This is a genomic window from Myroides sp. LJL119 (assembly GCF_054871605.1).
In genome coordinates this window covers 1-115,343 of record NZ_JBTXLO010000010.1, presented here as the reverse complement: position 1 = coordinate 115,343, position 115,343 = coordinate 1, and the positions used below count along the sequence as shown (strand labels likewise).

The 115,343-nt window shown below is 32.5% G+C and carries 100 protein-coding genes, 4 tRNA genes and 2 pseudogenes (1 of these 106 running past the window's edge); 79 read left to right on the top strand and 27 right to left on the bottom strand.

All coding sequences use genetic code 11. The annotated features are described in order from the left end of the window. The 3 genes from typA to ACYSNV_RS11005 form a co-directional block, all read left to right on the top strand. Positions 1-1,586 carry the 3' portion of a translational GTPase TypA gene (gene typA, locus ACYSNV_RS11015; RefSeq protein ID WP_461762612.1) on the top strand. The gene continues 214 nt to the left of window position 1, outside the view, so only the last 1,586 of its 1,800 coding nucleotides appear in the window; its start codon lies off the left edge, out of view; the stop codon is at positions 1,584-1,586. A 786-nt stretch (positions 1,587-2,372) separates the two neighbouring features. Then, positions 2,373-3,683 carry a dihydrolipoamide acetyltransferase family protein gene (locus tag ACYSNV_RS11010; protein ID WP_461762611.1) on the top strand — a complete coding sequence of 437 codons (1,311 nt, stop codon included), beginning with the start codon at positions 2,373-2,375 and terminating at the stop codon, positions 3,681-3,683. 1,055 nt (positions 3,684-4,738) lie between these two features. Beyond that, positions 4,739-5,446 carry a Dph6-related ATP pyrophosphatase gene (locus ACYSNV_RS11005; RefSeq protein ID WP_461762610.1) on the top strand — a complete coding sequence of 236 codons (708 nt, stop codon included), beginning with the start codon at positions 4,739-4,741 and terminating at the stop codon, positions 5,444-5,446. On the opposite strand, the gene ACYSNV_RS11000 is transcribed toward ACYSNV_RS11005, so the two are convergent. Beyond that, positions 5,443-5,868 (bottom strand): acyl-CoA thioesterase, encoded by a 426-nt coding sequence (locus ACYSNV_RS11000; RefSeq protein ID WP_461762609.1) that lies wholly within the window; start codon positions 5,866-5,868, stop codon positions 5,443-5,445. The two genes, ACYSNV_RS11005 and ACYSNV_RS11000, sit on opposite strands and share 4 nt — an antisense overlap. Before the next feature lie 678 nt (positions 5,869-6,546). Here ACYSNV_RS11000 and ACYSNV_RS10995 point away from each other — a divergent pair. Next, positions 6,547-6,948: a hypothetical protein gene (locus ACYSNV_RS10995; RefSeq protein ID WP_461762608.1), complete on the top strand. Its 402-nt coding sequence runs from the start codon at positions 6,547-6,549 to the stop codon at positions 6,946-6,948. A 147-nt stretch (positions 6,949-7,095) separates the two neighbouring features. Next, positions 7,096-7,539: an acyl-CoA thioesterase gene (locus tag ACYSNV_RS10990; RefSeq protein WP_461762607.1), complete on the top strand. Its 444-nt coding sequence runs from the start codon at positions 7,096-7,098 to the stop codon at positions 7,537-7,539. 5 nt (positions 7,540-7,544) lie between these two features. Here the strand turns inward: ACYSNV_RS10990 and ACYSNV_RS10985 are convergent, their stop codons facing one another. Next, positions 7,545-7,970: a hypothetical protein gene (locus ACYSNV_RS10985; RefSeq protein ID WP_461762606.1), complete on the bottom strand. Its 426-nt coding sequence runs from the start codon at positions 7,968-7,970 to the stop codon at positions 7,545-7,547. Between the two features lie 251 nt (positions 7,971-8,221). Between ACYSNV_RS10985 and ACYSNV_RS10980 the strand changes: the two genes are divergently transcribed. The 11 genes from ACYSNV_RS10980 to ACYSNV_RS10930 all read left to right on the top strand — a co-directional run bounded on the left by ACYSNV_RS10980 (position 8,222) and on the right by ACYSNV_RS10930 (position 14,301). After that, positions 8,222-8,995: an exonuclease domain-containing protein gene (locus ACYSNV_RS10980; RefSeq protein ID WP_461762605.1), complete on the top strand. Its 774-nt coding sequence runs from the start codon at positions 8,222-8,224 to the stop codon at positions 8,993-8,995. Positions 8,996-9,016: 21 nt separating this feature from the next. Beyond that, positions 9,017-9,628, top strand: a complete 612-nt coding sequence (locus ACYSNV_RS10975) for a fumarylacetoacetate hydrolase family protein (RefSeq protein WP_461762604.1) — start codon at positions 9,017-9,019, stop codon at positions 9,626-9,628. A gap of 4 nt (positions 9,629-9,632) precedes the next feature. After that, on the top strand, positions 9,633-9,980 hold the full coding sequence (locus ACYSNV_RS10970) for a histidine kinase (RefSeq protein ID WP_461762603.1): 348 nt from the start codon (positions 9,633-9,635) through the stop codon (positions 9,978-9,980). Further along, positions 9,981-11,225, top strand: coding sequence for a CinA family nicotinamide mononucleotide deamidase-related protein (locus tag ACYSNV_RS10965; RefSeq protein WP_461762602.1), 1,245 nt, complete (start codon positions 9,981-9,983; stop codon positions 11,223-11,225). 81 nt (positions 11,226-11,306) lie between these two features. Next, complete coding sequence (gene rpmB, locus ACYSNV_RS10960; protein ID WP_010250743.1) at positions 11,307-11,543, top strand: 50S ribosomal protein L28; 237 nt, start codon at positions 11,307-11,309, stop codon at positions 11,541-11,543. 25 nt (positions 11,544-11,568) lie between these two features. Continuing rightward, complete coding sequence (gene rpmG / locus ACYSNV_RS10955; protein WP_002990305.1) at positions 11,569-11,751, top strand: 50S ribosomal protein L33; 183 nt, start codon at positions 11,569-11,571, stop codon at positions 11,749-11,751. A gap of 9 nt (positions 11,752-11,760) precedes the next feature. Further along, complete coding sequence (locus ACYSNV_RS10950) at positions 11,761-11,913, top strand: DUF4295 domain-containing protein (RefSeq protein ID WP_461762601.1); 153 nt, start codon at positions 11,761-11,763, stop codon at positions 11,911-11,913. 140 nt (positions 11,914-12,053) lie between these two features. Then, positions 12,054-13,010 (top strand): signal recognition particle-docking protein FtsY, encoded by a 957-nt coding sequence (gene ftsY, locus ACYSNV_RS10945; RefSeq protein WP_461762600.1) that lies wholly within the window; start codon positions 12,054-12,056, stop codon positions 13,008-13,010. A gap of 5 nt (positions 13,011-13,015) precedes the next feature. After that, positions 13,016-13,444 (top strand): hypothetical protein, encoded by a 429-nt coding sequence (locus ACYSNV_RS10940; protein WP_461762599.1) that lies wholly within the window; start codon positions 13,016-13,018, stop codon positions 13,442-13,444. A 7-nt stretch (positions 13,445-13,451) separates the two neighbouring features. Beyond that, positions 13,452-13,763, top strand: coding sequence for a DciA family protein (locus ACYSNV_RS10935; RefSeq protein ID WP_461762598.1), 312 nt, complete (start codon positions 13,452-13,454; stop codon positions 13,761-13,763). Positions 13,764-13,866: 103 nt separating this feature from the next. After that, the gene (locus ACYSNV_RS10930; protein ID WP_461762597.1) at positions 13,867-14,301 is read left to right on the top strand and encodes an RrF2 family transcriptional regulator; all 435 of its coding nucleotides are present in this window, start codon (positions 13,867-13,869) and stop codon (positions 14,299-14,301) included. Positions 14,302-14,334: 33 nt separating this feature from the next. Here ACYSNV_RS10930 and ACYSNV_RS10925 read toward each other — a convergent pair whose 3' ends face one another. From ACYSNV_RS10925 to recF, 4 genes are read right to left on the bottom strand one after another with little or no spacing between them, the layout of a single operon-like run. Further along, a complete protein-coding gene (locus tag ACYSNV_RS10925) occupies positions 14,335-14,910 on the bottom strand; it encodes an RNA polymerase sigma factor (RefSeq protein ID WP_461762596.1) in 576 nt (191 codons plus the stop codon). Further along, positions 14,891-16,015 (bottom strand): glycosyltransferase, encoded by a 1,125-nt coding sequence (locus tag ACYSNV_RS10920; RefSeq protein WP_461762595.1) that lies wholly within the window; start codon positions 16,013-16,015, stop codon positions 14,891-14,893. The genes ACYSNV_RS10925 and ACYSNV_RS10920 overlap by 20 nt, the downstream gene beginning before the upstream one ends. A 37-nt stretch (positions 16,016-16,052) precedes the next feature. Next, positions 16,053-17,066 carry a UDP-N-acetylmuramate dehydrogenase gene (gene murB / locus ACYSNV_RS10915; protein ID WP_461762594.1) on the bottom strand — a complete coding sequence of 338 codons (1,014 nt, stop codon included), beginning with the start codon at positions 17,064-17,066 and terminating at the stop codon, positions 16,053-16,055. Between the two features lie 36 nt (positions 17,067-17,102). Next, positions 17,103-18,188 (bottom strand): DNA replication/repair protein RecF, encoded by a 1,086-nt coding sequence (gene recF, locus ACYSNV_RS10910; protein WP_461762623.1) that lies wholly within the window; start codon positions 18,186-18,188, stop codon positions 17,103-17,105. 135 nt (positions 18,189-18,323) lie between these two features. Here recF and ACYSNV_RS10905 point away from each other — a divergent pair, with 135 nt between their 5' ends. The 7 genes and pseudogenes from ACYSNV_RS10905 to ACYSNV_RS10875 form a co-directional block, all read left to right on the top strand. Beyond that, positions 18,324-19,109 carry a tetratricopeptide repeat protein gene (locus ACYSNV_RS10905; protein WP_461762593.1) on the top strand — a complete coding sequence of 262 codons (786 nt, stop codon included), beginning with the start codon at positions 18,324-18,326 and terminating at the stop codon, positions 19,107-19,109. A 3-nt stretch (positions 19,110-19,112) separates the two neighbouring features. After that, a complete protein-coding gene (gene ribH, locus ACYSNV_RS10900; protein ID WP_461762592.1) occupies positions 19,113-19,604 on the top strand; it encodes a 6,7-dimethyl-8-ribityllumazine synthase in 492 nt (163 codons plus the stop codon). Positions 19,605-19,783: 179 nt separating this feature from the next. Further along, positions 19,784-21,934 carry a DNA mismatch repair endonuclease MutL gene (gene mutL, locus ACYSNV_RS10895; protein WP_461762591.1) on the top strand — a complete coding sequence of 717 codons (2,151 nt, stop codon included), beginning with the start codon at positions 19,784-19,786 and terminating at the stop codon, positions 21,932-21,934. Then, on the top strand, positions 21,934-22,692 hold the full coding sequence (locus tag ACYSNV_RS10890) for a rhomboid family intramembrane serine protease (protein WP_461762590.1): 759 nt from the start codon (positions 21,934-21,936) through the stop codon (positions 22,690-22,692). Before mutL ends, ACYSNV_RS10890 begins: the two co-directional genes overlap by 1 nt. A 2-nt stretch (positions 22,693-22,694) precedes the next feature. Next, positions 22,695-23,543, top strand: coding sequence for a rhomboid family intramembrane serine protease (locus ACYSNV_RS10885; protein WP_461762589.1), 849 nt, complete (start codon positions 22,695-22,697; stop codon positions 23,541-23,543). A gap of 3 nt (positions 23,544-23,546) precedes the next feature. Then, complete coding sequence (locus ACYSNV_RS10880) at positions 23,547-24,581, top strand: endonuclease/exonuclease/phosphatase family protein (protein WP_461762588.1); 1,035 nt, start codon at positions 23,547-23,549, stop codon at positions 24,579-24,581. 580 nt (positions 24,582-25,161) lie between these two features. After that, positions 25,162-26,010, top strand: a pseudogene (locus ACYSNV_RS10875) (IS3 family transposase); the annotation flags it as partial. Positions 26,011-26,070: 60 nt separating this feature from the next. Here the strand turns inward: ACYSNV_RS10875 and ACYSNV_RS10870 are convergent. Both ACYSNV_RS10870 and gldJ read right to left on the bottom strand, forming a co-directional pair. Next, a complete protein-coding gene (locus ACYSNV_RS10870) occupies positions 26,071-27,366 on the bottom strand; it encodes a UDP-N-acetylmuramoyl-tripeptide--D-alanyl-D-alanine ligase (protein WP_461762587.1) in 1,296 nt (431 codons plus the stop codon). Between the two features lie 53 nt (positions 27,367-27,419). Continuing rightward, positions 27,420-28,949, bottom strand: a complete 1,530-nt coding sequence (gene gldJ, locus ACYSNV_RS10865) for a gliding motility lipoprotein GldJ (RefSeq protein WP_461762586.1) — start codon at positions 28,947-28,949, stop codon at positions 27,420-27,422. Positions 28,950-29,583: 634 nt separating this feature from the next. On the opposite strand from gldJ, the gene porV reads away from it, so the two are divergent. The 4 genes from porV (at position 29,584) to ACYSNV_RS10845 (ending at position 33,634) form a co-directional block, all read left to right on the top strand. After that, on the top strand, positions 29,584-30,717 hold the full coding sequence (porV, locus tag ACYSNV_RS10860; RefSeq protein WP_461762585.1) for a type IX secretion system outer membrane channel protein PorV: 1,134 nt from the start codon (positions 29,584-29,586) through the stop codon (positions 30,715-30,717). 87 nt (positions 30,718-30,804) lie between these two features. Next, positions 30,805-31,287: a cytidine deaminase gene (locus ACYSNV_RS10855; protein ID WP_461762584.1), complete on the top strand. Its 483-nt coding sequence runs from the start codon at positions 30,805-30,807 to the stop codon at positions 31,285-31,287. A 247-nt stretch (positions 31,288-31,534) separates the two neighbouring features. Beyond that, complete coding sequence (locus ACYSNV_RS10850; protein ID WP_461762583.1) at positions 31,535-32,917, top strand: hemolysin family protein; 1,383 nt, start codon at positions 31,535-31,537, stop codon at positions 32,915-32,917. 138 nt (positions 32,918-33,055) lie between these two features. Further along, positions 33,056-33,634: a uracil-DNA glycosylase family protein gene (locus ACYSNV_RS10845; RefSeq protein WP_461762582.1), complete on the top strand. Its 579-nt coding sequence runs from the start codon at positions 33,056-33,058 to the stop codon at positions 33,632-33,634. Between the two features lies 1 nt (position 33,635). On the opposite strand, the gene ACYSNV_RS10840 is transcribed toward ACYSNV_RS10845, so the two are convergent. From ACYSNV_RS10840 to ACYSNV_RS10830, 3 genes are all read right to left on the bottom strand, one after another. Next, positions 33,636-34,781, bottom strand: coding sequence for an MFS transporter (locus ACYSNV_RS10840; protein ID WP_461762581.1), 1,146 nt, complete (start codon positions 34,779-34,781; stop codon positions 33,636-33,638). Between the two features lie 157 nt (positions 34,782-34,938). Continuing rightward, positions 34,939-36,441: a sodium/proline symporter PutP gene (gene putP, locus ACYSNV_RS10835; protein ID WP_461762580.1), complete on the bottom strand. Its 1,503-nt coding sequence runs from the start codon at positions 36,439-36,441 to the stop codon at positions 34,939-34,941. Positions 36,442-36,877: 436 nt separating this feature from the next. Beyond that, complete coding sequence (locus tag ACYSNV_RS10830; protein ID WP_461762579.1) at positions 36,878-37,612, bottom strand: CDP-alcohol phosphatidyltransferase family protein; 735 nt, start codon at positions 37,610-37,612, stop codon at positions 36,878-36,880. A gap of 496 nt (positions 37,613-38,108) precedes the next feature. Here ACYSNV_RS10830 and ACYSNV_RS10825 point away from each other — a divergent pair, with 496 nt between their 5' ends. The 3 genes and pseudogenes from ACYSNV_RS10825 to ACYSNV_RS10815 form a co-directional block, all read left to right on the top strand. Then, positions 38,109-39,140: a lipoprotein N-acyltransferase Lnb domain-containing protein gene (locus ACYSNV_RS10825; protein ID WP_461762578.1), complete on the top strand. Its 1,032-nt coding sequence runs from the start codon at positions 38,109-38,111 to the stop codon at positions 39,138-39,140. Between the two features lie 20 nt (positions 39,141-39,160). Beyond that, complete coding sequence (locus ACYSNV_RS10820; protein WP_461762577.1) at positions 39,161-39,901, top strand: tyrosine-protein phosphatase; 741 nt, start codon at positions 39,161-39,163, stop codon at positions 39,899-39,901. A 338-nt stretch (positions 39,902-40,239) separates the two neighbouring features. Beyond that, positions 40,240-40,379, top strand: a pseudogene (locus ACYSNV_RS10815) (IS5/IS1182 family transposase); the annotation flags it as partial. 1,303 nt (positions 40,380-41,682) lie between these two features. Here ACYSNV_RS10815 and ACYSNV_RS10810 read toward each other — a convergent pair. Beyond that, positions 41,683-42,072: a DUF1573 domain-containing protein gene (locus tag ACYSNV_RS10810; protein ID WP_461762576.1), complete on the bottom strand. Its 390-nt coding sequence runs from the start codon at positions 42,070-42,072 to the stop codon at positions 41,683-41,685. 235 nt (positions 42,073-42,307) lie between these two features. On the opposite strand from ACYSNV_RS10810, the gene ACYSNV_RS10805 reads away from it, so the two are divergent. From ACYSNV_RS10805 to ACYSNV_RS10795, 3 genes are all read left to right on the top strand, one after another. Beyond that, positions 42,308-44,941, top strand: coding sequence for a valine--tRNA ligase (locus tag ACYSNV_RS10805; protein ID WP_461762575.1), 2,634 nt, complete (start codon positions 42,308-42,310; stop codon positions 44,939-44,941). Between the two features lie 299 nt (positions 44,942-45,240). Further along, positions 45,241-45,882: a TatD family hydrolase gene (locus ACYSNV_RS10800; protein ID WP_461762574.1), complete on the top strand. Its 642-nt coding sequence runs from the start codon at positions 45,241-45,243 to the stop codon at positions 45,880-45,882. 31 nt (positions 45,883-45,913) lie between these two features. Next, the gene (locus ACYSNV_RS10795) at positions 45,914-46,630 is read left to right on the top strand and encodes a tRNA threonylcarbamoyladenosine dehydratase (RefSeq protein ID WP_461762573.1); all 717 of its coding nucleotides are present in this window, start codon (positions 45,914-45,916) and stop codon (positions 46,628-46,630) included. A 43-nt stretch (positions 46,631-46,673) separates the two neighbouring features. On the opposite strand, the gene ACYSNV_RS10790 is transcribed toward ACYSNV_RS10795, so the two are convergent. Together ACYSNV_RS10790 and ACYSNV_RS10785 are read right to left on the bottom strand one after the other, a co-directional pair. Then, positions 46,674-47,864 (bottom strand): aromatic amino acid transport family protein, encoded by a 1,191-nt coding sequence (locus ACYSNV_RS10790; RefSeq protein ID WP_461762572.1) that lies wholly within the window; start codon positions 47,862-47,864, stop codon positions 46,674-46,676. Positions 47,865-47,904: 40 nt separating this feature from the next. Beyond that, positions 47,905-49,110: an aromatic amino acid transport family protein gene (locus tag ACYSNV_RS10785; RefSeq protein ID WP_461762571.1), complete on the bottom strand. Its 1,206-nt coding sequence runs from the start codon at positions 49,108-49,110 to the stop codon at positions 47,905-47,907. A 184-nt stretch (positions 49,111-49,294) separates the two neighbouring features. Between ACYSNV_RS10785 and ACYSNV_RS10780 the strand changes: the two genes are divergently transcribed. After that, the gene (locus tag ACYSNV_RS10780) at positions 49,295-49,705 is read left to right on the top strand and encodes a Fur family transcriptional regulator (protein ID WP_461762570.1); all 411 of its coding nucleotides are present in this window, start codon (positions 49,295-49,297) and stop codon (positions 49,703-49,705) included. On the opposite strand, the gene ACYSNV_RS10775 is transcribed toward ACYSNV_RS10780, so the two are convergent. After that, the gene (locus ACYSNV_RS10775; protein ID WP_461762569.1) at positions 49,702-50,685 is read right to left on the bottom strand and encodes a YpdA family putative bacillithiol disulfide reductase; all 984 of its coding nucleotides are present in this window, start codon (positions 50,683-50,685) and stop codon (positions 49,702-49,704) included. The genes ACYSNV_RS10780 and ACYSNV_RS10775 overlap by 4 nt on opposite strands. Before the next feature lie 138 nt (positions 50,686-50,823). Between ACYSNV_RS10775 and ACYSNV_RS10770 the strand changes: the two genes are divergently transcribed. Continuing rightward, positions 50,824-50,970 carry a hypothetical protein gene (locus ACYSNV_RS10770; protein ID WP_461762568.1) on the top strand — a complete coding sequence of 49 codons (147 nt, stop codon included), beginning with the start codon at positions 50,824-50,826 and terminating at the stop codon, positions 50,968-50,970. Positions 50,971-51,071: 101 nt separating this feature from the next. Here ACYSNV_RS10770 and ACYSNV_RS10765 read toward each other — a convergent pair whose 3' ends face one another. Together ACYSNV_RS10765 and ACYSNV_RS10760 are read right to left on the bottom strand one after the other, a co-directional pair. After that, a complete protein-coding gene (locus tag ACYSNV_RS10765; protein ID WP_461762567.1) occupies positions 51,072-51,767 on the bottom strand; it encodes a YceI family protein in 696 nt (231 codons plus the stop codon). A gap of 247 nt (positions 51,768-52,014) precedes the next feature. Beyond that, the gene (locus tag ACYSNV_RS10760) at positions 52,015-52,518 is read right to left on the bottom strand and encodes a hypothetical protein (RefSeq protein ID WP_461762566.1); all 504 of its coding nucleotides are present in this window, start codon (positions 52,516-52,518) and stop codon (positions 52,015-52,017) included. A 127-nt stretch (positions 52,519-52,645) separates the two neighbouring features. Between ACYSNV_RS10760 and ACYSNV_RS10755 the strand changes: the two genes are divergently transcribed. The 18 genes from ACYSNV_RS10755 to recN all read left to right on the top strand — a co-directional run bounded on the left by ACYSNV_RS10755 (position 52,646) and on the right by recN (position 68,800). Next, the gene (locus tag ACYSNV_RS10755; RefSeq protein WP_461762565.1) at positions 52,646-53,221 is read left to right on the top strand and encodes a DJ-1/PfpI family protein; all 576 of its coding nucleotides are present in this window, start codon (positions 52,646-52,648) and stop codon (positions 53,219-53,221) included. 87 nt (positions 53,222-53,308) lie between these two features. Further along, a complete protein-coding gene (nadC, locus tag ACYSNV_RS10750) occupies positions 53,309-54,175 on the top strand; it encodes a carboxylating nicotinate-nucleotide diphosphorylase (protein ID WP_461762564.1) in 867 nt (288 codons plus the stop codon). Between the two features lie 145 nt (positions 54,176-54,320). Further along, on the top strand, positions 54,321-55,208 hold the full coding sequence (locus ACYSNV_RS10745) for a YihY/virulence factor BrkB family protein (protein WP_461762563.1): 888 nt from the start codon (positions 54,321-54,323) through the stop codon (positions 55,206-55,208). A gap of 39 nt (positions 55,209-55,247) precedes the next feature. After that, positions 55,248-55,676, top strand: coding sequence for a DUF2147 domain-containing protein (locus tag ACYSNV_RS10740; protein ID WP_461762562.1), 429 nt, complete (start codon positions 55,248-55,250; stop codon positions 55,674-55,676). Positions 55,677-55,802: 126 nt separating this feature from the next. After that, positions 55,803-58,253 (top strand): replication restart helicase PriA, encoded by a 2,451-nt coding sequence (priA, locus tag ACYSNV_RS10735; protein ID WP_461762561.1) that lies wholly within the window; start codon positions 55,803-55,805, stop codon positions 58,251-58,253. Between the two features lie 118 nt (positions 58,254-58,371). After that, positions 58,372-58,713 carry a 30S ribosomal protein S6 gene (rpsF, locus tag ACYSNV_RS10730; RefSeq protein WP_461762560.1) on the top strand — a complete coding sequence of 114 codons (342 nt, stop codon included), beginning with the start codon at positions 58,372-58,374 and terminating at the stop codon, positions 58,711-58,713. Between the two features lie 5 nt (positions 58,714-58,718). Further along, positions 58,719-59,015 (top strand): 30S ribosomal protein S18, encoded by a 297-nt coding sequence (gene rpsR / locus ACYSNV_RS10725; RefSeq protein WP_155092406.1) that lies wholly within the window; start codon positions 58,719-58,721, stop codon positions 59,013-59,015. A gap of 16 nt (positions 59,016-59,031) precedes the next feature. After that, positions 59,032-59,475, top strand: coding sequence for a 50S ribosomal protein L9 (gene rplI, locus ACYSNV_RS10720; protein WP_461762559.1), 444 nt, complete (start codon positions 59,032-59,034; stop codon positions 59,473-59,475). 158 nt (positions 59,476-59,633) lie between these two features. Continuing rightward, positions 59,634-60,107 (top strand): DUF6495 family protein, encoded by a 474-nt coding sequence (locus ACYSNV_RS10715; RefSeq protein WP_461762558.1) that lies wholly within the window; start codon positions 59,634-59,636, stop codon positions 60,105-60,107. Positions 60,108-60,120: 13 nt separating this feature from the next. Further along, entirely contained in the window at positions 60,121-62,118 is a 1,998-nt protein-coding gene (ligA, locus tag ACYSNV_RS10710; RefSeq protein WP_461762557.1) for an NAD-dependent DNA ligase LigA, read from the top strand. Positions 62,119-62,182: 64 nt separating this feature from the next. Next, positions 62,183-62,314, top strand: coding sequence for a hypothetical protein (locus ACYSNV_RS10705; protein ID WP_461762556.1), 132 nt, complete (start codon positions 62,183-62,185; stop codon positions 62,312-62,314). Between the two features lie 10 nt (positions 62,315-62,324). Further along, the gene (locus ACYSNV_RS10700; protein WP_461762555.1) at positions 62,325-62,738 is read left to right on the top strand and encodes a DUF6913 domain-containing protein; all 414 of its coding nucleotides are present in this window, start codon (positions 62,325-62,327) and stop codon (positions 62,736-62,738) included. A 3-nt stretch (positions 62,739-62,741) separates the two neighbouring features. Beyond that, entirely contained in the window at positions 62,742-63,623 is an 882-nt protein-coding gene (gene dapA / locus ACYSNV_RS10695; RefSeq protein WP_461762554.1) for a 4-hydroxy-tetrahydrodipicolinate synthase, read from the top strand. A gap of 266 nt (positions 63,624-63,889) precedes the next feature. Continuing rightward, on the top strand, positions 63,890-64,696 hold the full coding sequence (locus ACYSNV_RS10690) for an outer membrane protein assembly factor BamD (RefSeq protein WP_461762553.1): 807 nt from the start codon (positions 63,890-63,892) through the stop codon (positions 64,694-64,696). 12 nt (positions 64,697-64,708) lie between these two features. Further along, positions 64,709-65,026, top strand: coding sequence for a DNA-directed RNA polymerase subunit omega (locus ACYSNV_RS10685; RefSeq protein WP_461762552.1), 318 nt, complete (start codon positions 64,709-64,711; stop codon positions 65,024-65,026). Between the two features lie 14 nt (positions 65,027-65,040). After that, the gene (coaBC, locus tag ACYSNV_RS10680; protein WP_461762551.1) at positions 65,041-66,249 is read left to right on the top strand and encodes a bifunctional phosphopantothenoylcysteine decarboxylase/phosphopantothenate--cysteine ligase CoaBC; all 1,209 of its coding nucleotides are present in this window, start codon (positions 65,041-65,043) and stop codon (positions 66,247-66,249) included. Beyond that, positions 66,242-67,126 (top strand): type IX secretion system protein PorD, encoded by an 885-nt coding sequence (gene porD / locus ACYSNV_RS10675; RefSeq protein ID WP_461762550.1) that lies wholly within the window; start codon positions 66,242-66,244, stop codon positions 67,124-67,126. The genes coaBC and porD overlap by 8 nt, the downstream gene beginning before the upstream one ends. Positions 67,127-67,144: 18 nt before the next feature. Then, entirely contained in the window at positions 67,145-68,800 is a 1,656-nt protein-coding gene (recN, locus tag ACYSNV_RS10670; protein WP_461762549.1) for a DNA repair protein RecN, read from the top strand. Positions 68,801-68,916: 116 nt separating this feature from the next. On the opposite strand, the gene ACYSNV_RS10665 is transcribed toward recN, so the two are convergent. The 6 genes from ACYSNV_RS10665 to ACYSNV_RS10640 all read right to left on the bottom strand — a co-directional run bounded on the left by ACYSNV_RS10665 (position 68,917) and on the right by ACYSNV_RS10640 (position 77,543). Further along, entirely contained in the window at positions 68,917-71,139 is a 2,223-nt protein-coding gene (locus tag ACYSNV_RS10665) for an NADP-dependent isocitrate dehydrogenase (protein ID WP_461762548.1), read from the bottom strand. Between the two features lie 417 nt (positions 71,140-71,556). Beyond that, the gene (locus tag ACYSNV_RS10660; protein ID WP_461762547.1) at positions 71,557-73,971 is read right to left on the bottom strand and encodes a GumC family protein; all 2,415 of its coding nucleotides are present in this window, start codon (positions 73,969-73,971) and stop codon (positions 71,557-71,559) included. A gap of 5 nt (positions 73,972-73,976) precedes the next feature. After that, the gene (locus tag ACYSNV_RS10655; protein WP_461762546.1) at positions 73,977-74,762 is read right to left on the bottom strand and encodes a polysaccharide biosynthesis/export family protein; all 786 of its coding nucleotides are present in this window, start codon (positions 74,760-74,762) and stop codon (positions 73,977-73,979) included. A gap of 220 nt (positions 74,763-74,982) precedes the next feature. Continuing rightward, positions 74,983-75,723 (bottom strand): LPS export ABC transporter ATP-binding protein, encoded by a 741-nt coding sequence (lptB, locus tag ACYSNV_RS10650; RefSeq protein ID WP_461762545.1) that lies wholly within the window; start codon positions 75,721-75,723, stop codon positions 74,983-74,985. Between the two features lie 2 nt (positions 75,724-75,725). Further along, positions 75,726-76,538, bottom strand: coding sequence for a twin-arginine translocase subunit TatC (gene tatC, locus ACYSNV_RS10645; RefSeq protein WP_461762622.1), 813 nt, complete (start codon positions 76,536-76,538; stop codon positions 75,726-75,728). A 39-nt stretch (positions 76,539-76,577) separates the two neighbouring features. Continuing rightward, a complete protein-coding gene (locus ACYSNV_RS10640) occupies positions 76,578-77,543 on the bottom strand; it encodes a KpsF/GutQ family sugar-phosphate isomerase (RefSeq protein WP_461762544.1) in 966 nt (321 codons plus the stop codon). Positions 77,544-77,632: 89 nt separating this feature from the next. Between ACYSNV_RS10640 and ACYSNV_RS10635 the strand changes: the two genes are divergently transcribed. After that, positions 77,633-79,828, top strand: a complete 2,196-nt coding sequence (locus ACYSNV_RS10635) for a RecQ family ATP-dependent DNA helicase (RefSeq protein WP_461762543.1) — start codon at positions 77,633-77,635, stop codon at positions 79,826-79,828. A 51-nt stretch (positions 79,829-79,879) separates the two neighbouring features. On the opposite strand, the gene ACYSNV_RS10630 is transcribed toward ACYSNV_RS10635, so the two are convergent. Continuing rightward, positions 79,880-80,119: a hypothetical protein gene (locus tag ACYSNV_RS10630; protein ID WP_461762542.1), complete on the bottom strand. Its 240-nt coding sequence runs from the start codon at positions 80,117-80,119 to the stop codon at positions 79,880-79,882. Between the two features lie 236 nt (positions 80,120-80,355). Here ACYSNV_RS10630 and idi point away from each other — a divergent pair, with 236 nt between their 5' ends. The 10 genes from idi to ACYSNV_RS10580 all read left to right on the top strand — a co-directional run bounded on the left by idi (position 80,356) and on the right by ACYSNV_RS10580 (position 85,913). After that, positions 80,356-80,883 (top strand): isopentenyl-diphosphate Delta-isomerase, encoded by a 528-nt coding sequence (idi, locus tag ACYSNV_RS10625; protein ID WP_461762541.1) that lies wholly within the window; start codon positions 80,356-80,358, stop codon positions 80,881-80,883. Positions 80,884-80,886: 3 nt separating this feature from the next. Continuing rightward, on the top strand, positions 80,887-81,300 hold the full coding sequence (locus tag ACYSNV_RS10620) for a 6-pyruvoyl trahydropterin synthase family protein (RefSeq protein ID WP_461762540.1): 414 nt from the start codon (positions 80,887-80,889) through the stop codon (positions 81,298-81,300). Positions 81,301-81,402: 102 nt separating this feature from the next. Then, a complete protein-coding gene (locus tag ACYSNV_RS10615; RefSeq protein ID WP_461762539.1) occupies positions 81,403-82,371 on the top strand; it encodes a type I phosphomannose isomerase catalytic subunit in 969 nt (322 codons plus the stop codon). A 67-nt stretch (positions 82,372-82,438) separates the two neighbouring features. After that, positions 82,439-82,702: a hypothetical protein gene (locus ACYSNV_RS10610; RefSeq protein ID WP_461762538.1), complete on the top strand. Its 264-nt coding sequence runs from the start codon at positions 82,439-82,441 to the stop codon at positions 82,700-82,702. Positions 82,703-82,783: 81 nt separating this feature from the next. Beyond that, positions 82,784-82,857: transfer RNA gene (locus ACYSNV_RS10605), tRNA-Thr, on the top strand. 45 nt (positions 82,858-82,902) lie between these two features. After that, a tRNA-Thr gene (locus ACYSNV_RS10600) sits at positions 82,903-82,976 on the top strand. A gap of 45 nt (positions 82,977-83,021) precedes the next feature. Then, positions 83,022-83,095, top strand: a tRNA-Thr gene (locus ACYSNV_RS10595). Between the two features lie 45 nt (positions 83,096-83,140). Then, positions 83,141-83,214: transfer RNA gene (locus tag ACYSNV_RS10590), tRNA-Thr, on the top strand. A gap of 125 nt (positions 83,215-83,339) precedes the next feature. After that, positions 83,340-84,818, top strand: coding sequence for a cardiolipin synthase (gene cls, locus ACYSNV_RS10585; RefSeq protein ID WP_461762537.1), 1,479 nt, complete (start codon positions 83,340-83,342; stop codon positions 84,816-84,818). A 147-nt stretch (positions 84,819-84,965) separates the two neighbouring features. Next, complete coding sequence (locus tag ACYSNV_RS10580; RefSeq protein ID WP_461762536.1) at positions 84,966-85,913, top strand: alpha/beta hydrolase; 948 nt, start codon at positions 84,966-84,968, stop codon at positions 85,911-85,913. 98 nt (positions 85,914-86,011) lie between these two features. On the opposite strand, the gene ACYSNV_RS10575 is transcribed toward ACYSNV_RS10580, so the two are convergent. Continuing rightward, the gene (locus tag ACYSNV_RS10575; protein ID WP_461762535.1) at positions 86,012-88,414 is read right to left on the bottom strand and encodes a TonB-dependent receptor; all 2,403 of its coding nucleotides are present in this window, start codon (positions 88,412-88,414) and stop codon (positions 86,012-86,014) included. 166 nt (positions 88,415-88,580) lie between these two features. Between ACYSNV_RS10575 and ACYSNV_RS10570 the strand changes: the two genes are divergently transcribed. The 13 genes from ACYSNV_RS10570 to ACYSNV_RS10510 all read left to right on the top strand — a co-directional run bounded on the left by ACYSNV_RS10570 (position 88,581) and on the right by ACYSNV_RS10510 (position 110,876). Further along, the gene (locus ACYSNV_RS10570; protein ID WP_461762534.1) at positions 88,581-89,156 is read left to right on the top strand and encodes an LOG family protein; all 576 of its coding nucleotides are present in this window, start codon (positions 88,581-88,583) and stop codon (positions 89,154-89,156) included. Between the two features lie 118 nt (positions 89,157-89,274). After that, entirely contained in the window at positions 89,275-92,976 is a 3,702-nt protein-coding gene (locus tag ACYSNV_RS10565; RefSeq protein WP_461762533.1) for a helix-turn-helix domain-containing protein, read from the top strand. A 175-nt stretch (positions 92,977-93,151) separates the two neighbouring features. Continuing rightward, the gene (locus tag ACYSNV_RS10560) at positions 93,152-96,226 is read left to right on the top strand and encodes a SusC/RagA family TonB-linked outer membrane protein (RefSeq protein ID WP_461762532.1); all 3,075 of its coding nucleotides are present in this window, start codon (positions 93,152-93,154) and stop codon (positions 96,224-96,226) included. An 11-nt stretch (positions 96,227-96,237) separates the two neighbouring features. Beyond that, on the top strand, positions 96,238-97,827 hold the full coding sequence (locus tag ACYSNV_RS10555) for a RagB/SusD family nutrient uptake outer membrane protein (protein ID WP_461762531.1): 1,590 nt from the start codon (positions 96,238-96,240) through the stop codon (positions 97,825-97,827). Positions 97,828-97,881: 54 nt separating this feature from the next. Continuing rightward, the gene (locus ACYSNV_RS10550; RefSeq protein WP_461762530.1) at positions 97,882-99,681 is read left to right on the top strand and encodes an alkaline phosphatase; all 1,800 of its coding nucleotides are present in this window, start codon (positions 97,882-97,884) and stop codon (positions 99,679-99,681) included. A gap of 3 nt (positions 99,682-99,684) precedes the next feature. After that, on the top strand, positions 99,685-101,178 hold the full coding sequence (locus ACYSNV_RS10545; RefSeq protein WP_461762529.1) for a calcineurin-like phosphoesterase C-terminal domain-containing protein: 1,494 nt from the start codon (positions 99,685-99,687) through the stop codon (positions 101,176-101,178). Positions 101,179-101,394: 216 nt separating this feature from the next. Next, positions 101,395-102,135 (top strand): NYN domain-containing protein, encoded by a 741-nt coding sequence (locus tag ACYSNV_RS10540; RefSeq protein ID WP_461762528.1) that lies wholly within the window; start codon positions 101,395-101,397, stop codon positions 102,133-102,135. A gap of 132 nt (positions 102,136-102,267) precedes the next feature. Continuing rightward, entirely contained in the window at positions 102,268-104,301 is a 2,034-nt protein-coding gene (locus ACYSNV_RS10535) for a dipeptidyl-peptidase 3 family protein (RefSeq protein WP_461762527.1), read from the top strand. A 158-nt stretch (positions 104,302-104,459) separates the two neighbouring features. Continuing rightward, the gene (locus tag ACYSNV_RS10530; protein WP_461762526.1) at positions 104,460-105,671 is read left to right on the top strand and encodes a CynX/NimT family MFS transporter; all 1,212 of its coding nucleotides are present in this window, start codon (positions 104,460-104,462) and stop codon (positions 105,669-105,671) included. A 115-nt stretch (positions 105,672-105,786) separates the two neighbouring features. Further along, positions 105,787-107,007, top strand: a complete 1,221-nt coding sequence (locus ACYSNV_RS10525) for a metallophosphoesterase family protein (RefSeq protein WP_461762525.1) — start codon at positions 105,787-105,789, stop codon at positions 107,005-107,007. A 4-nt stretch (positions 107,008-107,011) separates the two neighbouring features. Further along, positions 107,012-110,062 (top strand): AAA family ATPase, encoded by a 3,051-nt coding sequence (locus ACYSNV_RS10520; protein WP_461762524.1) that lies wholly within the window; start codon positions 107,012-107,014, stop codon positions 110,060-110,062. 83 nt (positions 110,063-110,145) lie between these two features. Further along, positions 110,146-110,496 (top strand): CD225/dispanin family protein, encoded by a 351-nt coding sequence (locus ACYSNV_RS10515; protein WP_461762523.1) that lies wholly within the window; start codon positions 110,146-110,148, stop codon positions 110,494-110,496. A gap of 23 nt (positions 110,497-110,519) precedes the next feature. Next, entirely contained in the window at positions 110,520-110,876 is a 357-nt protein-coding gene (locus tag ACYSNV_RS10510) for a DUF2752 domain-containing protein (RefSeq protein ID WP_461762522.1), read from the top strand. Between the two features lie 76 nt (positions 110,877-110,952). Here ACYSNV_RS10510 and ACYSNV_RS10505 read toward each other — a convergent pair whose 3' ends face one another. After that, a complete protein-coding gene (locus tag ACYSNV_RS10505; protein WP_461762521.1) occupies positions 110,953-112,116 on the bottom strand; it encodes an MFS transporter in 1,164 nt (387 codons plus the stop codon). A gap of 566 nt (positions 112,117-112,682) precedes the next feature. Here ACYSNV_RS10505 and ACYSNV_RS10500 point away from each other — a divergent pair. After that, positions 112,683-113,264 carry a PhnA domain-containing protein gene (locus tag ACYSNV_RS10500; RefSeq protein WP_461762520.1) on the top strand — a complete coding sequence of 194 codons (582 nt, stop codon included), beginning with the start codon at positions 112,683-112,685 and terminating at the stop codon, positions 113,262-113,264. Between the two features lie 32 nt (positions 113,265-113,296). Here the strand turns inward: ACYSNV_RS10500 and ACYSNV_RS10495 are convergent, their stop codons facing one another. Beyond that, positions 113,297-113,725: an NUDIX hydrolase gene (locus ACYSNV_RS10495; RefSeq protein ID WP_461762519.1), complete on the bottom strand. Its 429-nt coding sequence runs from the start codon at positions 113,723-113,725 to the stop codon at positions 113,297-113,299. 301 nt (positions 113,726-114,026) lie between these two features. Here ACYSNV_RS10495 and ACYSNV_RS10490 point away from each other — a divergent pair, with 301 nt between their 5' ends. Next, positions 114,027-114,620: an SMI1/KNR4 family protein gene (locus ACYSNV_RS10490; RefSeq protein ID WP_461762518.1), complete on the top strand. Its 594-nt coding sequence runs from the start codon at positions 114,027-114,029 to the stop codon at positions 114,618-114,620. Positions 114,621-115,343 lie beyond the last annotated feature (723 nt).

Genomic DNA, 115,343 nt, shown 5'->3' with positions numbered 1-115,343 from the left:
TCGATACTCCTGGTCACGCGGACTTCGGAGGAGAAGTAGAACGTGTTTTAAATATGGCGGATGGTGTTCTTTTGATTGTAGATGCTTTTGAAGGTCCAATGCCTCAAACTCGTTTTGTATTAGAGAAAGCTATTAGCTTAGGATTGAAACCTTGCGTTGTTGTAAATAAAGTAGATAAAGAAAACTGTACACCAGAAGAGGTTCATGAGAAAGTATTCGATTTAATGTTCGATTTAGGAGCTGAAGAATGGCAAATGGATTTTCCGGCTGTATATGGGTCTGCTAAAAACAACTGGATGAGTACAGATTGGCAAAAGCCAACAGATTCATTTGAGCCTTTATTGGATATGGTTCTAGAACATATTCCAGCTGCTAAGGTGAATGAAGGAACTCCTCAGATGTTAATTACATCTTTGGACTATTCTACTTTCACTGGACGTATAGCAATTGGACGCCTACACCGAGGTGTTTTAAAAGAAGGAATGAATATTTCTTTAATAAAAAGAGATGGTAGTATTGTAAAAAGCAAAATAAAGGAGGTACATACTTTTGATGGTCTAGCACGTAAAAAAGTTTCCGAGGTACATGCCGGTGATATTTGTGCTGTTGTTGGTGTTGAAGGTTTTGAGATTGGTGATGTTATTGCTGACTTTGAGAATCCGGAGGCTTTACCTACAATCACTATTGATGAACCAACTATGAGCATGCTATTCACCATTAATGATTCTCCTTTCTTTGGTAAGGAAGGTAAGTACGTTACTTCTCGCCATATTAAAGAACGTTTAAATAAAGAACTTGAGAAAAACTTAGCATTACGCGTTAAGGAAACCGATAGTGCTGATAAATTCATGGTATATGGTCGTGGAGTACTTCATTTATCTGTTCTAATTGAGACAATGCGCCGTGAAGGGTATGAATTACAAATCGGGCAACCTCAAGTAATTATTAAAGAAATAGATGGTGTTAAATGCGAACCTATCGAGGAGTTAACTATTGATATTCCTGAGAATCTTTCTGGAAGAGCTGTAGAATATGTTACCCTAAGAAAAGGGGAGATGACAAGTATGGAACCTAGAGGTGAGCGTATGATTATTAAGTTTTTAATTCCTTCAAGAGGAATTATAGGGTTACGTAATCAGATTTTAACTGCAACTGCAGGTGAAGCTATTATGTCTCACCGTTTCTTAGATTACCAACCATATAAAGGTGAAATTCATGGACGACAAAATGGTTCTTTAATTTCTATGGAAAATGGTAAAGCAATTCCATATTCAATTGATAAACTTCAAGATCGTGGACGCTTCTTTGTTGACCCTAATGAGGATATATACGAGGGACAAGTAATCGGAGAGAATTCAAGGAGTGATGATATGACAGTGAACGTTACAAAAACTAAGAAATTAACTAACGTTCGTGCCTCTGGTTCGGATGATAAAGCTCGTATTGTACCAGCAATTAAGTTCTCTTTAGAAGAAGCTCTGGAATATATTCAAAAAGATGAATATTGTGAGGTTACTCCAAAGAGTCTTAGATTACGTAAAATTTATCTAAAAGAGACAGATCGTAAACGTAATAAAATAGGTTAAAACATAACAATAAAAGTAAATGTATTGAAATTATATTTGTTTTTACTTATCGAAAAGTATTGAGCCCGGTAGAATACCGGGCTCTTTTTGTTTCTAGAGATTTATAGGCAGGGTGTTTGTTTTAGCGTTTTAGTAACCTTATATGTAGTACAAGAGGTGTTTATACAGCATATTTATCTTGGGATGTTATCAAGGTGGTGTTTATTTTACAGAATTATACATGTTTGTTTACTTGTGTAAAAGATGTGATTTTTCAGTGATTCAAACTTTTTGAAAAGTGCGTTTAGGGGATATGTTTTTGTATTTAGTTTGAGGATTTTGTATTGTTATAAGCGAAGAATTTAATTTTAAATAGGTTTTGTTGTCTTGTTTAGTAAGTACTGGCGGTATACTAGAATTAGTGGCTTAAAAGTATGGATATATGAAAAAGTGTTGTCTTTTTTATGTAGGTCTTACAGAGCTTTTTTTCTTTTTTTACCTTCCTAGTTACTTATTTTGCACATCTATTTTTTAGTGTAATCAAATTAATATTGATTTTTTGCTTCCAGGCTTGTTAGTATTTGTTGGTTTTAATGCGTTACCTATGGTTTATTATACTGCGAATATTACAAGATAATATAAAGTAAAATTAGTAGAATCTAATTTTTTTTTGGGTTATAATGCAATTTAATAGGAAAGTCAAGTTTAGATTTTAATAGATTGATAATTTTTAAATAGTTGAATATATGTCCGAATTATTATTAAATTTGTAATTATATTTACAAATCACAACCTTAGGTTACAAATATGGCAAAGTTCGAATTAAAATTACCCAAGATGGGTGAGAGTGTTGCTGAGGCAACAATTACAAACTGGTTGAAGAATGTAGGAGACCGTGTTGAGGCAGATGAAACTGTTCTAGAGATAGCAACAGATAAAGTGGATAGTGAAGTTCCTACAGATGTAGCAGGTACTATTGTTGAGGTTTTATTTCAAGTTGATGATGTTGTTCAAGTAGGACAAACTATTGCAATTATAGAAACAGAATCTGATCAAGGCGATACTCCGGTTAAAGCAGAGTCGATTGATGAAGCTGTAGTAGATCAAATTCAAAATGATGTTAATACAGCCAAAGAAGTTGTAAAATCTTTAGATTTTACGGAAAGTGACAAGTTTTTTTCGCCATTGGTGAAAAATATCGCAAAGCAAGAGGGGATTTCTTTACAAGAATTAGAGCAGATTGTTGGAACAGGCAAAGATGGTAGAGTTACAAAAACTGATATTCTACAGTATGTCAAACAAAGAGCAACTAAAGATGAAAATAAGCAAGTTGTTAGTCAAGCAAAGACTGTAAATGATGCTCCGAAAAAGGACGCAGGAAGTAAAACTGTACCTGTATCTGTTAATGGACAAGATGAGATAATAGAAATGGATCGTATGCGCAAGTTAATAGCTCATCATATGGTTCAATCGATTCAGACCTCTGCTCATGTTCAATCTTTTATTGAAGTGGATGTTACCAATATTGTTAATTGGAGAAATAAGCATAAATCAGCTTTTGAAAAAAGAGAGGGTGAAAAATTGACATTTACACCTATCTTTATGGAGGCTGTTGCTAAGGCTTTAAAAGAATTTCCAATGATGAATATTTCAGTAGAAGGAGATTATATTATTAAGCGTAAAAATATTAATTTAGGTATGGCGGCGGCTTTACCCAATGGTAATTTAATTGTTCCTGTTATTAGAAATGCTGATCAATTAAACTTAGTTGGCATGGCCAAGGCAGTTAATGATTTAGCCAATAGAGCTAGAACAGGGAAATTAAAACCAGACGATACTCAAGGCGGTACTTATACTGTTACTAATGTTGGTACATTCGGTAGTGTTTTTGGAACTCCTATTTTAAATCAACCACAAGTTGGTATATTAGCTTTAGGTGCTATTAGAAAGGTACCGGCTGTTATAGAGACTCCTGATGGTGACTTTATTGGTATACGTCAAAAAATGTTTTTATCTCATAGTTATGATCATAGAGTAGTTGATGGTGCTTTAGGTGGAGAGTTTGTACAAAGAGTAGCTCAAATTCTTGAAGCATGGGATGTAAATCGTGAAGTTTAAAAATAAAACTGTCAACTTCTGAAATAACGATACAGGATTGATATTATAAAAACATAAAAATGGTAGTGGACACTTTAGTTTACTACCATTTTTTTATAGGTTTTAAACTTTTGCTTTCTTGTCCCAATACGTGGCATTACGCTTCTTACTTCCTTTACAAGTTCAATTAGCTTAGTTGCTATGCATTGTGCGAGTGAATTTTTTAGTATTTTCTCTGTAATAGACTTGTCTATTTATCCCGCCGAAACTACAAGCCAATATTATGGTTTGTTTTTCTTGTCTTGTATACTCAAGGATTGTGCGGTTTCTTGATTTTTTCGAATATCGATTTTTAAATCTTTCTCAGTAATATCAATCACCATATCAAAGAAAATAGCTTTTTGTTAAGCAAAGAACTTTTAACTCTCAAGCTGTTTAATTTGTTTCTACAATTGGCTAATTTTTACCTCTTGAACAATTAACTTTTGTTCCGGTGCCATTTCCATAGGTTTACGTATTTGATTGTCCCAATTAATTTTACCAAATTTTTTCAACCAATTTTTAATTGTTTGGTTACCTTGGATAACCATATTTAAGTGATGCTTGTGAAATACTTAGTTGACTCTGTTCAATTTTCTGAACAACTGTAAGTTTGAAAGTTCGCGTATAATCATTCCGAGTACCCTTTACATCTGGATTTGTCATAACCATTACTTTTGTTGTATCGTTAGACTAGGACGTGCTAAGATTTAAAAATTAAAAATGACTCTAGTAATTTGGCTAGAACTTTTTTTTATTATTAATTATTTTAATGTTTGTTTTTAAGTACTTTACAAATGTTACAAGAAAAGAAAAATACAAATAATCAATTCTAGTATAGAAACTGTTTAGTGATGTGATTATAGGATGATCGTAAAGTTCAGACGACTTTTTATTTTCTCATCTTTCAAATTCATATAAGTTAAGTAATCAGAGATTTCTATAATTATGCTTTAACTACTAATTATTTTCGCAAATTTCTGTTTTTTAGAATAAATGGATTAAAAAATATAAATTACTTTTAAAAAAAATGCTTTATGACGAGTCCTATAAAAAAGGTAGTATTACACTGGAGCAGTGGAAAAGATGCCGCATACACACTTTATGAATTAAATAAAAGTGAAGTTTACCAAGTTGTCAAGCTCTTTACAACTTTAAACAGTCAAACCAATAGAGTTTCGATGCATGGTGTTTCTTATCAGGTTTTAAAAAGACAAGCTAAAGCTACAGGCTTGGAGTTAGAAGTTATGTTTTTTTGCTCGGATTCCAGTATGGATTCTTATGAACAAGGAATCCTTGAGAAACTCAAATGCTTTAAGTCTCAAGCAATTGATTATAATGCCTATGGTGATATTTTACTAGAGGATTTAAAACATTACAGAGTTTCCCTGCTTCAAAGACAAGCAAGCAAAGGATTATTTGTACTTTGGCACAGAAATACTAGAGAATTGTTGTTGCAAATGATTGATAGTGGATTAAAAACAATTGTTGTGTGTGTTAATGATAGGTATTTGGATAAAAGCTTTCTAGGCCGGATAATTGACCGTAAGTTCTTAGAAGATTTACCACCTAATGTTGATCCCTGTGGTGAAAATGGAGAATATCATAGTTTTGCTTTTGATGGACCGATGTTTAAATATAGAGTAGATTTTAAAATAGGTGAATCGGTTTATAAGAGTTATGAAATTCGAGATTCACAAGGTAATATTCAAAAATCAGGTTTTTGGTTTTTAGAGTTACTTTAATAATTTAAGGTAAACTGTTTGTGTAAGCACTCCGGAGTTTTTGTTACTGTTTTTTTTCCGTAATCATAACAAACCATTCCAGTTTTTACCTTTGCTATAATATCTAGGTCTCGTTTTACCAGGTAAAATAAGTTAAAACCAACTCTTGTGAAGTCACCTCCAATAATATGGATAGTTAAATCATCGTCAAAAAAAGCTTCTTTTTTATATTCCACTGCTAAATCTGCCATGATTAGTCCAACTCCACAACAGTCCATTTCTGTGTAATTATAGGATTGTAGGAAAGCTACTCTAGCTTGATGTATTAAACCTACTAATTTGTCATTACCTAGATGATTTCCATAATTTAAGTCGGTAATACGAACTTTCATTGTAGTTGAAAATAAAAAATCATTAGGCATGCTTATTTTTACTCTAGACATAAGAAGAAATTTAAAAAAATGAAATTACAAAAAATATATAGTAAAGTATTTGTTTTGCAGGTAATGTTTAGCGTTTTTTTATGTGAATGGATGTCATAGAACAAAAATATTTATTATTTTATTATCCTAATACGTAAGGGTTTGACTTGATTTATTTTTTTTAAAAATGACAAAAACTAGCATTTTTGTTATGTATAAGTATAATTAGATGAAAATAAGTGATAAACTGAACTTGCTTTAGTAGAAATATGTATAAAGTGTTAGTGAAATTAAGAAAAATAAGAGGTTTTATTGTTGAAAGTGTCTAAAATAGATACTAAATGTTAAAGAAAAACGACTTAATTGATTTATATATATTCATGTTGTGTGATTTTTAATTAATTAATATTTATTTATGTTTTAAAATGAGTTTTTTTTAATAAAAATGTCTTTAATGTGAAAATTGTAATTATATGATTAATTTAAGGTTTTTAATGTCCTGATGTTGTGAAATAATTGAATTTAATTTATTGAATTAAGATAAAAAGATTTAAAAATTCTGTTTTATAGCTTTAAAGCGTAATAAAAAACGGAAAGATATGCGATTTTTTGTTATAGTGGGAAAAATAGTTCTGTATGTAGATGATTATGAATGTTTTACTATCTTAGTAGTGAGAGAAAAAATAAAATTTGTTGTTTATGAAAGCAAAAGTACAGTACAATGACTTCGTTGGAAGTGTAGCGGCAGACATCTCAGATAGTATTGCAGCTAAAAAAGGTAATTACATTAGTAGTATTGGTGAATACTTTAATGTGGACCAAGAAAAGTTTAAGGTAGTTGGAGTATCCTTATCAGGTATCCATAATTTTGAGATAACCTTAGTTTGTGTGGATAAGAAAAAATCTACACCTAATAAGGAGCATCTTGTGAAAATGAATTTAGCTTTAGATGAGTCTGGACAAAAGCAATTATTAGATTTACTTTTCAAGAGATTAAATTTCGTTTTATTTGATGCTGGCCAAGAGGCTTATTCTGAGGCTTGTTGTGATGAGGTTGTAGATTTTTTCGATCATCACAGTATCGAGAATTACGAAATGTAGTATTAACAATATAAAAGTGGCATTTGAAAAACCTCTCCATATAAATGGGAGGTTTTTTTTATGTGTTAAATCCATAATAAGGTATGTATTAAACAACATATTTTTGTGTATCTTACTGTTTAATTAAAATCAAAAAACGCTTTTAGTATGATTACTTTAGATATATCTGAATTTAAATATTTTTATCCTATAGAAATTCGTTGGAATGATCTAGATGCCTTGGGACATGTAAACAATGTACTGTATATTGACTACTTTCAAAACGCAAGAGGTGGCTTTATGCCTGTATCCTGCAAGGATTGGGATTGGCAAAAGCATATGTTTGTTATTGCAAATATTCATTGCGAGTATTTAAAGGAGATTAGAATTAATGCAATGGCCCCACAGGTGGGGGTACGAGTAAGTCATTTTGGAGGAAAGAGCTTCAAAATTCAATATGTTATTATTAGTAAAGATAGTAACGATCAAAATATTATACACGCTCATGGATTTTCGACCCAGGTTATGATAGATTTACAAAACAAAACTAGTATAGAGTTACCTCAATGGTTTGTAAATCAGATAAAAGATTTTCAAGGTGATGTGTTTTAGAATAATTACTTTTTACCTTGAGTTATAATTTTCTTAATGTCTTTGTTTAATTTCTGTGAGTTAAAATCAATGGGGTGTAAGTTATATCTGACTTTATTTAATTGAAGATATGCTTTATTGGGCTGGATAACTTTAACAGTTATTTTACCCTCACTATCTTGAAATTGCATGTATTGGCCAGGGGCTGTAGTTTTTTTAAGGGTGATGGTTACAGCAGGGTTATCTGCATTTAATTTAGAGCTTTGTTGATAGATTAATAAACCTTTTTGTCCCTGAATTACAAAGTAATAGGATTTAAACCAAATTGTGTTTGTAGCATAAATCACATTGTTTTCTGTGACTTTAGACTGGGTCATAGGCTCAGTGGATTGACATGCTTGTAATGCCAAATTCAGGATAACTAGAAGTATAACTCTTTGTAATATTTGCATATTCAGCCAAATTGGTGATTACCAAGTTAGAATAAAATCTGTAGCTATACAATTTTAAGGAGTGTTAAAGTTCAATGGGGCAGCCATAATAAAAAGGATTACTTGTTGTTTTTCTTAAGTAAAAAAAGCTTTTATGATTATAAATTGGGATACCAGGTAGGGGGCGAAGGTTTTTTATAATAAAACATTAGCTCTAAACTTATCTGGTAGTGAACAACATTTGTTATATTTGTAATTAAACAATTTGCAAAATGGAGTTGAAATTACATAGACCCATCTGTTTTTTTGATTTAGAAACAACAGGTGTGGATGTTGCTAAGGATAAGATTGTAGAAATTGCAATACTTAAAGTTTATCCAAACGGAAATAAAGAAAGTAAAACTTGGCTTGTTAATCCTGGAATTCCAATTCCAGAGCATTCATCTAATATTCATGGTATTACAGATGAAAGGGTTGCAAATGAGCCTACGTTTAAAGAATTGGCCCCTAGTGTTTATAATATGATAAAGGACTCTGACCTTGCGGGGTTTAATTCCGATAGATTTGACATCCCATTACTAGTGGAAGAACTCTTAAGGGCAGGAATAGATTTTGATATGGGTAATCGTGTGTCGGTTGATGTACAGACTATATTTCATAAAAAAGAAGAACGTACATTAAGTGCAGCATATCGTTTTTATTGTGAGAAGACTTTAGAAAACGCGCATTCGGCTCAGGCGGATACTAATGCAACCTATGAAATTCTTAAAGCTCAACTAGATCGTTATTCAGATTTAGAGAACGATATCAAGTCACTTTCTGATTTTACAACGCGTAAGAAAAGTGTTGACTTTGCTGGTTTTATAGCTTTAAATGACCAAGGACAAGAAGTCTTTGCTTTTGGTAAACATAAAGGGGTTTTAGTTGAACAGGTTTTAGAGAATGAACCTGGATATTATGGGTGGATTCAAAATGCCGATTTTCCGTTGTATACAAAAAAAGTTTTGACAGCAATTAAACTGCGTAAACTCAATAATAAATTTTAAAAAAAAATAAAACCTCTTACAATGAAAATTATTTGTATCGGTAGAAACTATGTACAACACATAGAGGAATTGAATAATCAAAGGCCAAGTGAACCTGTGGTTTTTATTAAGCCAGATACCGCTTTATTAGGAAAAGAATTACCTTTTGTTATACCTGCTTTCTCAAGCGATATTCATTACGAGTTAGAACTTGTTGTTAAGGTATGTAAAGTTGGAAAGTTTATTGAACCTAAATTTGCTAATAAATATTATGAGCAAATTACCGTGGGGATAGATTTCACAGCAAGGGATTTACAAAGTGAGTTAAAACAAAAGGGATTACCTTGGGAAAAAGCAAAGGGATTTGATGGCTCAGCGGTAGTTGGAGAGTTTGTTGATAAATCATCTTTTCAAGATTTGGAAAACTTAAGTTTTTCATTGACCAAGGACGGTCAGGTAGTTCAAAAAGGTAACACGAAAGAAATGATTTGGAAAATAGATGAATTAATTAGCGAGGTTTCTAAGTACTTTACTTTAAAAACAGGAGATTTAATTTTTACAGGTACACCGGCAGGAGTTGGTCGTGTTGAAAATGGAAATGTTTTAAAGGGAGAGTTAAACAACCAGGAATTATTTCGTGTAATGGTAAAATAGAAATATGGCTCTTTATTATGACCTAGGTCCTCTTTGTCAAGTTTATAACGATGATAAAGTTAAAGTAAAACAACGCTTGATTTTTTTTCTAGCAGAATCAAAAAGTAGTTTGGAATTTATAGCCCAAGGTATTCGTGAAAAAGATTATAATAAAGTTCGCGAACAACTTGAAATATTAAAACCTACTTTAGAATTCTTAGGTATTGATCAAGCTATTGAAGAGTGTGTTTTAATTGAAGCATGGACAAAAGATAAAGGGAAAATAAAAGAGGTGAAGGAAAACTTTAGGTCTTTTAAATACCATCTTAAAAATGCAACTAAAGAAATAAGTAAGGATTTTAGTCTAAAATAAATGAAAGCTAGTATAGTAATTATTGGAGATGAAATTCTCATTGGGCAGACCTTGGATACTAATTCTTTTTTTTTAGCTAAAGAATTAGATGCATTGGGATTTCAAGTGACAGAAATTATTACGGTGCCCGATACAAAACAAGGAATTACAGGAGCTATGCAAAGGTATATTTCACGTGTAGATATCGTTATTCTAACCGGAGGATTAGGACCAACAAACGACGATGTTACACGGAAAGTGTTTTGTGACTTTTTTGATGATTATCTAGTTGAGAACGCAACAGTTTTAAAGCATGTAAAACAACTTTTAAATAAAGTTATTAAAACGCCTTTGTCAGATGTAAATGCCAGACAAGCTCTTGTGCCTTCAAAAGCAAAAATCTTTTTCAACACAGTGGGTACAGCGCCTGGGACTTTAATGAAAAAAGATAATACTGCATTTATTAGTTTACCTGGGGTTCCCTTGGAAATGAAAGTTATTTGTCAACAGGAAGTTTTTCCCTATTTGAAAAGGATTTATAATAGCCAACATATGGTTCATAAAACTATGGTAACTTATGGAATCCCTGAGAGTTCGCTTGCTAAAATGCTTGAGCAATGGGAAAAGAACTTGCCCAAAGGTGTCCATTTAGCTTATTTACCAAGTCCTGGGATGGTTAAACTGCGTCTTTCTAGTGTAGGCAGTGATAAAGAATCATTAGAAGAAAAACTTTCCGATGTTATTCAAAATATTCCTTTACAGGTAGTTAGTAGTATCGTTAGTTATCAAGATATAGATATATCAGAAATAATTAGTAAAGAGTTGCAAAATAGAAATAAAACTATTTCTTTTGCAGAAAGTTGTACAGGTGGTAGATTATCAGTTTTGTTTAATTCGCAACCTGGATCATCTATCTATTTTAAGGCTGGGGTAGTAGCCTATTCAACGCAAGTTAAAATAGATGTTTTAGGTGTGGATGCGCAAGTTATTAATACCTACGGTGTAGTTAGTGAGCAAGTAGTCATAGAAATGGCTAGAAACACTCAGAAACTAGTAAAGAGCGATTTTGTGATTGCTACAACAGGTAATGCTGGACCAACTAAAGGTGACTTGGATAAAGATCTGGGAACTGTATTTATCGGTATAGCAACTCCTGAAAAAGTTTTTGCAAAAAAATATCAGTTTGTAGGTTCTAGAGAAATGGTTGTTAATAATGCTGTTTCTAAAGGTTTGGAATTGATATATAAAGAAATAATAAAAAAATAACGGAAAATATTTTGTATAATAATTTTCTTTTCCGTTACTTTGCACCCTGATTTTGAATATTGAAATAAAAGATAAGAAATAATGTCAAGAGTTTGTGAAATTACTGGTAAAAGAGCAATGGTTGGAAACAACGTTTCTCACGCGATGAATAAAACTAAGAGAAAGTTTTCTGTAAACTTAGTTAAAAAACGTTTCTACATTGCTGAAGAAGACAGATGGGTAACATTGAAATTATCAACGTCTGCATTAAAAACAATTAATAAAAAAGGTATTACTGCTGTATTGAAAGATGCAAAAGTAAAAGGATTAGTTAAGTAATCGGGACCATAAAAAATAGAATACGATGGCAAAGAAAGGTAACAGAATACAGGTAATCTTAGAATGTACTGAACATAAAGCGTCTGGTTTACCAGGAACTTCAAGATACATCACGACTAAGAATAAGAAGAACACTCCAGATAGATTAGAGATTAAAAAATTTAATCCTATCATGAAGAAAGTAACAATTCACAAAGAAATTAAATAATTAGTAGTCATGGCAAAGAAATCTATAGCAACTTTAAGAACAAATTCTAAGAAGTTGACTAAAGCAATTAAAATGGTGAAATCTCCAAAGACAGGTGCTTACGTATTCGTAGAGGCTGTTATGGCTCCTGATTTCGTAGATGAATTCTTCGCAAAGAAGTAATTTTACCATTATAAAAATCTTGAAAAAGCTGTCTTTTTAGGCAGCTTTTTTTATTTTATAGCATGTTTAAGATGTTGTAGATATAAATAAAATTATATCGGCTAATATTTCTATATTTGTATTTGTTAATTGAGGTAATTATGAATTTTTTTAAGAAATTATTTTCTTCGGAGAAGAAGGAAACTCTTGATAAAGGACTAGAGAAGTCTAATGAAACTTTTTTTTCCAAGCTTACTAAAGCTGTAGCTGGTAAGAGTAAAGTGGATGACGATGTTTTAGATAACTTAGAGGAGGTACTTGTTAGCTCGGATGTAGGGGTTAATACCACTTTGAAAATTATCGAGAGAATAGAGAAAAGAGTAGCTGTTGATAAGTATGTTGGTACAGAGGAGTTAAATAAAATTTTAAGAGAAGAAATTGCTGGTCTTCTCTCGGAGACAAAATCTGGTGAGGCTACTGAATTTGAAATTCCAAAGGATAAGAAACCCTATGTGATAATGGTAGTAGGAGTTAATGGTGCGGGGAAAACAACTACTATTGGTAAGTTAGCCTATCAGTTTAAGAAGGCCGGTTTAAATGTTGTTTTAGGAGCAGCAGATACCTTTAGAGCAGCAGCTATTGATCAATTACAAGTTTGGGCAGATAGGGTTGGAGTTCCTATTGTTAAGCAGCAAATGGGTAGTGATCCTGCTTCAGTGGCTTTTGATACTTTGGAGTCAGCCGTTACTCAAAAGGCTGATGTTGTAATTATTGATACGGCAGGACGTTTGCACAATAAAGTTAATTTAATGAATGAATTGACAAAAGTTAAAAGAGTTATGCAAAAAGTTGTTGCTGATGCACCACATGATGTTATGTTAGTCTTAGATGGATCTACCGGACAAAATGCTTTTGAACAAGCCAAGCAGTTTACAGCTGCTACAGAGGTTAGTTCTTTGGCTGTTACCAAATTGGATGGTACGGCAAAGGGAGGTGTAGTAATAGGTATCTCGGATCAGTTTCAAATACCAGTAAAATATATTGGTGTAGGCGAGGGCATTGAAGATCTTCAAGTTTTTAATAAATATGAATTTGTCGATTCATTTTTTAAAAAATAGCTATAATGAAATATCTACAAATTTTACTAACTAGTTTATTAGTGATTTCTCTTAGTGGCTGTACGGGTGAGCTTTCTAAAGATGAATTGCAAGATATAGCGGGATATTGGGAAATATCAAAAGCTAAGCTTCCTGATGGCACAACGCGTGATTTTTCTATAAATGCTTCTATTGATTTTTTTCAAATAGATTCTTCCGGTAATGGTCTGCGATATAAGGTTATGCCTCAGTTTAATGGTGAATACCTTACCAATGATGTGCCAGAGCAATTCCATATTAGTTTTCAAGATAAAGTAAATTGGATTAATTATAGTACAGAATTTTCTTCTTGGAAAGAAGAGTTAGTGAAATTAAATGAAAAAGAATTGGTTGTTAAAAATCAGAATGATATTATTTATATTTATAAACGACCAGTGCCTTTTACTTTAAAATAACAAGATTTTGAAAAAGTTTAACCCTAATAAACCTTTACGTGATAACTTTAGTGTAAAAGATATTTTGCAAATAATCATAAAAGAGAACCCTTTGGAATCTGGGATTAATAATATAAGGATTAAAGAAGTATGGTATTCTATATTAGGACCTGGAGTAGGAAGTTATACATTGGACTTGATGTTGAAAAATCAGATTCTATATGTAAGGTTGTCTTCACCCATAGTACGTGAGGAATTAAGTTATGGGAAATCCAAGATTATAGCACTATTAAATGAGGAATTAGCGCAGCAGGTTATAACAGATATTATTTTCAGATAAAAAAAGCCAGATTAATATTTAAAAGAATTTAATCTGGCTTTTTTAGTTATTTTATGCCTAATAAATTAATTGTATCTTTGAGCTTAAACCAATATAGATAATTATGTTTTCTAAAGGATGTGAGTATGCGATTCGTGCTTTGATTTTTATATCAGAGAACTCCCTTGATGGGAAAAGAGTAGGGCTCAAGAATATTGCCGAGCAAATCGATGCTCCGGCTGCCTTTACTGGGAAAATTCTTCAGAACTTTTCAAAACATGGGATAATCGACTCTGTAAAAGGAGTTGGAGGTGGCTACGAAATTAGGCAGGAGAAAATGAAGCAGGTCAAGTTAGCGCAAGTTGTTAGTATCATGGATGGTGATGCTATATTTACTGGGTGTGCCTTAGGTCTAAAAGAATGTAATGCCTTAAAACCTTGTCCGGTACATGATAAGTTTAAAAATATAAGAGGACTCTTACGTGACATGCTTGAAACAACTACTTTATATGAATTGTCTCAAGGGGTGAATTTAGGTATGACATTTTTAAAACGCTAAACTCATTGATATGGTTGAATTCTAAAATGAATTTTAAATTGTAAAATTAGTATCGATTTGTTTTAAAATAATTTCTTGTAGGAGCTTTCTGGCTCTCATTATTTTTACTTTCACATTATTTAAAGGTTCTCCTAATTCTTGTGCTATTTCATTATAGGTTAATTCTTGAAAAAAACGTAACTCAATAACTTCTTGGTAGTGTGGTTTTAGAAGCTTGATGTAATTTTTAAATATTTGTAAGTTTTGCTCTTTTATAAGGGTATCCTCTATATTGGCTGATTCGTCGGGAATTTGGTTATATCCTTGTTGATTTTGATGATCAACTAAGATCATTGTATCTTTATCCCTTTTTCTTAAAAGATCTATTAGTACATTTTTTGCTATGGTTATTAACCAGGTGTTAAATGCATATTTTTCATTGTATGAAGATATATTGCTAAATGCTTTTGAGAAGGTTTCAATTGTTATATCCTCGGCATCTGTTTCGTTACTTATTCGTTTTAGGATATAATAATATACCTCACTCCAATAATGGTCGAGTAAAAAGGTAAATGCAGATTGATCGGCTCTTTTAGCTAACTCAATATAATTAACTATAGGTTTTTTCAAGTTTTTTTCGTGTAAGAAATTGCGCTATACTGTAATAGGTTTGTATAAAAGTATGAATTATTTCTAACAAAGGTAGTGTCCAAAGTAAATCTTTATTATTGAATTTTTTAAGTAATTTAAAATAATAGAAATATTGAACTACCATGCGAATTAGTAATAATCCCAGGACAACTTTCCATTGAAACTCAGTAAGAAGTAAAATTACAAAGCTAATGTATATTGCAACTGGTAGCGGTGCGAAAACTCCTTGTTTTAACCTTTGGGAAAAGCTAGCGGTTTTAAAAAGTAGATTGTGTACCTTAAAGTTATTTAGCCAAAATTTGGTTTTATTTGGAACCTCTTGCAAGGTAAAACTTGATTTACTTGTTGCAATAGCTGTATTTTTTGCTGTTGCTATTTGATTAATATAAGCATACTGATCTCCATAGGGAGTTTTCATTTGTTTTATAAAACCATTATTGTTGTAAAACAAGTCTTTTGTATAGCCTTGATTTAATGCGTTTCCATGCAGGGGTTTGCCAAAGTAGGTCCAAGAAAACAAATTAATTGTTTTTACCACATTTTGATATCTTATTAGCTTATTGATAAAAGAGTTCTTTACGCTATTAATAGCAGTAAACCCAATAACAACTTCTTTTTTCTTGGTAAAATAACTAGCAAGGGAAACCAACCAATATTCGTTTTGTATTTGTCCTTGAGGCTGGCTGAAAATAAAGTGGTCGTATAAAGCAACTTTGATTCCAAGTGTTAAGGCATACTTTTTATTGTTCCAGAAATTCTCATTATTTACCACATTTACTAATTTCACTTTTGGATTTACAGCTACGAATTGCTCCAATATGTCTAAGCTATCATCACATGAGGCGTTATTTACCAAAACAATTTGATAGACTGGATAATTTTGAGAAAGTAAACTAGTTAGATGTTCTAATAATTGATCTTGTTGGTTTTTTATATATACAATAACAGACACTGGGGGAAGGTCATGTGGATCTCTTTTAGGGGTGTTGTCAGATTTAAAAGTAACAGGAGTGTATATAACTAAGTATTTAAGTAGATCTAGGCAGATACAGGCTGTAAATAAGTAAAATAGAATCGTTAGCATATTTTAGGTGTAAATTTGGTATCAGAAAACCCAGTAGTTAAAATATATTCACCTCTGGGGTGATAGTAATTTGAAAAACTTCCAAAATTTTATTTTGAATTAGTTGCGCTAGTTCGAGAATCTCTTGGCCTGAAGCATTACCATAATTTACTAATACAAGTGCTTGCTTGCTATGTACTCCAGCATCCCCCATACGAAATCCTTTAAAGCCTATTTTTTCAATTAACCATCCAGCAGGTATTTTAACCCAATGATTATCTATGGGATAACTTGGGATATCAGGATAGGTTTGTTGAATTTTCTCAAACAAAGCATAGCTAATGATTGGATTTTTAAAAAAGCTTCCGCTATTTGGTAATTTGCTAGGATCAGGAAGTTTACTCTGTCTTATTTTTATAACAATATCACTAATGTTTTTTATGCTAGGTGTTTGAATTCTAGCGAGCTCTAATTCTTGTTGAATAACACCATAATTAGTCTTTAAGTTGTGATTGTGCTTGGTTAATTTAAATACCACACTTGTTATTACATATTTATTTTTATGCGTTGTTTTAAAGATGCTTTCTCTGTAGGAAAAATTACATTGTTGATTTGTGAATTTTTCAAGTTCAAAGGTTTCACGATTAATAGCGTTTACCCAAGTAATAACATCTTTAACCTCTACACCGTAGGCCCCAATATTTTGTATAGGTGAGCTACCTACATTCCCAGGGATTAGTGATAAGTTTTCAATACCTCCTAAATTTTTAGAAATAGCCCATAAAACAAACTCGTGCCAAATTTCTCCTGCTTGTACTTCAACAAGACAGTAATCCAAGGTGTCTTGTATAATATTTATACCTTTGGTTTGTAAATGTATAACTAGCTTGTCTAAGTCTTTGGTAAGTAACATATTACTGCCAGAGCCAAGAATAAAGATTTCTTTAGAACTACCATATTCCAAAGCTTCAATAAGTTCTTGATCTGTATTAACTTTTGTGTATTGAGTAGCTTGGGCTGGGAGATGGAACGTGTTAAGGTCTTTAAGGGATACGTTTTTGTGTATTTTCATGCAGTATTACAGTATTAAATATGCTAAGAGTAAGAGTTATTGATTTATTTTAAAGATTTCATAATCTTGATGAATACTATTGAGTAAGTCTTCGGTTCGTTTAGCGTGGGTATCACTAATAAACATTTGTCCGAATGTTTCTAGGTTTACTAACTCTAAAATTTTACGAACTCGATTTTCATCTAATTTATCAAAAATATCATCGAATAGTAAAATAGGAGCAATTCCTTTTTGTTTTTTTATAAATTCAAACTGAGCTAGTTTTAATGCTATTAGATAAGACTTTTGCTGGCCTTGAGAGCCGAATTTTTTAATTGAATGGCCATGAAGTTCAAAAGATAAATCATCTTTATGCACACCAACACTTGTATATTGTAAAGCTCTGTCTTTTGCAAGATTTTCCTTAAATAAGGTTTGCATATCTTTTTGATGTAATTGCGACTCATAACATAGCTCAACTTTATCTTGTTCCCCGGTAATTAAAAAATGGTAATGTTTGAAAATAGGTATAAATTCTAACAAAAAAGAATTTCTTTTTTGATAGATAGGAATACTTATTTGCTGAATCTGCTCATTGTATACCTCTAGTGTTGTTGGATCAAAGTAGTTGTTTTGCGCAAAGCTTTTTAAAAGAGCATTTCTTTGAGTAATAAGTTTTTGATACTGTATCAATTCTTGTAGGTAGCTAGAGTCCATTTGCGAGATCACACTATCTAAAAATTTGCGTCTAGTCTCACTGCCTTCCATAATCAAATCAGCGTCGGAGGGCGAGATTATTACTAAGGGAATTAATCCGAAATGATCCGATAATCTTTCGTAGTTTTTACCGTTTCTTTTAATTATTTTTTTTTGCCCTCTTTTTAAACTACAAACAATGTGTTCTTGGTCCTGTTGATTTTCAAAACTACCATCTATTACAAAAAAATCACAGTTGTGTTGGATATTTTGAACAGCAACAGGGTTAAAGTAACTTTTTCCGTAGGCCATATAATAGATAGCATCTAGGATGTTAGTTTTTCCAACACCATTGAAGCCCACAAAGCAGTTAATCTTTTGATTAAATTCAAAAGATTTATCGCTTATATTTTTGTAATTCAGTATGTTTAGCTTTTTTAAATACACGTGATAATCAATAAATAACCAGCTTACAGCAAGGCTTTGTTTAAATTCGGTGCAAATTATCAAAAATATAGATAGAAAGCACTTTTATATTACAATAAAAATCCTATTTTTGCCTTTCATTAAACTTTTGAAAACATGGCAACTTATAATAAAAGAGGTTATAAAGCCCCGAAACCTACTGAAGAAAAAGGAGATGGAGAATTTGATCAATTCGCAAATGTCGATGCATCAAATAGTAAAACAGCTGAAGTATTTAACTCTTTAGATCAGGGTGCAAATAAGATGGAAAGCTGGGTAACACGCAACTCCAAAGCTATCTTTGGAATCGTTGGTGCTGTGGCTTTAATTACTTTGGGTTATGCAGGATATGGTAAGTTCATTGTAGAGCCTAAAAATAATGACGCTGCAAATGAAATGTTTCAAGCGCAAACTTATTATAACAATGCAATTCAAAGTACAACAGAGAAAGATAATTTGTTTAAATTAGCTTTAGAAGGTGGAGAGGGAAAACTAGGTTTCTTAGGGATAATAAGAGATTATAGTGGTACAAACTCTGCTAATCTGGCTCATTACTATGCTGGAACTGCTTATTTAAATCAAGGTGAGTTCTCTAAAGCTATTGAGCATTTAGAAAAATTTAAAAGCGATGACGCAATCGTAGGAGCTTTGGCATTAGGTGCTATCGGGGATGCTTTTTCTGAGCTTGGACAAAAACAAGAGGCGTTAGAATACTATAATAAAGCTATTAGACACGGTAAGAATGAATTAACTTCTCCACGTTTTTTATACAAAGGAGGAATCATTGCCTTAGAACTTGGTAAAAGACAAGAGGCTTTGAAAATGTTCAATGAAATAAAAAATAATTTCCAAGGGTCTATCGAGGCAGGATCAATCGATGGAATGATTGGATTAGCAGAATAAATAATGGCAACAGCAAATAAAAACCTTTCAGAATACAATAAAGATACTCTGCCCAACGGGAAGGATTTCAAAGTAGGAATAGTAGTTTCACAGTGGAACGATAATGTTACAAATGGATTGTTTCAGGGAGCTAAGGATGCTTTATTAGACTGTGGAGTACTCTCTGAGAATATTATTCGATGGGATGTTCCAGGTAGTTTTGAGTTAATTTACGGGGCCCGTAAAATGATAGAAACGGACTTAGAGTTAGATGCTGTAATTGTAGTTGGTTGTGTTATTAAAGGAGAGACCATGCATTTTGATTTTGTATGTACCGGAGTAACTCATGGAATTAAGGATTTGAACTTAATGGCTGATATTCCCGTTATTTTCTGTGTTTTAACAGACAACACAATGCAACAGTCGATAGATAGAAGTGGTGGTGCTTTAGGAAATAAAGGAACTGAGGCTGCTATTGCTGCTTTAAAAATGATAGAGTTAAATACAAAATATTAAAATTCTTTATAACAAAAGTAAATCTACCTGCAAACTTGTGTTTGCAGGTTTTTTTATTTTTAGATATTTTACAAATTCTATAATAGTTTAAGGATTATTATTTAAGTAAATTTGTAGCCTAAGCCTTTTATTAAGGTTTAGCTTACAGATATTAAGCAAACACGTATAGGAAAAAATAGATGTCAGATATTATTCGATTACTGCCAGATCACGTAGCAAATCAAATAGCAGCAGGTGAGGTTGTTCAAAGACCTGCATCTGTTGTAAAGGAGCTTGTGGAGAACTCCGTAGATGCGGGAGCGACAGAGATTAAATTAATATTAAAAGAAGCTGGTAAAACCTTAATTCAGGTAATTGATAACGGCAAAGGGATGCAGGAACAAGATGCATTGATGTGTTTTGAACGTCATGCTACTTCGAAGATTGCAAAAGCAGAGGATTTATTTGCCTTGCAGACAAAAGGCTTTAGAGGGGAGGCTTTGGCCTCTATTGCTGCTATTGCCCATGTAGAATTAAAGACTCGTACTTCTGCCCAAGAACTAGGAACTCATATTGTAATTGAAGGGACAAAGTTAATTTCACAGGAGCCAGTGGTTACTCCAGTTGGGACCTCTTTTTCGGTAAAAAACCTATTTTTTAATATTCCTGCTAGACGTAATTTCCTGAAAAGTGTTAATGTAGAGTTCAGAGCTATTATTGACGAGTTTGAGCGTATAGCATTAGTACATTGTGATATTCAGTTTACTTTAATTCACAACGATAACGAAGTCTTTAATTTGCCTATTAGTAATTTAAGGCAACGTATTGTGGCGGTATTCGGAGCTCGAACAAACGAGAAACTCGTACCGATTAAAGAGAGTACAGAGATTGTTGAAATTTCAGGATTTGTAGGTAAACCAGAGTACGCTAAGAAAACACGGGGAGAACAATTCTTTTTTGTTAACGATCGATTTATTCGCAGTGGTTATTTGCATCATGCTGTATTGGCTGCTTATGAAGGGTTATTGAAAGATAACACCAATCCAACATACTTTATTTACTTACAAGTTCCCAGTGATAGTATTGATATAAATATTCATCCGACTAAAACAGAAGTGAAATTTGACGATGAACAGGCTCTGTACAGCATTTTAAGATCCACTATAAAGCATAGTATGGGGCAATTCAATGTAGCGCCAGTGTTAGATTTTCATAGGGACTCGTCTTTAGATACTCCTTATGATTATCAAGGAACTCAAGCTGCAACACCCACAATCGAGGTTGATAGGAATTTTAATCCCTTTGTAAGAGGGCAGGTAGTGGATAGCGATAAATTTGAGTATAATCCTTTTGAGAGTGAATCGGAATCTTCACAGGGCTTAATCGCCTCCAAAATGCAAGAAATTGATGTCTCGTCAATGGATTTAGACCTGAGTTCGCCATTTGATGAACATCAAAAGAGTGTTACCTTAGAGTCTAAGAGTAATCAAAATTTTGAGGCATATAAATCCCGATATACTTCAAACCAGGGATACATTTCTTCCAAAGGAAATGATTCAAATTCAATGGCTTTCGAATCTAAAGTTAACCTGTCTTCTTCTTCAGATACTGGTTTTGCTAGTAAAGTAAATACGGATTTAGCAAATAATCAAGCTTTTGAATCAACTTGGCAGGGGAATTATTCCGATTTGCAAACCGATATAACCACGGCAAATTTTTCATCCCTAGAGATTGAGTCCGCAGAACAAGATCCTACATTATTTGATCAAACCGATACCAATGTTGCAGGGTCACGTAGCTTCCAAATTAACAGAAAATATATTGTTAGTCCTATAAAGTCAGGACTTGTTGTTATTGATCAAGCACGCGCCCATCAACGAATTTTATTTGAAAAGTTTCAAGAAAGTATAAATACCCATCAAAGTGCTTCTCAACAATTACTTTTTCCCTTAACTTTACACTATACACCCTTTGAAATAGGAGTGTTAAAAGAATTAACGGAGTTATTACAACAAGCTGGATTTGGATTCGAAGAATTTGGACAAGAGCATGTGGTAATATCAGGTTTACCAGTGTCGGTGTCTGAGAGTGAAGCTAGTGTAGTATTGGAAGATTTACTTTTAGATTTTTTAAATGATTTTCCTGATAAAAAATTTGATTTAAGTCAGCGTATAGCAAAATCCTTATCTCGTAGTTTAGCTGTTAAATCAGGAATTAATTTGAGTCAGGAAGAACAAGAAAATATTGTTAATTCTTTATTTGCTTGTCAAGAACCTAATGTATCACCATTTATGAAACCTACTTTTATTACTATGAAAGTGGAGGATATAGAGAAAAAATTTATGTTATAATGAGAATTACCGAAACTGTAAAACATTTAATAATTTTAAACGTAATCTTGTTTGGGGCAGGATTTTTTGTACATGCTCTACAGGGCCTATTTGCCATGTACTTTTACCAAAGCCCAGAGTTTTTTATTTGGCAGCCATTAACCCATATGTTTATGCATGGTGGAGTGATGCATATCTTTTTTAATATGTTTGCCCTTTTTTCTTTTGGGACTACTTTGGAGATGATATGGGGATCGAAAAAATTTTTATTTTTCTATATAGCATGTGGACTAGGAGCTGCATTATTACACCAAGGAGTAAATTTCTATTCAATAAATTCGGTTTACAGCCAAGTGGAGTCCGTTGTGGGAAGTAAAGCAGAATTTCTCGAGTATATAACTGCATCTAATGGGTCCTATTCGTATCCTAAAGAATGGCTTAATTATATAACCCCAGAACAATTATCCACGGCAGTTCTTGCTTATAATGTTCCTGTTGTAGGTGCCTCAGGGGCTATTTATGGTCTATTGGTGGCTTTTGCATTTATGTTCCCACGTGCCGAGCTAATGATGATGTTTATCCCTATTCCAATTAAGGCGATGTATTTTGTGCCTGGTATTTTATTAATCGATTTATATGGTGGAATAACAGGTGGATTTAGTTTATTTGGAGGCGGAAGTGGTATTGCCCATTTTGCTCATATCGGAGGGGCTATAACTGGTGCTATTTTAATGTATTATTGGAAAAAGACTCAGTTTAACGAAAATCGTTGGTATTAATTATGGCTAATATTTTTCAAGATTTAAAAAATACTTATCGTGTTTCAGGACTGATCCAACGACTTATTTTTTGGATAATTGGAGTCTCCGTTGTATTGTTGATTATAAAAGTATTTAGTCCTAAAGTCTATGGTTATTTAATATATTGGTTGGCCTTGTCTAGCAATTGGTTACCCTTAGTATATAAGCCTTGGACCTTATTGAGTTATAGCTTTTTGCACGCAGGGGTAATACATTTGATTTTCAATATGATTATGTTGTTTTTTGTTGGTCAATTGTTTACTACCTTCTTTAATCAGAAACACTTTATAACTTGTTATTTTGCAGGGGCTGTGATGGGGGGTGTTTTTTATCTAATAGGTTCTAGTTTGGTTAATGTAGGGCCAGTTTTAGTGGGTGCATCTGCAGCTATTATAGCTCCCTTAATTGCTTTGGTTTGTTTTAGACCGCATATGCAAATTAAGCTTTTATTAATTGGTCAAGTTAAGATTTGGTATATAGCTGCTTTTATTATTATATTAGATATAATTCAGTTGTCTGGATCCAATATTGGGGGACATTTAGCCCATTTAGGAGGAGCTTTTATGGGGTATTTGTTTATTGTTTTGTATAAAAGGGGAATCGATCTATCTGTAATTTTGGATAAGTTAAGTGCTTTTTTTTCAAGAAAAGAAAAAACAAAGTTCACTAAAGTTTATAGAAATACTAACAGGGTGAACAAAAAGGATTCTAGCCAAGAGCAAGATACCCAACAACAGATTGATAAAATATTAGAGAAAATTAGTAAAAGTGGTTATGAGAGTCTAACTAAACAAGAGAAGGACTTTTTGTTTACCGCTGGGAAAAAATAAATTATGAACAACCTATCTTGGTTTAATCGATTAGTGTATTTGTGTAATATAGCGCTTGCTGTTTTGACAGTAGTGGGCTATTCTTTACCCTTTTTAGCGCCAAAGTTATTTCCATTGTTATCGGTTTTTTCTCTTCTATTGCCAAGCCTTTTGATTATAAACGTAGTTTTTTTTATTTACTGGCTAATTTTTTTTAAAAAACAAATCTGGCTATCGGGGTTGATTCTTCTCTTAGGGGGTACTTTTATTAATAAGTTTTATCGATTCTCAGGTAAAGATTTACCAGTAAGTCAGAATGATTTCACATTGATGAGTTATAATGTACGGTTATTTAATTTATTTAATTGGATAGATCGTAGTGATGTGGGTACAGAAATACAAGATTTTGTTTTAAGCCACGATCCCGATATATTAGCACTTCAGGAGTATTCCAAAAATACGAATATAAAATTTACCAATTACCCATATCAGTATATTGTATCCCATGGTAATAAAATTAAGACAGGCCAAGCTATATTCTCTAAGTATAGAATTATAGATAAAGGAGAAATTAATTTACCTAATTCCAATAATAACGTAATTTTTGCCGATGTATTAAAAAACAAGGATACCATAAGAATTTATAGTATACATTTACAAAGTATTAGTATAAGTCCTGATATTCACGAACGCATTGATGAGGTTAACTCCAAGGCTATTATAAAAAGAATTTCGAAGGCATTTAAAGAACAGCAAATGCAATCTGAGTTAATTCGATCTCATATGGATGATGCTAACCATCGTAAGATAATTTGTGGTGATATGAACAATAGCGCATTTTCCTATGTTTATAGAAATGTAAAAGGTGATCTTGAAGATGCATTTGTACAAGCTGGACAGGGTTTTGGTAGAACTTATGATTTTAAGTTATTTCCAATGCGAATTGACTATATTTTTGTAGATCCAAGCATTCAAGTTAAGTCTTTTCATACCTATAGTGGTTTTGTTAATTCAGATCATTTCCCACTTATCTCCAGATTAGAGATAAACAAGAAATAAAAATGATAAAAAAAGTTAGATACTTTTTGAGGCGTTTTTGATGAGTAGAAAACAGAAATATGATTATAAATTTAAGTTGCGTTTAGTAACTATAATTTAAAAGGGAAAAGATAGCGTACATGGACTTGCTAGGCAAAAAGGAATAACAAGAGCAAAGCTACAATTTTGGATCAAGCTTTACCAAGTTTATGGAGAACAAGGGCTAGCGGGTATCTTCAAAAGTAGCTTTACCAAAGAAGAAAAAGTAAGCATCATTCAAGAGTATCAAAAGAGTGGATTATCTTTGATGCACACCTGCGTCAAATATCGGATTTCAAACTCCTTCTGTGTTATTTCAATGGATTAGGAAATTTCAGAGTGATGGATTTAAAGGCTTGGAAGATAATTGAGGTGCACATTTTAAAAAAGATAAAACAAGTACCAAGAAGACTAAGAAAAGTAATATTCCAGGGATAAAAGATTCAATGACAGATTTAGAAAAGCTGAAAATAGAACTTGCATACTTACGCGCAGAAAATGATTATCTAAAAAAGTTGGAAGCCTTGGCTCAAAGCAAGCAAGCCAAAAAGAAAAAGCCGTAATAATTACGGCGCTAAGCCCCATACATAAACTAGAGTACTTACTACACTTAGCTGGGCTAGCTCGTAGTACTTATTATTATCACACTAAGAGTATAAATTTTCTGGATAAACATGCTGAATTAGGTAAACATGTAACTCGCATATTCAATAAACATAAAGGTTTATATGGATATAGAAGAGTTACTCTGCTTCTTAGAAAAGAACTCAAGGCAGCTGTAAACTTTAAAACAGACGCAAAATTAATGAAACAATTAGGCCTTAAAAGCGTAATTAGGGTCAAGAAGTACAAGTCCTTTAAAGGTGATGTTGGTAAAGCAGCAGAGAATATACTAAAGCGTGATTTTAATGCGACAAAGCCTCATCAAAAATGGGCTACTGATGTAACAGAGTTTAATGTTAAGGGTAGTAAGTTATACCTATGTCCCATAATAGACTTGTTTAATAAAGAGATAATTAGTTATAATTTATCTACTTCTCCAAATTATAAGCAAACTCTTGATATGCTCAATAAAGCCTTTAAAAGAAGAACAAAAGACAAGGCTACTAACATGGAAACTATACTTCATCCGGATCAAGGATGGCAATATAGATTACACAGGTACCAAGATAAATTAAAGTAGCATAATATTAAACAAAGTATGTCTAGAAAAGGAAACTGCCTAGATAATGCTATAATCGAAAATTTCTTTGGAGTGTTAAAATCAGAACTATTTTATCTAAAGAAATACAACTCCATACTGGAGTTGGCACATGAGATAAAACAATATATAAAATAGTATAATAACGAGCAAATTCGCATTAATTTAAATGGAATGAGCCCGGTAGAATACCGAGCTCATTATATTAAAAAGATTGCATTACTTCGTCCAACTTTTTTGGGGTCAGTCCAGCACAACTCCTTTTTTCTATTAAATGTAATCTAAGGTTCTCTCTAGAGCAATTGCGCGAGATCCTTTGATAAGGATAAATTTGTTATCTAAATCTATTGTATGTGACTCTAAATCAGATTCAAATTGTTTGAAATCTGCGTAGAATTCGTGATTCACATCTCCCATGCTTTTTTGAGCATAAAAATGTTTACCTATAAAAAATACTTTTGTATCCTTGAGGTTTTTTAAACTCTGTACTATAGCAAGGTGTTCCGAATCACTGTGTTGTCCTAACTCAAACATATCACCTAGAATAAGTATTTTTTGTTGATCTGTTTTTAGTTCTAGAAAGTTAGCAATGGCTAGTTGCATACTTGAAGGGTTAGCATTGTAAGCATCTAATAAAATAGTAGAATTCTTAGTTTTTACCCATTCACTTCTATTGTTTTTAGGAATATATTCATTTATTGCCTCTTGAATTACATCTGGGTGAATGGAGAAAAAACTAGCAATGCAAAAAGCTGCAGCAATATTAGTAGCATTATATAGACCTGTAAGGTTTGAAGTGAAAACTTCTTGCTCGAAAACTACACCAGCATTTGGGTCACTAAAGTAGCGATCAAAACGCACATCAGCATCCTGCTCGTTACTAAAAGTATAACGAGAAAAAGTAATGCTTTTGGCATCCTGGATTGGATCGTCTAGATTTATAAATACCTTTTTTTTATTGTCTTCTAAAAAATCATAAAGTTCACTTTTGGCTTTGATAACACCTTCAATACTGCCAAATCCCTCTAAGTGAGCCTTGCCAAAGTTAGTTATATATCCAAAATCAGGATTGATAATTTCGCATAAATGAGCAATTTCACCTTTATGATTTGCTCCCATTTCAATTACAGCCACATCATCCTTTGGTGTCATTGACAATAGGGTTAGCGGTACTCCAATATGGTTGTTTAAATTTCCTTTGGTGGCCGTCACAATATATTCCTTTTCTAGAATTGCAGTGATTAACTCTTTGGTAGTTGTCTTACCATTACTTCCTGTTAAGGCAATTATGGGAAGTCCTAATTCCTCCCTGTGATATCTAGCTAATTGCTGTAGGGCTAGTAAAGCGTTTGGAACTACAAACATTTTGCTAGGGTCACTTACTAATTTAGCATTGTCCATTATAACAAATTTAGCTCCTTTTTCAAGGGCTTGTTTTGCGAATTGATTCCCATCAAAGTTCTCGCCTTTTAAAGCAAAGAAAAGAGCGTTTGGTGTTATGTTTCTCGTATCTGTACTAACACCTTCACATTGTAAAAAACATTGGTATAATTCTGTAATATTCATAAGTGAAAAGTATAAAAAAAGCCCTAAGTATTTAGGGCCTTTTGCATAATATATTAATTTTTTGTCCTGCGTTTTTTTGCTTTTTCGCCTACTTTTGTCATGGCTAAACGAAAGCCAATATTGTCTGCACTCATATCTTCTGGGTAGAACCTTCTAGTTGCTGGATCTAACCAATAGATTCTATCTTTCCATGACCCTCCTTTAATAACTCGTGATTTTTGATCATATAATTGTGTGGGTCTTTTTGATGTAGGTCTACTTGTTTGTTGAGCTATCGGTTTTGTTTGCTCCATTGAATATGGGTTAGTTGGCGTTGATTTTGGGTCTAGAGCATATTGAGCTACTTCTCCAGGTAAGTTCTTAACAGATTTTTTATTGTTTGATTGGTTGTTGAACTCTACGCTTTCCTCTGTCACTATTTGTACCGTTCCATCGGGTCCTAGTTTTGTTTGATAATAAACATTTCCTCTATAGTAATTAAAGTCAGCATCTAAATCATCTAATAAAGGATAGTATAAATCAGCTACCCATTCTGCCACATTTCCTGCCATGTCGTATAAACCAAAATCATTTGGTGGATAGGATTTAACCGGCATGGTAATATCTCCATTATCCGTTCCCCATCCTGCAATACCACCATAATCCCCACGACCTTGCTTATAGTTGGCATATTTAGTATTTAATATTTGTGGTCTTCCTTTTTTTCTTTTATTAGGATTATCCCAAGGGAACTTACCTTTTCCTTTATAGTTGTTATATTCTCTGTTACCTATTAACCCAATAGCAGCATATTCCCACTCCGCTTCGGTTGGTAGTCTGAACTGAGCTGTGAATAAACCAAGATTCTGGGTAGCGTAAATATTTCTTTGATTTTCTGAAGCCTTATTGTTAACCCCTTTATACACAATATCTGAATTTCCGCCATATACAGTACTAGGAGCTAACAGATAAGCATCTGTGCTAAAATGGGCATCACCATAAGCTTCTGTAATTTTAGCATCTTTTTTTAGGTAACCTGCTTGCTCTAGTTTTAATTCGTTTACACGGTCTGTTCTCCATTTAGCATAGTCATTTGCTTGAATCCAACTTACTCCCACAACAGGGTAATTAGCATAAGCTGGATGGCGTAAATAACTTGTTATTAAAGACTCGTTGAACCCAGAAGGACTTCTCCAAACCAATGTATCTGGTAAGGCACTGCGATAGATATCTTGATAGAGCTTATTGTTTTGTGGGAATACACTTTGCAACCAATATAAATATTCATTATACATCATATTGGTTGTTTCGGTTTCGTCCATATAAAAAGATTGTACATGCATTTGTTTAGGAGCGTTGTTCCAGTCCCCCATAATATCTTCTTGGATTTGTCCCATGGTAAAAGTACCTCCTTCAATAGGCACCATTCCCGCAGGGGTTTTCTCTACATATCTAGTATTGTATTGAAACCCTCCGTTTTTATCATTAATTCTCCATCCTGTGGCAGTCGAAATATTGTTATTTGATTTACTACAACTACCTAGACCTGCGGCTAGTATTAAACCTGTCAACAGTTGAAATCCTAAATTTCTTTTAATCTTCATCTTATTATAAATGGATATTATTTTTTACGCAATTTAGTAATTAACGTTTAATTAGCAATGTGAAGTTACTGGCAATCTACCTTAGTTTTGCTTCGCAATTACCTACGCATTATATATAACGACTAAGTTACATATGTATTGCATAGGGTTTAAAAAAAATGTTAATTTTATTTTTCTTCCTCTTAGGCAAAGATATATTAAAAAGTTTCTTGTAAAGCTATAATTATTTTTCTTTAAGTTACATTTTGCATCCAATTTATTATTTTATGGAATACAAGTATAATTCCTCTGGTAATATAAGGATTATACTTATCTAGTGGTTAATTGCTTTTTTATAGTTCCCTTGCTTAGCTTAAATAGTACTTGTTTGTTAAATATTTATTAACTGTTTGAACAATTAATATGCTTATATCCGCGTTGTACTAGTAATTTTAATCACGATAGTTTATCATGTAAGCGCAATAAAAAACCGGGAGATCTAGTTTTATTGTTTCTATATAAGATAAAATGTGGTTTAATAGTTTTGTAAATCCGATTTAGATAAGTTAACTTTAAGTATATGTTACTTGCAAGGGATTAATCCGCGAGAGACTTGTTAAAAATACTTATATTTGTATAATACACTATATTATTTATGAATAAAATAAAAAGCTCATTTGTCTTTTTGCTATTGGGGTATTCTGCTTTGTCTCAGCAGGTAAGACCTATTGTAACAGGTGTTCCCTTTATGACTATTAATGCAGATGCAAGAAGCTCAGGGATGGCAGATGTTGGCGTTGCGACCTCTTGGGATGCCTACTCTCAACAACATAACCCAGCTAAGTATGCTTTTGCAGAAATCAACCAAGGTTTTTCTATGAGTTATACTCCTTATATGTCTAAGATTACCAGTGGAATGTCTTTAGGGCAATTAACTTATTATAAAAAGATTAATCCTCGTAGTGCTTTTGGAGCTAGTTTGCGTTATTTTGGTATGGGAGACATTGATATGCGAACCTCTCATAATTCGGCCGTGGTCACTACCAAACCTAATGAGTTTTACTTTGATTTATCGTATTCTTTAAAATTGAGTGAGGTTTTTTCAATGGGTATTGCTGGGCGATTAATTACTTCTGATTTGAAATATCCAGAGCAAGGTGATGGAAACTCTACTGCAACTACAGTAGCTGTAGATGTAGCAGGTTTTTATCAATCACGAATTATTCATTTTGCAAATTTTGATGGACGTTTTCGTGCCGGATTTAATATATCAAATTTAGGGCCTAAAATCAAGTATGATGACGAGATAGGGGAGGGGTCTTTTTTACCATCAAATCTAAAACTAGGAGCCGGTTTTGACTTCCTCTTAGACCCTTATAACACCCTTAGTATTACCTCGGAGTTTTCCAAATTACTAGTGCCAACTCCGCCTATTGATCCATTGGATCCCACTGCAAGAAAGCAGTACAATGATATAAGCTGGTTCAAGGGGATTTTTGAGTCATTTGGAAATAAGTCAGGAGGGTTTGATGAACAAATGAAAGAGATTATATGGTCAGTGGGATTAGAGTATTGGTATGATAATAAATTTGCTTTACGTACTGGATATTTTCATGAAAGCCAAGAAAAAGGGGCCAGACAATTTGCCACCCTGGGAGCAGGTTTTAAATACAATAAGATTCAAATTGACTTATCTTATTTATTTTCAACATCTAATTTAAATAACCCTCTTGAGAATACTTTACGTTTTTCATTGACTTTTGATATTGCTAAGAAACAATATTATTAAGGAATTTAAGTATATTTGTATGCAAATCCAAACCAGTGCTTTACTTGCGTTTGGATTTTTTGTCTGTATTAATTTAACTCGCGTTATATGAAGAAAATTGAAGTGGTTTGTAGTTTTATTGAATATGAATCCATAAAAGAATTACAACAAGAGGATCAGTTTTTAATGCAAAAGGCTGTTGAGGTTAGAAAAAATGCTTATGCGCCATATTCTGAATTTAAGGTAGGAGCTGCCTTATTACTTGAGGATGGGACAATTATTCAAGGTTCTAATCAAGAAAATTCAGCTTATCCATCTGGATTATGTGCCGAGCGTACTGCAATTTTTTATGCCGGAGCTATGCATCCAGGTAAAAGAATCCTGAAAATGGCCATTAGCGCCTCTTCAGATTTAAAATTAACCCAATTGCCGATTCCTCCATGTGGGGCTTGTCGACAAAGTATATTAGAATATGAGGTAAAACAAGAATCTCCTATTGAAATGTTCTTCATGGGAGACCAAGGTCCGGTTTGTTATTCGGAGTCATTAATAAATATTCTACCTTTTCATTTTGATCGGACGTCTTTATAAGGGTCTTGATAAAATCTTAAAAAGTAAACGTAAGAGATTCGTAGAATATTAAAATGCTAAGTATTTTAAGATTATACACATTAAAAAGGATTGAATATGTTTCTATGTGATAATAATGTGGTATTTTTGTAGTATTAATGTACGAAAAGTTTTTGTATATTTGATAAGCTAATTTAGGAAAATACTTTATCCTAAATACAAAGGCCTTTAAAAAGAGTAAACCTAGGCCTTATTTGTTATTTTAAAAATGGACACATACCCCCAGATTATTACAATGTTGGCTAGCGCTAATATTGTATCAGCCGAAATTTCAGTAGGTAAGTTGTTTCTTACTATTCTACTAGTGCTTCTTAATGGTTTTTTTGTTGCTGCCGAGTTTGCAATTGTAAAAGTTCGTAGCTCGCAAATTGAAGTACATCAAGAATTGAATTCAAAAGTGGCAAACGTTGCAAAAGGTATTGTAAGCAATCTAGATGCTTACCTGGCAGCTACACAATTGGGTATTACCCTTGCCTCATTAGGGTTAGGATGGGTAGGAGAGAGTTCTCTAACACCAGTAATTTTAAAGTTATTCGAATTATTTGGACTAACTGGACCGGAATGGTTTGCCATTGCTAAGAATATTTCTTTTCCCTTAGCCTTTGCTATAATTACCATTTTACACATTGTTTTTGGTGAGTTAGCACCAAAATCTTTGGCAATTCATTTTCCAACAAAAACAACTTTTGCTATTGCATTGCCTTTACGAATATTTTATTTTGTTTTCCGTCCAATTATTTGGTTAATGAACGGTTTGGCAAATGGAATGTTGCGTTTGTTTGGTATCTCTCCGGTACATGGTGCAGATATTCACACCGAAGAGGAATTAAAAATGATTATTACAGAGAGTCAAGAAGGCGGAGCAATTGAAGAGACCGAGAGGCTCTTAATTCAAAATGTTTTTGATTTTGATGATCGTCGCGTTAATAATATTCAAACTTTGCGAAAAAATGTTTCCGCAATAGATATTTCAACTACAGTAAAAGATGCAATTGAATTTGCGATTAACGAAGGATATTCACGCTACCCTGTTTTTGAAGATTCTTTAGATGATATCAAAGGAGTTATCTATACCAAAGACTTGATGAAAGCAATGATGAAAGATAATAAAGACATTGAGATAGGTTCTTTAATGAGAGAACCAATTTATATTTCAGAGAGTGCTTTGATTAAAAACGTATTAAAACAATTCCAAGCAAAACACTTACAGATGGCTATTGCCACTAACGAAGTTGGGGAGTTTACTGGTATTGTCACAATGGAGGATATTTTAGAGGAACTTGTGGGAGAAATTCAAGATGAGTATGACAATGAGGAGCCAGTTGTTGAGTCTATATCCGAAGGGGTCTACATTGTACATGCACATTATAATATTTCGGATATTAATAGGTTATTACCTTACCGATTTGAAGAAAGTGAACAGTACGATACTTTGGCTGGTTTACTAGCAGAGAAGTACCCAAATCACGAATTCTGTCAAAGTGATGTTGTTGATTTATTTGATTATGAGGGATTGGTGTTACAAATGTACCGAAACTCGGTTGAGAAGATCCAATTAACCGTCAAGGAACATCAACAAAATGATATTTAGATAAAAAAAGGCTTATTGAAAAATAAGCCTTTTTTTATTGTATTGCATCATCTTTTTGAAATATCCATATAAAAATCAAATGAACTGTATTTTTTAGTGTAACTTTAATATATCATTGAAATTTAAAAAAGGATTTATATGCAAGATTTAGAACAATTGCTAGTAAAAGTAAAGCAATGCACTCTTTGTCAAGATCAATTGCCTGTTGAACCAAGACCTTGCTTACGTGTGAATCAACGGGCTAAGATCTTGATTATTGGACAAGCCCCTGGATTAAAAGTGTATCAAAGTGGGATATTATTTGATGATTTAAGTGGACAGCGATTAATCCAGTGGCTAGGTGTTGATAAACAGGATTTTTATAATTCTGATAATTTTGCAATTCTTCCTATGGGGTTTTGTTACACAGGAAAAGGTAAATACGGTGATAATCCACCTATGAAGGTTTGTGCAAGTACTTGGCATAAAAGTATTTTAGCCTATTTACAAAAAGTAGAATTAATATTACTTGTTGGTAGTTATGCACAAAAGTATTACTTAAATAATAAGCAGAGTTTAACCAATAATGTCCAAAATTACAATGCGTTTTTACCCAAATTCTTTCCATTACCCCATCCCTCTGCCCGAAATTTTATATGGTTAGGAAAAAATCCTTGGTTTGGCGCTGATGTTTTACCAGAACTCAAAGATTTGGTGCGTCAAATTTTAAAGAAATAAGTTATTTTTTTATACTTAGGTTCCAAGAGGGTTTTTGTCGAAGGAAGATATAGATAATGCTAAGAATTACTACAAAACCGCTGGCATAGGTGATTAATGGGATATTTGAAATTACATCTTTATAAAACCATCCGGCTAGTAAAGCTCCACCACCAATACCTAGTTCTAACGAGATATACATGGTTGACATAGCTCTACCTCTTTGGTTAGGTTTACTAAAATCTATTGTCCATGCATTAAGTGCCGGAGACAATATTCCCAGTGAGATACCATAGATAAAGGCTCCAAGGTAAAGCCCATGAATGCTTTGGTAATAACCCAGGAGAAATAAAGCAAATACGAGTATAAATAAACCTATTTTTATAATTAATACCCTACCGTATTGATCCGATACTTTACCAGCAATGAACCGTACCAATAAAGAAGCAATGGTGAAGATCATAAAGAAAATACCCTTGTTTTGAAGTCCCAAACTAGAGGTCCAATCTGGAATTAATGTCAAAATTACCCCGTAGGACACATAAGATAAGCAAGTAACTATAGCGGCTGGTAACACATCCATATCAAAAATATCTTTCTTGCTTATTTTTAAAAGTTTGAAACTAAAGGCTTGCCTAACTTTAAGGGTCTCCTTCATATTCATTAATATAACGATAGATAATAGTGCTAAAGCCGAAGAACTATAAAATAGAAAATCGATAGAAGTATACATTTTAATTCCACTTCCAATAGCAGGTCCGATGGCCATTCCAGTACTAAAGCAAATTCCATGTAAACCTAAGGCTTCTCCCCATCTTTGCTGGGGTACAATATCGGCTACATAGGCTGCTGTTGCAGTTGGTTTAAAACCAGTTGAAAAACCATGTAGTAAACGAAGCAGTAAAAAACCAGAAACACTGGTTAATATAGGGTAAAGTAAGCTACAAATAAAACAAACCAAAGAGCCTATAGCCATAATAGGAACCCTACCCACTTTATCGGTTAGTTTACCGCTAAAAGGTCTTGATATTCCAGCAGTTAGAGTAAATAAAGCTATGATTAATCCTTTATATTGAGCTCCTCCCAAATCGGTGAGATATTCGGGAAGTTCAGGTATAAGCATATTGAAACTAGCCGAGAATAGTAGCGAGCTTAAGCACACTAACATAAACTGGGTATTATAGATGGGGTGTATTTGTTTGACAGGCATTTAATTTTGTTGTTTTAACAGCGCAAAGGTATCTATTTGCATTGTGTTTGCAAACACAATAAAAAAAGCTACTTGATATAATTTCAAGTAGCTTTTTTAGTATTGTCAAAAGTAATTATTTTTCTTTATGATAGATCTGATCGGCTATGTTAAATTTTTCGTGATCTTGTGAACTTGCAGGTTGGCCATTTTTTGAAATTAGCCATATAGCTAATGTGCTAAATATAAAACCTGGAATTATTTCGTATAATTCTGGCCCAAAAACAATTGGCCATATAATCACTGTAAGTGCACCAACAATTATTCCTGCGAAAACTCCAGAACCTGTTGTTTTTTTCCAGAAAAGAGAAAAAAGGATTGCTGGTCCAAAAGCTGCACCAAATCCTGCCCAAGCATGTGCAACTAGTTCAAGTACACGACTATTTGGATTGTAGGCAATAACAATAGCAATAATAGCAATAAGTAAAACAGCTAATCTTCCGGTCCATACTAATTCTAATTCACTTGCTTGTCTTCTAAAATAAGCTTTGTAAAAGTCTTGGGTTAGCGTACTAGATGACATTAGTAATTGAGCAGATAAAGTACTCATTACCGCTGCTAAAATAGCAGATAATAAGATACCAACAACCCATGGGTTAAATAAAAACTGTATTAGTTCAATAAAAACTAATTCATTATCTGCCGTAACTCCCGCGGCATTATTGGAGTATTTTTCAAAATAACTTATTCCTAAATAACCAATTGTAACGGCTCCAACCATACACAATGTCATCCATGCCATACCTATTCTTCTAGCATTTTTCATGGTTTTAACCCCATCGGCTGCCATAAATCTTGCTAAGATATGAGGCTGTCCAAAATATCCTAGCCCCCAAGCTGCAGCGCTAATAATAGCAATTGGTTTGATGTTATGGGTTAAACTAGAGTAAGGTATGTTAGTGATTTCACTGGCTTGATGGGTGTAGGTTACAATCATATCCCATCCTCCCATGTGTAATATAATCATTATGGGAGTTAAAATTAAAGCAAACAGCATTAGAGAGGCTTGAATTGTATCGCTCCAGCTAACAGCAAGAAAACCTCCAATAAAAGTATAAGCTATTGTTGCTACTGCGCCTAGGTACAAAGCAGGCAGATAATCCATGTGAAATAGCGTTTCAAATAAGCGAGCACCCGCTACCATGCCTGAGGCACAATAGATTGTAAAGAAGAATAAAATAGTTACAGCAGAAACCGTTTTTATTGCTTTTCCGTAAGCGGAGTATCTATTTTGGAAAAAATCTGGAAGGGTTAATGCATTATTATTTATTTCTGTGTGAACACGAAGGCGGCCCGCTACTAATTTCCAATTAAAGTAGGCTCCTATTAAAAGTCCAATTGCAATCCAGCTTGCAGATAGTCCTTTAGCAAAAATAGCTCCTGGAAGTCCCATTAAAAGCCATCCAGACATATCAGAGGCTCCGGCTGATAAGGCTGTAACCACCGGACCAAAACTTCTTCCTCCAAGAATATAATCGGAGAAGTTTTTGGTTCTTAAGTATGCCACTACACCTATGCCTAGAACTAAAACTAGATAAATGGCAAATGTTGTGATTGTTGGGTTTAAAAAGTCAAACATATTATCGTGATATTATAAATTTTTTGCTAAAAGTAGATAAAAAAGACCTTACATTGCAAATTCTGTGATATTTTTATATTTTAATCTGTTTTTTTGGATAAAAACTGAAAGAATCGTAAATATCTAAAACTCTATAATCTTACTTAAAAGAGCCGATATTCTTTGAGAATTACGGTTTTTGCATATTTTAAATTATTTAAAGCTTATAGTTTAATAAATTTTGTTGAGTTTTAGGTATCGTCTAAAATGAAAACAACATCGGTTTGAAATTTGTTTTTTTTAAAGGGAACCAATTTGCCTTTTTATAGATTTTAAAGTTTTTTTGCAATCGTAAGTTTTTTTATCCAGTTTGTTAACATATCGACAATCTTAAAAAAAAACAGGCTATGAATTAATTCATAGCCTGTTTTTTGAGTTTATTTATCAATTTTTTGACTTAAACTGATTTTTGAGTTAGGTTTTTAATAACAGAAATGATAATATAAATTAGAATTATAAGAGGGATTGCTAAGTATTTTAATATTACCAATAGGATAATACTAGCTAGTAAAAAACCTACCTGTAATTTATATTGTCCAATTTTACTAGGATTTACTTTTAAAGAAAATAAAGGCAATTCCGCATTCATTATATAGGCACTTAATAAACTAATAATAACTAAAAAGTAAGGATTACTCAACAAGGCTATAATAGATTGTGAGTCCGTGGTACTTGCTATCATAGGAATACTTAAGATAAAAAGGGCATTACCTGGGGTAGGTAAACCTATAAAAGACTCTGTTTGTCTTGTATCGACGTTAAATTTTGCTAAGCGGTAGGCTGCTCCTAGGGTGATTATAAAACCTAAATAAGGAACAGCTCCCATGTAATAAGTTTCAGGGGTTAAATTATATACCTCTTGATTTTCTTGAATATTAGCCAATAACTTGTACACCATTAATCCTGGAACAACACCACTTGTAACCATGTCTGCTAATGAGTCTAATTGTAAGCCTAGTTCACTTTTTACATGGAGTATTCTAGCAGCAAACCCATCCCAATAATCAAAAAATATTCCTAGACAGACCCAAAAAAATGCCATTTGTATATTATCATCAAATGTGTAAACACAAGCAATTAATCCGGATAAAAGATTTAATAGGGTAATAAAATTTGGGATATGTTTTTTCATAAACTTTTTTTTTGATACCTTAAATTTGAAAGGTTCTTTATTGTTTGAAATACAAATGTATCATAAAAGTTAGAATTATGTGAAGTAAAGCCTAGTAATAGTAGAGATTATTTTTTTTAAAGTAAAGTAGTATTTCAATAAGGTATTTTTTAGAAATATATTATTGGTAAACACTAATATATAAAGGGTGGTGGACGGTGAGTTTAAATAGATGTTTTTTGCAACTGATACAGATCAAGTAAATTTAGGGTTGTTAAAGAGGGGACAAAGTCATTTCTAGTGATTAAGTAAATTAGGTAGTTCTACTTTTATTAAAAAGTCATACTTTTACTTTTTGCTAAATGACTAAGGAGGATTTAAACAAAGGTGGTACAGTAGTTACTATTAACTTTATATTACTTAGTTTGTATTTATACCTGTATTGATGAGAAAAAAATTATTTATTCTGTTTTTTTTTACTTGCTTAACTAGTGGATTTTCACAAAGTCTTTCTAAGATGGCTAAAGTTAGTGTTCTTACTTGCGGTACAGCTCTGGAGTCCTACGCCTTATATGGACATACCGCAATATGGATTCAAGATCCGTTAAATGGTGTTGATGAAGTATTTAATTTTGGAATGTTTTCTTTTGATACCCCAAATTTTACAGCCAAATTTGTAAAAGGAAATTTATTTTATTACGCAGACTATACCACCTTAGATAGATTTATACGGCCATATATATATGAAAACAGAAGCGTATATCTGCAAGAGTTAAATTTAAACATGCAGCAAAAGCAAGACATCTATGGACTTTTATCTGATGCTGTTCTGCCTGAAAATCGTGAGTTTTTATATAAATTTATTCAGGAGAACTGTACAACTAAGGTCATAGATATTCTCCAAGAAGTAATCAAGCAGCCAATTAATAGTGATGTAAGCTTAAATAAAGGAACCTATAGAGATATTTTAAGTAGTTATGTAGATCATCTTTATTTAAATAAATTGGGTATAAATTTATTATTAGGATATAAGACTAACATGGAAAGTGAACAGGTTTTTTTACCATTAAGTTTTATGCAAGCCTTGGATAATACTGTTGTAGATGAGCAACCTTTGGTAAAACATAAGGCAGTTTTGTTTGAGCATGATTCTGCCGTTAAGCAAGATATAGAATTTTATAATAGTGCTTGGTTTTTTTATGGGGTTGTTATTCTTATGGGCTTGTTGTGTTTAAGATTTAAGGTTTTTTCTAGATTTACACTTGCTGCTTTTGGTGTTTTTGGATTTTTTTTAGTGGGGTTAACTCTTTATTCGACACATATGGAGTTTGCAAGAAATACTAGTATAATGCTTTTTAATCCAATTTTATTAGTATTATCTTTTTTAAGAAATAATACTAAAATCTTTAAGATACTCTATGGCGTTGTTATTCTTGGCTTGGTTTTATTTGTTTTTGTAAACCTAACATCTATTAAGTTACCATTGAGCTTTGGTTTGTTTTTAGTAACTTTAGTTGTGCTTTTTAAATATAGACCAATTTCTAAATAATAAATAAATCTAACATAAATATGTTTTCAATTTTTAAGAGTAAGCCAACCCTAAAACAGTTGATACCTGAAGATTATATCGATATACACTCTCATTTGATATTTGGCATAGATGATGGGGCGAAGAGCATAGATGATTCGAAATTTATTATCAATAGCATGAAGGATTTAGGTTTTTCTCAAGCTATTGCTACACCTCATACAACTCCTTTAGTTTGGGAAAATACCAAACAAGGAATTTTGCAACAATACGATGAATTAACTAGTTTATTAAAAGTAGAAACAGACTCTATTAAACTGCGAGTAGCCTCAGAGTATTTAATGGACGAGAGCTTTTTAAGACGACTAGAGCAAGAAGAGCTTTTAACCCTTGATAAAAACTATGTTTTGGTAGAGATGTCTTATATGAATCCTCCTATTGGTTTAATGGACATTTTATATCAATTAAAGGCCAAAGGTTATCAAATTGTTCTTGCTCATCCCGAGCGTTATAATTTTTATCATAACAATACCCAAATGTATCAAAAATTAAAAAATGCAGGATGTTTGTTTCAAATGAACTTATTGTCAACCACCGGATATTATGGTAACCATGTTTTAGAGGCTGCAAATTTTTTATTGAAAGAAAACATGATTGATTTTACGGGATCAGATATTCACCATAAAAGACACATTGCTGGATTTGATGCAAAGGTGGCTGTGAAAAATATAAAGAACTTTGAACAAGCTTTAGTTAATAATTCGTTATTCAAACAAAAATAATTTAGATGATTAAATTAAAAGCTAAATAATAAAAAAGCTAGAGGTCACAAGCGACACAGAATAAGTTTTTTTTAAAGTAAAACTTTAAACTAACAGGTAAACAATTAAAAGTAATCCGTTTTAATAGTTTACCTGTTTCTGTTTTATTTCCTTATTTATAAAACATATAGGCATTGTATGCTGTTACCTGGTTACTGGTTGTGCTTAAGTCTTTGTGGTACTTTGGATGTTTTAATTAAAGTTAAGTATTAGGATTAATGATTTAGTATAGTTTTTGTTTATTTATAAAGGGGAGATAAACAAGTACTGTTTAATCAATTAATCTAGGCTAGTATTGCATTAAATTATTTAAATACCTGCTTCAAAAAATAGTAGATGATATTTTTGATGTAGCGGCAGTAGAGCTTTTTTTAATATGGCTCTAAAGGATGATGTTATTATTTTTAGTAGCCTTACCAAATTTAGAAAGCTAAGATTATCAGGTGTCTAACTTTTAAAGTTACTTCTCAAGTAAACAGTTCGTTTGGCTATGTACAAATAGATTATAAAATCTAAGGCTTTATTTTATATGCGAGGTAAACTACACGTAGATCAAACTCACTTTCTGGTATCCTTTCGCGGGACCAAAAGCTAACAAATTCGTAAAACACTTTAAGAGAAGGATGAGTCTGTTGAATTTAGCTAATCTTTAAAAGTGAAGAATGTTATTTAAACCATTGCCTGGTTTATAGCACGGTTTTAATTGCATTAGAAAAAGCTCTTGTTTTCTTGACTACCCTAAAGCGCAAGAGAAGTTTAAAATCTAAAGGAAACACGCAAAGATATCCAAGATAGATAGACCTTGTCCTAAGATATAGATGCTTTTGCAGGACATAAGTCAGGGCACACTGAATTCTATGGTTACAAAACTTTTATTACCATAGGCAAAAAGAACATCATTACAACTTTGTTGTTACTTTAGGGCAAAAACGGGCGGTTGATTATCATGTACTTTATTAAGGGGCGTATATGTAATCAGGTGACCTTTTCTACTGTAATTGGCCAATGGAGCTGACCAACTAGGTGCAGAGAAAGTTTAAAGTAAGTAAAAGACACTAAAAAGAAACTAGAAGCTAAGTAAAATAGTATAATTAGCCATAATGGAACAAAACAACAAGATAAATTTGACTCTAGTTTAGATGTCGATATATATATGTAAGGCTTTGTTGGATATCTAACAATTAAAAACAAGCGATAAGTAAAGTATAATGTTATTGAAAATTTAAGTATTTATCTGTTAATTTGAATGGTCAAAAATGAAGAATAAGCCTCTTATAGGAAAGTTGCTATAAGGCTGGGGCTAAAACAAAAACTTACTGGGTCTTTAATAAAAGCTAACCCCACCCAGGTGAGTTAACCTTTGCAAACTCAAAGTAGCTAAACCACAAGCTCAAGCATTGGTAAAGGCAAGAAGTAAAAAATGCAGTGTTAAATTATACACGGTTATATAGGAGTGGATTTATTAGAATTACTTGTCTGGAAATGCAAGGTGTGTTGGCGACTTTTAATGCAAATATTAGAATAATACTTAAAATGGTGAATCTAAAGCAGCTACACCATGTAAAATGGTAGAGAAAACCTTTATTGAGGTATTTAAGGTATTCTAAATTATAGATAAAAAACAAATAACGCTTACAAAGCGACCTTAGAAAATCCTTTATAAGCGTTATTTTTATCTTTAAAAAAGCCATTTTACTAACAGAAGGCTACTTTATCGGTGCCCTTAGTTAATCAAGTTTTTTTTAGTTTTTTATCACTTCTCCTTTTATGCGAAGAGGTACAACTCCATTTGTGTAATTCACCGCATTACTTTCAACGGTAATGGTTCTGCTAATTCGGCCTAGAGCCATATTGTACTTTACATCAATCTTACCTTTTTGACCAGGCAATATAGGTTCGGTAGGTTTGGAAGGAACAGTACATCCACAAGAGGATCTAACATTCATTATAATTAAAGGTTCGTCTCCGGTGTTTGTAAATTCAAATGTTCTAAGTCCATTATCTTTACCTTGTACTACTGTGCCGTAGTCTATAGTATTGTTTGCAGCTGCGAATTCAATTTTGGCTCCATTTTGAGCAAAAGTAACAGCACTGGTAAATACTAAAATAAATAATGCTAATAATTTTTTCATTATAAATCTATTTTGTTGTTATATATAAGCAATTAATTCCTAAGTAGGTACTAAATAGACTTTAAATTCAATGTTTTTAAGTCTATTTTTTTTATTATTACATTAGTAATATCTATTTTTGCATATTACAAAGATACAGAAAAATTAAGAAAAGCGATTTTATCTTATAAAGAATTTATTGCAATTTGATCTTGTAGATTGAAATTAAGTAAAACAAGTAAAAAAAATAATCATAATGAGTATTCCTGCACAATTCGATGCTAAACAGGTTGAACAAAAATGGTACCAATACTGGCTTGAGAATAAGTATTTTCATTCCAGCGTGGACCACAGAGAACCTTATACGATTGTAATACCTCCACCTAATGTGACTGGAGTTTTACATATGGGGCATATGTTGAATAATACAATTCAAGATGTATTAATACGTCGTGCACGTTTAAAAGGACTTAACGCTTGTTGGGTTCCTGGAACAGATCACGCCTCTATTGCTACTGAAGCAAAAGTCGTCGCAAAATTGAAAGAGCAGGGAATCAATAAAAACGATTTAACACGTGAGGAGTTTTTAGAGCATGCTTGGGATTGGACCCATGAATATGGAGGTGTTATTTTAGATCAGTTAAAAAAATTAGGTTGTTCATGTGATTGGGACCGTACTAAGTTTACCATGGATCCTCAAATGAGTGAGCAGGTAATTAAATCGTTTGTAGATTTATACAATAAAGGACTGATATATCGTGGGTACCGTATGGTAAACTGGGATCCACAGGCTAAAACCACTCTATCAGATGAAGAAGTGATTTATGAGGAAAGACAAGGAAAGTTATATCATGTTAGATATAAAATTCAGGATTCAGATAAAGAATTAGTTATTGCTACAACTCGTCCTGAAACTATATTAGGTGACACAGCAATTTGTATCAATCCAAATGATCCACGATATACTGATTTAAATGGGAAAAAAGTAATTGTGCCAATTTCAAATCGTGTTATTCCAATTATTTTTGATCAATACGTAGACATGGAATTTGGAACAGGTTGTTTAAAGGTAACTCCTGCTCATGATGTTAATGATAAGGAATTAGGCGAAAGACACAATTTAGAGATTATTGATATCTTTAATGAAGACGCTACTTTAAATCATCACGGCTTACATTATCAAGGAATGGACCGTTTTGTTGTACGTGAGCAAATCGCTAAGGAGTTAGAATCTTTAGGTGCTATGGATAAAGTAGAGGACTATGTTAACAATGTAGGTACTTCCGAGCGTACTAAGGCAGTAATTGAGCCTAGATTATCAGATCAATGGTTCTTGAAAATGGATGGTTTAGCAAAGCCTGCATTGGATGCTGTAATGGTAGAGCAAGATGTTAAATTATATCCAAGTAGATATAATAATACTTATAAGAGTTGGTTAGAAAATATCCGAGATTGGAATATTTCTCGTCAATTATGGTGGGGACATCAAATACCTGCTTTTTATTATGGAGCAGAGAAAGAAGACTTTGTAGTTGCACAAAATATTGAAGAAGCTTTAGAATTGGCTAAAATAAAGTCCAACAATCTAAATATGACTTTGGAAGATTTACAGCAAGATCAAGATGCTCTTGATACTTGGTTTTCTTCTTGGTTGTGGCCAATGGCTGTATTTAATGGAATAAGTGATCCGCAAAATAAAGAGTTTAATTATTATTACCCTACCAATGATTTAGTTACAGGACCAGATATTATATTTTTTTGGGTGGCTAGAATGATAATGGCAGGTATTGAGTATACTGGTAAAAAACCATTTAATAATGTATACTTCACGGGAATTGTTCGAGATAAATTACGTCGTAAGATGTCTAAGAGTCTTGGTAACTCTCCTGATGCTTTAGGATTGATTGAGAAGTTTGGTGCTGATGGTGTACGTGTAGGATTATTGTTATCAGCCGCTGCAGGAAATGATATTCTATTTGACGAAGAGTTATGTAATCAGGGTAAAGCTTTTACAAATAAAGTATGGAATGCTTTCCGTTTAATTAAAGGATGGGAGGTAAGTCAAGATATTGCTCAGCCTAAATCTTGCAAAGTAGCTATACAGTGGTACCAATCTAAACTTCAAAAATCTTTAATAGATATTGAAGATCATTTTGAAAAATATCGTATTTCAGATGCTTTAATGAGCATTTATAAATTAGTTTGGGATGATTTTTGTTCTTGGTTCTTAGAAATGATTAAGCCTGGGTATCAACAGCCTATTGATCAGTTAACCTACAATGGTGCGATTGAATTATTAGAAAGTAATTTAAAGTTACTTCATCCGTTTATGCCATTTTTGTCTGAAGAAATATGGCAGCACATTGCGGTACGTAATAAAGATGAGGCATTAGTTGTTTCAAGTTGGCCTGAGATAACATCTTACGATGAAAAACTAATTAATGAGTTTGAGTTTACTCAAGAAGTTATAGCTGGAATTAGAACAATAAGAAAAGACAAAAACATCTCTTTTAAAGAGTCTATTGAATTGAAAGTAATTAACAATGAACATGTTTCTAATACATTTGATCCTGTGATTGTTAAATTAGCAAATCTTAGTGATTTACAATACGTAGAGGATCAAGTAAGTGGTGCTTTGTCTTATCGAGTTAAAAGTAATGAATATTTTATTCCTGTTACCGCAGGGGTTAATCTTCAAGAAGAGATTAGTAAGTTAGAAGAGGAATTGAAGTATTTGCAAGGCTTTTTGCGATCTGTACAAGGAAAATTATCTAATCAAAAATTTGTAAGTGGAGCTCCTGTGCAAGTGGTAGAAAATGAGCGTAAAAAGGCTGCTGATGCACAAGCTAAAATTGATACTATAGAGCATAGTTTAAAGGGTTTAAAGTAATTACTTAGAAATTCACATACAAATAGTTGTATAAATACAATAAATTTAGCCCCAAATAGTTTAATCTTATTTGGGGCTTTTTTATGCGATGATTTGTGACATAAATTTTTTAAGTCCAATAAACTTAGAGATTTATTAAAAAAGGAATTATTTAGTTTACTTATTAAGTAGTTGGTTAAAAGAATTCATGTTTGCTGAAATAAAAAACGATAGACATATAATTAGGTAGGATAAAAAGGCAACTTATATTAAACTTTACTAGCTATAGTAATTATCCAAAAGCAATATTTTTTCATAAAATGAAGATAAACATACATACACACCAATTAATTTCCCAGGATAATATAGTAGAAATCTTACAAGTATATCCCAATCTTATAGGTTTGGACGTGCCTACTTTTTCTATAGGTATTCATCCATGGTATATATCATTGAACCAGGTAGAGCAAGATTTACAAACCATTGAAAATGTTATACAAACCAAAGCATGCTTGGCCATAGGAGAATGCGGTTTAGATAAAAATAGTAGTGTTAGTCTTTCTGATCAATTACAAGTGTTTCAAAGTCAATTACTACTTGCACAGAAATATAAAAAAGCCGTAATTTTGCACCTGGTTTCTCATTTTGATCATGCAATGGCCTTGAAAAAAGATCTTGATATAACGGTCCCTTTAATAGTTCATGGTTTTAGGAAATCATTATCGTTGGCTCAAAATCTTATAGACAAAGGATTTTACCTTTCATTTGGAAGTGCTTTATTAAAAAGTGATAAGTTGCAAGAGACTTTTAAGAGCTTACCAAAGGAGCGATTGTTTTTAGAAACCGATGATCAAACGGATTTCACAATAGATCAAATTTATGGTAAGGCCCAAGAATTAGTACCAGGTATAGAAAAGCAAATACTTGAAAATTTTAAATTAGCTTTTACAAAAGATGTATAACCTAGCTACAGCTAGTATAAATAGATAATTAATGGCAGTATGGCAAGAAAGAGCAGAGTTACTTTTTAAAGAACAGGGATTAAAGAAGTTACAAGAAGCTAAAATTTTGGTTGTTGGTTTAGGAGGAGTAGGTTCCTTCGCGGCGGAGTTTTTAGTACGCGCTGGAATTGGTAATATTACGATTGTTGATGGGGATACTGTAGATATCACAAATATAAATAGACAATTACCAGCTTTACATTCTACTATCAATAAACCCAAGGTAGAAATTGTTGCAAAGCGTTTAATGGATATTAATCCGGAACTAAAACTAGTTTGTATTCAGGAATTTATTTCTCCAGAGAGAGCTCATGAGATCGTAACTCAAGACTTTGATTATGTTTTAGATTGTATAGATAGTGTAACTCCAAAGGTGAATTTAATTTTAGCGGCAAAGCGAAAAAAGGTTAAGGTCATTAGTAATATGGGAGCGGGTGGAAAAATGGACACTAGTCGTGTGGTTGTTAAAGATATTAGTAAAACGGATGTTTGTCCACTTGCTAAGCAAATTCGTAAAAGGCTTAAAAAAGAGGGGATCTCTTCGGGAGTTAAGGCGGTTTTTAGTACCGAGCATCCTGATGAATCAAGTCTTAAGATGACAGATGGTAAAAATTTCAAAAAATCCTTTTTTGGAACAAATAGTTGGATGCCTGCTTTATTTGGTTTAAAGTCTGCAGAGCATGTTATTTGTTATCTGCTAAATAGATAATTAAAAGATTTAAAAAAGCCGATCTAAAATAGATCGGCTTTTTTTATATGATTTTAAAACTCATTAAGATTTGCAAGGCAATAATTAGTATGGATAAGGCCCAAAGAAATGCAAAAGCTATCATTTGCATTTTTGTGGTTTTTTTTCCAACTTGTTTTTGTGCTTTTTTTAGCATTAACATTGGCATTATTAATGCTAATACTACTAAAGATATCGAAGCATATCCAAGTGCTAAAATAAAACCATCAGGATAATATAAAGCAAAGAGGATAGGAGGTATGAAGGTTAGGGCGATAGCCGAATAATTGTTTTTTACATATGTTTTTGCCTTACCTAAATCCTTAATATAATCTAGTAAAGCAAGTGCAACTCCCCAAAAAGAAGTTAAAATAGCAGCAGCAGCAAAAATATTAAAAGAAATACGAATTAATTTAGAATCGTTAATATTTCTAATGGCATTTAATAAACCTTCTAGTCCCGTGTTTTGATTCAATATTTGGCTGAATATTTGACTACTAATATTTCCTAATATGGTCAATTCCCAAATCAAGTATAGAGCTAAAGGGATGCTACTTCCTATAACAAATACCCATTTTAATTTTTTTAGATCTCCCTCTAGGTATTTAACCAAGCTTGGTATAACCACGTAAAAACCAAATGAAGTGAATATTACAGGAATAGTAGCCAAAACAGGTATTGTATTGGAGGGAGTATGTTGTAGATTATTTATTTGAATCTTTGGTAGTAACATAACTATAACTACACATAAAAACAATAATTTTATAGAAAAGACTAGTTTAGTACTAATATCAACTACTCTTGTTCCAAATGCTATAATACCTCCAAAGAGAACAGCGAAAAGTATTGCGCTTGTTTGGGCAGATAACTCTGTTCCAAGGTAGTTGTTAAAGTTTGTTTTTAATATTTCACCGCCACCAGTAATATATGCGCTAACTAAGGCATACATTAATGTTAACATCCCAATGGCAGTAACCCCCGCACCTGGTTTTCCTAGATATTTTAAAGTAAGAGTGTTTAAGCCATCTTTGTAGGAGTTATATTTATATACATTAACTAGTAAAATGGAGGTGTAGCACATTGCAAACCATATTCCCACCAATATAAGTGTCATAAAACCAAACCCGACACTAGCTGAGATAATTGGCATGGCCAACATACCGGCTCCGATTGTTGTTCCGGCTACAATTAGGATACTTCCTATAAATTTTTGCATTTTTGATTAATATTTTAAAATTTGGGTAAGTTGTTTTTTGCTAATCTAGTATAGGTAGTTTTCCTAAACTCATTAAAGTTTGTATGATAAGGATGGAAAATCCGAATAAAATAATAAAGGAAAAGAATATTTTTTGTAAAATACTAATAGGTTCATTTTTACTTTTCTTCACTTTGATATACATGAAAACTGGAATAAATAAAGAAGTAATCACGACCGAAATTGCGGCATAACTTAAGGCTAATATAAATCCTTTAGGATAATATAAAGCAAATAATAATGGAGCTGTAAAGGTTAGTAAGAAAATTATAAATCTATTTTTTCCAAAAGATGTTTTTTTAGCTAGGTCTTTTATGTAATCAAACAAGGCAAGGGCTACCCCTAGTAACGAGGTTAGAATAGCAGCAGCAGTAAAAACATTTATAGGAATTTGCATCCACGTGGAGTTAGAAAGACTACTTACAGCTTTGATCATACCTTCTAAACCTTTATTCTCTTGAATTATGGTGTAGAATATATCTGGTTGAATACTACCCAAGATTGACATTTGCCAAAAGATATACACAACAAGTGGTAGTAAACTACCATAAAAAAAGGCTTTTTTTAGTAGTTTTTGATCGCCTTGTAAATAATTTACCATACTAGGAACGACAATATGAAAGCCAAAAGAGGTGAAAATCACAGGTATAGATGAATAAAATAGTTTTTGGTCTATTGGACTTGTTAATAAGTTGTCAAGTTTTATGTATCCTAACATGGTTAGTATTATGATGAACAAGAAAATTAGTTTTACAATAAAAATCCATCGTGTAGCAATGTCTACTAATTTAGCACCTAAAGCTACAATTGCACCAAAAAAGATTGTAAAAATAATAGCGGTTGTTTGGGAGCTTAGTTCAATGTGTAACCAAGTTTTTAAATTGTATTTTAAAATATCACTACCACCTGCAATATAAGCACTTACAAGTGCATACATTAAGCTAAGCATAGCGATTCCCGTTACAATTGACCCGGGTCTACCAAGGTATCTATAAGTCATGGTGCTTAAACCATCATTGTGATCATGGTCTTTATAGGTCTCTACAAGTAACATTGAGGTATAACACATTGCCAACCAAATTAGAATCATTACTAGCGTTATTCCAGGAAAACCGACACCTGAAGAGATAATGGGCATCGCTAACATTCCTCCTCCAATAGCAGTACCTGCTATAATTAGGATACTTCCAATTAATTTACTATTCACTTTATGTTTTTTTATTTGGTAATATTGTGAAAAAGTAAAAATATAAATTCACTTTTCACAATTTAAACCGATATTTATTATTTATTTTTAAGTAGCGATAAATCTAGATAGGTTTTTCTTTGGGATTACTTTTAGGATAGTACCTAGATTTTGGCTAATTTAAGAGCTGTAAAATATTCAAAATATGTTAGAATTAGAACAAGAATTAAAAGCCAAAGGTATTAACCCAACAGCGATGAGGCTCTTGATTTTTAAATATTTAAAACAACAAGATACAGCTGTTAGTTTGTCAGATATAGAGTCCAGCTTTGAATTGTCAGATCGTGTAACTATTTATAGGACTTTGAAAACGTTTGAGTCTAAAGGTATAATTCATGGGATAACATCCAATAATATTACACAATATGCCTTATGTCCTGCCAGTTGCAACGAAACGAGCCATCATGACACACATATACATTTTCATTGTAAAAAATGTCATAAAGTTGTTTGCTTAACTAATATATCCATTCCCAAAATAAACCTACCAACAGGATTTAAATTAGATGAATTCGAAGTTATTGGCAAAGGAGTTTGCCAAGATTGTCAATCTTAAGGTCTGCGATATCGGTGTTCCTCTATGATATGTTTGATAATGTGTTTAGCATGAACTCTGGAATTTTCAATGTAAAGCTTATGGGTATCAATTCCTCCGCATACAACACCTGCTAAATACAGATTGTCAATATTGGTTTGCATTGTTTCTGGGTCATATACTGGCTCTAAAGTTTTTAGATCGGCCACTTGTACACCCAATTTACGTAGAAATTTAAAGTTTGGGGTATAGCCCGTTAAAGCAAGTACAAAGTCATTTTTAATTGTAAATTCCTGGTTATTTTGTTTGTATGTTAACGTAGAGTCGGTAATGTCTGTTATTTCACTATTATAATGTGCAATAATACTTCCTTCTTTTATGCGATTCTCTATATCTGGTTTTACCCAGTATTTAACATGCTGACTAATATCAGATCCACGTATAATCATAGTTACCTTAGCTCCTTTTCGGTAGCATTCCAATGCGGCATCTACCGAAGAATTACTTGCCCCAACAACAACAAGATCGGTGAAGCTATATTGGTGAGGATCTTTATAATAGTGAGATACTTTGTTTAAATGCTCACCAGGTACATTTAATAAATTAGGTATATCATAAAAGCCAGTTGCAATAACAACATTCATAGCTTGATAATTACCTTTAGTGCTTTGGACGCAAAAAAGCGTATTGGTTTGTTTTTGAACATCTAAGACCTGTTCAAAAAAATGAATATTTAATTGATAATGTTTTGTTACACGTCTGTAGTATTCTAAAGCTTCACTTCGCTTTGGTTTGTTTTGTATACTAACAAACGGAATATTGTCAAGCTCTAATAATTCAGACGAAGAGAAAAATTGCATATTAACTGGGTAATGATATAGAGAGTTAACTAAACAGCCTTTTTCTAAAACCAGGTATGATAGTCCTTTTTTCTTTGCCTCTAGTGCGCAAGCAATACCAATGGGTCCTGCACCGACAATCACTATATCAAAATATTCCATATTCTTAATTATTCTCTTTGGTATGTATTAAATGTATTGTGATTCAAAGGTAGTACTTTTGTGTTAATTAGGCTACTAGAAAGGTAATATATACAAAAAAAGAGAGGGCTTTTTAAATGATTAAGATATTTCAATAGAATGAAAAAAGAGCTAAACAATAATAAATATGGGAAAAATAGTTTTGCTGTGGGGTATAAACAAATATCTTTGAATTATGTTCTGATGTATTGGCTAGCAGCTTTATATGACTTTGCTATATACATAAAGTCTTTTTTAAAGATTTAAAAAAAACAGGTAAAATCTAAAAGTGTTTTACTTAGAGAACTTACCTGTGATTAAATCTATAAAATGTAGATAGATTGTAATTATAAAACTTTATAAAAGTATTATTTTGCTTTATTTGCTATTAAGAAAATACCAATCTCCATATCTTGGCTGATTCCCCATTCTGCAGGATTTAGATCAATACCTTTGTCATCTTTAGTACCAAATTTAATACCCCAATCTGTACGGTTAGCAATAAAATTAGCTTCGATAGTAGCATTTTCCTCTGTGATTGTAACCTTTGCAGGGAAAGTAGTGTTTACTTGGTTTCCTAAAATTGTAAGGTTTCCACTAATTAACTTATTAGCTCCCTCAATGTTAGCTGGTGTATTGGCATCTAAGTCTTTTACACTTGTGATACTGAAAGTAACTGTAGGGTATTGTGCAACATCAAAGAAGTCAGCGCTTTTTAGGTGATTAGTTAAGTCTGTAACTTTTTTCTGATCATCTCCTACAGAAGCTGGATTTACTACGATTGTATTCATATCCATTGTGTAGTTTCCGGCATTTAAACCAGACGCGTCAATAGAGATATTCCCTTGGCTTAAAGAAACTCTACCCCATCTTGGGTCTATTCCAGCTTTATGTCCAACTTTCCAAGTGGTAAAACTGTTTTGCGTGTCTACAACATATTGTTGACCTTGTTCTTTAGCAACCTCTTGAGGAGTGGTAGTTGTTGCTGTGTCTGCATTTTTGTTTCCACAAGATGCAAGTGTCATAGTAGCTGCAATAGCTAAAGAAAGTACGATTTTTTTCATTTTGAAATGCTAATTTATTTTTAATCAAAATTACAATACTCTATTGTAATAAACAACGGGTCAGAAAAAAATGACCACGACTTTAGTAAATATTTTAGAAAAATACCTGGAAACAGGTAATGTTTTGTTTTTTTTACCCACCTTATTTTAAGGTTAAATTATAAAGTATTGTCTAACCTATTTTGTTATTTATCTATATGATTAAATCACATAGATAGTGATGAATGCTGGGAAAAGCTGAAAAATATTATTTTACTTCTTTAAAGGAAGCTAATATCTGTTTTACTTCTGCCGAATCATACACTTTCTCTCTTGTAGGAGACCATGATATAATTTGGTAATTAGCCTTTTTACCATCAATGAATGTTTGGGTCATAAACATGGATTGGTTGTCTAAATCCATTTGTAAAAAGTAAGTTTTAGCAGATAGAGAATCAATAGGGCTTGATTCTATTTTTTCAACTTTGTAATTTTTTCTTTGTTGATAGTTTTTTAAGCCTTTTTCCATGAAGTCTTCAAAGTCTTTAGTTTCTGCTTTTGATTGATGCATACTAACTAAATAAACTTGAGTGAAAGTGTTACCGTACTCAAAGTCTGCATTTGGGTACAGGTCTTCCATTGGAGCTAAAGCTGCTGGGATTTCTAACATGTAGTAATTCTCTACATACACATTTTGCGCTGGAGGTACAGACATCTCACCACAGCTTATGAAAGTTAAATAAGCGCAAATAAGTAAGAGTAAATTTTTCATAGTATCAATTTTAATAAAGTAAAGATAATTAATTTAATATAATTGTTAAAAAAATTAAGGATTATATTTGACTTCACATATAATATTGTTGTATTTTAGTAGGAGCGAATTAAATAAATAAAATATTATGGCAAAGAAAGTTTTAATGTTAGCTGGTGATTTTGTGGAAGATTACGAAGTAATGGTTCCTTACCAGGCTTTACTATCGGTAGGAGTTCAAGTAGATGTTGTTGCTCCAGGTAAAAAACAAGGGGAGACAATTGCAACCGCGGTTCATGATTTTGTCGGATTTCAAACCTATGTAGAGTTAAAGGGACATAATTTTACTTTAAATAAAACTTTTAGTGAAGTTAATATTACCGATTACCAAGGGTTATATATCTGTGGTGGACGTGCACCGGAATATATTCGTTTAAATAATGATGTGATTGAGCATGTTCGTTATTTCTTTTTACAGAATTTACCAGTTGCTGCAATCTGTCATGGAATTCAAGTATTAACTGTGGCTAATGTTTTAAATTCTCGTAAGCTTACTGCTTACCCGGCTATTGGACCGGATGTTACTTTAGCCGGAGCAGAGTATATTCAAATTGATGCGGATAAAGCTTACGTTGATGGTAATTTAGTTACTTCCCCTGCATGGCCAGGTCATCCTGCAATTTTAAAAGAATTTTATAAACTTTTAGGTGTAGTTATAAGTTAATTTAGTTTATAGCATATAATAGTATTTGCGAAGTTAAAGTAAGATTGCTAAACATTTCTTACTTTAGCCTCGCAAATTTTTTTATTTATGATTTCACAAGAACAATTTAATAAAGAACTAGATATTATTATTAACAATGCTCTACGTGAGGATATTGGTGATGGAGATCATAGTTCTTTGGCTTGTATTTCAGATCAAGCAAGTGGAAAAGCAATTATATTGGTTAAACAGCCTGGCATTATTGCAGGAGTAGATTTTGCCATTCGTATTTTAAAAGCTGTAGACCCAAGTTTAGCTGTACAGGTTAACAAACAGGATGGTCAAACTATTAAAGAGGGTGACACTATAATGAGTATTGCTGGTAATTCACAATCTATTTTAAAGGCGGAGCGCTTTATGTTAAACTCCATGCAGAGAATGAGTGCAATTGCTACTAAAACAAGGGAGTTTATGAACTTGCTAGAAGGAACTGGTGCAAAAATATTAGATACCAGAAAGACAACTCCTGGGATCCGTGCTATAGAAAAATGGGCTGTGAAAATTGGTGGAGGTGAGAACCATCGCTTTGCTTTGTATGATATGATTATGCTTAAGGATAATCATATTGATTTTGCAGGTGGTATTAAACAGGCTATTTTGCAAACTAATCAATATCTAAAGGATAATAATAAAGATTTAAAAATCATTGTTGAAGCAAGAAATCTGGATGAGGTTAGGCAAATTTTAGAATGCGAAGGAGTACATCGTATTTTACTAGATAATTTTGATTACGATCAAACTAAATTAGCTGTAGAATTAATAAAAGGCAAATGTCAAACAGAATCCTCTGGTAATATAAATGAACATACAATTAGAAAATACGCTTTGTGTGGTGTAGATTTTATTTCTTGCGGAGCTTTAACGCATTCTGTTCACAATTTAGATTTAAGTCTTAAAGCAGTAATAGACCAATAGAGTTTTCTTTATTACTATCAAATAGTTTTAAAATCTACTATACAATTTGTTATAGTAGATTTTTTTGAAAAATGGCTTATAATCATTAAAGTATATTTATCTTTAAAAAAGATAGTAATAATATCACGGAAGAAAATCATAGTAAATGGGGCGGAGTTTTAAAAAAATACCAATAGTGCATAAAAGCATCGCTTTTTTAAAAAGTATAAAATTCTCTTTCTTAGATGGGTATTCTTTATATGACTTATTAGAGCTTTATATATTGGGGCTTGTTAAAGGAGCTTTTTCTTATCGGGCAGGTTCAATTGCGTTTAGCTTTTTTATGGCTTTGTTCCCTTTTGCCCTTTTTATCTTGAACTTAATTCCTTATATACCTTTGGAAAATTTCCAGATAGATTTTTTAATATTTATTCAAAATTCTCTCCCTCCTAATACCTATGACGCGGTGGAATCTATTTTGATGGATATTATGAATAATAGTTATAAATCCTTACTTTCTTCAGGTTTCTTACTTTCTATATTTTTAATGACAAATGGAGTCTTTGCTATAATTGGAGGTTTTGAATCTTCCTACCATATTTCTATTTCAAGAAATTTTTTAAGACAATACTTAGTAGCTTTAGTGTTATCTGTAGTTTTATCTTTTTTACTGATTTTCTCTGTTGCTGTTTATGTAGGTTTAGAGATTTTGTTATATACGGTGGAATTAGATAATGCTTTTATTTTATGGACAAGAAATGTGTATTTATTAGTTGTAATTCTTTTAACAACTTCTATTTTATATAAGTTTGGTGCCAAACAAACCAAGCAGTTAGCATTTATTTCCATAGGCTCTGTATTTACTACGGTTCTTTATATTTTAACTTCCTATTTGTTTAGTGTTTACGTACTTCGCTTTGCACGTTATAATGAATTGTATGGCTCCATTGGAACTTTATTGGTTTTAATGTTTTATTTGTGGATTAACTGTATGATTTTATTGTTAGGTTTTGAATTAAACCTAGCAATAAGTAAAATTAAATCAAAAAAATAATTATATTTGATAGGAAGTATTAATTAAAAATGAAATTTTATGAAGAATTTGTTTTCAGTTTTAATCACGTGTATCCTTGTTATGGGGTCGTTAAATGCACAAAGTGTCATTGGTAAGTGGAAGACTATTGATGATGCCACAGGTAAAGAGAAGTCGATAGTTGAAATTTATAAGCAAGATCAAAAGTATTATGGGAAGATTATTGAGCTATTAAATCCTAGTAGTGAAAATCCGCTTTGCACAAAATGCTCAGGTGAAAGGAAAAACCAACCTATAACTGGATTAGTTTTTATAACAAACATGCAGGAGAAGTCTGGTGAACTCTCTGGTGGACGTATTTTGGATCCAGAGACAGGGAAAGAATATAAGTGTACAATTAAGTTAGATGGCCCTGATAGACTCGATGTTAGAGGATTTGTTGGAATTTCTTTAATTGGGCGAACCCAAAGTTGGACAAGAGTCAAGTAATATAAAAATCGATTCCTGTGAATCGTATAAGATAATAATAACAATCTAAAAGCACTTCCCGGTTAATAGGGTAAGTGTTTTTTTATTTTTGGATTGTTATATTTGTTGCTAATTAAAAATGCCAGTATGTATTATTTTGTTCAGGTGATTGTGCCTGTTGCCGTAGAACCTACATTCACTTATTTGGTTAGTCAAAGCGAATTTGAATTTCTACAAGTAGGAATGCGAGTTGCTGTTCCTTTCGGTAAAACAAAAGTTTATACCGCTATTGTTACAGAAAAACACCATCGTATACCTGAGGTTTATCAAGCAAAGCAAATTTATGAAATAATTGACTTAAAACCCATTGTTACACAAAATCAAATTGATCTCTGGATGTGGATTAGCGCTTATTATATGTGTACAATAGGTGAGGTATATAAAGGTGCAATGCCTAGTAATTTGCTTCTAGAGAGCGAAACTTTAGTGCAGTATAATGCAGATAATCAGATCGATCCAAATGAGTTAGATGATTCACAATATTTGATATACGAGGCTTTACAAAGCCAACCGATATTAAAAATTCAAGAAATAATTTCTATACTAGGAAAAAAGAAAGTATTTCCAATTATTAACTCGCTTTTAGAAAAAGGAATTGTAACTATACAAGAAGAGCTGATAGATAAGTATAAGCCCAAACAAGTGAAGTTTATTGATTTGGATGAAAAATATAAGCATGAGTATGCCTTGAGTGAGATTTTAGATGTTGTGAAAAATGCACCTAAACAAAAGAATTTAATGCTCTGTTTTTTAAAGCTTTACGGCTCTGGAAAAAACCCTGTACAAGCTAAAAAACTCTTACAAGAAGCTCAAGTGTCTTCTGCTGTATTGAAGGGACTTTTAGATAAGGAAATTCTACAAGAATTGTTTGTAGATCAAGATCGAGTTATTTTTGATCATGCCGTTAATCATAAAGTAGTTTTAAGTGAGAATCAAGACATTGCCTTAGAGCAAATAAAAAAGAGTTTTTTAAAAAAATCAGTTACCTTATTGCATGGTGTGACTGCCTCAGGTAAGACTGAGGTCTATATTAAATTAATAGAAGAGCGTTTAAGCGAACAAGGACAAATTCTCTTTTTGGTACCGGATATCGGGCTCACTACTCAGTTGGTAATTCGTCTAACCCAATATTTTGGCAATCAAGTAGCTGTTTATAACTCTAAATATTCAGCTAATGAAAGATTAGAAACATGGAATCAGGTATTAAATGGTTCGAAAAAAGCTAAAATTATTATTGCTACTCGGTTAGGAATATTTTTACCTTTTGATAATTTACAATTAATAATAGTGGATGAAGAACAGGAGGTGAGTTATAAGCAAATGGATCCAGCTCCTCGCTATCAAGCCAGAGATTGTGCAATTGTTTTAGCTACACAATTTAAGGCAAAAGTACTTTTAGGTTCGGCTACCCCTAGTTTGGAATCATATTACAATGCGACTCAAGATAAGTATGGTTTGGTGAACTTGGATAAGCGTTATAACAATATTGTTTTACCAGAGATTGTGTTAGTGGATTTAAAAGATCACTATAAGAGAAAACAAATGACTGGACACTTTTCTAATTTGCTGCTGCATGAAATTAGTCTAGCATTATCTTTAGGAGAGCAAGTAATTATTTACCAAAACAGACGAGGTTTCTCTCCTGTTGTTGAGTGTATGACTTGTGGTAATGTTCCCGAGTGTCCTTATTGCGATGTAAGTTTAACTTATCATAAGCACAAATCAGAGCTAAGATGTCATTATTGTGGTTATAGTTTGGCTATGCCAAAACAGTGTGTGAGATGTCACAGTGTGGATTTAAACACAAAAGGATTTGGAACCGAACAGGTTCAATTAGAATTAATGGAGATATTTCCAGATAAGACAATTTCTCGAATGGATCAAGATACTACTCGAGGAAAATATAGTTATCAAAAGATAGTAGAGGATTTTCAAAATAAACATATTGATATTTTGGTAGGGACTCAAATGCTTGCAAAAGGATTTGATTTTAGTAATGTTAATTTAGTAGGGATATTAAATGCCGATAATAGTCTATATCATCCAGATTTTAGAGCTTTTGAAAGAGCCTATCAAATGATGGTGCAAATTAGTGGAAGAGCTGGGAGAGGACAAAAAAAGGGAAAAGTTGTTATTCAGACCTATAATCCAAATCATAATATAATACAGCAAGTTACCAATTATGATTATCAAGGGATGTTTAAAGAACAAATGTATGATCGTTATAATTTTAAGTATCCTCCATTTTATAGACTTGTGAAAATAACTTTGAAGCACAAAGAATTTGAAAAGTTAAAACAAGCTTCTATTTGGTTATATAATTGTTTAAAACAAGAATTAGGTATACCAGTTCTTGGTCCTGAGGAACCAAGTATTAATCGGATAAGAAATCAATATCTGCGAATAATTTTAATTAAAATACCTCAAGAGAGATCTTTAATTAACACCAAGTTGACCATAGCAAAAGTGTTAAAAAGTTTTGAAGCTATTGGATCCTATAGATCTATTAGGCTAGTAGTTAATGTTGATTTTTACTAATCAGATAGTTGTGAATAAATAGGTTTTAATTCAAAATAAAATAATATTTAGCTTGTTTGGTATGGATATAAGATGTATTTTTGCAGCCAATTTTATAACAAATTAATTTTTTGTATTTATGAATCATTATGAAACTGTTTTCATCTTGAATCCCGTTTTATCTGAAGCACAGGTAAAGGAAACAGTAACGAAATTTGAAGAATTTCTTACTTCAAAAGGGGCTGAGATGGTAGCTAAAGAGGATTGGGGGCTTAAAAAATTAGCGTACGAAATCCAACACAAGAAAAGTGGATTTTATCACTTATTTGAGTACAAAGCACCTGGAGATGCTATTATCAATTTAGAGACTGAGTTTAGACGTGACGAGAGAGTTATGCGCTTTTTAACTGTGAGTTTAGATAAAGATGCAATCGCTTGGGCTGAGAGAAGAAGAGAGAAATTAAAATCTAAAAAAGCTTAATTATTATGTCTAGTATTGAGCAATCTGCAAAAGGTAAAAAAGACGGGGATATTAGATATCTTACGCCTTTAAATATAGAAACAAACAAAACTAAAAAGTATTGTCGTTTCAAAAAATCAGGAATCAAGTATATCGATTATAAAGATGCTGATTTCTTATTGAAATTCGTAAACGAGCAAGGTAAAATTTTACCACGCCGTTTAACAGGAACTTCTTTGAAATTCCAAAGAAAAGTTTCTGTAGCTGTTAAAAGAGCTCGTCATTTAGCATTAATGCCATATGTGGCTGATTTATTAAAATAAAAAAGAAGCAGAAACTATGGAACTTATTTTAAAACAAGACGTACAAAAGTTAGGATTTAAAGACGATATCGTAAATGTTAAGCCAGGATACGGACGTAACTATTTAATTCCTCAAGGACTTGCAGTTTTAGCTACTCCTTCTGCTAAGAAAGTATTAGCTGAGAACTTAAAACAAAGAGCACACAAAGAGGCTAAGTTAATTGCTGATGCAAAAGAAATTGCAACTGCATTACAGGCTTTAGATATTAAAATTAGTGTTAAGGCTGGTGGAGAGAAATTATTCGGATCAGTTACTAACCAAGATTTAGCTGAGGCTTTCGCTAAAGAAGGGCAAACAGTTGATAAAAAGTTTATTACCTCTGGAGTAATCAAACGTATTGGTAGATATACTGCTAGTGTTCGTTTACACCGTGATGTGATTATCGAAGTGGAATACGAAGTTATTCCTGAGCAAGAATAATCTAGAGATTATATAATTTAAAAAGCCCTCAATTTTGAGGGCTTTTTTTATTTAATTAAGTTAGATTAAAAAGTGTTTAGATAGATTTGTAATCTATGTTTTGATACTAGGGATTCTATATTAGAATTAGTATTTTTGATTTTTAAAAGTAAGATTTTATGAAATATACCCGTTTAACAAAGGAACAGTTGGAAGAAATGCATGGAGATTTTATTAATTTCTTGGCCAGCCAACAAATAGATAAGGGGCAATGGGATGATATGAAGACTAATTCCCCAGAATTAGTAGAGCAACAATTAGATTTGTTTTCAGATTTAGTTTGGGACGAAGTGTTGCAAAAGGCAGAGTTTCTTGAACATTATTCGAAGAATCATATATTTTTATTTGGTATTGATTCTACTGGTATTCACTCTATTGTGATTAAAAGTCTTCAGCAAGATATTGATTTTCTTTCAAAAGAAGGACTTCAGTGGTTGAGTGATGCTGTTTTTACCGATGAGGTGGAGGTGAAATATGGTAGCAAACCATTGAGTGATAAAAAGAAGGAGGAAATTTTCGAAATTATCCAACAAGGAGCTATCTTAAGTGATGGAGCATTATACAAGCAATTTAAAGAATTGTTGAAATTATAATCTGGGTAAAATTATGAATCAAGTAAACCGCATAGATTCTCTTCGAAAGGAATTAAATCAGCATAATTATAATTATTATGTCTTGGATTCTCCATCAATTAGTGATTTTGAGTTTGATCAAAAGCTAAAGGAGTTAGAGGCCTTAGAGAAGGCTCACCCCGAATGTTTTGATATAAATTCTCCTACACAACGCGTGGGGGGGCAGATTACCAAAAACTTTAGCACCGTAGTCCATGATCATCGTATGTATTCATTGGATAATTCTTACTCGACTGAGGATCTTTTAGATTGGCAAAATAGACTAGAGAAAGCCTTAGGTCATATACCAGAATCTTATACTTGTGAGTTAAAATATGATGGTGCCTCTATTAGTATCACCTATCAAAATGGTGAATTATTACGTGCAGTAACAAGAGGAGACGGGGTACAAGGAGATGATGTGACAGCTAATATTCGCACTATTAAATCCGTTCCAATTCGCCTAAAGGGTGACTATCCTAGTTTGTTTGATATTCGTGGCGAAATAGTTTTGCCTTTAGCAGGATTTGAAAAGATGAATCAAGAGTTAATTCAAATTGGAGAGACTCCATTTTCAAATCCTAGGAACACGGCCTCGGGAAGTTTAAAGCTGCAAGATAGTGGCGAGGTAGCTAAACGACCGTTGGATTGTCTGTTGTATAATGTGGTGGGTAATTCATTACCAATTCAAAGTCAATTTGAATCTTTACAAAAAGCTAGAGAATGGGGGTTTAAAGTACCTGAAATATCAAAGGTGGCTTACAGTATGCAGGAAGTTCTAGATTTTATTGCATATTGGGATATTCACCGTTCCACGCTAGCTTATGAGACCGATGGAGTTGTTGTGAAAGTAAACTCTATTCAAGAGCAAGAAGAGTTAGGTTTTACTGCTAAGTCACCACGCTGGGCTATCGCATATAAGTTTAAGGCAGAGCAAGTGGTAACTACCTTAGAGCAAATCACCTATCAGGTAGGTAGAACAGGTGCTATAACTCCGGTGGCAAATCTGGAGCCGGTTCAATTAGCTGGAACTATTGTAAAACGCGCTTCTTTACATAATGCCGATCAAATTGCAAAGTTAGATATTAGGGTCAACGATAAAGTATTTGTTGAAAAGGGAGGAGAAATAATACCCAAGATTGTAGGGGTGGATTTACAACACCGACCAGTAGATTCCATTAAAACTGTATATATAAAAAATTGTCCAGAATGTGGTACTGAATTAAAAAGAACTCCTGGAGAGGCTCAACACTATTGTCCTAATACATATGGATGTCTACCACAGATTGCCGGACGTATTCAGCATTATATTTCTAGAAAAGCATTAGATATCCAAGGGTTAGGTGAGGAAACTGTTAGCTTGTTATGTAAAAGCGGTCTGATTACTAATTATGCAGATTTATACGATCTGACATTAGAGCAAGTTCTTCCACTTGAACGAATGGCTCAAAAATCAGCTGATAATTTAATTCAAGGAATTCAAAACTCAAAACAAATTCCTTTTGAGCGTGTACTATATGGTCTAGGAATTCGTTATGTAGGTGAGACGGTTGCAAAAAAGTTAGCTCTTCATTATAAGAATATAGACGATTTAGCACAGGCTGGTTTTGTTGAGTTAATACAAGTTGATGAAATAGGTGAACGCATTGCTCAAAGTGTTATAGATTTTTTTAGTAGTGATGTTAATAAACAAATAATCTCTCGTTTAAAACAGTATGGAGTACAATTTGTTTTACAAGAAAGTCAAACAGAGCTGTTATCTGATAAATTACTTGGTAAAACCGTTGTTGTTTCCGGAGTTTTTTCTCAAATGACAAGAGATCAAATTAAAAAGTGTATTGAAGATCATGGAGGTAAGAACGGAAGTTCAATTTCCTCAAAAACAGATTATGTTGTAGCAGGTGATAAAATGGGACCTGCTAAATTGGAGAAAGCCACTAAACTTGGTATAAAGATCTTAAGTGAGCAGGATTTTATAGAACTTGTAAAATGAAAAGCCTTGTTAAAATACTTTAAGCGTATTTGATTTTCTGTATTTTTACAAAAATGAGTTAAGTATGTTGAGTAATGCTTGGAAGAGGAGGCAGTTGCGTAAGGCAATTAAAAATAAGCAATTAAATCCGGTACCTGGTAACTTTTCCTATAGAATTAGTACAGTGGGAGTACTTTTTAGAATTGCAGGAAGATAACCAAATCCAAATGATATCTAATGCGCTAGAGAAGCATGGGATTTTAAAAAGCAATATGGAGTTTCTAATATTAAACGATAATAAGGCTAGTGTTCAGAACAAGAGTTATAAATTTTATAGTTTAAAGTCTTTTAATTCGATGGGACATTGCTTGGAAAGCCAAGTATTAGAATTTATTAATAAACCTTTTGATTTATTAGTCAGTTTATATGAAAAAAACTCTATTGCTTTACAATGGGCAACTGCTTGTTCGAAAGCTAAGTGTAAAACAGGACTTTTTTATGAACAGGAGTCTTTAAATCACTTTGATATTAAGTTAAATCACTTACAAGGTAAGGAGTTTGTTGACTTGCTTTTTAATTATTTAGCGATTTTTAGTGAGAATGATAAAAAAACCAATAACCAAAAAACAATAACCAAATAAGTTATGCAATCATTAATTGGAACTGGTGTTGCTTTAGTAACACCTTTTAAAACAGACCTGAGTATCGATGTAGATGCTTTAGAAAATTTAGTAGAATTTGCCATTAAAGGAAAAGTGGAGTACTTAGTTGTTTTAGGTACAACGGCTGAATCAGCAACTTTGTCCAGCCAAGAAAAGGAGTTAGTTAAACAGGTTGTTATAAAGGCCAATAATGGGCGATTACCTTTGGTTCTTGGTGTAGGGGGAAATAATACCCAAGAAGTTTTGCAGGAATTAAAGCAAGGTGATTATAATGGCTTTCAGGCCATTTTATCTGTTAGTCCGTATTATAATCGACCAACACAAGAGGGAATCTACCAACATTTTAAACAAATTGCATTACATAGTCCTTTACCTATTATTTTATATAATGTACCGGGTAGAACAGGAAGTAATATGCTGCCAGAGACGGTGATTCGTCTAGCTAAAGATTTCGCCAATATTGTAGCTATTAAAGAAGCTGCTGGTAATATTGTACAGGCTATGGAATTAATAAGACAAAATCCAAGGGAAGATTTCCTTATTATTTCTGGGGATGATGCCCTAGCTCTGCCAATTACTTTAGCTGGAGGTTCTGGAGTTATTTCTGTGATTGGACAAGGCGTACCTGCTTTATTTAGTGATATGATTCGTTTAGGCTTAGATAGAAAAGTAAATCAAGCTTACACTTTACATTACAAGTTGATGCCAATAATAGATATGATTTTTGAACAGGGTAATCCAGCAGGAATTAAGCATATTTTACAGTTAGAAGGTATTTCAACACAAAGTGTAAGATTACCATTAGTAAATATAAATACTGATTTAGCTTCTCGTATTGCTGGGGAGTTACAAGGTCTTGTTTAATTTTTTTAATCAAGAACTATTTTTTTTAGAAACATTTTAAATAAAAGAGTTTTTTAGTTATTTGTATTGCTAGTTCAATGAAAAATCCATTCCTATAAAATGAGCTTTATTGAGTTCGTAAGCAGTAAGTTAACAAATCTAGCTTAAAAACATAGTATCTTTTGGTTTTAATGAAAAAGGTTTTTGTATAATGCAATTATATAACTAAATTTGCACTTGCTTAACCAAGAATATACTGGACACTTTTGTTTAACAATATAAATTATATGAGAAGATATATCGGCTTATCTTTTTTAGTGCTAGCTCTTGCAGGATGTAGTCCTTTGCAAAAAGCATTGAAATCACAAGATATGGAATTAAAAAAAGAAGTAGCAAATGACTTCTATGAACAAAAGAAGTATAGACGTGCTATTCGTTTATATGAGCAATTAGAAACTCCTATGCGAGGTAGACCTGATGCAGAACAGATGTTTTACAATTTTGCAGAGGCAACTTATCAAACAAAGGATTATGAAACGGCAGGTCCTAGATTTCGTAATTTTGCAGCGACTTATCCAAGAAGTGAGTTTAAAGAAGAAGCATTGTTAAAAGAAATTAAAAGTGGTGAGCATTTATCAGCGGTATATTCTTTGGATCAATATGAAACTTATGAAGTAATTGCTAAGCTGCAAAAGTTTATCGATCTATACCCTACTTCTGATTACGTTTTTGAAGCAAATACTATGATGTCAGAGCTAAATCAAAAGCTTGAACAAAAGGCTTTCGAGAATGCAAAGCATTTGAATACCATTGGAGAATGGACACGTAATTATAATGCAGCTATTATAGCATTAGATAACTTTATTTATGATTATCCAGGAACAAAGTATAAGGAAGACGCCTTGTATTATAAGTTTGATTCCGCCTATAAATTAGCTATGAATAGTGTGGATCATAAGTTGGAAGAGCGTTTAAAAACAGCAAAGGTAATGTACGAGACTTTGGTTCGCTTTGAGCCAGATGGTAAATACAAAGCTAAAGCTCAAGGGATGATCGAGGATATTAATAATGAATTAGAGAAATTTTCAAAATAATTTAAGCGAAAGATGGATTTAAAGAAAACAAATGCTCCTGTAAATACTATTACTTACAATAAGAGCCAGATTGAAGAGCCTGCAGGGAATATTTATGAGGCTATTACAATAATAGCTAAGAGAGCAAGTCAGATCAACACAGAGATAAAAAATGAGTTGATAGAGAAGCTTGAAGAGTTCGCAACTTATAATGATAGCTTAGATGAAGTTTTTGAAAATAAAGAGCAAATCGAAGTTTCAAAGTTTTATGAAAAGTTACCTAAAAGTCATGCTTTAGCTCTAGAGGAGTGGTTAGAGGGAAGGGTAACGTTTAAAGAAGTTGTAAAATAATTTAAACTAAGCTAATGTCAGAGTTAAGCGGAAAAAAAATAATACTGGGTGTAACTGGTGGAATTGCCGCTTATAAGACGGCAAACTTAGTTCGTTTACTTATAAAAGCAGGTGCCGAGGTTCAAGTAATCATGACACCTGCTTCTCATCAATTTGTTACTCCATATACCTTATCTACTTTATCAAAAAGACCTGCGTTAAGTCAGTTTTTTAATGCAGCAGATCAAGGAGGCACATGGAATAATCATGTGGATTTGGCACTTTGGGCTGATTTGATGATCGTAGCTCCAGCTACAGCTAACACTTTAGCCAAGATGGTTAATGGGTTATGCGATAATTTACTTATGGCCACTTACTTATCGGCTAAATGTCCAGTGTATATAGCGCCAGCTATGGACTTGGATATGTATATCCATCCGTCAACTAATAAAAATTTAGAACAATTAGAATCCTATGGGAATCACATTATTGCTGCCGAATATGGTGAGTTAGCTAGTGGTTTAATAGGACAAGGTCGAATGGCGGAGCTTGATAATATTATTTCTTATATTGTTGATAAGCAAAAGGTAGATATTACATTACAAGGAAAACGTTTTTTAGTAACAGCTGGTCCAACCTATGAGGCAATTGATCCTGTTAGGTTTATTGGTAATCATTCTTCGGGGAAGATGGGATTCGATATTGCTAGGGAGTTAGTAAAAAAAGGTGCTGAGGTTATTTTGGTGAGTGGACCAAGTAATCAGGTTATAGAACATAAAAACGTGAAAGTTATTCGTGTTACTAGTGCCCAAGAAATGTATGATACTTGTCATAGGTATTTCTGCGAGGTAGACTGTTTAATTGCCGCTGCTGCAGTAGCAGATTATCGTCCAAAGTATATTGCTAAGGAAAAAATTAAAAAAAATGATGCAGACTTTACCATAGAGATGGAAAAGAATCCTGATATCTTAGCGAGTTTAGGTAATATTAAAACTAAGCAATATGTTGTGGGTTTTGCCTTAGAGACGCAAAACGAAATCCAAAATGCGAAAAATAAAATTGTTAAGAAAAATCTAGATTTAATCGTTTTAAACTCTTTAAATGATAAAGGAGCAGGTTTTGGTAAACCCACAAATAAAGTTACCTTTATAGATAAAGATTTTTCTATACAACCTATGGCATTAAAATCCAAAGAAAATGTAGCCCAAGATATTGTTCAAAAAATAATAGATCATTATGCGTAAACTAATATGGCTTATAATTTTACTATTACCCTTTTCTAGGCTGCATGCACAGGAATTAAATGCTGCAGTTAGTATTAATTATAGTCAGTTAGGAAATAATCAAGAGTCTTATTTTAAGACTTTAGAAAAATCTTTGCGCGAATTTATTAACAATACTAGTTGGGGGACCACGAAATATTCTGCATTGGAAAAAATTGACTGCGTTTTTATTCTAAGTGTTAGTAGTGTTAATAATAATGTTATTTCAGGAAGTCTTCAAGTGCAATCAACCAGGCCAGTATATAATTCAACTTATTCCACGCCAGTTTTAAACTTTAATGACAGAGATGTAACATTTAGCTACATTGAATTCGAGAGTTTGATTTTTAATCCCAATTCGGCTGATTCAAACTTAACTAATTTAATAGCCTTTTATGCAAACCTGTTAATTGGTCTTGATGCCGATACATTCGCTTTAGATCAAGGTAATGCCTATATTCAAAATGCCTTAAATATTGCCAATACTGCGCAGCAATCAAATTTTCGTGGATGGAAGCCATCTGATGGTAACAACACTAGATATGCATTGGCTGCAGATTTAGCTTCTAATACTTTTAGTGATTATATAAAAGCTATTTATATGTATCACCGCTTGGGATTAGATTATATGGCAGTGGATCAACAAAGAGCAAAACAAGGACTTTATGAAAGTTTTTTGGAGCTTGATAAAGTGAACTCAGCTCGGGGGAATTCTTTTTTAATGCGTGTTTTCTTTGACACAAAAACAAATGAAATCGTAAATTTGTATGCAGGTATACCAGATGCTAACAAGAAAAATGTCATTACTTTGTTGAATCGCCTTTTTCCATTAAATGCTAGTAAATGGAGTAGCTTGTAGCCTTTTAATTAAGCCATTATGTTAACATTACTTACAATAAAAAATTTTGCTCTAATAGATTCTTTAGAAATAGATTTTTCTGAAGGATTCTCTATTATAACTGGGGAAACCGGTGCAGGGAAAAGTATATTACTTGGGGCCTTAGGTCTTTTACAAGGTAAACGCGCAGATTTGGGTTCTTTGAAAGATAAGCAAGAAAAATGCATTATTGAAGGACATTTTAATATTCAAGGTTATAAATTAGAGAATTTATTTGAGATATTAGATATAGACTATGAGCATATAACGATCATTCGAAGAGAGATTCTACCTTCTGGAAAATCGCGTGCTTTTGTGAATGATAGTCCTGTAAATTTAAGTGAACTTCAAGAATTAAGTAAAGTCTTAATAGATATTCATTCGCAGGCACAAACCGGAGAGTTACAAGAACAAGCTTATCAAATTCATATCCTTGATGCCGTTGCTAATAATGATAACATATTAGAGAAGTATCAAGAGCAATTAAAAGCTTATAAGAAAGCTTTGGCTTTGTTAACAACTTATACTAACCAACGAGCTGAACTTATAAAAGAACAAGATTATAATAATTTTTTATTAGAGGAGTTAGAACAAGCTGACTTGGCACATCTAAATCAAATAGAATTAGAGCAAGAGTTTGAAAAACTAAGTAACGTTGAGTTTATTTTGGATACTTTCAACCATAGTGTGCAGATTTTAAATCAAGAACAGATAGGTGTAATTGCTACTTTAAAGGATCTTAAAAATACAATGGCTAAGATAGCCAATGTGTCTTTGGAGTTTGAAGATTTATATAATCGATTAAACAGTGTGGAGATAGAGGTGCTTGATATTGCTAACGAAATTGATAACTCTCTTGATAATGTTATTCCAGACCCGCAAAGGATTGAGATTATTCAAGCACGCTTACAACTATTGTATGGACTTTTGAAAAAACATCAAGTAAATTCGGTTCCAGAATTAATAGAAATTCAAGAACAGTTAAATAATAAGGCTTTTTTAGTTGATGATTTAGAATTGAAAATAGATCAGTTACAAAAGCAAGTGAATCATTTAGATAAGGTCCTTAAGGAGCTTTCAAATGAATTATCTTTAAATAGGAAAAAGTCTGTTCCTGAATTAGAGAACCAAATTTTAGAGGTTTTAAAATTGGTAGGAATGCCTAATTCCCGTTTTCAATTTGAGTTTTCAAAAAGTTCGGGTTATTTATTTAATGGTCAAGATCAAATACAACTATTATTTTCTGCCAATAAGGGAATGGATTTCGGTTTATTGAAAAAAGTTGCTTCTGGTGGTGAAATGTCTCGTATTATGTTGGCTATTAAAGCTACGTTGGCTAAATATTCAAGCTTACCTACTATTATTTTTGATGAAATAGATACAGGAGTTTCTGGTGAAGTTGCCGATAAGATGGGAGAGATAATGAGCGATATGAGTAAGCATATGCAAGTTTTTGCTATTACACATCTACCTCAAATAGCCGCTAAGGGTAATCAACATTATAAGGTTTTTAAGACTTCGGATGAGAAAACCACTACTTCTCAATTAGTTAAATTAGCTACCCAAGATAGAATAAACGAGATAGCAGAAATGTTGTCAGGTAAAGAATTAACTAGCTCCGCTTTAGGTCACGCAAAAGCCTTATTAGGACTATAGATACACAATTGGAATAGAGGTTTTGAAGATAAATTTAAAAATTCAGATAGCAAAAAGGAACTATTGAAAAAATAGTTCCTTTTTTATTTTATTGAATTTTACTTATTGCTTTGAAATTAAGCTATAGAGTCAATAATATTATTTAAAGTTGAGCTTGGACGCATAGCTTTAGAGGTAGCAACCGTATTTGGCTGATAGTAACCATCTATTTTTTGTGGATTACCTTGAGCTTGAATTAATTCTTGATTAATCTTTTCTTGCTCTTGCTCCATGGATTTAGCAACTGGAATAAAGATGTTTTTTAAATCTTGATCTTTATCCTGATTGGCTAAAGCTTGTGCCCAGTATAAAGCAAGGTAAAAATGTGATCCTCTGTTATCAATTGAACCTATTTTACGTGCAGGCGATTTATCATTATCTAAAAATTTAGCTGTAGCCTCGTCTAATGTTTCCGCTAAAACTAGCGCTTTTGGATTATTTTGGGTTTGACTTAAGTGTTCAAATGAAGCTCCTAATGCTAGGAATTCCCCTAAAGAGTCCCAACGTAAGTACCCTTGATCAATGAATTGTTCAATATGTTTAGGAGCTGATCCCCCAGCACCAGTTTCAAATAAACCTCCACCATTCATTAAAGGTACAATAGATAACATTTTTGCAGAAGTACCAAGTTCTAAAATAGGGAATAGATCAGTTAGATAGTCACGTAATACGTTTCCTGTAACTGAAATTGTATCTAATCCCTTGCGAATTCTTTCAATAGAAACCTTGGTAGCCTCTATAGGGCTTAATATTTGAATATCTAATCCTGTTGTGTCGTGATCTTTTAAGTAGGTATTAACCTTTTTGATTATTTGTTGGTCATGAGCTCTATTTTGATCTAACCAAAATATTGCAGGAGTATCTGAAAGTCTAGCACGATTTACTGCAAGTTTAACCCAATCTTGAATTGGTGCATCTTTGGCTTGACACATTCTAAAGATGTCACCTTTTTCAACTTCTTGATCAAAAATTAGATTTCCATCTTGATCAATTACTTGTATTTTTCCATCTTGTTTGGCTTGGAAAGTTTTGTCATGAGAACCATATTCTTCTGCTTTTTGAGCCATTAATCCAACGTTTGGTACCGAACCCATAGTCTGTGGGTCAAAAGCACCGTTTGCTTTACAGTCTTCAATTACAGTTTGGTAAACCCCCGCGTAGCTACGATCTGGTATAATAGCTAAAGTATCTTGAAGTTGACCGTGTTTATTCCACATTTGCCCCGAAGTTCTGATCATTGCTGGCATGGAAGCATCTACAATTACATCTGAAGGTACATGTAGGTTTGTTATTCCTTTATCAGAGTTAACCATTGCAATATCTGGACCATTGGCAATCGTTTGGTCTATTAAAGCAATAATTTCAGCTTCTTTTGCATGTCCTTTAATTTTTGCGTATAAATCTCCTAAACCGTTATTTGGCGTTATTCCTAACTCTGCAAATAACTCTGCATATTTATCATATACCTCTTGGAAATATACCTGAACTACAGCTCCAAAGATAACAGGGTCAGAAACCTTCATCATTGTTGCTTTTAAATGTGTAGAGAATAAGATTCCTTTATCTTTTGCCTCTTGTTTACAAGCAGCAACAAATGCTTTTAGTTTGTTTAAATTTATAACAGATGAGTCAACAATCTCTCCAGCTAATAGTGGAGCAAAATCTTTTAGTAATGTTACATTACCATCTTTAGCAACAAATTCAATTTTAAATTGGCAAGCTTTTTCAATGGTTACAGACTTTTCTGTCGCAAAGAAATCTCCATCTTGCATTGATGCAACTCTAGTTTTCGAATCTTTCGACCAAGCTCCCATTGAATGTGGGTGTTTCTTTGCGTAATTCTTTACTGCCTTTGGTGCACGTCTATCTGAATTTCCTTCACGTAAGACAGGGTTAACCGCAGAACCTAAAACTTTAGCATACGTAGCTTTAATTTCTTGTTCTTTTTGATCTTTTGGTTCGGCCGGATAATCCGGAACAGCATAGCCATGTGCTTGCAATTCTTTAATAGCAGCATTTAATTGAGGTAATGATGCAGAGATATTTGGTAATTTAATTATATTGGCTTCAGGTGTTTTTGCCAGTTCTCCTAATTCTGTTAAAGCATCACCAATTTTTTGGTCTTCTTTTAAATATTCTGGAAAGTTTGCTAAGATACGTCCTGCTAATGAAATATCGCGAGTCTCTACTTGAATTGCTGCCGTTTTAGCAAAAGCCTGGACAATTGGTAAAAACGAATAAGTAGCCAACATTGGCGCCTCGTCGGTTAATGTGTAAAGGATTTTAGATTTTTGAGTCATCTTTTATAGATTTAAATAATAACAATTTTCGATTGAACTTTTTTGGTTTTCTTTTTTAAAAAGAATAAGACAAATATACTAAATACTTAGGTAAAGTGCAGTAGTTATACTAGTTTGTATAAGAGAATTATCAATTTTGTAATGTCAAGTGGCTATATTCTCTATTTTGTATTTTTATGTTTAATATTTTATCAAAATAGTCATAAATACCAGTTTAGATTTCTTTTGATTCCTGTTAGCTTGCCGGAATTGTTTTATCTGTAACTTTTTCGTGAAAAGTATTTCTTGAAAAGTTTTTCTTTTTTACTAGTGTTTGACTTTATTGCTTTGAAAGACTTATTATTCAAACTTAGGGAAAAACAAATAGGTGTTAGTATAATTATACTAACACCTATTTGTTGGTTTTATAAGTTTATTTTACTTATTGAATATTTTTTTATACCAAGGCTTCTTGGTATTGAGCTGATCGTGTTCAACTCCATATCCGTATCCATATCCATAACCATATCCTCCAAAGCGTTTGCTAGAAAGTGTGTCATTTAAAAGAATTGACATGTTTGGTAATTTATTTTCTTTATAAAGATCATTTGGTAATTTGAGCATACGCTTATCTAAATAGTTTGCTCGGCATACATAGATAAAAGTATCTGCATATTTAGCCACCAATAGTGTGTCGGTAACTAAACTAACAGGTGCGGTATCCACAATAATATAATCAAAATCTTTTTCTAGACTCTTGAACATCTCTCCAATGGCATCTCCCATAAGTAGCTCTGCGGGATTTGGTGGTATAGTACCAGCAGGTAAGGCAAAGAGATTTTCATAACCATCAATCTTAACGATGTATTTATGTATATCATTTTCTTTATGTAATAGGTAGTCTGAAACTCCTTTAGAAGGTAATAACATATAGTCATCTAATCTTGGATTTCTCAAATCTAATCCTATAAGTAAGGTTTTCTTACCTGAAAGAGCAATGGTAGCTGCTGTGTTAACAGAGGTAAAGGTTTTTCCTTCTTTTGGGAAAGTAGAGGTTAAAAATATCATTTTAGCTCTACCTTGTGGTACCCTACCTAGCATAAACTCTAAGTTTGTACGAATAATACGTAAAGCCTCTGATGTACTGGTTCTACTTGTGATATCAATAATTTTACTGTTATCATCTGAGTGTGGAATATCCCCTATAAATGGGACATTAGAATTTTGTTCAATATCTAAACGACTCTTTATCTTAGTATCCAAAAGACTTCTAAGGTAAATAACAGTGAAAGGGAATAATACACCTAATATACAGGCTGCAAGAAGAACAATCATGCTTTTTGGTGAAACAGGCTTATCTGAACTCTTAGCATTGTCTATAACCTTGGCATTTAAATCTGTGGCTGCCAAAGCAATTGCAGTTTCCTCTCTTTTTTGAAATAAGTACAGGTAGATAGCCTCTTTTACCTTTTGTTGTCTATCTATTATTCGAAATTCTCTTTCTTGTCTAGGAACTTGTGCTAATTTGGAACGTAAATCTTGTTCTTTATTATTTAATTCTCGTTGTGTAATTTTTAGACTGCTTTCCAGCGTTTTTAAACTCTCCATTACAGAGGCTTTCATCGAGGCAATCTGAGCATCAAGTTTTATTACAGCTGGGTTCTTTTGTGTTGAACTAGAGCTAATGCGATTACGATCTAAAATCAATTGGTTGTATTGATTTATTAAGCTATTAGAATTGGCATCGGATTGAATAATATTACCAGGAATTAACTCATTAGGTTGACTTTTTATTAAAAAGTCTATCATTGAGGATACGACCTTTAACTCCGTTTCATTTGCAATGATTTGCTTTTCATATGCATTTGCATTCTCTAATATTAATCCTAATTCTGTAGGAATATCCGTTATACTGTTAACAGCCTTATACCCCTCAACAGACTTTTCAACATCACCTAACTCCTCTGTGATTAGCTTTAATCTTGTATCAATGAATTCAGATGTTTTTTCTGAAACAAAACGTTTATCAGCAATCGCAGCATCATTATATAGATTAACTAATGTATTTAAATAATCAATAGCTTTAGATGGAGTAGGGTCAATTAAGGACAAATCTAACACGGTCGAAAATTTGTCCGTGGGTGTAATTTGGACTGCTTTTAGGTAGTTATCAACTACGGATTGTATTGGTTTGATTTCAACCAAGATATCGGTAATATTTTCTTTAGCTTCTAATTCCTCTGCTGACTTTAATGAATCAAGAGTTGGTATTCTTTTAGGTTCATTTTTAGTAACAATTAACTCTCCTAATACAGTTGAAAAAGGAGTATTGTAAGTGTAATTACCTAATAATTCTTCTTTTTCACTATATAAATCAAAGGACTCGTCAGTAATGTTTTTTACATAGAAAGAATATTTTATTTGATCAAAATCAAAAACGCGTTCTACAAAATTAAAACTAATCGGAGAGTCATCATAAAGCTCTTTGGTAACTAGTTTTCCCTTGTATATATAGTCAATGTTTAGTTGTAATCGACGAATTACACGTTCGGTTAAATTACGTGATTTTAATATTTGAGTCTCATTCTCAACGTTACTTTTACCTCCAGAAAGCATTCCTAAATCGGCAAATGCAGCTACCTCTGAAGCAATACCTCCGCCTCGTTTTTCATCTTTAACAATGATGGTTGTATTGATTTTGTAAGTTTTTTGAGTAAGTTTTAAATAAGCTACGGCCAATAGTAATGCAACAAAAATACTAACTAAAAACCAACGCCAATGAACAATATATTTTTCAACTTCTTCACGAATATTTATGTTCGTGTTATCATTATTATCAAAATTGTTTTCCATAATTCTTATTTAACAGATAATGCTATAATTGTAACAAGTAAAGACAAAGCAGAGATTCCCACCGTTAAGTTAGGTCCCACAACCGATGAGTTAATTTTTGTTTTATTTGGCTCTACATAAACAATATCATTTTGATTTAAATAGTAATACGGTGATGTAATGAAATCTGCTTTTGTCATATCAACACGGATAGGTATTTTATGACCATCAATCTCACGGATGATCAAAACATTATCTCTTTTTCCATAAATGGTCATATCCCCAGATAGTGAAATGGCTTCCATCAATGTTAGTCTCTCACTTGAAATGGTATGCACTCCAGGTTTATTTACCTCTCCTTGTACTGTTACTTTAAAGTTCACAATACGTAAATTAATTATTGGTTTGTTTATATATTGGCTTATTTCTTGATCTAAGTATTCGATAGCTTCTTTGCGAGTTAAACCTCCAAGTTTTATTGTTCCAAGCACAGGAAACTCTATATTTCCTTGGTTGTCAATAAGATATAATTGTTGTTTCATTTGTCCTGCTGATTCTGGCGAACTTGGATTAGCAGTCATTGTATTCATTAAGTTAAATGCAATTGCAGCCTCTGGATCCTGGGCTGAAACAACAATCATTAGTAGATCATCGGGTTGTAATCTAGTTTGGAAATTTGTATTGGAAGCGTTTTCTAAAAGTACAGTGTCGATATCTTGATAGTAAACGAACGTTTCTTTAGGGGCACAGGAAGCCATTAAAGCAACGCAAAATATTGCGGATAAAATTTTAAAAAGGGATTTGTTTTTCATTAGTTTTTGTGCAAATATAAAATTTTAAGGTTGTCAAAAAAAAGAATTAGAAAATTTAAAGTTAAATAAAGGATTTATTTAGTGTACGGTTTTTGGATTCCTATGATTTAAACATCATTATAGCCATTACCTTTATTTAAATCGCGTTTATAACTTACGAATAACTAAATTATTTTTCGTTACCTTACTCTTTAGTTTAATAATAAAAAATACGAGTTATTTAAAAATGTAATTTCTTTTTTCTTAATTCGAAATTTTGACCTAAATAAACTCTTCTAACCATTTCATCTTCTACTAATTCTTCAGGAACACCTGCTTTTAAAATACCACCTTCAAACATTAAGTAGGTTTTATCAGTAATGGCTAAAGTTTCCTGAACGTTATGGTCGGTAATTAAAATTCCAATGTTTTTATTCTTTAATTGAGCTACAATTCTTTGAATGTCCTCAACAGCTACAGGGTCTACACCTGCAAAAGGTTCATCTAACAAAATGAATTTAGGATCGGTGGCTAGGGCTCTAGCAATTTCCGTACGTCTTCTTTCACCACCAGAGAGTAAATCCCCTCTATTGGTTCTGATGTGTTCTAAGCTAAATTCCTCTATCAAAGACTCCATTTTTAATATCTGTTCTTGTTTAGATAATTTTGTGAGTTGTAATACACTTAAGATATTGTCCTCTATACTTAGTTTTCGAAACACCGAGGCCTCTTGGGCTAAGTAGCCAATCCCATGTTGCGCTCTTTTATACATTGGGAAGTCTGTAATATTTGTATTATCTAAGTAAATACTTCCACTATTTGGTTTTACTAAGCCTACAATCATGTAAAATGAAGTTGTTTTTCCAGCTCCATTTGGACCAAGTAGACCTACAATTTCTCCCTGATTTACTTCTACAGAAACGCCTTTTACAACTTTTCTTTTCTTATAGATTTTTACAATATTATCCGCTCTTAATTTCATTGTTATTTTTGTTTAGTTAAACCAGTAGCATTTTTGCGGTTTGATTTATATTGTACGAATTTAGAAATATAAATACTAACTTCATATAAAATAAGTAAAGGAATTGCCACTATTATTTGGCTCACCACATCGGGAGGAGTAATAATTGCTGAAATTATTAAAATTAAAACAATGGCGTATTTTCTATACTCTCTTAAGAATTCTGGAGTAACAAGACCTAAGGTGGAGAGAAAATATATAATTATAGGAAGCTCAAAAACCAAGCCACATGCTACAGAAGTAGTTTTTACAAGACTAATATAGGAATTGATATCAATTTGGTTTTTTACAATATCACTAACTTGGATGTTTGATAAAAAGTTGATAGATAAAGGAGTAATAAGATAATAACCAAATAAAACGCCTAAAAAGAATAAGAAAGAAGAAACTACAATAAATAATCTAGCATATTTTTTTTCGTTACTGTATAAAGCCGGACTAATAAATTTCCATATTTCCATTAAGATAAAAGGTACCGCGATAATAAAACCAGCCGTAATACAAGTCCAGATAATTACCGAGAACTGACCATCCATTGTTCTGTTTTGAATTTCAAAAGGTAATTCTTTACCACAAAAACTATCTTCAAAATTAAATTTTTGTGCTATTTGACAAAAAATACGATAGGTGATAAATTGTGGGTCTTTCGGAGCGAATATTATCTTATTAAATATAAAATCACTAAAAATAAATGCTACTACACCTCCTCCTAATATAAACATAGAGGATCTTACCAGAAGCCATCTTAATTCTTCTAAGTGATCCAGAAAAGACATATTGCCTTTATTTGTTTTTTGTTTTTTTGTTGTCATAATTTAAACAATTCCTTCTTTTAATATATCATGTAGGTGAATAATTCCAACATATTTACCGTGTTCAGTAACAAGTAATTGCGTGATGGAATTGTCCTCTAGTATTGATAAGGCTTGTGATACATGTTTGTTTGCGTCGATTGTTTTGGGTTCTTTAGTCATAATGTCACTTGCTTTAAACCCTTGTAATGTATCGTTGTTTTCTAACATTCGACGTAAGTCACCATCTGTAATAATTCCTGTTAATACCTGGTTGTCTACAACAGCAGTAACCCCAAGGCGTTTGGCAGAAATCTCTACAATAACATCTTTAATGTTGGCCTGGGATGAAACCTGAGGTTTGTTCTGACTTTTTAAAATGTCTTTAACTTTTAATAAAAGCTTTTTACCAAGAGCTCCTCCAGGGTGATACATCGCAAAATCTGCAGGGGTAAAGTTACGGATTTGAATTAAACATGCTGCAAGTGCATCCCCTAAAACTAATTGAGCTGTTGTACTATTCATTGGAGCTAGGTTATTTGGATCCGCCTCTAATTCTACTTTGGACAATAATACATAGTCGGACCCTTTAGCTAAAGACGAGTTTTCATTGGCTGTAATTGCTATCAGTTTGTTTCCTTGTCTGGTTAATAAGGGGGTTAAAACTTTAATTTCTGGGCTATTTCCACTATTGGATATACAGATTACGCAATCCTCAGGCTGTAAAATCCCTAAATCGCCATGTACCGCTTCAGCAGCATGCATATAAATGGCAGGAGTACCTGTAGAGTTAAAAGTAGCAACTATTTTCGCTCCTATAAGAGCACTTTTGCCTATTCCTGTTACAATTACCCTTCCTTTACAGTTTAATATTGTTTTTACTGCATCAGCAAAATCCTCAGTAAGGTAATTAATTAGATTTTTAACACTTTCGCTTTCAGATAATAATGTCTGTTTTGCCGTGTTTAATATAGTTGTTGTAGTATCCAAAATTAGTGTATGTTAAATATTAGGATTGAACTAAAGAAATTTTGTACCTTTAGGTACTGCAAATTTATGTAAAATACCATACAAAAATAATGAAATCAACTGAAATTGACTTGTACAAGGAGTTAAAGAGATATTTTGGCTTTTCTCAGTTCAAAGGACTTCAAGAGGATGTTGTCAAAAGCATTATAGCTGGAGATAATACCTTTGTGATTATGCCAACGGGTGGAGGAAAGTCTCTATGCTATCAATTACCTGCTTTAGTTTTGGAAGGTACTGCTATTGTTGTATCCCCTTTAATTGCCTTGATGAAGAATCAAGTAGATGCTATTCGTAGTTTATCGAGTGAACATGGAGTAGCGCATGTTTTAAATTCTTCTTTGACTAAATCTGAGATTAACCAGGTAAAGGAAGACATAAAAAACGGTGTTACTAAATTACTGTATGTAGCTCCAGAATCCTTAACTAAAGAGGAATATGTAAGCTTTTTACAAGGAGAAAAGTTGTCATTTGTTGCAATTGATGAGGCGCATTGCATCTCAGAGTGGGGACATGACTTTCGACCAGAATACAGAAATTTAAGAAATATTATCCGCCAACTTGGAGATATTCCTATTATTGGATTAACTGCCACAGCGACTCCTAAAGTGCAAGAGGATATACTGAAGAATTTAGAGATTCCAGATGCAAATGTGTTTAAAGCTTCTTTTAATAGACCTAATTTATTTTATGAAATTAGACCTAAAACAAAGAATGTAGAGACAGACATTATCCGTTTTATAAAACAGCGCTCAGGAAAAAGTGGCGTTATTTACTGTTTGAGTCGTAAAAAGGTTGAGGAGATTGCTCACGTTTTGCAAGTAAATGGAATTAGTGCTGTACCATATCATGCAGGTTTAGATGCTAAAACAAGAGCTAAGCATCAAGATATGTTTTTGATGGAAGAGGTTGATGTTGTTGTAGCTACAATTGCCTTTGGTATGGGTATAGATAAACCAGATGTACGTTATGTTATTCATCATGATATACCAAAATCACTAGAGAGTTATTATCAAGAGACAGGACGTGCTGGTAGAGACGGTGGTGAGGGGTATTGCTTGGCTTACTATGCATATAAAGATATAGAGAAATTAGAAAAATTCATGTCTGGTAAACCAATTGCTGAACAAGAGATTGGTTATGCTTTATTGCAAGAGGTTGTCGGGTATGCCGAAACTTCGATTTCACGTAGGAAATTTTTATTACATTATTTTGGAGAGTATTTCGATGAGGTAAATGGAGAAGGTGCAACCATGGATGATAATGTGCGTAACCCAAAAACCAAGATTGAAGCTAAAGATAATGCAATTAAAGTTTTGCAAGTAATCAGAGATACTAAACAAGTTTATAAAACAAAGCAAATAGTTTTTACTTTAATCGGGAAAGTTAATGCTCTTTTAAAAGCTAATAAAACCGATACGCAACCATATTTTGCAATAGGTAAAGATAAAGACGAGAAGTACTGGATGGCTTTGATACGACAAATGCTAGTAGCTGGTTTGTTAAATAAAGATATTGAAACCTATGGTATTTTAAAACTTACTCAAAAAGGTCTTGCCTATTTAGATGCACCAGAGTCTTTTATGATGACAGAGGATCATGTTTATTCAGATAATGAAAATGATTTAGATCTTTCTGTAAATAAATCTAGTGCTGTAGCCGATGAGGTTTTAATTAGGATACTCAAAGATTTACGTAAGAAAGTTGCCAAAAAATATGGCGTACCACCTTTTGTAGTTTTTCAAGATCCTTCTTTAGAAGAGATGGGACTTAAGTATCCTATTAATTTAGAGGAAATGGCCAATATTATTGGCGTAAGTGAAGGAAAGGCTAAGAAATACGGAAAAGAGTTTGTAGATGTTATAAATTCATATGTACAAGATAATGATATTATTCGTCCTGATGATTTGGTAGTAAAGTCTACCGGAGCAAATTCAGCCCTTAAATTATATATCATTCAAAGTGTAGATAGAAAACTTGCTCTAACCGATATTGCTAGTGCAAAGGGATTAGACATGGATGCTCTGATTAAAGAAATGGAGCAAATTGTTTACTCAGGTACGAAGTTAAATATTGATTATTGGTTGGACGAAATTTTAGATGAAGATAATCAAGAAGAAATTTATGACTACTTTATGGATTCAGAAACCGATAATATAAAGATAGCTATGGAGGAGTTCGATGGTGATTATGATACAGAAGAATTACGCTTAATGCGAATTCAATTTATAAGCAAGGAAGCAAATTAAAAAAGTAAAATCCCGTAATTAAATGATTACGGGATTTTTTTATGTCTTAACTTATTGTTGATATAATTCGCCGCGATGTGGTTTTAAAGTATCTCGTATCTCGCGCATTTGTTGATCATTCACTACCATATAGGCTATATGGTGAGTAGGGCTTAATTCTTGGGTTTCTATAATGGTAATTGGGAGTTTTTCTAAGATTGTATATTCACGTAAATGAATAACATGATGTTCTGCTGTTCTCTGGGCATTAGGACCTTGAAAATCCCAAATCAATTTAATTTGTCTTTCCATTTTACTCGATAGTTGATATTTATTAGCAAAAGTAGCTAAATATAAACCACAAAATACCTTTTTAATGGTTTAAACAAATATTGTTTTTTTATGAACTCGTTTATGTAGAGATTTCATAAAAAAAAATCACTTTGATTTTAATAATTCCATATTGTTGTATTTCTAGGTCTAGATAATAAGTTATTAGTGTAGCGATATCTTTTTTCGTATTTTTGAAAATGTTATTAAATTTAAGTATGAAAGAAGAATTAGTAATTTTAGTTAATGAGCAAGATCAGCAAATTGGGTTAATGGAAAAGATTCAGGCTCATAAGGAAGCTTTGTTACATCGTGCGTTTTCAGTTTTTGTTTTAAATGATAAGAATGAAATTATGTTGCAACAACGTGCTGCTCATAAATACCACTCTCCTTTGTTGTGGGCCAATACATGTTGCTCTCATCAAAGGCAAGGAGAAACAAATATCCAAGCTGGTAAGCGTAGAATGCGCGAGGAAATGGGATTTGATTTAGACTTAAAAGACGTATTTAATTTTATTTATAAGGCTCCTTTTGATAACGGATTAACCGAGCATGAATTAGATCACGTAATGATAGGTTATTCAAATCAAGATCCTATTATTAATCCAGAGGAGGTGGCAGATTGGAAATGGATGGGCATTGAAGATATAAAAAAGGATATTTCAGAAAATCCGCAGGTATACACAGAGTGGTTTAAAATTATTTTTTCTAAATTCTACCATTATATAGAAGCTCAAAAAAAATAGTATATGAAGTTAACTGTTAGTAGAAAGGCTCACTTTAATGCTGCACATAGACTCTTTAGAAAAGAGTGGAGTGATCAAAAAAATCAAGAAGTTTTCGGGAAATGTAATAATCCCAATTATCATGGTCATAATTATGATTTGATTGTCCATGTAACAGGGGAGATGGATCCATTAACTGGTTTTGTTATGGATTTAAAAATTTTGCGTGAGTTAATAAAAAACGAAGTAGAAGAGAATTTTGATCATAAAAACTTAAACTTAGATGTCCCGGAATTTAAAGAGTTAATTCCAACAGCGGAGAATATTGCTGTTGTTATCTGGAATAAACTTCGTCCTCATATTGCACAAGACAAAGATTTAGAAGTTGTTTTGTATGAGACACCAAGGAATTATGTGTCATTTAAAGGAGATTTTTAAAATATTATTTTCCTAAAGTAAAATTCGTAAATTTGTAGCTTATTTTAAAAACAAGCTAGGGAGGAAACCTACTTTACATATATTATACAGGAGATTTAGCATATGAGTTTTATTCAGTATCCTATAGTTTTTCAACCTATACTCAAGGAACGTATTTGGGGCGGGCAAAAGCTAGATACAATATTGGGAAAAGAGTTGCAATCGCAACAAGTTGGAGAAAGTTGGGAAATCTCTGGTGTGACTGGTGAAGTTAGTATTATTGCTAATGGACCATATAAAGACATGGACTTAGAGCAATTAATAGCTCTATATCCTAAAGAGATATTAGGGAAATATATTTATGACCGTTTTGGAGAGAAATTTCCTTTATTATTTAAATTTTTAGATGCAAAACAGGATCTATCTATACAATTACACCCCAATGATGATTTAGCCTTAAAAAGACATAATTCTTTGGGTAAAACCGAAATGTGGTACGTTATGCAGGCAGATCCAGGAGCTAGGGTAGTTGTGGATTTTAAAAAAGGGGTTACCCCTGAAGATTACTTAAAGCACCTCAATGAGAAGAGTTTAACTGAGATTCTCAACGAAATACCAGTAAAAAAAGGAGATGTTTTTTTTATCGAAACCGGTACTGTTCACGCCATTGGAAAGGGTGTGCTTTTGGCTGAGATTCAACAAACCTCCGATATCACTTATCGTGTTTATGATTGGGATCGTACCGATAAGGATGGTAAATCCCGTGAACTTCACGTAGATTTAGCCTTGGAGGCTATTAATTACCAAGAAAAACAAGTCGAAATTTCTTACCAAAAGATACCAGATACAGCCAATAGGGTAGTGCGTTGTCCTTATTTTGATGTTAACTTTATTCCTTTGCAGGATTATTATGAAATTCAAAAGAATAAGGATCGTTTTTATTTGTATATCTGTACTCAGGGTGAAGGAACAATGCAGCTAACAGATTTTCAATTTGATTTTAAAAAGGGAGATAGTATGTTAATACCTGCTAGTTGTACCGATATTGTTATCTACGGTAAAGCAGATTTATTAGAGATATTTGTTTCTTAAAAATTGTAGTATCTATAATATTAAAGTTGTAGATTTGCACGGATTATTAATTTAAATAAACATAATTATGGCAAGTGTTAAAAACCTTAAAAAAGATATTCACTATGTATTGGGAGATATCCTAGAGGCAATCTATATTCACGAAATGGCTACAACAGGAGCTACTTCTGAAACAATGGCTATTGAAGAGGCAACTCTAAGAGCATATGATGAATTGTTAGCTGAGGTGAATAAAAAGAATGTAGAGAATAAAAAGGCACATTTTAAAGGAATTTATTCTAATTTGGAAACTATTGCAGGTCAATTAGTTGACAAGATTAATGCTCTTTAGAGGTAAAAAAGATAAAAAAAACATACTTAAGGTCTTGCGAAATTCTAAAAGCGTGTTATCTTTGCACTCGCAAAATGAGTCGCCGGTGTAGCTCAGTTGGCTAGAGCAGCTGATTTGTAATCAGCAGGTCGTGGGTTCGAGTCCCTCCATCGGCTCAAAATTTTGAAAATTAAATATTGTCAAGGCGGACAATTAAAAACGCCGGTGTAGCTCAGTTGGCTAGAGCAGCTGATTTGTAATCAGCAGGTCGTGGGTTCGAGTCCCTCCATCGGCTCAGAATTTTGAAAATTAAATATTGTCAAGGCGGACAATTAAAAACGCCGGTGTAGCTCAGTTGGCTAGAGCAGCTGATTTGTAATCAGCAGGTCGTGGGTTCGAGTCCCTCCATCGGCTCAAAATTTTGAAAATTAAATATTGTCAAGGCGGACAATTAAAAACGCCGGTGTAGCTCAGTTGGCTAGAGCAGCTGATTTGTAATCAGCAGGTCGTGGGTTCGAGTCCCTCCATCGGCTCTTTATAAGCCTCTCTTTTTTAAGGGAGGCTTATTTTTTTTTAATTGTGTTTGTTTAAATATAATTTATAAAGTATTTGTAACTTTAAGGAGCTATTCTTATAACAAAAAAAACAGTTACAACTTATGTTTATTGCTACACAATATGATTGGTTTATTTATGTTGAAGTAGTTTACTTTATACTTGCTGTTGGTGTCTCGATTAGAATTATCTATGATACGGATTCAATCTCCAAGACCTTAGCCTATTTATTATTAGTTTTTTTTGTACCTATTTTGGGAATGGTTTTTTACTTTTCCTTTGGGGTAAATTACCGCAGGCGTAAAATATATTCAAAAAAATTACTTGTTAATGATGACTATAGTGAACGGTTATCTTTTAAGCTAGATCAAAATACTCAAAGTAATCCTGAACAGGTAAATCCAAGTCTTAAGGAAAATGAATCATTTATAAAACTTTTATCAAGTAAAGTATTAGGTGAGAACCCAGTTTTGTTAAACAATCAGGTAAAGTTATTAGAAAATGGAGAAGTGTTTTTTGAAGATTTAATCAAAGATTTAAAGCGTGCAAAAAACCATATTCATTTGGAGTACTACATCTATGACAATAGCCAAATCGGTGAGCAAATTGCAGATATTTTAATAGAGCGAAAAAAAGCAGGAGTAGAGGTTAGATTTATTTACGATGATTTTGGAAGTAGAAGTATACGCAAGAATATTGTGAAACGATTAAAAGCTAACGGTGTGGAGGTTTATCCCTTTAACAAAGTTGTTTTAATAGCTTTAGCCAACAGACTTAATTATCGTAATCACCGCAAAATTGTGGTGATAGATGGAGAGATTGGTTATACTGGGGGAATTAACATTTCTGATCGCTATGATAATCGTAACAAGGCTGAGAACGATTTTTTTTGGCGGGATACACATCTTCGTATTCACGGTACTGGGGTGTACTCTTTACAATATGTTTTTCTAGCGGATTGGAACTTTTGTTCTAAACAAAGTATTACTTTTAATAAAAACTACTTTCCCACCATTACAGTGCTGTCCAAAAAACAGCTTCCTATACAGATTGTTTCCTCCGGTCCGGATTCCGATGTACCTAGTATATTATATGGTGTTTTAAAGGCCATTCAAATGGCAGAAAAAGAAGTGTTGATTACCACACCATATTATATTCCTGATGAATCGTTACAACTTGCTATTAAAATGGCTACTTTAAGTGGGAAAAAAGTAAAGATGATTTTACCAGGTATTACCGATTCTTTGATTGTCAAGTGGGCATCTGAATCTTATTTTCAGGAGTTATTAGAGAATGGCGTTGAGATTTACTTGTATAAAAAAGGTTTTATACATGCCAAAACCATTGTTACAGACCAGGGAATTAGTTCAATAGGAACCTGTAATTTAGATCATCGTAGTTTTGATTTAAATTTCGAGATCAATGCCTTTATCTATGATCAAGATTTTGCTCAGAAAATGAGAGATATGTTTTATTTAGATACTAAAGATTCTTTGAAATTGGATTTGCAAAGATGGAATAAGCGATCAAAGTGGCAGCGTTTAAAAAATAGCTTTATTCGATTATTATCTCCTTTGTTATAAGTTTATATATAAAAAACTTTATAACTAAGGTAAAGCTTAACAAAACAATGTAAATTTGTTTTTGATTGTAAACCGGAAAATAATTGTTTAACTTAATATAAGTTAGTAGGAGTGAAAAAAATCACTATTACTTAAATTTAGTCCTTTATGAATTTACACTTTATCTTTAAAGATTATATCACCCATCAACACCCCATGCCCAATGATTATCAGGGCAAGGTTGTGACAACTATAATAGAATCACGTGAGAATCAAAAGTCAAATAAGGCTAGTGTTTTGTACATTCATGGATTTAATGATTACTTTTTTCAGTTTCATGTTATGAAATACTTTATTAAACATGGGATTAATTTCTATGCCATTGATTTGCGTAAATGTGGTCGTTCTTTATTGAATAATCAGTCGGCAAATTATTGCAAGAATTTAAGGGAATATTTTCCGGATATAGATTATGGAATTAATTTAATTTTGGAGCAATTTCCTGAGACAAAGTTATTTGTTTTGGGGCATAGCACAGGTGGATTATTAGCTACTTATTATGCTAAGTTTGGATTACACCGTCCAAAGATAGCTGGACTAATTCTTAATTCTCCATTTTTTGAGTTTAATCTACCTTTTTACATCAAGCCGTTTATAGAATCTATGGCTAGAAAAAGATTTAGTAAAGATCCTTTTGGTTATATGCAGGGATTACCCAGTCTTTACGGAGAATCTTTGCATAAGCAATACAACGGAGAATGGAGTTATAATTTACAATATAAGCCAATTATTCCTTTTGGTAATTATTATGCCTGGATATTAGCGGTATTAAAAGCACAGTATGTTATACAAGAAAAACCGGATTTGGGGAGTTTGCCTATATTGATTTTGCATAGCTCTCAAAGTGGAAATCCTCGGAAGTTAACAAAAGAAACATCATCTAGCGATGTGGTTTTACAGGTTAAAGATATGATTAAAATTGGAGCTAAATTAGGTGAAAATGTAAGTTTTTTCAGTGTGGATCAAGGACTTCATGACGTTTTTCTATCGCAAAAATTCGCTCGTGATAAAGCATTGGCTAAATGTGTTGAGTTTATTTATAATTCGCAAAAATAGTGACATAGCAAACTCCTTTAAAAAAAAAGGGTCATTTACAAAACTTTGTAAACGACCCAATCTTATTGATTGAAAAAAAGTATTAAGTAATCAGTTTATTAAAACAAACCACCTCCTGAGGATTGCTGTTGTGAAGCGTTTTCCCTAGCTTTTCTTTGCATCGCTCTGGCTTTTCCGGCTCCAAAACTGTAGTTTACACCAATGTACACCGAGCGTGAATTCCAAGTAAACTCACCTTGGCTAGCAAAAGGATATTGTGAGGTATAACCATATTTCATCGTGTTAAACATATCATTGAATCTGGCGCTAATACTAAGTTTGTTATCTAGTAAAGAATAACGTGCTCCAAAATCAATTTTATACATTTCTTTCGACTTACTTGTTAACTCGTCTAATGGACTTCTGTAGAAACCAAATAGGTTTAAGCGCAGAGCTTTAGTTACTTTAAAGTTTGCATTTAATCGTGCGTTAAATGAATTTGCATCTACACTTCTTTGAATGTATTGAAATTCTCCCGTTGTTGGGTTTAAATAAGACACAAAACCTTTTTGTTTTATACTTGAATAATCCACCGCAGGTTGGATATCTAACCAAGAGTTTAATTTTAAGTTTGCTGAAATCTCGAAACCATATGCGTTATTAGAATCAAAGTTATCATAGGTCATTAAAAGAGCATTTGGATTTTCGTTATCTGGGTCATCTATAATAATTTGATTTATCACATCGTTTATTCTTCTGTAATAAATCCCGGCAGTTAATGAACCTTTACCACCAAGAATACGCGTATAATTTAATTCAACAGAATTGGTGAATTGTGGCTTTAATTCAGGGTTTCCCTTTGATGTTAAAGTAGGAGTTGCAAACTGACGTGTTGGACGTGTTTGCCACACACCTGGGCGATCAACTCTTCTACTGTAACTTAGTTGTAACATATCATTATCGGAAAAGTCATACCCCACAAAGGCAGAAGGATATAGATTGACATAATTGTCCGAGAAATCTTTTTGTCCATTTAACTTTGAGTCTACTTTATAACTTTCTATACGAGCTCCAACTTGGTAACTAAGTTTATTATATTTTTGCCCAAAAGTAGCGTATGCAGAGTAAATATCGTAGTTGTAATCATAATCTATCACCTTTTGATCTTCTGGAATCATGGGATTTTCAAGGTTATTTGAGTAGTTTTGAGTTCTTGATATTTTAGCCTCAGCTCCTAATTCTAATTTAGACTTTTCATCTATGGGATTAACATAATCCAAGTTTAAAGTTGTTAAATTTCCTTTATTTAAAGAGGAGTCTTTATAAGAGTATGAATCAGATACATCAAACTCATTGAAATAAGATCCATTAGCTTGGTTCTTACTATCGTTATAGTTAGCTTCAAAGTCTAAATTATGCCCATTGTCATTAAAAAGATGTTTATAGGCTAAATTATAGGAGCTATTTCTATTTTTACCATCATATTTACTTTTTTGATATATGTTTTCAAAATTTCCATCCAGGTAAAGATTTTCTGTATACACATCCACAGGTCCATCCGACTGACTTTGATTGGTATAAAAAGAGATGGTGTTTTTGTCATTTATAGAGTAATCTAAACCTACTTTGTATAAAAAGTTTCCTGATTTACTACGTACATCTACATTTTGGATAGAATTTTGATCAAATCTAATAATCTCTCCACCGTTGCTTGATTTTCCATCTGTATTACTTGCATTGGCAAAAAAGTTTAATTTATTTTTTCTTAAATTCATGTCAATCGAGTTGGTATTGGAGGCATACTTATGTAAGGTAACTCCAGTATTTAACGTAGCGTTAAATCCATCGTTTGATTTTTTGTGAAGAACAATATTAATAATACCACTCATTCCCTCTGGGTTATATTTTGCACTTGGATTTGTGATTAGCTCAATACTTTTAATTGAGGAAGAGGGGATTTGTTTTAAAACTTGATCGGAAGATAGATTCGTTGGTTTGCCATCTATTAAAACTCTAACATTAGCATTACCTCTTAAAGATAAGTTACCGTCTTGGTCTACATTTACCGATGGAATGTTATTCATTATTTCTGAAGCGGTAGCTCCAACACTAGCAAGGTCTCTTCCCACATGAATCACCTTACGGTCTATTTTTTGCTCCATGGTAGATTGTTCAGCGATTATCTCAACACCATCTAAAGTCACAGAATCGGACTCTAGATTTATAACACCTAGATCAACTACTCTTTGGGTAGGATTTACCTCCAAATCTAAAGTTTTGTAGCCAATAAATTGAAACTGTAAAGTTTGTTTTTTGTTAGGTATTGTTAGTTCAAAGAAACCATTGTCGTTAGTGATAACACCAGTAACAACTTGGTCTTGATCCATTAAAGCAACCGTAACATATGGAATACCTTGATTTAGGTCTTGGTCAAATACAACTCCTTTAACAAGTGTTGTATTTTGGGCTAGTGAACTAGAAATAGTTACTATTGAAAATATTATAATTAATAAAAGTCTCATAATCTGATTTTTTAAAGATTTATTTAGATAGGCCTTACTTAAATAGTCTGTTAATCTCAAGAAATGTTACAGTATTACAGTGTTTTTTTTTACATAAAAAATTAATTATTAAAATAATTACTTGTATATTAGATTGTTAAGTAACGTCTAATTTTTTTAAAAAAATATGAAATATACAGTGTTTTGTGGCTCTTCCTCGGGTAGTAGAGCTTGTTTTAAAAGTGAAGCTTTTCATTTGGGAACAGTTTTAGCAGCTCGAAATATTCAGGTTGTTTTTGGAGGTTGTAAAGTTGGATTAATGGGGGCTGTGGCAGATGGTGCACTATCTAGAAATGGTATTGTTATTGGTGTTTTTCCCGATTTTTTAAAAGACAAGGAAGTATTGCACCAAGGGATAAGTGAATTAATTTTAGTGGAAAGTATGTACCAAAGAAAAGCACTAATGTTTGACCTATCTCAAGGTTTTATTGCCTTACCAGGTGGGCTTGGCACCTTGGAAGAGCTTTTTGAAGCTCTTACCTTTAGTCAGCTTAATTTGCATCAAAAACCAATTGGACTTCTTAACTTGGAAGGTTTCTTTGACCCCTTGCTAACCATGGTCGAGCAAATGTCAAATCAAGGATTTTTAGATGAAAAAGTAAAAGATTTATTTGTAGTTGCTCAAAATGTTAATGAACTACTTGATAAGATGGCCAGTTATACTTATAAGGGATCCGTAAATTGGGTACAAATGCCAGTTTAGGTTTTAAATAACGTACGCTTATTATTTACACACTACTAATTTAAAGATAATATTGAGTTCATATGCGGGTGATTTAACTAAAGTAACTTGCTAGACTTTAAATTCTTTAAAACACGTGGTGCGAATACTTATTTTTTTTATTTTATTTTGGAATGTTCTTAGTGGACAAAACTTTTATTTCCAAACAATTACCACCTCTGATGGACTCTCTAATAATTCTATAAATAGTTTATATGCTCACCACAATGGTGAAATATGGATTGGAACTTGGGATGGACTGAATATCTATGATGGTACAAAAATTCAGGTTTTTAAAAACGCAGTTATGGATTCAACTTCTTTGGCTGGTAATAATGTTATGCAAATATTACAGGACAAGGATAGAAACACGTGGATTTTAAACGATTCCAAGTACATAAGTAGATATAATGGAGATGGGACGTTTAAAAACTACCTCTTTACTGGCTATCCTTTAAAAATGGAGTTAGATACGCAAGAGAATTTAGTGGTTTTTCTAGAGGATAATACCCAGTACCAATTCCATGAAAATAATTTTAAAAATCAAGCGTATTCTACACATAATGTAGCCCCCTTTGCAAAGGAGTCTGCTTTAAAATTAAAAATTAGACAACTTTGGAGTCAGATGTATCCCAAAGAGCAATTAAATGCAATTTTACCTTTAAAAGAACATCAGTTTTTATTAGGAACTAAAGATAACGGGCTTTTTCATGTAGAGTTGGAATCCGACAGGCTAGTTATTAAAAATAATTATAAATCCGATTCTCCTTTTGGATCCTACTTGACTAGTAATGAAATAGTAGATTTAATTAAAGATGAGTCGGGTGAAATTTGGATTGGTTTTAAAGATGGGGGAATAGCACGAATTTTAAGCACAGATCAAGGTATTTCTATTATAAACTCAACGCATAATACCTTGCCAAAACAAGCCGTTCGAGCAATAAGTAAAGACTCTGATGAAAATATTTATTTAGGCTATTACACCCAGGGATTATATGTGGGTAGCACAAAAGACAATGTGTTTACCCAGTTTAATATTACCCGGGCTAAACAAGATCCTGATTGGTTACGTATCCGAAGTATATTTGTGGATTCCAACCATAGAGTTTGGGTTGGTAGTTATGCTGGTATAATGAGAATTGATAAAGACAAAGTATCTTATTTTACACAAGAAAACCAGCAATGGTTATATCAAAATAGGATTTACAGCTTTGCAAAAGATCAAAATATATTATGGATAGCAGGCTGGGGTGGTTTAAGTAAGTTTAATTTATCTACTGATCAGTTTGAACCGGTTTCACAGGCCTTAGAACTTAGTAAATATCAATTTCGTAAGATTTTTGTTAAAGATGATTTATTGCTATTAGCAACTCAAAGACATGGGATGGTTATTTATAATGCTAAAACAGGTGAGATAAAGGAAGTAAATCAAGATAGTGGATTAATAGGTAATAGCTTATTTGATATCTATTACGATCCGGTATATAAACAGTATTGGATTGCCTCATTAGGAGGTATAAGTATCTTAAACGACCAATTTATTAATGTTCTAGATTTAACAGAAAAACAAGGATTACCGAGTCATTTAGTTTATAGTCTAAATCAAAATGATGGCAAAATTTGGGTTAGTACCACAAAGGGAATTGCCAATATTGATATGAGTAGTAAGACTGTTTTAAGTTATAATAATTTAGCACCCTGGCAGGGATTAGAATTTTCCGAAGGAGCTTATTTTAAAGATTCAAACAATACACTATTGTATGGTGGCACTCAAGGAATAAATGTATTGGAACCTAGTAAATTAACTAGTGGGTTGGATAATTATAGCTTTAAACTTTGGATAGATAACTTGCCAGTTCAGGTCAATCAAGATATTATAAGGCCTTACAAACAAAATAGTTTAACCATGGAGTTGTATCCAAGGGGATTTAGTAATTACGCAAGCACACAATTTGAATATCGTATAGTAGGACTTTTTAATAATTGGAGAAATTTAAATCAACAAGTACAATACCTTGATAATTTATCCCCTGGAGTTTATACCATTGAGATTCGCGATATTTCATCTGATAATAAAACTATAGTTTATCGTAAAAATTTTTCTGTTTTAGCTCCATTTTACCAAAAAAGCAGTTTTGTGGTGGTTGTAGGTGCTTTACTTCTTGTTATGCTATATTTTTGGTTTAGGCGCAAGGAATATACTCAGCAAAAAAAACAAAAGATTCTACAACAAAAAATAAGGGAACGTACCTTGGAGATTGCCCGACAAAAGCAAGATTTACAAAGGCAAAATAATGTATTAAATGATTTAAATATTCAAATTACTGATCAACAAAAAAAATTGTTGATTTTACATAGTAATTTGAAGAATCAAGATATTGAAATGGATAATTTTAAAGCATTTTTATTATCTAAATTAAAAACTCCTATCATTCATTTATTGAGTTTAATAGAAAAAGAGGTTGATAAGAAAACGCTGAAAAGTCAGGCCTCGACAATTTATAACCTAATTAAAGAATGGGATCATTTACAACAGATTAAACAACTTGACTCACATAAACCTATGGTTTTAAATGTTAAGGAGTTTATTGAGGAATTAATTAAGCAAATTGCAAACCAGACCAATAAACAAGAGCAAGTATTGGTAATGGAAAACAACTTATCAACTATATGGATAGAAATCGATGTACTTCGTTTAAAAATGTTACTTACCTATATAATTTATGAATCCTTGAAATATTTTCAAAGTGGTGATAAATTAAAAATACAAGTGTTTAAAGATCAAAATAGTTTGTGTTTTAATATAAAATCAAATTCTGCTTTTTTGAAACAACATTGGAATCAAAATAGTGAATATAGTCCTTATTACAGAGCTATTAAAACTTTATGCGAAGACTTACATGGCGATATGATTTTCAGACAAAATAAAGAGTTTGACCTGGAAATAAGAATCAATAATATTCAGATTGTAGATCCAGGTAAACAATCAGCTGTTAATTGGGATATTCTTTTAGAGGATATTAAAATATTACCTAAAGATAAGATTAATATTTTAGTTTTTAGTTCAAGTAATAACCAACTTGTGGTAAAACAAATTATGGAGAAGTATGCACAATGTAATTTGGTTTTTGCCCATCAGGTTAGTCAAGGTATTAATTACTTAGAAAACTATGCTTTTCAGGGGGTATTAATATATGATTTGGATTTAAATTATATTTTACAAAGTTTTTTACTACAAGGTAAAAAATTTTTACAAAAGAAGTTGATTCCTGTATTTTATCTATGCCAACAAGTTGATTATATTTTAGAAGAGCAATTGTATAGTCTAGGGGTAAGCCAAATCTTACATCTACCATTATCTGAGAAGTTATTTAAGTCTAAAGTTATTCAGCCTTTAGAAATGGTTAAAAATAACGCTTTGACAAAACAAAGTATTGCCTTGGAGTATAATCCGCAGAAGCTGCATGTTTCGTATGATCAAAAGTTATTACAACAAGCTATAAAACTGATCCATAGTAAATATAGTCAACCTGATTTTAATATTGAGCAGTTAGCTAAAGAACTAGAGATATCAAAAATAAAGTGTTATCGTTTATTTAAAGAATATTTAGATCAAGCTCCTATGGATGTTTTAATTGAAATGCGAATGAAACATGCTGAGTTTTTATTAAACCAAAGTAAAGATTTAACAATCTCGGAGATTAGCTTTGAATGTGGCTATAATGATCCAAAATATTTTAGTAAAACATTCAAGAAATTTTTTGGACAGTCACCAAGTACTTACGCAAAAGAGTTACTGTAACTATTTTGCTATAGGTTTATCTAGAAGTTAAGAGAATGTTTCTGAATAAAAAGTACACTATTTTGCTATGCAAGGCACCAGTATTTGAAACAAAAATCAACTTTTATGATGGATTATTCCCCCTGAAATATTGGTATTGCTTCTATTTTCGCTATGAAATTTTAGAACAATAACAATGAAAAAATTTTTACTTTATTGGGTACTAACCCTAGGTTGCATATTTACCGTTAATGCACAAGTTACTATTAAAGGGAAAGTAATAGCCGTGGAAGACCAAACCCCGATTTCATTTGCTACTATTATAGCAAATGAAAATTATGACACATGGACTACAACGGATATCGATGGAAATTTTACTATAGAGTTACAAAAGACAAGTGGAACTCTAGCTGTTGAATATATTGGTTATACAATGACTACCATTGACTATAACGGAAGTCAAACTCTAACAATTCAAATGGTAAGCGAGCAAAACCTATTAGATGAACTTGTATTAATTGGTTATGGTACCTCCAAGAAAAAAGATGTTACCACATCTATTGCAACCCTAGAGGATGTTGATCAAATAACTTCTAGACCTGTATCTAATTTGAACGATTTTTTGCAAGGCCAAGTTGCTGGTGTAACCGTATTAAGCCAAGGAGGTGATCCTGCAGAATCCAGTAAGGTGATTATAAGGGGGACTGGCTCTTTAGCAAACGAACAGCCATTAACCGTAGTGGATGGTGTACCATATTATGGTCCGGCAATCAATCCAAATGAAATTGCTTCGATTTCTATATTAAAGGATGCCGCTGCCGCTGCCATATATGGTGCTCAAGCTGCCTCGGGAGTAATTGTTATTACAACTAAAAAAGGAATTGTAGGTGAGCCCAGAGTTTCTTTAAATATGTATAGTGGCGTTTCCAAGGCAACTAATTTACCAACTCCATTAGATGCAAGTGGTCAATCTTGGGCTTATAATACCGCCGCAGATAATGCTGGAGCTCCCAGGCAATCTGCGCATGATCCTTTGGTAAATCCTTGGGGCGCGGTAACACGCACAAATTGGATGGATGAAATTTTTAGAACAGCGGCTACACATAATTTAGATGCAAGTATTTCTGGAGCAACAGATAAAACAAATTACTTTACATCTTTTGGGTATAATAAAAAAGAGGGAACTTTAGTTGGAACTTTCTCAGAACGATATAGTTTTCGGGTAAAATCAGATTATAAAATGTCTGAAAAAATAAGTATCGGGCAAAATGTATATTACTCCAATACCGATGCGCAAGGAACCAATACAACTAGTTCTTACTCTGGAAGTATTATCAATGCACTTTATATGCCTTCTGCAGCCTCTGTATATGATTCTAATGGAGCTTTTTCTGGAGTAGTGCCACATGATCTTGCTGGCTTTGCAGGGGCTTATGGGGATGTTTACAATCCAGTGGCTCTATTATTGAGGCCGACTCAAAGTAATCCAACTAATTTTTTAATGGCTAATGTTTATTTGGACTATAGGATTCTTGAGGGACTTAGTTTTCGATCTTCATATAGTTATGATTTTACAAATAACCGGTTTAAAAAATTTACACCAAAGGCTCCCGAATTAGGTAGAACAAATCTTAATAATTATCTATTAGAGAGTAGTTATGATAAAAAGCACTGGATTTGGGATAACCAAATAACATATCATAGGACTTTTAATAAGCACGATTTAAATCTTACGGCTATTTATTCTGCTCAAAAAACCAATTATAATTATATCTCCCAACAAGGAGAAGGGTTTAGTAGCGAACAAGCATTTAATCAATTTATGGGCAATGCATCTATTATTCGTAAACCTACAACGCAGGTTTGGCAAGAAGCATTAAACTCGATTTTAGCTCGTGTAATGTATAGTTATGATGATAAGTATTTTATGTCGGCTAGTTTACGTCAAGATAAAACATCGCGTCTAGCTCACAATAATCAGTCCGAGATTTTTCCATCCGCTTCCTTGGGTTGGAGAATATCGCAAGAAAATTTCTTTAACCTTGAACAAATTACGGAATTAAAACTAAGAGGTTCTTGGGGACAAATCGGTAACGTTAACTCTGTTGGTTATTATTCTTTTGATGTGCCTCTTAGTACAACTGATGTTATTTTAGGAGAAGATGGAACTTTAAGCGGTAAGGGAACTTATGTAAATAGACAATCTAATGCTGATTTGAAATGGGAGACTTCTGAGTCGTGGAATATAGGGATAGATGCTGGATTTTTCAATGGAAGATTAAATCTAGTAGCTGATTATTTTAATAAAAGAACTAAGGGGATGATTCTACCGGGGCTTGAGGATGCGCATCATGGAACTCTAGCGGCTGATGTAAATGGGGGAGAAGTGTTAAATAAGGGACTAGAATTATCTTTAAGTTATTATGGGAATATTGGAGAAAAAGGATTTGAATATAAGTTATATGGTTCAACAAGCTTTTTATCTAACTCGTTGACAAATTTAGATGGATATAATAAAAGTGGAATTGATTACATAGCTCATGGAGATAACGTTAGAAGTACCTTGACTCCTTACCGATCTGTAGTGGGACGTGCTTTATATTCAACTTATTTGGTACCTTATTTAGGAATTTTTCAAAATCAGGATCAAATAAACGCGCATACCAATGCAAATGGGCAATTAATTCAACCCAACGCAAAACCAGGAGATTTTATTTTTGCTGATTCAAATGGAGACGGGAAAATTGATAATGCAGATAAGGTGTTTATGGATGCTTATGTTCCTAAAGTAACCTATAGCTTTGGTGTAAATGCGGAGTATAAAAACTTTGATTTAAATTTATTTTTTCAGGGTGTGGCAGATATTAAGGTGTTTAACGGTTATAAGTTTACAGCCTATAACGCATCCCAGCAAGGATATAATCTAGATAATAGAGTTTTAGATGCCTGGACCCCGACTAATACTAATACAAACATTCCAAGGTTATCTACAAAAGATGATAACCAAAACTTCGGTACAGCCTCAAGTTGGTATTTAGAAGACGCTTCTTATTTGCGATTAAAAAATATAACAATAGGTTACACTCTACCTGAATCGGTAATTAACCGTCTGACAAAAGGGGCTTCACTTAGATTTTTTGTTTCCGCAGAGAACTTATTCACAATTACTGGTTATAAAGGGATAGATCCAGAGGTTGGTGGCATTGGTTTGGATGTAGCAAAATACCCAGTATCTAGAACTATTTCAGCAGGATTATTACTTAATTTTTAATGTTTCTTATAATGAAAAAGCAACAAATTTTTAAAAATATAGCTCTTTTAAGCATAAGCTTATCTCTAACATTTGCTGCGTGTAGCTCAGATTTCACGCAGTTAGATCCTCAAGGGAGTCCTTCTTATGAGAATTTCTGGAAGACACCGCAAGATGCCATTGAGGCCTCCAATAGTTTATATCAATTAATGGATGAAAATGAATTATTTGGTCGCGGTTTCTTTTGGTTCATAAATGCCTCAGATGATATGGTCACAGGCCGATTAAATGCAACGGCAGATAATATTAAAAATTTTAATATGACTGGAGATGAAAGTTATGTTAATAATATTTACCACGACTGTTATAAGGTTATTAGAAGAGCAAATGACATTATCTTAAATGTTCCTCAGATGGATTTATCGCAAAGTTTAAAAGATAGAATTCTTGGAGAAGCTTACTTTATGCGTGGTTTCCACTATTTTTGGTTAGCTCACACTTATGGAGATAATGGTCAAAATGGAGGAGTGCCTATAGTTACCCAAGAAAATATGAGTGAACCAGCCGGAAGTTTTTCTAGACCTAAAAGTGTGATTGATAACTATAAACACATTATAGAAGACTTAACAAAAGCATCTGAGTTGTTACCTTTATTTACCCAGTATACAGGTGAGGATTTCGGGCGAGCACATAAGGATGCTGCTTTGGCTTATATCGCGAAAACTAATTTATACTGGGCACAGTATGATAGTAGTAGATATCAACAGGTGATAATCTATAGTGATGCAGTGACCAATTCTGGTTCGGGTCGAGCCTTGATCAATACAGGGAATCCAAAGCAGGATTTTCGTTTATTACATAGTAGTGAGAATAACTGGACACAGGAATATATTTGGTCAGTCAACTCTGGAGTAGAAGGTGGAAGCATCTTGCCAGGATGTTTTTTAGAGAATAAAGGATGGGGAAGTTATAATGGTTGGGGCTATTTTACTCCAACTCAAGATTTATATGAATCCTACGAAAAGGGAGATGCCCGTTTAGGTATTACTTTATTGGTTTTTGGTGATGAGTTTACTTATTTCGGTCAGAATAAACGTTATCAATCTGAAAATTCCTTATCTGGGTTGCAGTTCAATAAATACATGTATGAGTACTCTTTTGAAAATGCATTGGGAAATTATATTAATATGAATGGCGATAAGCCTACAACTAAATATAACGTTCCCCTTATGCGATATGCTGAGGTGTTATTAATGAAAGCTGAAGCACAAATTATGTTAGGTCAAAATGCTGATCAAGCCTTGAATCAAATTAGACAAAGAGCAGGACTAGCTCCAAAATCAGGAGTAACCCTTGTTGATTTAAAACAAGAGAGGCGCTCTGAGCTTGCAGGAGAATTTGCAAATAGACATTTTGATTTAGTTAGATGGGGAGACGCTAAGCAGGTTTATAGTAAGCCTTTATACGGTAGAATACATCAAGATAGGTCTAATCCAGATTCTCCTTTTAGCATTCAAGAAATTTGGAAAGCAAGAAATTTTGATGACTCTTTTATGCATGTTTGGCCAATTCCCAATAAAGCAGTACAATCCTCTGGTATTAGTCAAAATATAGGATGGTAAAACTTGTTAAAACATAAAAAATAAAACTTAGAATTTAAAAAATTTAAATACGAAATGAAAAAGGTAATACTTTCTGTGGCTCTGATCTGTAATTTGTGGGGATTTGCTCAAAATAAACAATCACTATTGTTGCATTCTCATAATGATTATAAACAAGAAATCCCTTTTTTTAATGCCTATACAAATGGACTAAGATCCATAGAGATAGACTTAATAGATATTGATAATAATCTTTATGTAGCCCATGAGATGGAAACAATTGATTATTCGCGTACCCTAGAGAAGTTATATCTAGAACCTTTAAAACAAGTAGCTGATTTAAATTTGGGTCAAATCACGGATTTACAGTTTTTGATAGACATTAAAAATAGTCCCGAAAACACAATGGATCTATTAGTTGAAAAACTTAAAAAATATGAGGATATACTTATAGATTATAATATAAAATTTGTCATTTCAGGTAAAAAACCAGATTTAAAGTATTTTTTACAAACTCCAAACTACATTTTTATCGATTATCAAAGTTTGGATTTAATTAAAGATCCTTTAATTTGGAGTAAAGTAGCAATGGTGAGTTTAAATTTCTCGGATTTTAGTGTATGGAATGGTAAAGGTAGATTGGTGGAGAAGGAAAAGGAAAAGATTCAACAAATAGTGAAAAAAGTACATCAAAGCGGAAAGCCAATTCGTTTTTGGGGAACTCCAGATGGGAAAACAGCTTGGAAAGCTTTTTATGATTTAGAAATTGATATTATTAATACAGATAATCCATTTCAAATAAAAACATATTTTGATAACCTGTCCGCTTACTTGTATCCTGAAAGTAGCATAAGAAGTGAAATTTATAAACCTAGTTTTAAAAGCGACAATAAAAAAACAAAGATAAATAATGTTATACTTCTTATAGGCGATGGCAATGGATTGACTCAAATTTCCGCAGCAGCTCTAGCAAATAATGGTGATTTAAGTCTATTACAATTAAAGAATATGGGACTTATAAAAACACAAGCTGCTGATGATTTTACAACAGATTCAGCCGCCGCCGCAACAGCTCTATCCACCGGAGAGAAAACCTATAATCGTTCCATTGGGATGTCTCAAAATAGAGAGCCTCTACAAAATATAGCCCAATACTTGCATATGCATGATTTTAGTACAGGTGTAATATCTACCGATGAGGTTGTGGGTGCTACTCCTTCTGCTTTTTTTGCACATCAATTCGATAGAGATCATAGTGATTTAATTGCTAAGGATTTAGTGAATAGTAATCTTAATTTATTTATTGCAGGAGGATCTAAGTATTTTTCAGACTTAAATATTCAAGAAAATTTCACCCTTTTGGATAGTGTTCAACAGGTAGGTAAAAGTAATCATGATAAAGTCGGGGTATTTTTAGCCCCAGGCGGGGTAGATGGAGTAATTCAAGGTAGAGATGATATTTTAGCCAGAGCTACAAAGGAATCGATTGCTTTTTTTACCAAAAAGAAAAAACCATTTTTTTTAATGATAGAAGCCGCAAAGATAGATTCCTATGGACATAGTAATAATACCTCTGGTATTGTTACAGAAGGGATAGACTTTGATAAAGCAATAAGCCAAGCCTTGGAGTTTGCCGATAAAGACGGACATACTCTGGTAATAATTACAGCCGATCATGAAACAGGTGGATTTGCCATACCTCAAGGGAACATGAAAAAAGGAATGATAGAAGGTGATTTTATTTCCAATGATCATACAGGTGTGATGGTTCCTATATTTGCATATGGACCACATTCTTCGGAATTTCAAGGAGTTTATGAAAACTCAGAAGTTTATGGTAAAATACTAAAGGTCTTAAATTTAAAAAACAAATAAACGATGAGGTTTTATTGTATTGTTATATTTCTGTTTTTTAGCAGTTTTTGTTTAGCTCAAAATTCCATTAGCGGGATAGTCTATCTTGACTTAAATGATAATAACCAATGGGATCAAGGTGAACCTGGGATCAAGGATGTGGTAATTAGTAATGGGCAAGATATAACAACAACTAATGACTTTGGTGAATATAAAATACAGACAATTCCCGATGCAACGGTTTTTCTTATTCAGCCTAAGGGAATGTCTACAAAACTGGGAGATTATAATATTTCCCAGTTTTATATCGATTATAATAAAGTGAATACGATTGAAAAGTATGACTTTGCATTAAAAAAATCAAAACAAGATACTTACCAAATAGCTCTTTTAGGAGATATGCAAGTTGATGTGTCGGATGATATAGATCATATAGAAAAATTAGTTGTTAGTGAATTATTCGAAAATAAACCAGATCTGATTTTTCCCTTAGGAGATATTAGTTTTGATAATTTAAATATTTTTAGTTCAGTAGCGCAAAGCTTAGCTTTAATACAAAAACCGGTATATTATGTAATAGGTAACCATGATTTAGATTTTAATCGACCAGTGTATCAAAGGGATTATAGTTTTCGCAATGTATTTGGACCTTCTTATTATGCATTGGAATATGGGCAAGAGTTATTTATTGTACTTAATAATATTCTTCCAACAGATGAAAATAAATACAAAGGATCCTTAGATTTAAGACAAAAAAAATTTCTGAAAAATATTTTAAATCATTATTCGGACAAAAATAAAGCGCTTCGAATTATCATGCATATTCCATTGGAGTACATGGATGATAAAAAGGAGATTTTGACCCTTGTTGATTCTTATACAGAGGTGATGTTAATCAGTGGACATACCCATACACAATACCATCGTTATTATCCAAGAGAAAATAAAAAAGCGGTTCATCAATTAGTAGGTGGAGCTTTATGTGGATCTTGGTGGCAAGGTCCACATGATCTAGAAGGTATACCCTTGGGGTTAATGTATGATGGAACACCAAAAGGGTATTGGTATTTAAATAAAAATGCATCTGAACAAACCTTTTTGTCTTATAAGGTTTCGGGGCTTAGTGAAAAACAGCAAATGCATATTTGGGTTCCTTCTGTTAAACAATGGGATACGTTGAAAAATCAGTTAAATGAGCCTTACATTTATGCAAATGTATTTGCTGGTGATCAATTTACGCAAGTGCAGATAACTCTGGATGGAGAAAATTGGTGGGAAATGGAGAGGTTCTTAGGAGTAGATCCTTTTTATAGAGAATTATCCTTATTGCAACAAACCGGTAGATATGAAAGTTTAAAATCTGCACCTATAAGTAAAGCGCAAGTAAATAGTGAACATCTTTGGCGATTTCAAATTCCTCAGGATTTACCTAAGGGCAAGTATATAATACAAGTTAGAGCTAAAAACGCCAAAGTTGGGATTGATCACCAAAGTTTTAAGATTTATAATCACATATAGTTTTATTATTTTTCCTTAAAAAATATATTATTTCAAGTGTTGTAAAACAAAGCTAATCTTCTCCTAAGGATTAGCTTTTGTTGTTTTTGAACTGTATTAAACAATCGGTAAAAATGAATGAACGACGCACAACCCTCAAAAATTCTTTTTTTTGAAAATTAAATGATTTAATATAGGCTATTTTTGTATTTTAGGTTGATTATAAAAATACCCAATATGGATAAGCAAAACAATATAGCTATTTTAGTTGATGGAGATAATGCTCAGGCAAAACTTCTAACCAATATACTGGAGGAGGTTTCTAAGTATGGTAAAGTAACTATTCGTAGGATTTATGGAGACTGGACTACACCACAGATGAATAGTTGGAAAGAGTTATTAAATGATTTGTCTTTTTCACCAATTCAAAAATTCAATTACACTACGGGAAAAAACTCAACCGATAGTTCTTTAATTATTGATGCTATGGACATTTTGCATGATAAAATGGTCGATGGTTTTTGTATAGTTTCAAGTGATAGTGATTACACAGGTCTAGCAAAGAGGATTCGTGAAGAAGGTATTTTTGTGATGGGGGTAGGTGAGAAAAAGACACCCAATGCATTTGTGCAATCCTGTGAGATATTCACCTATTGTGAAACACTAATGCCTAAGATTAAAATTAAGGATAAAGTTAGTCCAAATAGAAAGTCGGCTCAAGTGGAAGAAGACGATAATAAATTACTAACAAAAAAAGAGTATAATTTGGTAGATAAAGCTTTCCAAATGTCTGTTGATGAAGAAGTAGAGGCTTATATTTCTACAGTGGGGGGGAACCTTCGAAAATTAAATCCCAGTTTTGATGCGAGGGATTATGGATTTAAAAATCTTACAGAGCTTTTTAAACATTTGAAAACTTACGAGGTAATCAATAACAATGTGAAAGGATTAAATCATCCTCTGGTAAAAAAAGTGTAATTTACATATTATAGAAAGTCTAACCATCTAGGTTAGACTTTTTTTTGAAAGTTTTTTGTGTTAAGAAATTCAATAACAACACAAGGTTTTAGTAAATTCTTATATTTGTAGAATAACAAACAAGAATAATCGATGAAAATTACGTATATGGCTGCAATAATATTAGCCTTAAGCATCTCTAGTTGTCAACAACAACAGAAAGATTCATTAACTTCTGATAAACAACAAGTTGATTCTACTTTTAATTATAGTGTGGATCGGTTTGCGGATATAGAAGTACTAAGGTATAAAGTGCCAGGATGGGAAGATTTAACTTTAAAAGAGCAAGAGTATGTATATTATTTGACCCAAGCTGGTTATGTGGGTAGGGATATTATTTGGGACCAAAATTATAAACATAATTTGAAGATTAGAAGAGCTTTAGAGAATATCTATACAAATTACCAAGGGGATAAACAAGACTCTCAATGGAAAGAATTTGAAATTTATTTAAAAAGAGTATGGTTTTCCAATGGAATCCATCATCACTATTCTAATGATAAAATAAAACCTGGATTTACCCAAGAGTATTTAACAAATTTAATGGATGCAACTAAAACCACTCTAGATCCAAAGGTTACTGCTATTTTATTTAACGACCAAGATAACAAGAAAGTTAATTTGGATAGCTCTAAAGATCTTATCAAAGCAAGTGCTGTTAATTTCTACGGTGATGATATTACGGCTCAAGAAGCGGAGGATTTTTATGCTGCGATTCAAAGTGTGGATCCCAATAGACCACTTTCAACAGGACTTAATAGTAAATTAGTAAAAGAAAATGGGAAGCTAGTTGAAAAAGTTTGGAAAAGTGGCGAAATGTATTCCCCGGCTATTGATAAGATTATTTATTGGTTGGAAAAAGCAAGAACAGTAGCGGAAAACGAGCAACAATCTGATGCCTTAGCTTTATTAATAGAGTTTTACAAAACAGGAGACTTACAGCTTTGGGATGATTATAATGTTGCATGGGTACAAGCCACTAAAGGAAATATAGACTATAATAATGGTTTTATTGAGGTATATAATGATCCTTTAGGACATAAAGGATCTTATGAGAGTGTCGTGCAAATCAATGACTTTGATATGTCTAAAAAGATGCAAGTGCTTTCTGAGCAAGCTCAATGGTTTGAAGATAATTCTCCCCTTCAAGCAGAACATAAAAAACAAAATGTTGTTGGAGTTACATACAAGACCGTAGTAGTGGCAGGAGAATCAGGGGATTCCTCGCCTAGTACTCCCATTGGTGTAAACTTGCCTAATGCAGATTGGATCCGTGCCGAGCATGGAAGTAAATCCATTTCTTTAGGAAATATAATTGATGCCTATAATCAACAAGCAGCAGAAGGGCAGTTAAAGGAATTTGCTCATGATCAACAAGAAGTAGAACTTGAACAAAAATATGGACAGTTAGCCGATAAGTTACATACTGCATTGCATGAAGTTATAGGCCATGCTTCGGGACAAATTAATAAAGGTGTAGGTCAGCCGAAAGAAACTTTAAAAAGTTATGCATCCACCCTTGAGGAAGGTAGAGCAGATTTAGTAGGTTTATATTATTTATATAACCCTAAGTTAGAGGAGATAGGATTAGTGGAAGACTGGCAGCAAGTTGGAAAAGCCGCTTATGATGGGTATATTAGAAATGGATTAATGCTTCAGCTTGTACGTTTGGAACCTGGGACAGATATAGAGGAGGCTCATATGAGAAACCGTCAGTGGGTTAGTGCCTGGGTGTTTGAAAAGGGGAAAAAGGATAATGTGATTGAAAAAGTTCAACGAGATGGGAAAACTTATTTTAATATTACTGATTATGATAAGTTAAATGATTTATTTGGACAACTTTTACGAGAAACCCAACGTATAAAGAGTGAAGGAGATTATCAGGCAGCAAAACAATTAGTTGAAAATTATGGGGTTAAAGTAGATCAGGACATTCATAAAGAGGTCCTAAAAAGGAATGCTAAATTTAATGCAGCTCCGTATAGAGGATTTGTAAATCCGATAATCGTACCTAATAAAAATCAGCAAGGACAAATTGTTTCTTTTACAATTGAGCAACCAGAGAGTTTTTCAGCTCAAATGTTACAATATGCTAAAGATTACAGTTTCTTACCGGATAATAATTAATAAACATAATAAAAGCTAATCAAAATAATGGTTAGCTTTTTTTTTTCAATTTAGCTCTAGACTAAAACAATTGCGTGGTTGGCAATCTTGTTGGTTGAAATTTCTATATTTTAAAAATAAGCCATTACCTTTGTATCTTATTTTTACAACTTTTTATAATGAATAATTTTTCTACTTCAGAACAAAAAGGGCATTCTTCTTTAAAGCGCGCTTTTATGTTTCTCGGAGTTATTTTTGTTGCTTCTAATTTACGTGCCCCTTTAACTTGTGTTGGCCCAGTCTTAGAGCAGATCCGTTTAGAGTTTTCTTTATCTAATACAGCTGTTGGACTTTTATCAACAATTCCATTGATGTGTTTTGCTTTTTTGTCCGCATTTATTCCTAGGCTTTCCAAGAAATGGGGAATGAGTATTGTCTTACTAGGATCTATTGTTTTGTTAACAATCGGATTGTTGGTAAGACCTCTGGGTAGTGTGGTCTCTTTGTTTTTAGGAGCCGCTTTAGTAGGGATGGCAATTACAGTGGGTAATGTTTTAATGCCAGCCTATATAAAGGTGAATTTTCCAAAGAGTGTGGGATTGATGACTGGTATTTATTCTGCATCTATGAATTTAGTTGCTGCTTTAGCAGCTGGATTTAGTATATATTTGGGTGAATTTACTCAATTAGGATGGAAAGGCTCCATTGGGATATGGTCGGTTTTAGCTTGTTTAAGCATCTTTGTATGGTTACCTTCATTAAGTAAATCTAAGTTGGTTTCTAAAAAGGATAAGTCCATCAAAGATTTACCCGACAATATTAACATGTATAGGAATAAGATTGCGTGGTGTGTGACTATATTTATGGGATTACAATCTTTACTGTTTTATTGTATCGCTGCATGGTTACCTAAAGTAACACAAAGTTGGGGAATGGATGTTATCGAATCCGGATGGCTACTTTCCTATGTACAATTTGCTCAGCTACCAATGACTTTTATAGGTGCAGTTGTTGCAGGGAAAATGAAAAATCAGAAACCCTTAGCTGTTTTAGTTGGATTAGTTTTGCTTTTAGGTATTGGAGGAATTATATTATTTAAAACACAATATATCTTATTGTGTTGTATTTTAATAGGTTTGGGAAGTGGTTTGGCTTTTAGCTTGTGTATGATTCTTTTTGTATTGCGAACAAACAATGCCCAACAAGCTGCAAAATTGTCGGCTATGGCCCAAGCATTAGGATATAGTATAGCAGCTATTGGACCACCTTTATTTGGGTATTTGTATGATCAGACTAATAACTGGAATGCTTCGTTTATCTTTTTATTTATAGCAAGCTTAATTTTACTTGTTGTTGGGTATATAGCATCACAAGATAAGCTTATTGAGTAGTAATTTAAGTTGGATATACTTTTATCTCTATTGATTTAGCATAATAACAGATATTGAATCATGCAAGCAAGGATAGTATTTGTTGTTATCTTTAAAACATATAAAAAATACAAAAATGGCTCTTAAAATATTACATACGGCCGATTGGCATTTAGGAAAAAGATTAGATAACTTTAATCGCCTGGAAGAACAAAAACATGTGTTGAATGAAATAATTGACATAGCCGATAAACAACAAGTAGATGTAGTAATAATTGCAGGAGATTTATTCGATACCTTTAACCCCGGTGTGGAGGCTGTCGAACTGTTTTATAAAACATTGAAGCGTTTGTCAAATAATGGAAAAAGACCTGTGATTGCTATTGCTGGAAATCATGATTCACCAGAGCGTATTGATGCTCCTGATCCTTTAGCCAAGGAGTGTGGAATAATTTTTATCGGCCTACCTAAGGCAAAAGTTCCTTGTTTTAAGTTGGATAATGCATTTGAAATAACAAAGTCTGACTATGGTTTTATAGAGATTAAATTAGATTCTCATGAAACACCATTGCGAATTATTCATACCGCTTATGCCAATGAGATTCGTTTAGCTAAAGCATTAGATATTAAAGATAAGTCTGCAGCATTAAGTGCAGCATTACAGGAAAATTGGAATGAGTTGGCACAAAAATACATGGATAATAAAGGCGTAAATCTATTAGTTACTCACCTATATATGCTTAAAAAAGGTGCTCCAGTAATGGAGGAGCCTGATGGAGAAAAGCCTTTGAAATTAGGTAATGCTGATTTAATTTATTCCGATATCATTCCTGAAAATGTACAATATACAGCATTGGGACACTTACATAAGACTTGGAATGTATCCCAAGGTAATAGTCCTGTGGTATACAGTGGAAGTCCATTGAGTTATAGTTTTAGTGAGGCAGGACAAAAAAAACATGTGGTTTTAATTCAAGCCATGGCTGGTCAAACTGTGGATTATACACACATAGAGTTGCGTAGTGGTAGAAGCTTATCCCGGGTAAAATTTGATGAGATTGATTTGGCAATTCAATGGCTTGTAGAAAATCCCTACCATTTGGTTGAGTTAACCATTGTTAGTCAAGAATTTTTAAAAGCAGAAGATATTAGGCGTATTTACCAGGCGCATGATGGCATAATAACTATTATCCCTGAAGTAAATATTAAGAATAATTCTGACAAGTCTTTAATATCCAATCCGGTAAATTTAGACCAAAATATTCAGGATTTGTTTAAAGATTATTTTAAACAAAAGTACCACGGCCAATTACCCAACGAGCAATTAATGGACTTGTTTAATGAAATTTTAAATTAACATTATGATACCTATTAAGTTAACAATTCAAGGGTTGTATTCTTATCAAGAGCAGCAGGTTGTAGATTTTGAGAATTTAACCCAAGCAGGACTATTTGGTATTTTTGGAAAAGTAGGTTCAGGGAAGTCCTCAATTATAGAGGCTATGACCTTTGCTCTTTATGGAGAAAGTGAGAGATTAAACTCTAGAGATAACAGAGCCTATAATATGATGAATTTAAAGTCTAATGAAAGTGTGTTGGATTTTGAATTTTATAATTTTCAAGATTGTAGATATCGTATATATCGTAGTTTTAAACGTAATTCAAAAAAATTTGAAGACGTTAAACGTATAGATGCTATTTTATATAAATGGGAACAAAATCAGTGGCTCCCACAACCTACTTTAAATGTAGTTGAGGTTATTGGTTTAAGTTATGAGAATTTCAAACGTACCATTATCATACCACAAGGTAAGTTTAAGGAATTTATCGAATTAGGCGGTAAAGATAGAACCAAGATGATGCAAGAAATTTTTGGTTTGGATCGTTTTGATCTTTTGGATAAAGTCAAAAAACAGGCTGTGATTTGTAAAACAAAAATAGATCAACTAAACGGACAGCTTTTAAGCTATAGTACGATAACACCCATCTTAATTAAAGAAAAGTCTATACAGTTAGTTCAACAAGAAAAACTTGTTGAACAATTAAATAAACAGCTGCTAAACGAGCAAAAAGATTTTGAGGCACTCAAAGCGATTCAAGCTGATATATATACATTAGAACAGAAAAGCAAATCTTTACAAAATCTTTTAGAAATAGAGCCTAGTTTAGCTTTGCAGAAAAAAGATTTAGAGATTTATGAAGATTTATCTCGAGATTTCTCCGCTGTGATTTCTCAGGTTAAGCAAAATGCTAGGTCTTTAGATCAAAAAAAGGAAGCAATTCAAAATACGCAAGATCAATTAGTTTCATTGCAGAATCGCTTGGAAAAGGTGAGCCAAGATTTAATTGTAGTGAATCAAAGTTACGAACAATTAGATGTATTAAAAAATACCATACAAGAGTTAGGGTATGTTGGTCAGGTTTGCAAAGCAAGTAAAGAACTACAAACCTTAGAATTACAAGTTAAAAAAGGTGAGGACCAAATAAATATAGCAAAACAAAAATTAAGTGATTTAAGAATTCAGTATTCTGATAAACAAAAAGAACTTGAAACTCAGAAAAAGGAGTTGATTGATTCTGCCGTCTTAATGCAGATGGAGGCTTGGTTTACCTCTATGCAACATATAAGTAAAACAGGGAAAGATCAAGCTAAAAAAGTTAAAGCCCTAGAGAATCAGATCAAGGAAGTAGAGTTTGACATTAAGAATAATATAGTAAACTTAGGATCAAACTGGAGAGATAGTATAATACAGCAAAAAACGCAAAAAGAATTTTTACAGAACCAACTTGAAGATCAACTAAGACATTTAAAGGTTTCTTTACAGTTAGGTAAATATGGACATGAATTAAAGCCAGGAAGTCCCTGTCCTTTATGTGGCTCAAAACAGCACCCCAATATTAACGCAATTCCCTATCAAGAGAATCAAAAGATTATTGTTGAAAAAGAACAAGAAATAAAACAATTAAAAGACGATTATCAAAATTTGCTAGTTATCGAGGCACAAATAGCAAATCTATTTGATAAACGAGAATTGATAAAACAGAGTTTTCAGTACGAAAATACAATATTGAATAACCTTCGTTTAGAGCTTACAGCTTTACTTAAAAATTACATTTGGAGGGAATATTGTGATAATAATATAGAGAGTTTCTCTGGATTTAAACAAGCGGTAGATAAGAAAAAGCTATTAGTTAATGAAACAGAAAAGTGTTTATCCGATCTAATTACACAAGGAGAAGCGGCAAAATCTGCTGTGGATATTGCCATAGGCTCTTTGTCGGAGATTCAAATGAATCATGCACGAGTGAGCAGTGATTTACAGGCTAATACAAAGTGGATAAAGACTCTTGATGTTTCAGCTTATTTAGATAAGTCAGAGCATCAAATAAAGCAAGAGATACTTCAAGGAAGTGATAATATTACTCAAATTGAATTAAGGTATAAGCAATTAACACAAACCAAACAAGAGCTTTGTGTAGAGCTAAGTGGTGTTCAAATGCAAAAAAAGAACTTAACTAAAGATATTCAAGAATTGGATGTATTTAGATTAGAGTTAAATAAAACTGTTGCTGAACTATTACAAAAGCATAAGTTGATAAATATCAAAGAAGTTCAAGATATTATTGAAAAAGATTTAGATGTTAGAGCGCTTCGAGAAGAAATACAAAATTTTTATATAAACCTTGAGTTATTAAAGACACAAATTAAAGAAGTTAGTCATAGAATTCCCCAAGAGAAATTTGATGTAGATAATTTTGAAAAAAAGCAAGAATTAGTAAAACATTTAGAAAATTCATTGCAGGAAAAAAAGTCTTTTGTAGCGGTACTACAGACTGAAAAAAAACGACTTGAACAGGATTATGCTTTAAAAGTAGAGTTGCAACAAGAATTTGAAGTTTATGATTCAAGATTGAAAAATATTCAAATATTGGATAATATGTTTAAAGCAGCTGGTTTTGTAAATTATGTTTCGGGAATTTATTTAGATAACCTTTGTAAGATGGCTAATATACGCTTTCATAGATTGACAAATAATCAATTAAGTTTGCAGCTTAATTCTGCAAATGAATTTGAAATTTTAGATTATTTAAATGATGGAAAACCAAGAAGTGTAAAGACCTTATCGGGTGGGCAAATATTTCAAGTTTCTCTATCTTTGGCTTTAGCCTTGGCCGAGAGTGTACAGAGTTTATCTAAAAGTGATAAAAATTTCTTTTTTATTGATGAGGGCTTTGGTACACAAGATTCTGAATCTGTTAATATGGTATTTGAAACCCTTCAGAATTTACAAAAAGAAAATAGGATAGTGGGAATTATATCTCATGTTGATGAGTTGCAAGATAGGATACCTTTGTCTGTAACAGTTATAAAAGATCCTCATAAGGGAAGTATAATCGTCGATAGTTTCTAATGACTTTTGTGAAATCGATTTAGTTTTTATTATGATAAAATTAAGAAAATGTTTTATATTGCAACGAAATAAAAAAAATAATTATGGAAACAAGTAAGTTTGAATCGCATCAAGAGTTAAAGCAAAAGCCAAACAATTATATGGCCTTGTCTATTATAGCAACTATAGTTAGCCTTTGCTCTTATTGGTGTATTGGATTTATTTTAGGTATTGTTGCAATTGTTATGTCAAGTCAATCTACAGCTAAGTACAATAAAGGTGATTACCAAGGGAGTGTTACATCTGCCAAAAATGCTAAGATATTAGCCATTGTAGCAATTGTAGTTGCTGTAGCTACTTATATTTATACTTATTATACTATTCAACAAGCTGGTGGTATAGATATTTTTATTGAGGAATTCCAAAATGCAATGCAAGAAGCACAACAACAGTAATTAGTTATTTGAAAAGGTTTTTTTTGCGGATATTTTATCTGTCTATAGCTATTGCACTTGTATTGGGGTATACCAATTTGTTTGTAAACAATGGTGTGGCTGTTGGGTGTAGTTTTTATGAAAAAACAAAATTGCTATGTCCAGGTTGTGGGGGACAAAGAGCTATTAGTTCCTTGCTTAAAGGACAAATAAAGCAAGCTATAGAATTAAATGCTTTGATTATCGTTTATCTACTTATATTGGGTTATTTATATATAGCTCTAATGGAAGTATTTGTTGTTAAAAATAAAGAATTTCAAATTAAATATGGTATTCCAAATTGGATGTCTTATTTGTTTATAATAATAATGTTTTTATTCTTTATAATTAGAAATTTATAGAATTCTACTAGTAAAAAAAGATACCCCATGTCTAAATTTTTTAGTCTATGGGGTATTTTTTCATGTAAAAAATTCACTAAAAAGTTGTTGTGTTTTTATCTACCTTAATAAATCTGCTTAAAATAGTAATGGCAATACCAAACACGGATATAATTGCAAAAGCAGTTTTTAAAGAAGAATACTGAGCTATAAATCCTATTACGGGAGGACCCAAAAAAAATCCAATAAAACCTATACTTGTGACTAAAGTTAGTGCTTGTTGAGTTGGTATTGTCTTACTGTGCCCCGCAAGGTTGTAAGCCATCGGAACAATAGCAGAAACCCCTAGTCCAACAATCATAAAAGAAATTATGGTTGTTACGACTTTTGGAAAAATAACACTGCTTAGTAGACCAGTGAAGATTAATAAGCCACAAAAAAATAACGTTTTTTGTTCTCCATACCTCCTTACTGTGTAGTCTGAGATAAAACGACCAGTTGCCATTGTAAACATATATGCGGTTAAACCATACCCAATTAATTCAACTGGAGAATCTACAATGTGTTTCATATACTCACTAGACCAATCGGTCATCGTTCCTTCGGCAACCATAGCAAAGAAGGATAATAAACCCAGTAAGATTATATTTTTATCAGGCATTTGCAATTTGATTTTACCTTGTTTGGTTATTTTATTTTCCGCTGTATCCTTGTTTTGAATTAAATACGGAATACAAATTAAAGTTATTATAATACCTAATGTAGAAAAATAGATAAAGTGTTCTAAGGGTGGAACGTATTTACTGATCATTTCGGCTCCTAACCAAGAGGCGGCAAAACCTCCTATACTCCAAGTACCGTGAAATGAGCCTATAATTTGTCCTTTGTATTTTTTAGATACCTCAATGGCCTGGGTGTTAATAGCTATATTTGTTAAGTTACTACATACCCCAAAAAGAATCAGGTTTAATTTTAATAGCCAGATTTGATTCCAATAGCCAATTCCAATTAAAAGAATGAAATATAATACAAGAAAACATGAGGTGGCTTTTTTACTACCAGTTTTTTGAATTAATGTTCCGGCAAATGGTAAAGAAATTAATGTCCCAATAGAAATAAATAATAATACAAATCCCCAAGCCGAGTCATTCACACCAAAAGAATCTTTTATAGTGGGAATTCTGGAGGCCCAAGAGGCTGAAATACCTCCAAAAAAGAAAAAAAGGATCGTTACAGCAATCCTAGCTAAATGATTTTTCATATAATAAGCTATATAATTCTATGTTACTTGTTGTGTTCTTAAAAAGAAAATGGCAAAATTAGAATATTTAGCCTAATTATTTTCTTTTCTTTTTTTTAAAACTGGTCCATATTAATTTTTAGGCTGGTAATAATCTTTATTAAAAAGAATAATTTAAAACTCTAAGAATAAAGTCCTATTATTTTTCATATTAAATTTCACACTATTTATATATTTTGCCTAATTCTATAAGTTTATTTTTATTTGTTTTCTGTAAATTATATATTTTTTTTGATTTGTTAAGAATAAAATAGTGTTTTATTTTACAAATAGTTATAATGTGTTGGGTTTTGTTTAATAATAGTACTAATGTGTTTTTTAAATTTTGTTAATTTGAAATTATTATTTTAATTTGTAACAATCTGTTAAAGCTTAATGCAATTAAAAAAAGGTATGGAACATAATGTTTCGTACTTTTTTTTTACTCTTTACTGGCATTAATTTGCTGAAATTTTCCATATATAAGGGATTTTAGTATATGAATATTATAGTTTATATTTACCAAATAATATATATTTAATAAAAATATGAAGACGGAAGAGCAATTAAGAGCAAGAAGTGGTAATAAATGCGAGTTGTGCGAATCAAGTGAATTATTAAAAGTTTATGATGTACCCCCTGCAGCTGCTAATGATGCAGATAGAGAAATTCTTGTTTGCAATAAGTGCTTAGAGCAAATTGAAAAAAAGCAAGAATTAGATAGTAATCATTGGCAATGTTTAACAAGCTGTATGTGGAGTGAGTATCCAGCAGTTCAAGTAGTGGCATGGAGAATGTTAAATCGTTTTCGTAATGAAAGTTGGGCCGCCGATGCCTTAGATATGTTGTATTTAGATGATCAACTATTAGAATTCGCAAAACTTAGTGGGGACCACACTGGTGATGGTTCTGTTGAATTGCATAAGGATTGTAACGGAAATATTTTAGTTGGTGGAGATACCGTTACCTTAATAAAAGATTTAGACGTAAAAGGGTCTTCTTTAAATGCGAAAATAGGAACAGCTGTACGTAACATACGTTTAGTTCATGATAATGTTGAGCAAATTGAAGGTAAGGTAGATGGACAAACAATCGTTATCCTTACTAAGTTTGTAAAAAAGCAGGCTTAAAATAAACCGCTATAGATTTTATTGACAGTAAGCTATAGCGGTTTTTTTTTGTTAATATCTAGCCATTTTGGTATACTAAACTCACGAATTAGATTAGCTAATTTATAGTTGTGATAATTTATGGTATTTATCCAACATGCTTCAATTATTTCGTTACTTGGAATTACTAACTGGTTATCTAAGGCTAGATGAAAAATTTGTGCATTAACAATGGTGTTTTCTTCATTTACAGCCTTACTAGAGTGTTTTCCTAAATAAAGAAGAGAATTTGTGGTTATATTGATTTGTAACTCTTCCTGTAATTCTCGAATTAAAGCTTCTTTCGAGGTTTCTTTTGCTTGTATTTTTCCTCCTGCCATCATAAAATAAACAGAATTCTTTTTTCTAACTACTAGCATTTCATTTTTATTGTTTGTTATTAAGGCACAGGCTAAGTTAATTTGGTTTATTGAGTTTTTCATTTGTTGTTTTTAGTAACAAAGTTAAGCTATAAAACGCTTTCTATTCTAATGAGATTACTGAAAAAAAATAGACTGAAGCAGGGATGAAAAAATAAATTGTTGTATGGAGCTAGGTATTTTAATTTTTTTATTATTATTGTACCATGTTTGGGTCATAGGTAAGATTTTTAGTAGAAAAACTTTAAAATTATATTTTTTTGTAAACTTTTTATTATACCTTTATTGTGTAATTGGTGTTAATCAATAATACTAGAGAGACTTTGTTAAATTTAAAAACTATAAAGCCCACAATGTGGCAAAAATGAAAAACGCAATGGTAAAACAAGAATTTACTGCATTATTTAAAGGATATACAATTCCAAAAGAGTTAAAGAGCTTATATGAGTTTCAGCAGTCTGAAAACATTCCATCTTATTATTCAAATGCAATTTATTTAATTGACGAGCAACCAGGAAATATTGAATCTATTTCCAATGATTCGGATTTTATTAATTCATTTATTCCTTTTGCAGATGCAGATGCAAATGGAAGTGTTTATGCTTTTTGGATTCGAGATAATAAACAAAAAGCAGTAGATAATATGCCTATAGTAATCTTCGGTGATGAAGGGGGGGTATTCCCTGTGGCTAATAATCTTCAAGAATTGTTGCAAATAGCAGCATACGACGTTGAACCTTCTGTTTTTGAGGATGAATTTAATTTTCCAGATAAAGAAATTTTAGAAGAAGACGGAGAATATTTTGCTACAGAATTCAATAAAGAATATTTAGACTGGTTACGTAAAGAAGCAAAGCTTAAGCCTATATTAGTAATAGAGGGTATTGATAAGATTGTTGCTTTGGCTCAAAAAAACTTTGGTACAGAATTAGAAGAATTTATTCAAAAATATAAGTAAATGTAATTTCTTAAATATTTACGTTTATGAAATAAGGGCTGTCTTTAGTATCTAAGACAGCCCTTTTTTTTAAAAAATTATCCTTACCTGGATAAGCAAGCCTTTAGATAATTAGATTATAAAGAGTACTATTTATCAATTAGATCTAAAAAGGATATTAAAGCAAAGCGATAGGCTATCTAGATTTTACTTTTATTTATAAAACAGGTTGATTGGGTAAACCCTTATTTGATAAATAGTTAAAGAATAAAGGTGAAAATAAATAAATAAAAAGTAAAATAAAGTTTGGAAGTTACCCGGAAGTTTCTACTTTTGCATCCGCATTCAAGGCAGACGTTCTAATACAAAATAAGAGTAAAGTATCCTTAAAAAACATTAAGAAAGATTTTGAAAAATAAATTTGGATAATGAAAAAATAAGGTAGTATCTTTGCAGTCCGCTTTAAGAAATACGGGGCTTACAAGAAAAATAAAAAACATTTTTTTTTAAAATAAATCTTGTTAGTTTTAAATAAAGTATTACTTTTGCAACCGCTTTGAAATACAGAGCGCAGAATAAACGAAAGACACGTTCATAGACATATTGGATTGACAGCAAAAAAATAAAGAGAGTAAGGCGAATCGCAAGATTTGATTTATATATCTAATTTAAGATATAAAAAATATACGATGAAGAGTTTGATCCTGGCTCAGGATGAACGCTAGCGGCAGGCCTAACACATGC

What these genes read in the sequence shown, in the direction of transcription:
- tatC (WP_461762622.1), bottom strand. Translation starts at nt 76,538, where the DNA reads ATGTCTTTTCTGGATCACTTAGAAGAATTAAGATGGCTTCTGGTAAGA.
- ACYSNV_RS10505 (WP_461762521.1), bottom strand. Translation starts at nt 112,116, where the DNA reads ATGAAAAATCATTTAGCTAGGATTGCTGTAACGATCCTTTTTTTCTTT.
- ACYSNV_RS10905 (WP_461762593.1), top strand. Translation starts at nt 18,324, where the DNA reads ATGGCAACTTATAATAAAAGAGGTTATAAAGCCCCGAAACCTACTGAA.
- ACYSNV_RS10745 (WP_461762563.1), top strand. Translation starts at nt 54,321, where the DNA reads ATGGGGCGGAGTTTTAAAAAAATACCAATAGTGCATAAAAGCATCGCT.
- ACYSNV_RS10975 (WP_461762604.1), top strand. Translation starts at nt 9,017, where the DNA reads ATGAAAATTATTTGTATCGGTAGAAACTATGTACAACACATAGAGGAA.
- lptB (WP_461762545.1), bottom strand. Translation starts at nt 75,723, where the DNA reads ATGAAATTAAGAGCGGATAATATTGTAAAAATCTATAAGAAAAGAAAA.
- ACYSNV_RS10775 (WP_461762569.1), bottom strand. Translation starts at nt 50,685, where the DNA reads ATGGAATATTTTGATATAGTGATTGTCGGTGCAGGACCCATTGGTATT.
- ACYSNV_RS10635 (WP_461762543.1), top strand. Translation starts at nt 77,633, where the DNA reads ATGAAATCAACTGAAATTGACTTGTACAAGGAGTTAAAGAGATATTTT.
- ACYSNV_RS10515 (WP_461762523.1), top strand. Translation starts at nt 110,146, where the DNA reads ATGGAAACAAGTAAGTTTGAATCGCATCAAGAGTTAAAGCAAAAGCCA.
- ACYSNV_RS11010 (WP_461762611.1), top strand. Translation starts at nt 2,373, where the DNA reads ATGGCAAAGTTCGAATTAAAATTACCCAAGATGGGTGAGAGTGTTGCT.
- idi (WP_461762541.1), top strand. Translation starts at nt 80,356, where the DNA reads ATGAAAGAAGAATTAGTAATTTTAGTTAATGAGCAAGATCAGCAAATT.
- ACYSNV_RS10545 (WP_461762529.1), top strand. Translation starts at nt 99,685, where the DNA reads ATGAGGTTTTATTGTATTGTTATATTTCTGTTTTTTAGCAGTTTTTGT.
- porD (WP_461762550.1), top strand. Translation starts at nt 66,242, where the DNA reads ATGCGTAAACTAATATGGCTTATAATTTTACTATTACCCTTTTCTAGG.
- ribH (WP_461762592.1), top strand. Translation starts at nt 19,113, where the DNA reads ATGGCAACAGCAAATAAAAACCTTTCAGAATACAATAAAGATACTCTG.
- ACYSNV_RS10555 (WP_461762531.1), top strand. Translation starts at nt 96,238, where the DNA reads ATGAAAAAGCAACAAATTTTTAAAAATATAGCTCTTTTAAGCATAAGC.
- dapA (WP_461762554.1), top strand. Translation starts at nt 62,742, where the DNA reads ATGCAATCATTAATTGGAACTGGTGTTGCTTTAGTAACACCTTTTAAA.
- ACYSNV_RS10765 (WP_461762567.1), bottom strand. Translation starts at nt 51,767, where the DNA reads ATGAAAAAAATCGTACTTTCTTTAGCTATTGCAGCTACTATGACACTT.
- ACYSNV_RS10610 (WP_461762538.1), top strand. Translation starts at nt 82,439, where the DNA reads ATGGCAAGTGTTAAAAACCTTAAAAAAGATATTCACTATGTATTGGGA.
- gldJ (WP_461762586.1), bottom strand. Translation starts at nt 28,949, where the DNA reads ATGAAGATTAAAAGAAATTTAGGATTTCAACTGTTGACAGGTTTAATA.
- ACYSNV_RS10770 (WP_461762568.1), top strand. Translation starts at nt 50,824, where the DNA reads ATGAAAAAAGAGCTAAACAATAATAAATATGGGAAAAATAGTTTTGCT.
- ACYSNV_RS11005 (WP_461762610.1), top strand. Translation starts at nt 4,739, where the DNA reads ATGACGAGTCCTATAAAAAAGGTAGTATTACACTGGAGCAGTGGAAAA.
- ACYSNV_RS11000 (WP_461762609.1), bottom strand. Translation starts at nt 5,868, where the DNA reads ATGTCTAGAGTAAAAATAAGCATGCCTAATGATTTTTTATTTTCAACT.
- ACYSNV_RS10805 (WP_461762575.1), top strand. Translation starts at nt 42,308, where the DNA reads ATGAGTATTCCTGCACAATTCGATGCTAAACAGGTTGAACAAAAATGG.
- ACYSNV_RS10970 (WP_461762603.1), top strand. Translation starts at nt 9,633, where the DNA reads ATGGCTCTTTATTATGACCTAGGTCCTCTTTGTCAAGTTTATAACGAT.
- ACYSNV_RS10890 (WP_461762590.1), top strand. Translation starts at nt 21,934, where the DNA reads ATGAGAATTACCGAAACTGTAAAACATTTAATAATTTTAAACGTAATC.
- ACYSNV_RS10795 (WP_461762573.1), top strand. Translation starts at nt 45,914, where the DNA reads ATGGCAGTATGGCAAGAAAGAGCAGAGTTACTTTTTAAAGAACAGGGA.
- ACYSNV_RS10790 (WP_461762572.1), bottom strand. Translation starts at nt 47,864, where the DNA reads ATGCAAAAATTTATAGGAAGTATCCTAATTGTAGCCGGAACAACAATC.
- ACYSNV_RS10755 (WP_461762565.1), top strand. Translation starts at nt 52,646, where the DNA reads ATGGCAAAGAAAGTTTTAATGTTAGCTGGTGATTTTGTGGAAGATTAC.
- nadC (WP_461762564.1), top strand. Translation starts at nt 53,309, where the DNA reads ATGATTTCACAAGAACAATTTAATAAAGAACTAGATATTATTATTAAC.
- ACYSNV_RS10525 (WP_461762525.1), top strand. Translation starts at nt 105,787, where the DNA reads ATGGCTCTTAAAATATTACATACGGCCGATTGGCATTTAGGAAAAAGA.
- ACYSNV_RS10540 (WP_461762528.1), top strand. Translation starts at nt 101,395, where the DNA reads ATGGATAAGCAAAACAATATAGCTATTTTAGTTGATGGAGATAATGCT.
- cls (WP_461762537.1), top strand. Translation starts at nt 83,340, where the DNA reads ATGTTTATTGCTACACAATATGATTGGTTTATTTATGTTGAAGTAGTT.
- coaBC (WP_461762551.1), top strand. Translation starts at nt 65,041, where the DNA reads ATGTCAGAGTTAAGCGGAAAAAAAATAATACTGGGTGTAACTGGTGGA.
- ACYSNV_RS10550 (WP_461762530.1), top strand. Translation starts at nt 97,882, where the DNA reads ATGAAAAAGGTAATACTTTCTGTGGCTCTGATCTGTAATTTGTGGGGA.
- ACYSNV_RS10580 (WP_461762536.1), top strand. Translation starts at nt 84,966, where the DNA reads ATGAATTTACACTTTATCTTTAAAGATTATATCACCCATCAACACCCC.
- ACYSNV_RS10830 (WP_461762579.1), bottom strand. Translation starts at nt 37,612, where the DNA reads ATGAAAAAACATATCCCAAATTTTATTACCCTATTAAATCTTTTATCC.
- priA (WP_461762561.1), top strand. Translation starts at nt 55,803, where the DNA reads ATGTATTATTTTGTTCAGGTGATTGTGCCTGTTGCCGTAGAACCTACA.
- ACYSNV_RS10655 (WP_461762546.1), bottom strand. Translation starts at nt 74,762, where the DNA reads ATGAAAAACAAATCCCTTTTTAAAATTTTATCCGCAATATTTTGCGTT.
- ACYSNV_RS10780 (WP_461762570.1), top strand. Translation starts at nt 49,295, where the DNA reads ATGTTAGAATTAGAACAAGAATTAAAAGCCAAAGGTATTAACCCAACA.
- ftsY (WP_461762600.1), top strand. Translation starts at nt 12,054, where the DNA reads ATGAATTTTTTTAAGAAATTATTTTCTTCGGAGAAGAAGGAAACTCTT.
- ACYSNV_RS10700 (WP_461762555.1), top strand. Translation starts at nt 62,325, where the DNA reads ATGATATCTAATGCGCTAGAGAAGCATGGGATTTTAAAAAGCAATATG.
- ACYSNV_RS10990 (WP_461762607.1), top strand. Translation starts at nt 7,096, where the DNA reads ATGATTACTTTAGATATATCTGAATTTAAATATTTTTATCCTATAGAA.
- ACYSNV_RS10535 (WP_461762527.1), top strand. Translation starts at nt 102,268, where the DNA reads ATGAAAATTACGTATATGGCTGCAATAATATTAGCCTTAAGCATCTCT.
- ACYSNV_RS10495 (WP_461762519.1), bottom strand. Translation starts at nt 113,725, where the DNA reads ATGAAAAACTCAATAAACCAAATTAACTTAGCCTGTGCCTTAATAACA.
- ACYSNV_RS10740 (WP_461762562.1), top strand. Translation starts at nt 55,248, where the DNA reads ATGAAGAATTTGTTTTCAGTTTTAATCACGTGTATCCTTGTTATGGGG.
- ACYSNV_RS10920 (WP_461762595.1), bottom strand. Translation starts at nt 16,015, where the DNA reads ATGCTAACGATTCTATTTTACTTATTTACAGCCTGTATCTGCCTAGAT.
- ACYSNV_RS10760 (WP_461762566.1), bottom strand. Translation starts at nt 52,518, where the DNA reads ATGAAAAATTTACTCTTACTTATTTGCGCTTATTTAACTTTCATAAGC.
- ACYSNV_RS10855 (WP_461762584.1), top strand. Translation starts at nt 30,805, where the DNA reads ATGAAGAAAATTGAAGTGGTTTGTAGTTTTATTGAATATGAATCCATA.
- ACYSNV_RS10620 (WP_461762540.1), top strand. Translation starts at nt 80,887, where the DNA reads ATGAAGTTAACTGTTAGTAGAAAGGCTCACTTTAATGCTGCACATAGA.
- ACYSNV_RS10665 (WP_461762548.1), bottom strand. Translation starts at nt 71,139, where the DNA reads ATGACTCAAAAATCTAAAATCCTTTACACATTAACCGACGAGGCGCCA.
- ACYSNV_RS10570 (WP_461762534.1), top strand. Translation starts at nt 88,581, where the DNA reads ATGAAATATACAGTGTTTTGTGGCTCTTCCTCGGGTAGTAGAGCTTGT.
- rpsF (WP_461762560.1), top strand. Translation starts at nt 58,372, where the DNA reads ATGAATCATTATGAAACTGTTTTCATCTTGAATCCCGTTTTATCTGAA.
- ACYSNV_RS10980 (WP_461762605.1), top strand. Translation starts at nt 8,222, where the DNA reads ATGGAGTTGAAATTACATAGACCCATCTGTTTTTTTGATTTAGAAACA.
- ACYSNV_RS10690 (WP_461762553.1), top strand. Translation starts at nt 63,890, where the DNA reads ATGAGAAGATATATCGGCTTATCTTTTTTAGTGCTAGCTCTTGCAGGA.
- ACYSNV_RS10715 (WP_461762558.1), top strand. Translation starts at nt 59,634, where the DNA reads ATGAAATATACCCGTTTAACAAAGGAACAGTTGGAAGAAATGCATGGA.
- ACYSNV_RS10870 (WP_461762587.1), bottom strand. Translation starts at nt 27,366, where the DNA reads ATGAATATTACAGAATTATACCAATGTTTTTTACAATGTGAAGGTGTT.
- ACYSNV_RS10615 (WP_461762539.1), top strand. Translation starts at nt 81,403, where the DNA reads ATGAGTTTTATTCAGTATCCTATAGTTTTTCAACCTATACTCAAGGAA.
- rplI (WP_461762559.1), top strand. Translation starts at nt 59,032, where the DNA reads ATGGAACTTATTTTAAAACAAGACGTACAAAAGTTAGGATTTAAAGAC.
- ACYSNV_RS10965 (WP_461762602.1), top strand. Translation starts at nt 9,981, where the DNA reads ATGAAAGCTAGTATAGTAATTATTGGAGATGAAATTCTCATTGGGCAG.
- rpmG (WP_002990305.1), top strand. Translation starts at nt 11,569, where the DNA reads ATGGCAAAGAAAGGTAACAGAATACAGGTAATCTTAGAATGTACTGAA.
- ACYSNV_RS10660 (WP_461762547.1), bottom strand. Translation starts at nt 73,971, where the DNA reads ATGGAAAACAATTTTGATAATAATGATAACACGAACATAAATATTCGT.
- ACYSNV_RS10840 (WP_461762581.1), bottom strand. Translation starts at nt 34,781, where the DNA reads ATGTTAGTGTGCTTAAGCTCGCTACTATTCTCGGCTAGTTTCAATATG.
- ACYSNV_RS10800 (WP_461762574.1), top strand. Translation starts at nt 45,241, where the DNA reads ATGAAGATAAACATACATACACACCAATTAATTTCCCAGGATAATATA.
- ACYSNV_RS10930 (WP_461762597.1), top strand. Translation starts at nt 13,867, where the DNA reads ATGTTTTCTAAAGGATGTGAGTATGCGATTCGTGCTTTGATTTTTATA.
- rpmB (WP_010250743.1), top strand. Translation starts at nt 11,307, where the DNA reads ATGTCAAGAGTTTGTGAAATTACTGGTAAAAGAGCAATGGTTGGAAAC.
- ACYSNV_RS10950 (WP_461762601.1), top strand. Translation starts at nt 11,761, where the DNA reads ATGGCAAAGAAATCTATAGCAACTTTAAGAACAAATTCTAAGAAGTTG.
- murB (WP_461762594.1), bottom strand. Translation starts at nt 17,066, where the DNA reads ATGAAAATACACAAAAACGTATCCCTTAAAGACCTTAACACGTTCCAT.
- putP (WP_461762580.1), bottom strand. Translation starts at nt 36,441, where the DNA reads ATGTTTGACTTTTTAAACCCAACAATCACAACATTTGCCATTTATCTA.
- ACYSNV_RS10490 (WP_461762518.1), top strand. Translation starts at nt 114,027, where the DNA reads ATGAAAAACGCAATGGTAAAACAAGAATTTACTGCATTATTTAAAGGA.
- ACYSNV_RS10575 (WP_461762535.1), bottom strand. Translation starts at nt 88,414, where the DNA reads ATGAGACTTTTATTAATTATAATATTTTCAATAGTAACTATTTCTAGT.
- ACYSNV_RS10530 (WP_461762526.1), top strand. Translation starts at nt 104,460, where the DNA reads ATGAATAATTTTTCTACTTCAGAACAAAAAGGGCATTCTTCTTTAAAG.
- ACYSNV_RS10630 (WP_461762542.1), bottom strand. Translation starts at nt 80,119, where the DNA reads ATGGAAAGACAAATTAAATTGATTTGGGATTTTCAAGGTCCTAATGCC.
- ACYSNV_RS10560 (WP_461762532.1), top strand. Translation starts at nt 93,152, where the DNA reads ATGAAAAAATTTTTACTTTATTGGGTACTAACCCTAGGTTGCATATTT.
- ACYSNV_RS10825 (WP_461762578.1), top strand. Translation starts at nt 38,109, where the DNA reads ATGGCTAAAGTTAGTGTTCTTACTTGCGGTACAGCTCTGGAGTCCTAC.
- ACYSNV_RS10995 (WP_461762608.1), top strand. Translation starts at nt 6,547, where the DNA reads ATGAAAGCAAAAGTACAGTACAATGACTTCGTTGGAAGTGTAGCGGCA.
- ACYSNV_RS10520 (WP_461762524.1), top strand. Translation starts at nt 107,012, where the DNA reads ATGATACCTATTAAGTTAACAATTCAAGGGTTGTATTCTTATCAAGAG.
- ACYSNV_RS10810 (WP_461762576.1), bottom strand. Translation starts at nt 42,072, where the DNA reads ATGAAAAAATTATTAGCATTATTTATTTTAGTATTTACCAGTGCTGTT.
- rpsR (WP_155092406.1), top strand. Translation starts at nt 58,719, where the DNA reads ATGTCTAGTATTGAGCAATCTGCAAAAGGTAAAAAAGACGGGGATATT.
- ACYSNV_RS10705 (WP_461762556.1), top strand. Translation starts at nt 62,183, where the DNA reads ATGTTGAGTAATGCTTGGAAGAGGAGGCAGTTGCGTAAGGCAATTAAA.
- ACYSNV_RS10850 (WP_461762583.1), top strand. Translation starts at nt 31,535, where the DNA reads ATGGACACATACCCCCAGATTATTACAATGTTGGCTAGCGCTAATATT.
- porV (WP_461762585.1), top strand. Translation starts at nt 29,584, where the DNA reads ATGAATAAAATAAAAAGCTCATTTGTCTTTTTGCTATTGGGGTATTCT.
- ligA (WP_461762557.1), top strand. Translation starts at nt 60,121, where the DNA reads ATGAATCAAGTAAACCGCATAGATTCTCTTCGAAAGGAATTAAATCAG.
- ACYSNV_RS10880 (WP_461762588.1), top strand. Translation starts at nt 23,547, where the DNA reads ATGAACAACCTATCTTGGTTTAATCGATTAGTGTATTTGTGTAATATA.
- ACYSNV_RS10985 (WP_461762606.1), bottom strand. Translation starts at nt 7,970, where the DNA reads ATGCAAATATTACAAAGAGTTATACTTCTAGTTATCCTGAATTTGGCA.
- ACYSNV_RS10845 (WP_461762582.1), top strand. Translation starts at nt 33,056, where the DNA reads ATGCAAGATTTAGAACAATTGCTAGTAAAAGTAAAGCAATGCACTCTT.
- recN (WP_461762549.1), top strand. Translation starts at nt 67,145, where the DNA reads ATGTTAACATTACTTACAATAAAAAATTTTGCTCTAATAGATTCTTTA.
- ACYSNV_RS10940 (WP_461762599.1), top strand. Translation starts at nt 13,016, where the DNA reads ATGAAATATCTACAAATTTTACTAACTAGTTTATTAGTGATTTCTCTT.
- ACYSNV_RS10820 (WP_461762577.1), top strand. Translation starts at nt 39,161, where the DNA reads ATGTTTTCAATTTTTAAGAGTAAGCCAACCCTAAAACAGTTGATACCT.
- ACYSNV_RS10685 (WP_461762552.1), top strand. Translation starts at nt 64,709, where the DNA reads ATGGATTTAAAGAAAACAAATGCTCCTGTAAATACTATTACTTACAAT.
- ACYSNV_RS10500 (WP_461762520.1), top strand. Translation starts at nt 112,683, where the DNA reads ATGAAGACGGAAGAGCAATTAAGAGCAAGAAGTGGTAATAAATGCGAG.
- mutL (WP_461762591.1), top strand. Translation starts at nt 19,784, where the DNA reads ATGTCAGATATTATTCGATTACTGCCAGATCACGTAGCAAATCAAATA.
- ACYSNV_RS10885 (WP_461762589.1), top strand. Translation starts at nt 22,695, where the DNA reads ATGGCTAATATTTTTCAAGATTTAAAAAATACTTATCGTGTTTCAGGA.